A 112,374-nucleotide genomic window follows, 5' to 3' on the forward strand; every position below is an offset into this window, starting at 1 on the left:
CCGACAGCTCGCCGCGGTCGGTGCGACGCAGGGTGCCGCTCACCCCAACCCAGTCGCCGCTGTCCACCAGTGAGGTGATCTGTTTGAACCAGCCCTCCTGCTGGGCCTCCAGACCAGCCTTCTCCAGGAACAGCTGGATGGAGCCCGTCTCATCGGCCAGGGTGAAAAAGGCCAGCTTTCCCATCACCCGGCGGGTCATCACCCGTCCGGCCACAGAAACGCTGACGTCCCGCTCTTCACCCTTGGGCAGATCGGCATGGGTCTCCTGCAGCTCGGCCATGCGATGGCTGGAGCTGAAGGTGAGGGCATAGGGTCCCTGCCCCAGCTCTTCCAATGTCTTGGCCTTTTCCAGACGGGTATCGCGCAGCTCAGACACAGCAGCAGGTCAGTCGAGCGCCATCCTGCCCGCCCGCGGGTTGATCAACCGGCAGCAGAGGCCTCGCCCATGCGCTGGGAGGCATAACCAATGCCTCGCACCGTGAGGATCAACTCTGGATTGCGAGGGTCAGGCTCCAGTTTTCCGCGCAAACGCGCCACATAGACATCCACAACCCGCAGATCGGCTGCACGGCGAGGGGGATAACCCCAGAGCTGCTCGAGAATTTCGGCCCGAGGCACCACATGACCGGGGTCGCGGAACAGCAACTCCAGCAGGCTGAACTCCGTGTAGGTGAGGTTGATGCGCTCGGATCCACGGGTGACCTGGCGTCGGTTGGTGTCCACCACCAGATCACCGAGCCGTAGAACGCCTTGCCCTGTAGGCAATTCGCGGCTTTCAACAACCGCGTTGCCCCGGCCCACGCGGCGCAGAATCGTGGCGATGCGTGCCTCGAGTTCCTTGGGGCTGAAGGGCTTGGGCAGGTAGTCGTCAGCACCCAGATCCAGACCGGCCACCCGCTCGGAGATCGCTTCCACCGCGGAGAGGAAAATGATCGGTACGCAGGATTCGGCCCGCAGGCGGCGGCAGACGGCAAAGCCATCCAGCTTTGGCAGCATCACGTCGAGCACCACCAGGTCGGGAGACTCGTTGTGGAACATTTCCAGGGCCTGTTCACCGTCCTCAGCGCAGATGACGCGGTAGCCCGACAACTGCAGGCGCATCACCAGAACGCGCCGAACTGCAGCCTCATCATCAACGACAAGAATGGTCGCTTTCGGTTGTGAGGGCAGGTCGCCCGTCATCCGAATCAAACCCTTAACGAGCTGCAACCTTACTGGTCAGGGCCTGGACACCGACACAAACACCCTGGCGCGCAGCCGGTTTACCGATTGTTTTAAGAATTGCCGGCGACCTCAGGCCAGCGCGAACGGGCGTAACGGTTCCATTCCGACGCCGCAGCTGTTACGGCCTGCTCAGGGCTGATCTGGGCCAACATCGCCCGCTGCATCTGGGTGTAGAGGATCTTCTGCAGGCGCTTGATCCCCGGCAGCGCCGGCACCAACACCCGGGCCCGGTCCAACGTGCTGGCCGACAACAAACTGGCCCGGCGAATCTGACGCTCCGCGGTGGTCGCGGGCTCCTCCTGCTCCAACGCCTCACGCACCCGAGCCAAGGCCTCCAACGACGACGGCAGCACCCGAGCCTCAGCAGCGAAGCGCGCCTGTTGATCGGCATTGGTCAGAAACAGCGCCAGATCCACGGCCTCTCGGGCGCGACGGCTCTGACGCGGCACCGCCAGAGTCATCAAGGCCACATTGGCTGTGCCATCGGCGCCGGTCACCGGGGGATGGGGCTCCGTCACCGCGGCCACCCCTGGCGCATTGGTCTGAATGCTGCGCAGGAATTCTGCGCCCGTGGCTGCCAGGGCCAGATCACCACTCTGGAACAACTCGATCGCCCGGCGTTGCCCCTGACTCACCACCTCCCGGGGCAACAGCCCCTCCCGGTAGAGATCACTCCAGAAACGAAAGGCCCGGAGCCCAGCAGGACTATCGAAGGCGGCCCTGCGTTGGGAATCCAGCAGGGTCACTCCCATCTGCACCAGGGTTTCCAAAAGCTCGGCCGAGTCGTCCGGAACGGTGGTGAGAAACAGGCCGTAACGGCCCGTGCGCTCGCGGATCCGGCGGGCGAATGCCGGCACCTGCTCCCAGCGGCTGGGCGGAGCAGCGATGCCGGCTTGATCCAACAGCGCACGATTCACCAAACTCAGCCGCACCGTGAGGTACCAGGGCAGAGCGATCTGCCCGGCATCGGGGTCACGGCAGGCTTGCCACACCGAGGGCAGATAGCGACCAGCGGCATCAGCCGGCAACAGCGAGGTCAAGTCGGCCAGTCCTCCCTTGCTGGCCAGATTGGCTGCGAAGGGCGGATTGAGGTTCACCACATCCGGGGCCGTGCGCGCAAACACCGCCGCCAGCAACTTGCGTTCCACAGACCCCCAGGGCAGATCCGTCCAACGCACGGGCGCATCGGGATGGAGGCCGCCCCAGGCCCCCAGAACATCGGCGAAATAGGGGTTGAACTTGGGAGCCAACTGCAGGGTCCACAACTCCAGAGCCCTGGTCTGTGGGGTCCTCGGGCCGCAAGCCGCCAACCCCATGGCCGCTGTCCCCAGCAGCAGATCCCGACGCGTCAACCTCATGAGGGAACCCTCCTGCGCCAGAGCAGCAGCTGCAACGACACCAACACCGGCGCCAGCAAACCCGTCACCAGGGCCTGGCACCAGAGGGTCTGCAGGCCCCAGCTCCGGGTGAGGGGATCCAACACTCCGCCTTGACGCCACCAGAGCTGAAGGATCAACGACAAACCAAGACCCACGGACCCAAGCCAGGCCAACAAACCCAGATTCAGGCTGCGTTGGATCGGGGCTGCACGCCGCCCCAGCCGTCCCCACCACCAGCCAAGCAGCAGCAGCGCCGGCACCTGACTGACACCACCCAGATTGAGACCATCCAGCACCAGCCCCAAAGCCACACCCGACAACGCCCCCGACACCGGACCATCCACGAGAGCCCAGGGCAACAGCCAGAGCACAGCCCAGGCGGGACCAACCCCATCGATAGCCAACCAAGGCGGCGATGCCAGGGCCAGAAAGGGCACCATCAATGCCGAGGCCACACAGATCGGTTGTCGGTGCAGACGCGTCATGTCATTGATTCATCTCAACGGGTCTGCACCTGCACCCAGTCGATCGCCTCCGGTGCTGCGATCAACTGCACCACCGCTACCGGTGCAGGAACAGCCTGTTCATCCACCGACTGGATCACCCCCACCGGCACGTTGGGGGGCAACAGGGTGCTTGCCGGGGACGTGGCCACCAGGTCCCCAGGCCGCACGTCGGGGTCCTTGTCGATGAAACGAAGCGACAGACGGCTGTTGCCGCGGCCCACCAGCAACCCATGGCGGCGGCTGCGGGGCAGCCAGACGCCGATTTCATGGCCCGGGGCGGTGAGCAACTTCACCCGCGCCGTGGCGGGGGTGACACTGTCGATGCGACCCACCAAACCGCCGGGGCCAAGAACCGCATCGCTCCGACCGATGCCCTGCAGCGAGCCCTTGCCCAGTTGCAATTGCTGCCACCATCCCCGCGACGAGCGGGAAATCACAGCAGCCGAAACGTTTCCTTGCGCTGATCCTTGTTGCTTGAGCTCCAGCAGAGCGCGCAAGCGCCGGTTGTCCTCTTCCAGAAGCTGTAGGCGAGAGCGCTCCTCCAAATCCACTGCAGCCATGACCCATTCCCGCTGGGCAGACCCAGGCCAGAACGGACGGCTGAGCAGGGCATAGGCATCGGTGAAACCAGCACCCTTGCTGAGACGCACCACCAAAAGCCCGGCCACAAGCAGCAGCCAGGGGGTGAGTTGCCCCAATCCGCGCCAGCGGCTCTTGCCGGGACGGAGCGTCGGGGCCATGACTTCAGACGCCTGCCGCGGCGCGGACGAATTCCGGGGTGTCGACCACCCGCTGCAGGCGTTTCCAGTCCTCCAGCACCTGACCACATCCGTTCACCACACAGAGCAGAGGGTCTTCGGCGATGTGCACAAAGATGCCGGTCTCGTGGCTGATCAGGTCGCTGATGCCCCGCACCAACGCACCACCGCCAGCCAGCATGATGCCGCGATCCACGATGTCGGCCGCCAACTCAGGGGGTGTGCGCTCCAGGGTGCGTTTCACCGCTTCGACAATCACGTTGAGTGGCTCCGCAATCGCTTCCCGCAGATCACCGGCCTTGAGATTGATGGTGCGCGGCAAGCCGGAGAGCAGGTGCAGACCGCGCACATCCATGGACTGCTGATCGAACTCGTCGTCGGGGAAGGCGGAGCCGATGCGGATCTTGATCTCTTCGGCCGTGCGCTCGCCCACCACCATGTTGTGCACCTTTTTGAGGTAAACACTGATGGAGTCACTGATCTCATCGCCAGCAACGCGGACGGATTCACTCAGCACCGTTCCGCCCAGGCTCAACACCGCCACCTCAGTGGTGCCACCACCGATGTCGACAATCATTGTTCCAACTGGCTCAGTGACCGGGAGGCCTGCGCCGATGGCGGCTGCCACCGGCTCATCAATCAGATGAACTTCACGGGCCCCAGCCATGCCCGCTTCACGGACTGCGCGACGCTCCACACCAGTGACGCCACTGGGGATGCCCACCACTAAACGAGGGGCCATGATGCCGCGGCCCTCATTGCCCTTGGTGATGAAGGTTTTGAGCATTTGCTCAGCGGCATCGAAATCCGCGATCACCCCATCACGCAGCGGACGAACGGCCCGGATGTTCCCAGGGGTGCGGCCGAGCATCAACTTGGCTTCATCGCCCACAGCCATGGTGGTGCCACGCTCGAGATCAAGAGCCACCACGGAGGGCTCCTGCAGCACGATTCCCCGGCCGGAGACGTAGATCAGGGTGTTAGCGGTGCCCAGGTCGATGCCGATGTCGCGCGACAGCTGGAAACGACGAAAGAGCACAGACACCGCAATTAAGACCGCCGGATCATAGGGGCGTTCCCAGCGGTTGCCTGTTACACCCAGCGGCTTGGGTGGAACTCCTTAAAAGCAGTCACCCAATCGGTGCCGCATCATGAATCCAAATTCAGGAGATGAATTGTCTATGGGCGTTAATTCCGTCACCCTCGTCGGCCGTGCCGGCCGCGATCCCGAAGTGCGTTACTTCGAGTCCGGCAGCATGGTGGCCAACCTCACCATGGCGGTGAACCGTCGCAGCCGCGACGACGAACCCGACTGGTTCAACCTCGAGATCTGGGGCAAGCAGGCCCAGGTTGCCGCGGACTACGTGAAGAAGGGCTCCTTGCTCGGCATCATCGGCAGCTTCAAGCTGGATCGCTGGACCGACCGTGCCAGCGGCGAAGACCGCAGCAAGCCCGTGGTCCGTGTGGATCGACTCGAACTGCTCGGCTCCAAACGGGACAACCAGGAGGCTGCCGGCAGCTTCGGCGGCCAGGCCTCTGATGAGGACATCCCCTTCTGAGCCCCAGGCCTGAAGAAGCCCAAGCGCCGGTGCTCAGTCGGAGGACTGACTCCGGCGCCAGATGCGCAGACCCAACCAGATCGCACCGGCCAGCACCGCCACCACCAACAACACCTTTACAGCCTTGGAAACAGGGTCAATCCAGAGCTCAACGTTGCTGTAGCCCTCTCCGAGCACCATGCCGGCCACGGTGAGCAAGGCCGTCCAGATCATGCTGCCAGCGGTGGTCCAGACCAGAAACGGCGCCATCGGCATCATTTCGATGCCCGCTGGCACGGAGATCAGGGTGCGAATGCCAGGCACCAGACGCCCCCAGAACACCAGGGCGGTGCCGTAGCGGCTGAACCAACGGCGGCTGCGGGCCAACTCATCGGCACTGATGCCGATCCAGCGCCCGTGGCGCTGGAGCCAGGCTTCGATGCGTTCCTCGTTGATCAAGCGACCAATCCCGTACCAGGGCAGGGCACCGAGCACCGTGCCCAGCAAACCAGCCAGCACCACGGGCACCAGATCCAGCTGACCCTGCTGCACATAAAAGCCCCCGAGGGGCATGATCAGCTCGGACGGAATCGGCGGGAACAGATTCTCAAGAAACATCGCCGCGAAGATCGCGGTGTAACCCAGCCACTGGTTCGCCTCCACCGCCTGGCCGATCAACTCCGGCAGTTGTGTGATCAGATCAGAAAGCCCCATGGAGACTGCGCTTGATCGCGCAAGTCTTCCATGGGGCCGTAAGGATCAGGTTCCGATCCGCTGGATCATGATCAGTAGCGGTAGTGGTCGGGCTTGTAGGGACCTTCCACGGGCACATTGATGTAGTCGGCCTGGTCTTTGCTGAGCTCGGTGAGCTTGGCCCCGATGCGACCGAGGTGCAGGCGAGCCACCATCTCATCGAGGTGCTTGGGCAGCACGTACACCTCCTTGGCGTACTCATCGCCCTTGGTGAACAGCTCGATCTGAGCCAGAACCTGGTTGGTGAAGGAGTTGCTCATCACAAAGCTGGGGTGACCGGTGGCGCAGCCCAGGTTCACCAGGCGGCCTTCCGCCAGCAGGATGATCTTGTTGCCGCTGGGCAGGGTGATGTGATCCACCTGCGGCTTGATGTTCTCCCACTCGTAGCTCTTGAGGGAGGCGACGTCGATCTCGTTGTCGAAGTGACCGATGTTGCAGACGATGGCCTCGTCCTTCATCTTCTCGAGGTGCTCGTTGCGGATCACCTGGAAGTTGCCGGTGGCGGTGACGAAGATGTCCATCTCCTCAACCACGTCCTCAAGACGCACCACGCGGTAACCCTCCATGGCGGCCTGGAGGGCGCAGATCGGATCCACTTCAGCAATGCAGACGGTGGCACCGAGACCACGCAGGGACTGGGCTGACCCCTTGCCCACATCGCCGTAGCCGATCACCAGGGCCTGCTTGCCGGCCACCATCACGTCGGTGGCGCGCTTGATACTGTCCACCAGGGACTCGCGGCAGCCGTAGAGGTTGTCGAATTTGCTCTTGGTGACCGAGTCGTTGACGTTGATGGCGGGGAAGGGCAGCTCACCGCTCTTCTGCATCTTGTAGAGACGGGCCACACCGGTGGTGGTCTCCTCTGTCACGCCCTGGATCTGAGCCTTGGTGCGCGAATAAAAACTGGGGTCCTGAGCCAGCTTCTTCTTGATCGAAGCGAACAGGAAAGTCTCCTCTTCGTTGCCGGGGTTGTCGAGAACCGTGATGTCCTGCTCGGCCTTGCTACCCAGCATCACCAGGCCGGTGGCATCGCCACCGTCATCCAGGATCATGTTGGGGGAACCGCCGTCACCCCACTCAAGAATGCGATGGGTGTAATCCCAGTACTCCTCAAGGGTTTCACCTTTGACGGCGAACACAGGGATGCCCTGGGCGGCGATCGCCGCAGCAGCGTGATCCTGGGTGGAGAAGATGTTGCAGGAGGCCCAGCGCACTTCGGCGCCCAACTCCACCAGGGTCTCGATCAGAACCGCAGTCTGAATCGTCATGTGCAGGGAGCCGGCGATGCGGGCGCCCTTGAGAGGCTTCTCGCTGCCGTATTTCTCGCGCAACGCCATCAGACCGGGCATCTCGGTCTCGGCGATGTCGAGTTCCTTGCGGCCGAAATCGGCCTGATTGATGTCGGCAATGACGCAATCAACGCCGAGCTTCAGCTCAGCCGGGGACGTGGGCGCTGCCACCATGGTTTCGGTGCTCCCTAATAAATCGTGGAGTTGAATCTCTGCAGAGACGCCGAGGCTTCGGGCTCGCTTGAGCCGGACTCTACAGGGCATGTCTGGGCTCTTGAGACCCTTGAGACGACCCGGGCCCTGGGCCGATTGCTGGCGCGCGAGCTTCCGACTGGAGCAATTCTCCTGTTGAGCGGGCCCCTTGGCGCCGGCAAAACATCATTGGTGCAGGGCCTGGCCGAGGGCCTCGGGATCAGCGAGGCGATTACCAGCCCCACTTTTGCCCTGGCCCAGCACTACCCCCAGGGGGAACCACAGCTGGTGCACCTTGATCTCTATCGCCTGGAGCAACCGGCCTCCGCCGATGAACTGTTTCTTCAGGAGGAGGAGGAAGCCAGCGCCACCGGGGCGTTGATGGCCGTGGAATGGCCAGAACGGCTGGGGCTCGATCTGGCCGAGGCCTGGCACCTGGAGCTTCGCCATCAAGACGAAGGACGGCTCGCTCAGCTCACCTCTCCAAGAAAGGCCTCCACCTGAGCCTGCGTGGGCTGAGGATCAATGCCACCGGCCCCGCCGCAGACCAAAGCACCACAGGCGGCAGCAAAACGGATGCGCTCCTGGGGCGCGGCGGCCCAGCGGTGCAACAGCCCAGCCGTGAAGGCATCACCAGCACCGGTGGTGTCGACGACACTGGGGGGCTGAAAGGCAACCTGCTGGCCAGAGTCGTCAGCCAATTGCCAGCGCACCGGGGCCGCGCCATCGGTCACCACCACATCCGGCCGCTGGGTCAAGGCCTGCTGGATCGCACCGGGATCGTCGGTGTTGAACAACCAGAGCGCTTCCTCCCGCGCCAGCTTGATCAGGGCCGCCTGGTCCAGGAGCGGTTGAATCGCAGCCTTCGCCGCAGCCGACGGACCCGCCGCGGGATCAGCGGTGGCATCCCAGAACGTGGGACGCCAATTCACATCAAGGGCAATCGCCGTGCCTTGGCTGCTGGCCTGGCGCACGGCCGACAACAAAGCCGAAGCCGACGTTGGTGCTGCCAACAGAAGGGTGCCAATCAACAACCATCGGGCCGGGGGTAGGGCAACCGGCTCCAACACCTGGTCGGCAAAGCCGGCCCCCTGATCTCCGTCAAAGCCCTGAAACTGTCGTTCCCCATCCCGCGCACGGCGCACCAGCACGATGCGACTTGGACGCTCGGCATCCCGCTGCAGGAGCGAGGTGTCGACACCACGCTCAGCAAACAACATGGAAAAGGCTTCACCGATGGCGTCCTGCCCCAGTCGACCGGCAAAGGCCACGGGGGTCTCCAGGCGGGCCAGGCCAGAGGCCACATTCGCTGGCGCACCGCCCAGACGATCGTCCACCGGCTGATCGACCACCGGGTCACCTCCCGGTGGGCCGAGCCGGTCAATCAGGGCTTCCCCAAGACAGACGACAACGGGAGCGAGTGCCATCCGGTTGCAGCAGAACCTTCCCTAAGGGTGAGCAGAGCTTTCCAACTTGCCAAGCAACGCCTCAATGATCCGAGCATTGGCGGCCGGAAAGGCGTAGTTCCCCAAGTCATCCGGTCGCACCCAACGCACCTGTTGGCTGGCAAGGGGCTGCGGCTCCCCCGATGTCCAGTCGCAGAGATGCACCACGAAGCGAAGTTTCTTGTGGCTGTAGGCGTGATCAACGGTGATCATTTCATCGCCAACCGTCACCGCAATGCCGAGCTCTTCAGAGAGCTCACGGGCAATGCAATTTTCAATGGTTTCGCCCTGCTCCTGTTTGCCACCGGGGAACTCCCACATCCCCCCCAACAGGCCTTCCTCCAGGCGCTGGTCGATCAACACCTCCCCTGCCGCATTGAGCACGACCCCCACACCAATCACCTGGAAGGGCAGGGGCTTAGGGGCATCGGTCACGGGCCAGCGGCAGGGATCGCCGGAAGCGTAGGCAGCACAGTGGGATTGCCAGGGGCAGCGGTGGCAGTCCGCCTGGCGGGGGGTGCAAAGCGTGGCCCCCAGATCCATCAAGGCCTGGTTGGTGTCACGAGGCCGCAGCGAATCAAGCAGGGCCTCGCTCCAGCTCCAGAACAGGGCATCGTCGCGGGCCGGCGGGCACGGATGCGCCGTCAAGCGCGCCAGCACCCGTTTGACGTTGCCATCCAGGATCGGCAACGGTGCATTGAAGGCACTGGAGAGAATGCTGCCGGCGGTGGTGCGGCCGATCCCCGGCAAAGCCATCCAGCCCTCGAGACTGCGGGGCCACGGTCGACCTACCAGCTGCTGCGCCGCCTCATGCAGCCGACGGGCCCGCGAGTAATAGCCCAACCCCTGCCACTGCAACCGCACCTCATCCAGAGACGCCGCGGCCAGGCTCTCGACAGAGGGAAACGCCTCCATCCAACGCGTCCAGTAGGGGAGAGCCACGGCCAACTGGGTCTGCTGCAGCATCACCTCGGCAATCCAGATGCCGTAGGGATCGAGATCCTGCTCCGGCGCTGGACGTGCGCCGCCAGGCAACTGCTTCCAGGGGATGCCGCCGCGGCCATGCCGCTCCCACCAAGCCAGCAAGGCTGCCGATAGAACAGCAGTTTCGGCCTCGGTCAACGCATCCATGGGTTCGCGATTGGCATCAGAACAAGGCCCGAGCAACGACCGTCATCCAAGTGATTCCCTCGCCAGGATGCACGGGCGCAACAAACCAAGGCGTGAGCCCAAGCCACAACCTCTGGAGCTGGAACGAGCGATCAATCGGTTGGAGCCTGATGGGCGACCCCAATGCCGAAGAGGCCATGCTGCTGATTCATGGGTTCGGGGCCAACACCAACCATTGGCGCTTCAACCAACCGGTGCTGGCCGAACTGCTGCCCACCTACGCCATCGATCTGCTCGGTTTCGGGCGCAGCGATCAGCCTCGGGCTCGCTTGAAGGACGAGTCCGTTTCAGCGGATGCCGTTCATTACGGCTTTGATCTATGGGGCCAACAGGTGGCTGACTTCTGCCGCCAAGTCATCGATCGCCCGGTGCGACTGGTGGGCAACTCGATCGGTGGGGTCGTTGCCCTACGGGCCGCACAACTGCTGGGGGAACGATGCCGGGGCGTGGTGCTGATCGACTGCGCCCAGCGCTTGATGGACGACAAGCAACTGTCCACCCAACCCGCCTGGATGGCCTGGATCCGACCGTTGCTCAAGACGATGGTGCGGCAGCGCTGGCTCAGCACCGCGCTGTTCCGCAATGCGGCACGGCCCGGCGTGATCCGCAGTGTGTTGAAGCAGGCCTATCCCAGTGGCGCCAACATCGACGACGACCTGGTGGATCTGCTGTTTCAACCGACCCAACGCCGAGGTGCGGCTGAGGCCTTTCGCGGCTTCATCAACCTGTTTGACGACTATCTCGCCCCACAGTTAATGGCGGGGATGTCGTCCCCCGTGGACCTGATCTGGGGTGAGCAGGATCCCTGGGAGCCAGTCGCAGAAGCGGAGCGATGGGCACAGACATTGGACTGCATTCAGTCCTTTTCACTGATTCACAACGCGGGCCATTGCCCCCACGACGAAGCACCGGATCAGGTGAATCCGGTGCTTCAGCAGCTGATCAACGCAAGATCAAGTCAACAGGCGACATAGGCCTCCACCTGATCACTCACCCGGCGCAGACCGGCCAGGCCATCACGCTCAAGGTTACGAACACGGTCGCGGCTCATGCCCAGGATCCGACCGATGCCGGTGAGGCTCATGGGGTCTTCCCCATCCATGCCGTAACGCATGCGCAACACTTGCTCCTGAAGGTGAGGCAACTGGCCCAGGAGGCTGCGCAGGTCGCCCTTCAAGCAATCTTCTTCCACCTGATCGCTGGGCAGATCGCCATCGCCGGAGAGCAGTTCCAACAATTCGGTGTCGTCGCCATCACCCACCTTCATCTCCAGGCTCACGGGCTGACGGGCACGGCACATCAGATCTTTGACGTCGTCTTCTGGCAGCTCAACGAACTCGGCCAGCTCGGTGACGGTGGGCGTGCGGCCAAGCTCCTGGCTCAGCTCCCGCTGACCTTTTTTGAGCTTGTTCAGCATCTCGGTGATGTGGATCGGCAGCCGGATCGTGCGGCTCTTCTCCGCGATGGCCCGCGTGATGCCCTGGCGGATCCACCAATAGGCATAGGTGGAAAACTTGTAGCCCCGGGTGGGATCAAACTTCTCCACACCACGTACCAGACCAATGGTGCCTTCCTGGATCAAATCCAGGAGTTCCATGTTCCGCTTGGTGTACTTCTTGGCCACGCTCACCACAAGTCGGAGATTGGCCGCCACCATGCGCTCCTTGGCGCGACGGCCGTGCTGCAGCTTGCGCTTGAGCTTCATGGACGAAAGCCCTGAGGCCTTGGCCAGCTGGTCAAGACTGGGCTTTTCACCCGCCTTGCTCTGCAGCTCCGACTCGAGCGATTCCAGATCCATCAACTCCTGAACCTGTCGGCCCAGGGTGATCTCCTGCTCATGGGTCAGCAGCGGAACACGGCCGATGTCCCGCAGATAAGAGCGAACCAGATCAACGTCTGCCGTAACGGCCTTTGCCGCCTTTACAGCTGTTTTGGGTTTGGAAGCAGCGGTCGCAGCCGGAGCCATAGGGCTCTTCTTTGAGTTATGTGAAGAGTACTCCTAAGAAACGTAAACAGGCTCTCAGAAAAAGCCGAAGACAAAGAAATGGGTAGAAATACCTGTGGCTTGCACCAGCTGCGGCAGGTGTACCAGCAGCCATCCCGCCGTCTTCAGGTAGATCAGCGTTCCCGCCACATCCGTGCAGGTGGTGATGAAGGGCGTCGACATCAACGCCGGATCCAGACCCATGCGGTCGAAAAGCAACGGAAACGCGGCACCGGCCGTAGCCGCCAGGGTGGTGATCGCCAGCAGGCTCATCCCCACCGAGAGGCCCACCAGTGCGCTTTCGCCGCGCCACCAGGCAAAGGGAACCACCAGCAGCATCATCAACACCCCCAGCAACGCCCCCGCCATGGCTTCGCGGCCAATGGCCCTCAAGGGGCCAAGGCTGGAGATGCTCTGGGTGCTCAAACCACGGATCACCACCGTGGAGCTTTGGGCCCCCACGTTGCCGCCGGTGCCACCAAGCAAAGGAATGAACGCTGCCAGCAACACCACCTGCTGCAGCACGTCTTCATTGGCGGCGATCACCTCTGAGGTGAAGAAGCTGGCCAGCACCAGCACCGCCAGCCACACCACGCGGCGGCGAGCGACGGTGAACAGATTGCTGCTGAAGTAGTCGTCGTCATCGCCGGCCTGAACAGCGCCAGCGGCGTAGAGATCACGGGTGGCCTCCTGCTCGATCACGTCGATCACGTCATCCACGGTGACGATGCCCACGAGACGCTGTTCCAGATCCACCACGGGAACGGCCAGGAAGTCGTAGCGCTGAATCGTGCGCGCCACCTTCTCCTGGTCGGTGTCAGTGCTGACGCTGAGCACCTCCTCAGTCATCACATCGCCGATGCGGGCCTGGGGGTCTGCTGTGACCAGATCTCGCAGCGAGAGGATCCCTGTAAGGCGTCGTTCGGCGTCCGTCACGTAGAGGGAATAAATCGTCTCGGTGTCGCGAGCACGCCGCCGCACGATCTCCAGCGCCACTGCGGCGGTCTGGTTTTCCTTGAAGGCGATGTATTCGGTCGTCATCAAGCGACCGGCCGTTTCGGAGCGGTAACCCAGCAACTCAGCCGTCACCTTGCGTTCATCCGGACTGAGCTCGCTCAGCAGCTGCCGCACCACCTTGGCCGGTAACTCCTCAAACAATCGGGCGCGATCATCCGGCGACATCTCCTCCATCACCTCCCGCATCTCGCCAGATCGCAGCAGGCTCAGCAAGCTTTGCTGGGTGGCGGTGTCGAGGTACTCGTAGACACTGATGGCTTCGTCCTTGCTGAGCAGGCGAAAGGCAATCGCCTGCAGGTTGGCCGGAAGACTGCCGATCGCCTCGGCGATGTCCACCGGCTGCACCGGTTCCAACAGCAGTTTCACGGCGTCGTAATTGCCCGCCTGAAGCATCGCGGCGAGCTCCTGGGAGACCGCTTCGGCCAGCAAGTCGGGTTCCACGCTCACGCCAGCACTGCTCAGCCCCGATGCCTCCGTCATGCCCCTCCGGCCGGGAGCCCAGTGTATGGCCGTTGGAGCCGGTTAACCTCTGCGCTCCATCCCTGTTTCTCCATGGCGATCAGCGTCAGCGCCGTCTCTGTCACCACCCCTGACGGCAGCAGCAAATCCCTGGGCGACTACGCCGGCAAGGTGCTGCTGATCGTGAACGTGGCCAGCCGCTGTGGCTTCACCAAGCAATACGCGGGTTTGCAGGCTCTGAACGAGGCCTACGCCGCCAAGGGCCTGGCAGTGCTGGGTTTCCCCTGCAACGACTTCGGCGCCCAGGAGCCCGGCACCCTCGACGAGATCAAGAGTTTCTGCTCCACCACTTACGGCGCCGACTTCGAACTGTTCGAGAAAGTGCACGCCAAGGGGGGCACCACCGAGCCCTACACAACCCTCAACCAGATGGATCCCGCCGGTGATGTGGAGTGGAACTTCGAGAAATTCCTGGTGGGCAAGGACGGCACCGTGATAGCCCGCTTCAAGAGCGGCGTCACCCCTGAAGACCTCAAATCGGCGATTGAGGCGGCGCTGGCGGCTTGAGCCGTCGCCCCAGGCTGAACCCCAGGGCTGCGGCACCCAGCCCCAGCCCGAGGGTCAGCCCAATCAAGCCCAATGCGGCGGCCCAGTCACCGGAACTCAGGTGCTTCATGGCCGCCAGCATCCAGCTGCTGAAGGTGGTGAGCGAGCCGCAGAAGCCAATGCCCAGCAGCAACTGTCGCCTTGGGGCGGCGGGGAGCCCAGCCAGCAAGCCCAAGAGGGCAGCCCCCAGAACATTCACCAGCAGGTTCTGGTCCCCCAGATGAAGGGCCAATTGCCAGCGCAGCAGCGCTCCGGGAACAGCGCCCACGCCAACAAGCAGCAACTCCTGCAGTTCCAGTTGCAGGCTTGGTTTGGTCTCAGGCATGGGTCCCCAATCCGTAACCCAAAGCAGAGGCCAGCAAACCAGCCCCGATCGAGGCCAGCGCCAGCACCACAGCAGTGAGCGCCTGGCCAGCCCGCAGCTCGTTCAGCAGCTCCACGGCAAAGGTGGAAAAGGTGCTGAGGCTGCCGAAAAAACCCACCCCCATCAGCAAGGTAATGCCGGTGCTGGAGGCACAGGTTTCATTGAGGGCCAGCACCAGGCCCAGGGCGAAACAGGCCATCACATTCACGATGAAGGTGCCCCAGTGCTTCTTGGGCACCATCGGCTGAAAGTGATTCACCACCTTCAAACGCAGCCAGGCTCCGGGGATCGCCCCCAGACCCACCAAAACCGCCTCAGACGCGGAGCCAGCCACGGTGTTGCTCTCCAGAGAGGGTTTGCACGTGCAGCCAGTCCTTGCCATCGGCGGAAGACCAACGCCGAAGTAACCGTAGAGAGGATCCCGCCTTGAGGGTGCTCAGCCGCGGGGCCACGGCCAGTGGACTTAGCCGAAGGGGCTGATCGGAACTGGTGTGCAACGGCCCGGAGGCCGCGCGACGACGGGGTTGCGGTTGACGCCGGTCGGCACCACCGGCCGGCAGGGCAGCTGGAGCCATTAACGCCACTCCCAGCAGCCAACTCCAACGAAGAACACTGCTTGTCGAAACAGTCCCTGTTCGATCAGCCCTCATCAAATATCGAGGGCTGCCATGTCCAACTCGGCGCTGTGGGTTTCGATGAATTCCCGGCGCGGAGCCACCTTGTCACCCATCAGAATCGTGAAGATGCGATCGGCCTCGAGGGCATCTTCGATCTCCACCCGCTTCATCGTGCGGGTTGTGGGATCCATGGTGGTTTCCCAGAGCTGCTTGGGCATCATTTCGCCAAGACCCTTGAAGCGCTGGATCGTGTAATTGGCCTTCTCGCCGAAGCCCTCCAGGGTCTTCTGCAGATCGCCCTCGTTGTAGCAATAGGTGTGGTTCTTGCCGCGCTCAACTTTGTAGAGCGGCGGGCAGGCGATGTAGATGTAGCCGCCCTCCACAAGCTCCTTCTGGTAGCGATAGAAGAAGGTGAGCAGCAGGGTGCGGATGTGGGCGCCGTCCACGTCGGCGTCGGTCATGATCACGACCCGGTGGTAACGGAGGTTCTTCACGTCGAAGTCCTCACCCTTAATCCCCAGGCCCAGGGCGGTGATTAGGGCCTGGATCTCCGTGTTCTTGTAGATCTTGGCGTCGTCGGTCTTTTCGATGTTGAGGATCTTGCCCCGCAGCGGCAGGATCGCCTGGAAGCGACGGTCGCGGCCCTGCTTGGCGGAGCCACCAGCGGAGTCGCCCTCCACGATGTAAATCTCAGATTCGCCGGGATCGCGGGAGCTGCAGTCAGCCAGTTTTCCGGGCAGGGTTGAACTCTCCAGAACGCTCTTGCGCCGCACCAGTTCGCGGGCCCGGCGGGCGGCTTCAGCGGCATTGAAGGCCTGGATCGCCTTCTCCAGGATCAGGCTGATCACGGAGGGATTGAACTCGAGGAACTGGCTGAGGGCTTCACCCACCAGGTTGTCGACAATGCCGCGCACCTCGGTGTTGCCGAGCTTGGTCTTGGTTTGACCCTCAAATTCCGGTTCCGGCACCTTCACCGAGAGCACCGCCGTCAGGCCTTCCCGGATGTTCTCCCCCGCCAGGTTGGAATCGGATTCCTTGCGTTTGCCCAGCTTCTTGGCGAAGGCATTGAGGGTGCGGGTCAAGACCGTCTTGAGACCTTCGATGTGGGTGCCGCCATCCACGGTGCGGATGTTGTTGGCGAAGCCGAGGATGCTGTCGGAGTAGGCATCGGAGCACCACTGCAGAGCTGCCTCCACCTGAACACCGTCCTTCTCGGAATTCACATAGATGATGTCCGGATGGAGGGCGTCCTTCTCCTTGTTCATGTAGGCGACGTATTCCTTGATGCCGCCTTCGTAGAAGTAGGTCTCCTCATGGGGGTTCCCCTCTTCGTCCCGGGCCGACTCCCGCTCATCGCGGAACACGATTCGCACGCCGCCGTTGAGGTAGGCCAGCTCCCTCAGACGGGCCGAAAGGGTGGCGTAGTCGAAGACGATGCCGCCGGTGAAGATTTCAAGATCAGGCTTGAAGCAGACGGTGGTGCCGGTCTCCCCGGACTCCGACGCAGGTTGGGACTCCGACGCCAGTCCCCCGATGGCCGCGCCGCGCTCAAAACGCTGGCGATGCACCTGGCCCTGACGGCGCACCGTCACCTGCACCCATTCGCTAAGGGCGTTCACCACCGAGACGCCAACGCCGTGAAGACCGCCGGACACCTTGTAACCACCGGCGCCAAACTTGCCGCCGGCATGCAACACGGTGAGCACCGTCTCCAGGGCGCTCTTGCCGGTGCGGGGGTGCACATCAGTGGGAATGCCGCGGCCGTTGTCGCTCACGGAGGCGGAGCCGTCTTCACCGAGGACCACAACAATGCGGTCACAATGGCCCGCCAGGGCTTCATCAACCGAGTTATCAACAACTTCGTACACCAGATGGTGCAAGCCCCGCGGCCCGGTGGAGCCGATGTACATGCCGGGGCGCTTGCGTACGGGCTCAAGCCCCTCTAGCACCTGAATCTGCTCGGCGCCGTAGGCGTTCTGGACCTTGGAAGCGTCGCTCATGCAAAAAGTCTCAAGCCAGGAAACCGGGTCATGGGCGGGCGCAACGGCTCTAAACCTCGACCTGACAATGTCAATCTACCACCGGCTGTCTATAGAGGCTTGCAGAGGCCTCTCAGCGCCCATTCCACGCCGGGCTGCACCCCCCTCACCCCTTTGAACAGCTCCCACCCCCTGGTGATCACCCTGCTCGGGCCCACCGCCAGCGGCAAGACCGCCCTGGCGCTGGACATCGCCGAACAGCTGGATCTACCGGTGATCAACGTGGATTCGCGCCAGCTCTACAAGGAGATGGATCTGGGCACCGCCAAGCCGACGGCGGAACAGCAAGCACGGGTACCGCACCATCTGCTCGACCTGCGCACCCCAGACGAGCCAATCACCCTTCAGGAGTTCCAGGCGGAAGCCAATCCCTGCATCAACCGTGAGCTGGAGCAGCGGGGCGTCGCCCTGCTTGTGGGCGGCAGCGGCCTATATCTGAAGGCCCTCACGAGCGGACTTCAGCCTCCAGCGGTGCCCCCACAGCCGCAGCTGCGCCGGCAACTCACGGGCCTAGGCCAAAGCATCTGCCACCCACTGCTGCAACGCGCCGACCCCGAGGCCGCCGCCAAGATCGCCCCGGCCGATGCCGTGCGCACCCAACGCGCCCTGGAGGTGCTCTACGCCTCCGGGCAACCGATGAGCCGCCAGGCCACAGCGACGCCGCCGCCCTGGCGGGTGCTGGAACTGGGCCTCAACCCCGCCAACCTGCGCCAGCGCATCCAACAACGAACCGAAAAGCTGTACCGGGAGGGTTTGGTTGAGGAGACCCGGCACTTGAGCGAGCGCTACGGCGCCGATCTTCCTCTGCTTCAAACCATTGGCTACGGCGAAGCGCTGCAGGTGATCGCCGGCAGCCTGACGACAGCAAAAGCAGTGCAAATCACCAGCCAACGCACCCGCCAGTTCGCAAAACGCCAACGCACCTGGTTCCGGCGTCAGCACAACCCCAACTGGCTGCCTGACCAGGCAACGGTGACGGATGCGATGACGTTGATCGAGCAACATCTAAGGTGAAGGATGCAGACGTTGTATCCACCGAAGTTGTCTGCACCTGTCCCCGTCACCACCTGAATGCCCCCACGTCCCCGTTTTGACCGTCGTGCCCCGGTTCGGGAGCTGCCCAACATCAACGACCGGATCAATTACCCCCAGTTGAGGGTGGTCGACTCAGACGGCGCTCAGCTGGGCGTGATCAGCCGGGAAGAAGCCCTGGATGTGGCCCGTGATCGGGAACTGGATCTGGTTCTGGTGAGCGAGAAGGCCGATCCGCCGGTGTGCCGGATCATGGACTACGGCAAGTTCAAGTTCGAACAGGAAAAGAAAGCCAAAGAGGCCAAGAAAAAGTCGCACCAGACCGAAGTTAAAGAGGTCAAGATGCGCTACAAGATCGACCAACACGATTACGACGTGCGGATCGGTCAAGCCCAGCGCTTCCTCAAGGCGGGCGACAAGGTGAAGTGCACCGTGATCTTCCGCGGCCGTGAGATTCAGCACACGGCGCTGGCGGAAACACTGCTGCGGCGGATGGCCAAAGATCTCGAGGAAAAGGCCGAGATCCAGCAGGCGCCCAAGCGGGAGGGCCGCAACATGATCATGTTCCTAACACCACGTAAAACTCCGCTGGTGAAGAAAGAGGAAAAGGAGCAAGCCGCCAACAAGGCCGTTCGCACCATCCCGGCTCCGCCACGCCCTACCGCCGCCAAAGTGGCCAGCCCCCAGGGCTAGACCACAAGGTCATCACCCAGCAGCAAGCGCCATCCCTGGGCTGAGGCCTGGGGATTGCAACTGCTGCGCGCTTCGCACATGAAGCCGTGGTCGGCACCGGCGTACTCCACAAAACGCAAGTGCTGGCAAGCGGGATCAACCTTGCTCAGGGCAACCCTTGTCGCTTCGCGATCCTCGAGAGGGATCAGTGGATCAGCCATGCCGAAGACACAGGTGAGCCACGCCTTGATTTCAGGCAGCAGGGCCAACGAGGGTTCACCACCACCAGGCCGCATTCGGCTCACACCGGCACCGTAAAAATCAAAGGCCGCCACCACACCGGGCAACGTGGCCGACAGGAACGCAGCATGGCCCCCGAAGCAAAAGCCCACCACGTGAATGGCAGCTGCCGGGTGACGAGTTCGCAACCAGTCCAACGCGGCAGCAACATCAGAGAGGATCTGCTCGGTGGTGGTGGCGTCCTTGTGGCGGCGACCTTCGGCCAGATCAGACGGTTCATAGGCCAACTCCAAAGCCGGGGCCGTTCGGGCAAACAAGGGCAGCGCCGGACAGCCATGGGCGGCCAGGCGATCCGCCACGCTGCGCACCCAGGCATTCACGCTGAACAACTCAGGCAGCACGATATAAACACGGTTTGTAGACGATTTCGCGTCAATATCGTCTCTACAAGTCAGCGGGGCTGCCCACCAACAACGCAAACCAACGGGTCCATTCAGGACTTCGACCCAAGCACCCCTGAGGAATCAGAAGTTTCCATAACTGCATAGGACACACCCCCAATTGTCACCAGGCAATTCGCTCCGTATGGTGGCCGCATTCAGACCTGTCCCAACGGCGTGCGATTTCATATCCAGCAGGAAAGCGATATTCCGGCGTCGACGCAGCTCTACAACCAGATCTGTTTTGCCATCGCTGCGCGGCATTACCCGCCGGGGCATCGCTTGCCCAGCACCCGGCAGCTGGCGATGCAAACGGGATTGCACCGCAACACGATCAGCAAGGTCTACCGCCAGCTAGAGACCGATGGCGTCGTGGAAGCCATGGCAGGGTCCGGCATCTACGTGCGCGACCAGCAGAAACCACGGGAAATCAAAACACCGCCACACGTCCGCAACCGTGGCGTCACCGACCTCGACAGGGAAGTGAGGAAATGCATCGACGGCCTGCTGAATGCGGGCTGCACACTTCAACAAACTCGCGAGCTGCTGACCCGGGAGATCGACTGGCGACTGCGCTGCGGCGCGCGCGTGCTGGTAAGCACGCCGCGGGAAGACATCGGCGCCTCGATGTTGATCGCCGAGGAGCTAGAGCCCTGCCTGGATGTGCCGGTGGAGGTGGTGCCGTTGGAGGAGCTGGAAAGCGTGCTGGAAAACTCCAGCAACGGCACGGTGGTGACCAGCCGTTATTTCCTCCAACCGGTGGAGGCGCTGGCCAAGAAACACAGCGTCCGCGCCGTGGCCGTTGACCTCAACGACTTCCGCCAGGAACTGACCATGCTCAAGGAGTTGCGCCCTGGCAGCTGTGTGGGCCTGGTGAGCATCAGCCCGGGCATCCTGCGAGCTGCAGAAGTGATCTTGCACTCAATGCGCGGCAACGAGTTGCTTCTGATGACCGCCACTCCCGATGTAGGCAGCCGCCTGCTTGCCCTGCTGCGAGCCTCGAGCCATGTGCTCTGTGATCGCCCCAGCTTGCCCTTGGTGGAGCAGACCCTGCGCCAGAACCGCTCCCAACTGATGCGCATGCCCCAGGTGCACTGCGCCGAGAGCTACCTCAGCACCGATACGATCGACTTACTCCGCAAGGAGATTGGTCTGCAGACTCCGGCCGCCGCCAGCTAATACCTGCGATGTTTGATCACATCCGTGCTGACCTCGCGATTATTCGCGAGCGTGATCCGGCTGCCCGTGGCTGGCTGGAAATTCTGTGCTGCTACCCAGGCTTTCAGGCCATCAGCCTGCATCGGATCAGCCATCGCCTGTGGACATGCCGTCTGCCTCTGAAGCTGGTTGCGCGCTGCCTCAGTCAAATCAGTCGCACCCTCACCGGCATCGAAATCCACCCCGGTGCACGCATCGGCCACAGCGTGTTCATTGACCACGGCATGGGGGTGGTGATCGGCGAAACCGCCGAAATCGGCAACCGTTGCCTGCTGTACCAGGGGGTCACTCTGGGGGGCACCGGCAAGGAGCACGGCAAACGCCACCCCACCCTTGCCGAAAACGTAGTGGTGGGAGCAGGCGCCAAAGTTCTGGGAGCCATCACGATCGGGACCAACACGCGAATCGGCGCTGGCTCCGTGGTGGTGCGCAACGTGGAGAGCGACTGCACCGTTGTGGGCATCCCAGGCCGGGTGATCCACCAGAGCGGCGTGCGAATCAACCCCCTGGCCCACTCCGCTCTGCCGGACGCCGAGGCCAACGTGATCCGCAACCTGATGGAACGGATCGACCACCTTGAGAACACGGTGACGAACCTCAAGCGCTGCCTACAGGAAGTGGCCGCCGGTCGGCAGCTCCTAGAAGAATGCTCGGGTGAAGCCCAGAACCTCAAAGATCGAGAAATCTTGGAATTCCTGGGAGATAGCACTAGATAAAGAGCTCACACCTGGCCGATTTAATTAACTTTACGGAGAATACTTTTGACCCAGAAAATCTACATTTACCCTCAAGGGCGGAGCTTGCCACCAGGAAGCCCTGAAACACACACAGCGCAAAAATAAGCCAACATTCAGGGCCAATCTCACTTAAAGCACTAGAAAAAAGTAAAACCAGGCTGTTATCTTAATACCCAATAACAAATTGCACGACCCCATAAAATTAAACAAATGCAGTCAATTTAGCCAGAAAAAAATTTCACAATAGCCAATAACGTCTAAAGAAATATTGATCAAAATTTCCCCAGAGTAGCGCCTTTGCCCTGAATCATAAAGACTAGTTTTTGGGAGCTTGCGGCTGGAACATGAACATGGAATAAATGACATTGCGACGCATGTTGGTCATCATTTCAAGGAACATGTCGTACCCCTCGTTTTTGTATTCAATGAGAGGGTCTTTCTGACCGTAGCCACGCAGACCCACCGATTCACGCAGGGCATCCATCGCCTGAAGGTGCTCTCGCCAGAGGGTATCGATCTGCTGAAGGATGAAGAAACGCTCGGCCTCCCGCATCAGCCCCGGTCGTTGCTGTTCGATCTGGCCTTCCTTGAGGTCGTAGGCGTTGCGCAGTTGCTCCTGCAGAAAGGCCTTGAGTTCCTCCATGCCAAGGCCCTGCACCTGATCAGGGGTGAGATCTTCCAGCAGATAAATGAATTCCTTTACCTTGCCCACCAGCTGGCCCAGATCCCATTCCTCCGGCGGAAGATCCGGATTCACATAGGCCTCCACGATTTCGCCCATGGTGCGTTCGCCGTAACCGATCACCTGCTTCTTGAGGGCGCGGCCATCCAGCACCCGCCGGCGTTCGGAATACACCGCACGCCGCTGGTTGTTCATCACCTCGTCGTACTCGAACACCTGCTTGCGGATGTCGTAGTAGTAGGTCTCCACCTTCTTCTGGGCCCCCTCCAGCGAGCGGGTGAGCATGCCGGACTCAATCGGCATGTCCTCCTCCACGCGGAAGGCATTCATCAAGCCGGCAACACGGTCACCGCCGAAGATCCGCAGCAGGTTGTCTCCTAAAGAGAGAAAGAAGCGGGTGGAACCGGGGTCGCCCTGGCGGCCGGCACGACCACGCAGTTGGTTATCGACACGGCGGGACTCATGCCGTTCAGTGCCGATCACATGCAGGCCACCGGCCTCGCGAACGCGGCTTTCCTCCTGCTTCACCACGGCGTCGTATTCACCCTTTACCTGGGCGATCGCCTCGCGCAACGACTGAATCTGGGGATCCTCAGTGGGAGCTTTCTCCGCAGCGGTGGCGATGCGCTCTTCCAGCTCAATCACCGTGAGGGCACGGTCGCCCCAGGCCTTGACCAGATCACGCGCCAGCTGGCCGAGGGCTCGGTCGGTGTCATCAGTAAGGGGGCAGGGATAGAGGCTCTCACCGCTGCGGGGCAGCGAAGGCGCCGCAGCATCAGCGAACCCGCCCGGAGCACTGCGCTGCAGAGGCACGGGCGGCTTGTGATCTTCCTCCGGCTTCACAAGACGGCCCAGCAGCACCTCACGCAACTTCAAGCGGGCCATGTAGTCGCTGTTGCCGCCAAGAATGATGTCGGTGCCACGGCCCGCCATGTTGGTGGCGATGGTCACAGCGCCAGCCCGACCCGCCTGGGCCACGATCTCCGATTCGCGCTCCACGTTCTCCGGCTTGGCGTTGAGCAGGTTGTGGGGAATCTCCTGCTCCGCCAGCAGCGAACTCAACAGTTCGCTTTTCTCCACCGAGGTGGTGCCCACCAGCACCGGCCGGCCGTTCTTGTGGATCTCAGCTGTTTCGTTGGCCACAGCGCGCCACTTGGCAGCCTCGGTTTTGTAGACCTGATCGGCCCAGTCCTGACGCGCCCGGACCCGGTTGGTGGGGACGATTGTGGTTTCGAGTTTGTAGGTCTTCTCGAATTCGACCTCTTCCGTTTTTGCCGTGCCGGTCATGCCGGCCAAGCGGGGATAGAGCAGGAAAAAGTTCTGATACGTGATCGAAGCGAGAGTCTGCGTTTCCGGTTGGATCGGCAGGGCCTCCTTGGCCTCGATGGCTTGGTGCTGGCCGTCACTCCAACGGCGGCCAGGCATCACCCGACCGGTGAACTCATCCACGATCACCGCCTCACCATCGCGAACGATGTAGTTCACATCCTTGACGAACAGCTCCTTGGCCTTGAGGGCATTGGTGATGTAATGGGCCCAAGGGTCCTGGGGGTTGAAAAGATCCGCCACCCCAAGCATCTGCTCGGCTTTGGCGAAGCCCTCATCGGTGAGGGTGCAGCTGCGCTGCTTTTCATCCACCTCGTAATCACCTTCAGGATCAATGCCGTCTTTGCCCAACTCAGCGGCGCGAGCCAGAGCATTGGCCACCTCGGCCGCCTGCTGGTACTTCTCCTGGGGCCGTTCCACCTGGCCGGAAATGATCAGTGGAGTTCGGGCTTCATCGATCAGGATCGAATCCACCTCGTCGATCACGCAGTACTGGAACTCCCGCTGCACCACCTCCGAGATGTCGGCGGCCATGTTGTCGCGCAGGTAGTCGAAGCCCAGCTCTGAGTTGGTGGCGTAGGTGATATCGCAGTTGTAGTTGCGCCGGCGCTCCTCGGGGCGCATGTCCTGCTGGATCAGGCCCACGGATAAACCGAGGAAGCGATGCACTTGGCCCATCCACTCAGCATCACGGCGGGCCAGGTAATCGTTCACCGTCACGACGTGCACGCCACGACCAGTGAGGGCGTTGAGATAGCTCGGAAGGGTGGCAACCAGAGTTTTGCCTTCGCCAGTTTTCATCTCGGCGATCTGGCCTTCATGCAGCACCATGCCGCCAATCAGCTGGACATCGAAATGACGCATGCCCAGCACCCGCTTGCCGGCTTCACGAACAACAGCGAAGGCCTCAGGCAGGATCTCGTCGAGGATCGGCCGCTGGTTCGCCAGACTGCCGGCATTGGCCAAACGCTCCTGGAAGGCAGCGGTTTTGCCACGCAACTCATCGTCGGAGAGCGGAGCGATCTCCTCTTCAAGCAGCTGAATATCCGAAACGATCGGCTGGTAACGCTTCAGCTTGCGGGCATTGGGATCACCCAGCAGGAGCTTGAGCATGGAAAACGGCAACCGAATCGGGTGCAGCCTAATAGAGGCTCACTTGCAGAAGGCTCTTCTGGACTGGGTTCTGAATGAAGCGGATGAAGAGATTCGAACTCTCGACCCTCTCCTTGGCAAGGAGATGCTCTACCACTGAGCTACATCCGCAGGTGTCGACGCGGGCGTGTCCCTGACGACTTGGAGACTCTGCCTTACGGAGGGACCAATGGTCAATTGCCAAGGGTTCCCACCGTGAATTTCAACGAGAGCCGGCCATCTTCTGACGCAGCTGCTTCACCCGATCCCGCAGGTTGGCGGCTTCCTCGAAGTCGAGCTTCTTGGCCGCCTCCTTCATCTTGGCTTCGAGCTGATCGATCAACTCCGGCAGCGCCTCCAGCGCCAAGCCGGCATCGGGATCGTTCTCCAGAGCCTTGGCGGCCTTGCCGACCACCTCCACCAGATCCGCGTCCGGGCCTTCTTGCTTCAACTTGCGGCTCAACTCCAAGAAGCTGAGGATCGAGTTGCTGGCCTTCTTGCCCGCCGCCGTTGGCACTACGCCGTGCTTCTCGTTGTAGGCCTGCTGAATCGCCCGGCGTCGTTCGGTCTCGGAGATGGCCTTGGCCATCGAGTCAGTCATGTTGTCGGCATAGAGCAGCGCTACACCCTCCACATGGCGTGCAGCCCGGCCAATGGTTTGGATCAGGGAGCGCTCAGCCCGCAAGAAGCCTTCTTTGTCGGCATCGAGGATCGCCACCAGGCTCACCTCCGGCAGGTCCAGGCCCTCCCGCAGCAGGTTCACGCCCACCAGCACGTCGTATTCCCCCAACCGCAGGTCCTGGATGATCTCGATCCGCTCGATCGAGTGGATCTCCGAGTGGAGGTAGCGCACCCGCACCTCGTTCTCCGCCAGGTAGTCGGTGAGGTCTTCCGCCATCCGCTTGGTGAGGGTGGTGACCAGCACCCGCTGGTTCTTCGCCGCCCGATTGCGGATCTCTCCGAGCAGATCGTCCACCTGGCCCGTGGTGGGCCGCACTTCCACCACCGGATCGAGCACCCCGGTGGGGCGTATCACCTGCTCAGCCACCTCTCCGCCGCTAACCTCCATCTCCCAATCCCCCGGGGTGGCGGAGACGAACACTGTTTGCCGCGCCTTCTCCCAGAACTCGGCCCCCTTCAACGGCCGGTTGTCCGCTGCGCTGGGCAGGCGGAAGCCGTGCTCGATCAGCACCTTCTTGCGGGCCTGGTCGCCGTTGTACATCGCCTGGAGCTGCGAACAGGTGACGTGGCTCTCGTCCACGATCAACAGCCAGTCGTCCGGGAAATAATCAATCAGGCACTCCGGCGGCGTGCCCTCTTCGCGGCCGGCCAGATGGCGGGCGTAGTTCTCAACCCCATTGCAGTAGCCCACCTGGCCCAGCATCTCCAGGTCGTACTTGGTGCGCTGCTCCAGCCTCTGGGCCTCCAGCAACTTGCCCTCGCCGTTGAGCACATCCAGCCGCTCCCGCAGCTCCGCGCGGATGGCGCTGATGGCGGAATCCAGGCGGTCTTTGGGGGTGACGAAGTGCTTGGCCGGGTAGATGTTCACCGCATCCATGCTCTGCAGGATCTCGCCGGTGGTGGGATCGACGTAGCGGATCGCCTCCACCTCGTCGCCGAACAGCTCGATCCGCACCAACCGGTCTTCGTAGGCGGGGCCGATCTCCAGCACATCTCCCTTCATCCGGAAACGGCCGCGGGCGATTTCGGTGTCGTTGCGGCTGTACTGGTTGTTCACCAACTCCCGCAGCTGGCTGCGGATGTTGAGGGTCTCGCCCACCTCGAACTTCACCGCCGCCTTGAGGTATTCACTCGGAATTCCCAGGCCGTAAATGCAGCTGATCGATGCCACCACGATCACGTCGCGCCGTTCAAACAAGGAACGGGTCGCCGAGTGACGCAGCATGTCGATCTCCTCGTTGATCGACGCCGTCTTGGCGATGTAGGTGTCGCTGACCGGTACGTAGGCCTCCGGTTGGTAATAGTCGTAATAGGAGATGAAGTACTCAACGGCGTTCTCCGGGAAGAACTCCCGCAGCTCATTGCAGAGCTGGGCCGCCAGGGTTTTGTTGTGGGCCAGCACCAGCGCAGGCCGGCCGGTCTGGGCGATCACATTGGCCATCGTGAACGTCTTGCCCGTGCCCGTCGCCCCCAGCAGCGTCTGATAGCGCTCGCCGCTGTTCACCCCCGCCACCAGCTGCTTGATCGCCGTCGGCTGATCGCCCTTCGGCGAATACGGAGCCGTGAGGTCGTAGGCGGGCATGGGTGCGGGGCCAGACGGCGGCCATCAATTATCGCCGGGGAGCAAGATGAAGTGCTGCGGCTCCCCAACCCGTGACCCCGATCCGGCTGGTTCACCATGCCCCCGGTGCCCCCGGCCTGCGTTGGCTGGGCCTCGGGCCGGATCTGCGCCCCAGTCGGGCCCTGCTCAAGCTGCAACGGCTGTTCGATCGCCACGCCTTCTGGGCCCGCGGCCGCAGCTTTGCTCAGCTGCGGCGGTTGCTGGCCGGCAGCGATGCCGTGGTGAGCCTCTGGCGCGGCAAGCGGCTGGTGGGCTTCGGCCGGGCCACCTCCGATGGCTTCAGCCGAGCCGTGCTCTGGGACATAGTGGTGGCCGGCGATCTCCAGGGCCACGGCCTCGGCCGCCGGGTGATCGAAGAACTGCTGCACACCCCGCCGGTGGTGGGCGTGGAACGGGTGTATCTGATGACCACCAAGAGCGCCGGCTTCTACCGGCAACTGGGCTTCCAGGATGCGAATCCCCAGCAACTGATGGTGCTGCGCCGCTGAGGCATCTCAATCCGGTCAGGCCCGGTACGATCCGGATCCGTCAGATCAGCCGATGCCCCGGTCCGCGTCCCAGTCCCCTGACGACGCCCTGCAGGGCAATCTGTTCGGGGCGCCGGAGCCGGCCACACCGACGGCACCCAGCAGCGAACCGGAGACGGCCAGCCACGATCTCAGCGACGACGAACTCGGCGCCGATGCCGCCGCCCGGCCCCGCCAGCGACAGGCCACGACAAGCGAGACCAGCAGCGAAGCCCCAGCTGCAAACGATTCAGATCCCAGCAGCGACGAACCGGCCTGGGCCCACCACAGCCAGATGGACCCGCTGCAGCTCACACCGATGCTGCGCCACTACGTGGAGCTCAAAGCGGCCCATCCCGAACGGGTGCTGCTTTACCGCCTGGGCGACTTCTTCGAGTGCTTCTTCGAAGACGCCATCGAACTCTCCCGGGTGCTGGAGCTCACCCTCACCGGCAAGGAAGGCGGCAAAGCGATCGGGCGGGTGCCGATGGCGGGCATCCCCCACCACGCCGCTGAGCGCTACTGCGCCGAACTGATCAAGCAGGGCTACAGCGTGGCCCTTTGCGATCAACTCGAAACCACCCCCACCAAGGGTGCCCTGCTCAAGCGGGACATCACCCGGGTGCTGACCCCAGGCACCGTGTTGGAGGAGGGCATGCTCAGCGCCCGCCGCAACAACTGGCTGGCGGCGGTGGTGGTGGAGCCGGCCCAGGGCAAACAACCGCTGCGCTGGGGCCTGGCCAGCGCCGATGTGAGCACCGGCGAGGTGCAGGTGATGCAGCGGGACGACAGCAGCGCCCTGCACCAGCAGCTGGCCCAGCAGGAGGCCTCTGAACTGCTCTGGGCCGCCGCCCTCGATGCTGAGCGGCCGGCCTGGTGCCCAGAACGGTTGCGGCTCACGCCGATGGCCAGCACCCCCTTCAGCCCTGTGGAAGCGGAGCGCACCCTGCAGCAGCACTACGGCCTCAGCAGCCTCGATGGCCTCGGCCTGCCGGAGCACCCCCTGGCCCTGCAGGCCCTCGGTGGCCTGCTGCGCTACCTGCAGGACACCCAGCCCCTGGAGGAGGACAGCCGCATCCCCCTGGAGGTGCCGGCGATCGTGCACCGCGGCGATGCCCTGGTGCTCGATGCCCAGACCCGCCGCAACCTGGAGCTCACCGCCACCCAGCGCGACAACCAGTTGCAGGGGTCGTTGCTCTGGGCCATCGATCGCACCCTCACCGCCATGGGCGGCCGTTGCCTGCGCCGCTGGCTGGAAGCACCGTTGATGGACCGCCAGGCCATTCAGCAGCGCCAGGATCTGGTGAGCAGCCTGGTGGGTGACCGCAGCCTGCGGCTGGCCATCCGCCAGCTGCTGCGGCCGATGGGCGACCTGGAGCGGCTGGCCGGCCGGGCCGGAGCGGGTCATGCCGGTGCCCGCGATCTGGTGGCCATCGCCGATGGCCTGGAACGGTTGCCTCAGCTCACCGCTCGGCTGGACTCTGCGATCAATGAGGGCCCCGTCTGGTTGCAGCAGCTGCTCAGCCCCGATCCAGCCCTGGCGGAGCTGGCCCGGACGATTCGCCACAAGCTGGTGGAGGCCCCACCGCTCTCCCTCTCCGAGGGCGACCTGATCCATGACGGCGTCGACCCGCTGCTGGATGGGCTGCGCAACCAGCTGGACGATCAGGACGCCTGGCTCAGCCACCAGGAGATGCAGGAGCGCCAACGCAGTGGCATCAGCACCCTGAAGCTGCAGCACCACCGCACCTTCGGCTACTTCCTGGCGGTGAGCAAAGCCAAGGCCACCGCCGTGCCGGACCACTGGATCCGGCGCCAGACCCTGGCCAACGAAGAACGCTTCATCACCCCGGATCTCAAGGAGCGGGAGGGCCGCATCTTCCAGCTGCGGGCCCGGGCCTGCCAGCGGGAATACGAGCTGTTCTGCCAGCTCCGGGAACAGGTGGGGGCCATGGCCGCCCCGATCCGCCAGGCGGCCCGCGCCGTTGCCGCCCTTGATGCCCTCACCGGCCTGGCCGACGTGGCCGCCAGCGGTGGCTACTGCGCACCAACGATCGCCGATGGCCGGGGGCTGCAGCTGGAGGCCAGCCGCCACCCGGTGGTGGAGCAACGGCTGGTGGAAACCGCGTTCATCCCCAATGACGTGCATCTGGGCGATGGCACCGATCTGGTGGTGCTCACGGGCCCCAACGCCAGCGGCAAGAGCTGCTACCTGCGCCAGATCGGCCTGATCCAATTGATGGCGCAGATCGGCAGCTGGGTGCCGGCTCGATCCGCCACGGTCGGCATTGCCGATCGAATCTTCACCCGGGTGGGTGCCGTGGATGATCTGGCCGCCGGCCAGTCCACCTTCATGGTTGAGATGGCCGAAACCGCCAACATCCTGCACCACGCCAGCGAGCGTTCCCTGGTGCTGCTCGATGAGATCGGGCGGGGCACCGCCACCTTCGACGGCCTCTCGATCGCCTGGGCCGTGAGCGAGCACCTGGCCGGCGACCTGGGCAGCCGAACGGTGTTCGCCACCCACTATCACGAGCTCAACAACCTGGCCGCCGAACGCGACAACGTGGCCAACTTCCAGGTGCTGGTGGAGGAAACCGGTGAGGATCTGGTGTTCCTGCATCAGGTGCAGGCCGGCGGCGCCAGCCGCAGCTACGGCATCGAAGCTGCACGCCTGGCCGGCGTTCCCAAGCCCGTGGTGCAACGGGCCCGTCAGGTGCTCGATCAGTTGGCGGCCTGAAGCCTCAAGCCGATGGCAAGGCCCGCATCAGGCTGCCCATCTCCAGGGCCTCCAACCCGTAGCTCCAGCCCAGGTTGCTCTTGATGCCCGCCCGCTCCAGCGCCTGCTGCATCGTGTCGGTGGTCAACACGCCGAAGATCACAGGCACTGACGTGTCGCGCGCCACCGCAGCAACTCCCTTGCTGGCCTCCGCCACCACCACATCGAAATGGGGCGTGTCGCCGCGGATCACCGCCCCGAGGGTGATCAGCACCTGGTACTGACCGGAGCGGGCCATCTGCTGGGCCACGATCGGCAGCTCAAACGACCCCGGCACCCAGGCCACGTCCAGCTGGGAGCTGGTTTCCGACACATCCACGCCATGGCGCTTGAGGCAGTCGAGACAACCGCTCAGCAGCTTGGCGGTGACCAGATCATTGAAACGGGCCACGACGATGCCGACGCGCAGCCCGGCTGCGTCAGAGAAACGTCCTTCAAAAGTGGCCATTGGGAAGGTGCCGACTAGATCTCAGCCATCGTGGCACCCGCCAGGTTCTGCCTGAGGCTGAGCTCAGACGACGAAGAAGCTCACACCCCAGTTCAGCAGCACCAGCGCCACCCAAACAGCACTGCCCAACAGGATCAGACGGTTGGAGCGGCCGCTGTCTTCGCTGGAGGCATACAGCACCGGCACAGCAACGATCAAAGCGAAGGACGCCACCACCAGGGCCAGAACGGTCAGCGTGTTGATGAACTGCATGGAACTGGAAGTCAGGGGTCGATTTTCACACGAGAGCTGTTGCTCCCGCGAGCGAGCGGAGCACTCTTCACACCATGAAGGGGAAGAGGCCTCCGCTCAGCGGAGATTCAGGTTCAGACGCGGGTCGCGACAGCGCTGCCGAGGGCATCACGCAGACCACGAACAACGGCCACCATCGCCAGCTCATCCTGCAGGCGGTTCACTGCTGAACCGACGCCCACGCCGGCCGCACCGGCAGCGATGGCCATCGGCAGCGTCACCGCCGACAGACCCGAAGCACACAGAACGGGCACATCGACGGCGCGGCTGATGCTGTGGGCCGCCGCCAGGGTGGGGGCAGCCTTCTCGATCAGGCCCAGGTGGCCAGCACTGAAGGGCTTGGCACTGGTGCCGCCCTCGGTCTGGATCAGATCCGCACCGGCGGCCACCAGATTGATGGCCAGCTGCTCCTGCTCATCCATCGGCAAAACATGGGGCACAGTGACGCTCAAGACCACATTGGGCAGCAGTTGGCGGGTGCGGCGGGTGAGCTCCAGCACTTCAGCCGCATCGAAGATCCGGCCCTGGGGATAAAAGGCGTCGTAGTTGCCGATCTCCACCATCAGCGCACCGGCCTCCACCGCCGCGGGGAACTGCTCAGGGTCCACCGAAGACACACACACGGGCACTCCACCGGAGGCCTCGATGGCCAGACGCACCAGGGCGGGGTCGCAGGCGACGTCGATCAGATCAGCACCGCCGCGCCCGGCTGCACGGGCAACCCGCTCCACACTGGCGGCATCGAAATTCATCAGGCCAGCGATCACCTTGAGCGCAGAGCGCTGCTCAAGGCTGCGCTGCAGAGAAACGGGCAGCTGCTGAAGACGGGTCATGGGGGACTGGACAGCGATGCCCTGATTCTCACACCGTGGGGGAAACGCACCCCACCTCCTTGGGCTGGACGTCCTGGCATGACCGCCTGCACCGGCGCCTGCTGATGCAGCCGCAGCTGCTGCCCAAGGGCAGCTCTCTGCTGCTAGCGGTGTCCGGCGGACAGGACTCCATGGCCCTGCTGGCGTTGCTGCAGGATCTGGCGCCCTTGCATGGCTGGGACCTGAACCTGTGGCACGGCGATCACGGCTGGCACGACAACTCCAGCCGAATCGCCGCGGAACTGAGCAGCTGGTGCCAGAAGTGGCAGCTCTCCCTGCAGGTGGACCAGGCAGCGCCGGGAGAGGTGTCCAGCGAAGCCAAAGCCCGGCAGTGGCGTTACGAACGGCTGGAACAACGGGGCCGCCAAGCGGGCGCCGATGTGGTGACGGGCCACACCGCCAGCGACCGGGCCGAAACGATGCTGCTGCAGCTGGCCCGTGGCAGCGACCTGGCCGGCCTGGCAGCCCTGCCCAGCGTTCGCCCCCTCAGCCCGGAAGGCCCCCGGCTGCGCCGGCCGCTGCTGCACCTGCAGCGCAGAGACACCCTCCAGATCTGCCGGGACCTGGCCCTGCCGATCTGGGAGGACCCCAGCAACCAATCCCCCGAGTTCGCCCGCAACCGGATTCGCCAGGAGGTGCTGCCCGTGCTCGAGGAACTGCATCCGGGCTGCAGTCAGCGGATCAGCGATCTGGCCGAACGGGTGTCCCAGGTGCGGGACAGTCAGACGGAACTCAGCCAGATGGCGCTGGAGCTTCTGCAAACCGCTGCCGGCCTGGACCGCCGCGGCCTGGGGGCGTTGGGGTCAGCCACCCGCCGCCTGCTGCTGGCGCAGTGGCTGCAGCAGAAGGGGGTACCAGCCCTGCCGGCCAGCCAGCTCGACGAGCTCAGCCGGCGACTGGACAACGGTGCCCCCGGCGGTGCGGCCGATCTTGCCGGGGGCTGGCAACTCAACTGGAGGGCGGGTGAGCTGGTGCTGCAGCAGCGCGAAGCAGAGCATTGATCGCCGCGGCCACCAGACCCGCTCCACCCCTGCTGCTCTCCAAACGGATCTGGGCCAGGCCACTGGCCGCCAAATGCTTCTTGCTTTCCAATACCCCCACAAATCCCACCGGCATGCCGATCACCAAGCTGGGGGCTGGAGCACCGGCGGCCACATGCTGCAACAGCACCTCAAGGGCGGTCGGCGCACTGCCGATCAGCACCACCGGAGCCGGTGACGCCGCCGCGAGTGAGCGCCAGGCCTGCTCCATGCCCGCCGCCGTGCGCGTTGAACCCGCCGGCGCCGCCTCAGGTGCCCACTCCAGCACCGTATGCACGGCAGTGCCAAGGGTGCGTTGGGCCATCGGGGCCACCGCCGCCGCCGCCATCGCGGTGTCCGTCAGGATCGGCGCCCCCTGCTTCAGCGCTGCCAAACCCTGCTCACAGGCCCCCTCGCTGAACCGCAGCAGTTTTCCCAACGAGAGATCGCCGCTGCTATGCACCAGCCGTTCCAGCACCTGCTGTTGCAACGGCGGCAGGCCCGTGTCCCCCAGAGCCGCCCGGATCCGCCGGATGCTTTCGGTGAAGATCGGGTGGTCTTGGGCCATCCACGCCATCATCAACCCATGCCGATCCATCTGCTCTGGGGTGATGACGCCGCTGCGCGGGACCGGGCCATCGATGCCCTGATCGGCCAGGTTGTCGACCCCAGCTGGAGCAGCCTCAACCTCAGCCGCCTGGATGGGGCCGACGCCGGTCAGGCCCTGCAGGCCCTCGAGGAGGCCCGCACCCCTCCCTTCGCCACGGGCGAACGGCTGGTGCTGCTGCAGCGCAGTCCGTTCTGCAATGGCTGCCCCAGTGAGCTGGCTGACCGGTTTGAGGCCGCCCTCGAGCTCATCCCCGACAGCAGCCACCTTGTGCTGGTGAACCCGGCCAAACCGGATGGTCGCCTGCGCACCACCAAAACCCTGCAGAAACGGATCAAAAGCGGGGTCGATCACGAACAGAGCTTTCCGCTGCCAGCGGCCTGGGATGGCAAGGGCCAGCGTCAGCTGGTGCAACGCACGGCCGAAGCCCTGGGCCTCAAGGTGGAGCCGGATGCCATCGACGCCCTGGTGGAGGCCATCGGCACCGACAGCGCCCGACTGGAATCGGAACTGCGCAAGCTCTCCCTGCGGGACACCAGCATTTCCGCTGCACGGGTGCAGGAGCTGGTGGGAGGACGCTCCACCAACGCCCTGGCCGTGGGCGATGCCCTGCTGGAGGGCAACCCCGGCGAGGCGATCGCCCGCTGGGATGCCCTGATAGAAGCCGGGGAACCAGCCCTGCGCATCGTGGCCACCCTCACCGGTCAGATCCGCGGCTGGCTCTGGGTGAGCCTGCTTGAACAGCAGGGGGAACGGGATGTGGCGGTGATCGCCAAAGCCGCTGGAATCGGCAACCCTAAGCGCATCTACGTGATGCGCAAGCAGTTGCAGGGCCGCCCGCCCAAGCGCTTTCTCTCACTCCTGGGCCGTCTACTGGAGGTGGAGGCCCGGCTGAAACGCGGCGCCCAACCGGGCGATGCCTTCCGCGACGGCCTGCTGGGCTGATCACTACCGGCCAGGTGAGAAAATCCAGCGTTGCTGAAGCCCGGCCTATGGCCCTCCTGGTGCAGAAATTCGGGGGCACCTCCGTCGGCAGCGTGGAACGCATCAAGGCGGTGGCTGATCGGATCGGACGTTGCCGTGAGGAGGGGCACGACGTGGTTGTGGTGGTCTCCGCCATGGGCCACACCACCGATGAATTAACGGGTCTGGCCAACGCCATCACTTCTGCCCCCACCCAGCGGGAGATGGACATGCTGTTGGCCAGTGGCGAACAGGTGTCGATCGCCTTGCTGGCGATGGCCTTGAACGCCCAGGGGGTCAGTGCGACGTCGATGACCGGTCCACAGGTGGGCATCGCCACGGAATCCACCCATGGCCGAGCCCGGATCCTTGGGATTCGCACCGACCGAATCCGCAACCGCCTCGCAGCTGGCCAGGTGGTGGTGGTTGCTGGTTTCCAGGGCACCAGCACCAGCAGCGATGGCCTCAACGAAATCACCACCCTCGGGCGCGGAGGCTCCGACACTTCTGCTGTCGCCCTGGCGGCGGCCCTGGGTGCCGATGCCTGCGAGATCTACACCGACGTTCCGGGTGTGCTCAGCACCGATCCGCGCAAGGTGTCCGATGCCCAGCTGATGGAGACGATCAGCTGCGACGAAATGCTGGAACTCGCCAGCCTTGGGGCCTCCGTGCTGCATGCCAGGGCCGTTGAGATCGCCCGGAACTACGGCGTGAACCTTGTGGTGCGCTCCAGCTGGAGCGATGCCCCCGGCACCCGGATCACCAGCCGTTCAGCCCGTCCGATCAGCAGCAGTGGCCTGGAACTCGGCAGCCCTGTGGATGGGATGGAGGAAGTGGACGGACAGGCCGTGCTCGCCCTCTCCCACATTCCCGATCAGCCTGGGATTGCGGCACGCCTGTTCGAAACCCTCTCCGAGGCCGGCATCAATGTGGACCTGATCATTCAGGCCACCCATGAGGGCAGCAGCAATGACATCACCTTCACCGTAGCGGAAGCGGATCTCGAGCTGGCCCGTACAGTGAGCCAGAAGGTGCTGGATCAACTGGGCGGCGATCTGGCGTCCGAAGCAGGGCTGACAAAGATCAGCATCAGCGGAGCCGGAATCATGGGGCGCCCTGGGATTGCCGCCGGCCTGTTCAACTGCCTGTGTCAGCAAGGCATCAACCTCCGCCTGATCGCCACCAGTGAGGTGAAGGTGAGCTGCGTGATCGACTCCGGCACAGGCAGCAAGGCGGTTCAAGCCGTGCAGGAGGCCTTTGACCTGGAAGATTCCCAAATCCGCATCAATCCCACCAACAACGGCAGCGGCGAACCGGAAGTGCGCGGCGTCGCCCTCGACCGCGACCAGGTGCAACTGAGTGTTCGCCACGTGCCCGATCGACCCGGCACCGCAGCGGCGTTGTGTTCTGCCCTGGCAGACAACAGCATCAGCCTCGATGCGATCGTTCAATCAGAACGGCAGCACAGCGACGGATCGCGGGACATCACCTTCATCCTGCGCAAAGACGACCGTGCCCGCGCCGATGTAGCCCTGGCCCCCCTGCTGGCCCAGTGGCCCGGTGCCGCTCTGGAGGATGGTGAGGCCATTGCCCGGGTGAGTGCTGTGGGCGCTGGGATGCCGGCAACGCCAGGGACGGCGGGGCGCATGTTCCGCGCACTGGCGGATGCGGGCATCAACATCGGCCTGATCGCCACCAGCGAAATCAGAACCAGCTGTGTGGTGGCCGAAGATGCTGGCGTCAAGGCGCTCCAGGTGGTGCACGCCGGGTTCGGGCTGGCAGGTGAAGAACGTCACACCGCCCAAGGCACCGCTTCACCGCACGACCCCGACTAACGGTCTACAACGGGGGGACTGGCCCCCCAACGCGTGGACGCCGATTTCGAGCAGCACTACCAAGCCGCGGAACGGGCCTATGGCCTCGGGGAGTACGCCGAGGCCCATTCCATCGCCTCGGCGTTGTGGGGTCAACTTGAAAGCGCATCGAAGGACCACGACCCCAGCCTCGTCTTGGGCTGGCGGGCGGTGGTGTCGCTGCTTTTGGGTCACATCCAGCTGCATGGTCTCCAGCAACCGGAGCAAGCCGCCGTCGCCTACTAACGGGTGCTGGAGGGTGACGTGAACGCCACCATCGCCGCCCTGGCGGAACAGGGGCTAAAGCGCTGCCGATCAGAACAGATCGCCAGCGAAGCAGACATGACACCCGCAACCTGGCGCCATCCCAGACCTGCTGAAGGATCCCTTCCTGAGCACCGATCCCGATCAAGCCAGGCCAGCACCGGCTGATGTGGTCACCGCAATGCCGTGGTTGTCCAGTGAGGAGGAACCCCGAGCCATGCAGTCGCCGGATCCCTCTCCAACGGCGACTCCTGTGCCGGATCCTGTCCCAAGCCCAGAGCCAACGCTGAGCCCGGAAGCCAATTCAGACGTCGAGGTCGAGATGGCGAACCAGGAACAAGCACGCAGCGAAGAAGAGCCACCCCTCGACGCCGTCGAACCCGCACCCCAGGAGCCTGCGGCCACGAAGCTTTTGGAGAACTCATGGCTCCGCGTTCAACTCCAGCCCGACATCAAAAGCCCCACCGACTCCGTGGAGCCGATGGGGCTGATCAACAGGATCAAAGGGGTCTTCGCCCGATCAGCTGGCTGCTGAACGACGACGACGGGTGCGGCCAGCAGGCATGTCCGGCTCCGGGGAAGCCGGTGCTGCCTTTTCAGCCACCGGTTGAGGAGCCACTTTCTCCACCACTGCGGTTGCAGCGGCACGGACGGGGGCCGGTGTTGCCGAGCCAGACCGGCCGTTGCCCTGGTTGTTCCGCACCGGAGCGGGGGTTCCGCCGCCACCGCCGTTGCGACGGCCATAGGGAGAGCCACCGCCACGACCACCGCGACCGCGGGGAGCCGGACGGTCATCGGGCTCAGCATCGGCACGGCCCTTGTAGACCGGTGTCCCGCCAGGGGCCGGCTGCACCAGGCAAAGGATTAGCGGCTCCACCTGCAGTTCACGGCGCATCCGGCGGCCAAGGCCCACCTCCACTTCTCGCTGCACACCCATCCAGTCCACCTCCGGTGCTTTGCCACCGGTGTTGCGGCAGAGCTGCTTCCAGCGGTTTTCGAGCACCCACTTGATTTCACGCTCCACCCACAACGACATCTTGCGGGCATCAGCTGTGGTGACCACACCCCGCAGGTTCACCCGCGGCGGAGCCACCATGGCGCCATCGGTGCTGATGGCGGCGAGGATCGTCACCACGCCGTCTTCGGCCAGCTGCTGACGTTCCTTCAGCACCCGAGCATCGACGATGCCATTGCGGGATTGATCCAGCAGCTCGATGCCCGCCTTCACCGCATTGCCCTTGCGGATCGAATCCTGGGTGAGCTCCACCACATCACCGTTGTCGATAATCAGGGTGTTGTCGACCGGAACCCCCATCGAATGGCCGGTGCGGGAGTGCTGCACCAGCATCCGGTGCTCACCGTGCACCGGCACGAAGAACTTGGGCCGGGTGAGGGCCAGCATCAGTTTCTGGTCTTCCTGGAAGCCATGGCCGGAGACATGGATGCCTTCGCCCTTTCCGTAAACGACCTTGGCGCCCAGCATCATCAGCTTGTCGATGGTGTTGACCACGGAAATCGTGTTTCCCGGGATCGGGCTGGCCGAGAAGATGATCGTGTCGGTGGTCTTCACCTTCACCTGGGGATGCTCACCACGGGAGATGCGGCTCAGGGCGGCCAGCGGCTCACCCTGGCTGCCGGTCATCAGCAGCAGGGTTTCGCGATCGGGCACATCGTTGATCTGCTTGATCGGCACAAACAGTTCATCCGGCGCGCGCATGTAGCCCAGTTCCCGCGCCTTGGCGATCACATTGAGCATCGAGCGGCCCAGCAGCCCCACCTTGCGGCCGTTCTTCAGGGCCAGCTCCAGAATCATCGACACGCGATGAATCGAGCTGGCGAAGGTGGTGACGATCACACGGCCTTCGGCATTGGCGATGTGGCGATCCAGGTTGGGGAAGACCGAGCGCTCCGGCGGGCAGAAGCCAGGAACCTCGGAGTTGGTGGAATCGCTGAACAGACAGAGAACGCCCTTGTCACCGTGGTGGGCGAGACGGGCCATATCGAAGTTTTCGCCGTCGACCGGGGTGTGGTCGAACTTGAAGTCACCCGTGAAAATGACGGTTCCCACCGGTGTGGAGATGGCCAGCGAGAAGCTGTCGGCCATCGAGTGGGTGTTGCGAATGAACTCCACGGAGAAGTGCTGACCCACCTTCACCACATCGCGCGGACCGACGGTCTGCAGGGTGGTGCGGTCGCGGACACCGGCCTCATCCATCTTGCCGGTGAGCATCGAGAGGGCCAGCCGCGGCCCGTAGATCACCGGAATGTTGAAGTGCTTGAGATGGTGGGCGATGCCACCGATGTGGTCTTCATGACCATGGGTGACGATCATGCCGCGGATCCGCTTCTGGTTCTCGCGCAGGAAGCTGGTGTCGGGCAGCACCACATTCACCCCGTGCATGCCATCGCTGGGGAAGGCCAGACCGGCATCCACCAACATCAGGTCATCGCCGTACTCGAAAACACAGGTGTTCTTGCCGATCTCATGCAGACCACCTAGGGGAATCACCCGAAGGCAGGGCTCCTGACCCTTGCTGGATCGCGCGTTGTTGGCCATGAAAAACGATTGGTAAAAGAGCGGGTTGCGTAAGCCGATAAGCCGGACCGGGCTAGGTCTGACGGAGGGCGGCCATGGCGTTGGAAAGCGAACGTTTCATCTCGTCAGAGAGGGAACACAGGGGCGGACGGGGCGCACCGACAGACCAGCCATTGAGTTCCAGGGCAGCCTTGACGGGAATTGGATTGGTGGTGGCGAACAGAGCCTTGAACAGGGGAATCAACGCGTCGTGCAGGGCGAGTGCGGAAGCACCATCGCCGTTCAGATAGGCCTCGATCATGGCGCGGATCTCAGGGCCCGCCACATGGCTGCCCACACTCACGACGCCCACGGCACCCACAGCAAGCATCGGCAGGGTGAGGCCGTCGTCACCGCTGTAGATCGCCAACTGCGGACCGCAGGCCAAGCGCAAGGCGGTGACCTCTTCCGTGGTGCCGCTGGCGGCCTTGAAACTCACCACGTTGGGGCAGTCCATCAGCCGGGCCACCGTGGCCGGGGCGATGCTGCAGCCGGTGCGGCCAGGGATGTTGTAAAGCATCAACGGCAGCTCAGGTGCCGCTTCAGCGATGGCCCGGAAATGGGCCTCCAAACCCTCCTGGGGAGGCTTGTTGTAGTAAGGCACCACAACGAGAGCGCCATCGGCGCCGGCCGCCGCCGCTTCCTTGGTAGCCTCCATCGCTTCCGCTGTGGAATTGCTACCCGTGCCCGCCAACACCTTGGCGTCACTGCCCACGGCATCACGAACGGCTTGCAGCAGCTGCAACTGCTCGTCCCAACTGAGGGTCGGCGATTCACCGGTGGTGCCGCACACCAGCAATCCATCGGAGCCCTGATCCACGAGGTGCCGGGCCAGGTTTGCGGCAACGCTGAGATCCACAGCACCGCTGGCATCAAAAGGGGTCACCATCGCGGTGACCACACGACCGAAGGGCGTTGGCGAGAGGGTGGCGGCCTGGGTCATCACTTCTGAATCAACAATTCAGCGATCTGAACAGCGTTAAGCGCCGCTCCCTTGCGGATCTGGTCCCCACAAAGCCAGAGCTCCAGAGCATTGGCATCGCTGATGTCCTGCCGGATCCGCCCGATCGCCACCGGATCGCGACCGGTCACATCCGTCGGCATCGGGAAACGGTTCGCCGCCGTGTCATCAATCAACTCCACACCAGGCGCTGCCGCCAGCAGCTCACGTGCCTCATCAACCGAGAAGGGGGACTCGAACTCGATGTTCACCGCTTCGGAATGGGCCCGCAGCACGGGCACCCGCACGCAGGTGGCGGTGAAGCGCAGATCCGGCAGACCCATGATCTTGCGGGTCTCGTTCACCATCTTCATCTCCTCCTCGCAATAGCTGTTGGCCTGCAACGGAGAGTTGTGCAGAAAGAGGTTGAACGCCAGCGAGTAAGGCAGCACTTCTCCTTTCGGAGTGCCGCCGTCCAGCACCGTCTGCGACAGGTTTTTCAGCTCCTCCATGGCCCGGGCACCGGCACCACTAGCGGACTGGTAGGTGCTCACCACCACCCGGCGCATCGCCCGCTTGGCTGCCAAAGGAGCCAAAGCCAGGGTGAGCAGGATCGTGGTGCAATTCGGATTAGCGATCACGCCCTTGTGAGTGAAGGCCGCATCGGGATTGACCTCGGGCACCACCAGCGGCACACCGTCTTCCATCCGGAAGGCGCTGGAGTTGTCCACCATCACCGCACCGGCGCCCGTAATCGCCTCGCGCCACTGCTTGGAAACAGAACCACCGGCCGACGCCAGCACCAGATCGATCCCTTCAAAGCATTGGGCCGAAACCTCTTCCACCGTGAGGGTGCGGCCGCTCCAGGTTTGGGTCTGGCCCGCCGAACGAGTCGACGCCAGCAACTTCAGCTCGCCAACGGGGAAACGGCGCTCTTCCAGTAACAGCAGCAGTTCCTGGCCAACAGCACCGCTGGCACCGAGAACAGCAACATTGAGAGGGCGATTGGGAAGGGTCGAAGACAAGCGGTGGAGTGAACGATCTGAACGAAAACCCGTCGTTTCTCAAATCAGACATCACTACGTAGAGAACGTGATGCCGACCTAGCGACGCGCTCAGCTTACCGATCCAGCCTGAATTCATCGGTTGCATAAAGTGCTGGGCTGCCCTTTCCCTTCCCCCATGAGCGCTGCAGCCCTGAAGGTGACCACCGAAGCCCGCCCCAGCAGCCGCCTGGCGGTGACGGTTACCGTTCCTGGGGAGCGCTGCAAGACGAGTTACGAAGACGCCATCACCAGCCTCAGCCGCAGCATCAACCTGCCGGGCTTCCGCAAGGGCAAGGTGCCGCGCACGGTGCTGGTGCAGCAGCTGGGAGGCGTGCGGATCAAAGCCACGGCTCTGGAAAAGCTGATCGATATTGCCTGGCGTGACGCCATCCAGCAGGAATCGCTGGAACCGATCAGTCAGCCTGATCTGAGCAGTGGTTTCGACGGCCTGCTGGAGAGCTTTGAGCCCGGCAAGGAACTCACCTTCACCCTGGAAGCCGACGTCGCCCCAACGCCGAAGCTGAAAACCACCAAGGGCCTGAAGGCGGAATTCGAAACCGTCGCCTACGACGCCTCACGGGTCGACGCGATGCTTGAGGACTCCCGCAAGCAGATGGCCACGGTCGTTCCGGTGGAAGGTCGTGCCGCCAAAAACGGCGACATCGCTGTGCTCGGGTTCAAGGGCACCTACAGCGATGACGGCAGCGAGATCGAGGGCGGCAGCGCCGATTCGATGGATGTGGACCTGGAAAACGGCCGGATGATCCCCGGCTTCATCGAAGGGGTCATCGGCATGAAGGTCGGCGAGACCAAAACCGTGGATTGCCAGTTCCCTGACGACTACCCGAAGGAGGACGCCCGCGGACGTAAGGCCGCCTTTGAGATCGAACTGAAGGACCTCAAGACCCGCGAACTGCCCGAGCTGGATGACGAATTCGCCAAGCAGGCCAGCGAACAGAAGACCCTGGCGGACCTGCGCAAAGATCTGGAGCAGCGGCTCAAGGACGACGCCGAACGCCGTCAAACCAGCAACCGCCGCGATGCCCTCGTCGCTGCCCTGGTGGAGCAGCTGGAGGTGGAGCTTCCGGAAGCCCTGATCCAACAGGAAAGCCGCAACCTGCTGGAGCAGACCGCAGCCCAGTTCGCCCAGCAGGGCATGGATGTGAAGTCGCTGTTCACTCCCGACCTGGTGCGCAACCTGATGCAGAACTCCCGCCCCGAGGCTGAAGAGCGTCTACGCCGCAGTTTTGCCCTCACCGCCCTGGCTGAAGCGGAGGACATCAAGCTCGACGACAAGGACGTGGACGCCAAGGTCAAGGAGGTGAAGAAGGAGCTCTCCGCCGACGCCAAGATCGATCCGGAGCGCCTGCGTCAGGCCGTGATGGATGACCTGATGCAGGACCGTCTGATGGGCTGGCTCGAGGAGAACAGCACCCTCACCGAAAAGGCACCGGCTGCGGATGACAGCAAGGCTGCAGCCAAGAAAAACCCGGCCGCCAAGAAGACCGCGGCCAAAAGCAAGTCCAAGGCGGACGCCAAGGACTGAGCAACGCCCATAGATTGGCCCAACTTCACCGCATACCGATCGCGTGATTGACGCCCGCAGTCACCACCCCATCCAGAACCGCTGGCGGGCCGCCATGCCCGTCTCGGCACCGGGGCCACTGCCCACGGTTGTGGAACAGTCCGGTCGCGGCGACCGCGCCTTCGACATCTACTCCCGCCTGCTGCGGGAGCGGATCATCTTCCTCGGCACCGGCGTGGATGACGCCGTCGCCGACGCCCTGGTGGCGCAGATGCTGTTCCTCGAAGCCGAGGATCCAGAGAAGGACATCCAGATCTACATCAACTCACCGGGAGGGTCGGTCACCGCTGGTCTGGCGATCTACGACACCATGCAGCAGGTCGCCCCTGACGTGGTGACCATCTGCTACGGCCTCGCCGCCAGCATGGGTGCCTTCCTGCTCTCCGGAGGCACCAAGGGCAAGCGTCTTGCCTTGCCGAATGCCCGGATCATGATTCACCAACCCCTCGGTGGCGCCCAGGGGCAGGCGGTAGATATCGAGATCCAGGCCAAGGAAATCCTTTACCTCAAGGAAACCCTGAACGGGTTGATGGCGGACCACACCGGCCAGCCGCTCGACAAGATCTCGGAAGACACCGACCGCGACTACTTCCTTTCTCCGGCAGAAGCGGTTGAATACGGCCTGATCGATCGCGTGGTGGACAGTTCCGGGGACGGAGGAATCATTACGGAGGGCTGACAGACGCCCTTCCGTTCTCGATCCTGTGTGTTCAGGGAGACCCCATCGGTTGATTCCTGAGTTGTTCTCCTGAGTGGTGCCCAGCGTTCGATGGCCAAGTTCGACGCCCATCTGAAGTGTTCGTTCTGTGGGAAATCCCAGGACCAGGTGCGGAAGCTGATCGCCGGACCTGGCGTTTACATCTGCGACGAATGCATCGATCTCTGCAACGAGATCCTGGATGAAGAGCTGGTGGATGGGCAGGGCAACCCACGCCACAGCCATGAGCCGAGCCGAAAGACCACCCCAGCCGCCCGCAAGAGCAGCAAGCCGGCCCCCACCCTGGCGTCCATTCCAAGGCCGCAGGACATCAAGAGCTTCTTGGACCAGCAGGTGGTCGGCCAGGACGCGGCCAAAAAGGTGATGTCGGTGGCGGTCTACAACCACTACAAACGTCTGGCCTGGCAGGGGGATGGCCAGGGTGAAACCGAGGAAACAGCAACCCGGCTGCACAAGAGCAACATCCTGCTGATCGGACCCACCGGCTGCGGCAAAACGCTATTGGCCCAGACCCTGGCCGAAATGCTGGACGTGCCCTTCGCCGTGGCCGATGCCACCACCCTCACCGAAGCGGGCTACGTGGGTGAGGACGTGGAAAACATCCTGCTGCGGCTGCTGCAGAAGGCCGATATGGATGTGGACCAGGCCCAGCGGGGGATCATCTACATCGATGAAATCGACAAGATCGCCCGCAAGAGCGAAAACCCGTCGATCACAAGGGACGTGTCGGGCGAAGGTGTGCAGCAGGCCCTGTTGAAAATGCTGGAGGGCACGGTGGCCAACGTGCCGCCCCAGGGCGGGCGCAAGCACCCCTATCAGGACTGCATCCAGATCGACACCAGCCAGATCCTGTTCATCTGCGGTGGTGCCTTCGTGGGCCTGGACGACGTGGTGCAGAAACGCATGGGCCGCAATGCCATCGGCTTCATGCCCAGCGACGGCCGTGGACGCAGCCGCGCCAACCGCGACCTTCAGGCCGCCCAAGTGCTGCGGCACCTAGAGCCGGATGATCTGGTGCGCTACGGCCTGATCCCCGAATTCATCGGCCGGATGCCTGTGAGCGCCGTGCTGGAGCCCCTGGACGAAAGCGCCCTGCAATCGATCCTCACGGAGCCCCGCGATGCTCTGGTGAAGCAGTTCCGCACCCTGCTGAGCATGGACAACGTGCAACTGCAGTTCGCCGATGACGCCATCGAGGCGATTGCCCAGGAGGCTCACCGGCGCAAGACCGGTGCCCGCGCCCTGCGCGGCATCGTTGAAGAGCTGATGCTGGACCTGATGTACGACCTGCCATCGCAGACATCAGTGAAGGAGTTCACCGTCACCCGGGCGATGGTGGAAGAACACACCGGTGGCAAGGTGCTGCCCCTGCCTGGCACGGAACAACAAAAGACCGCCTGAAGTCTTGGCTGCCGCTGACCACCTGGAGGTGCCGCGGCAGCACGGCCTGTTCAACCACCACGGCATCGACCTCGGCGACGGAACCGTCGCTCACTATCTGGAAGGGCGTGAAATCCTGCGCAGCCCCTTGGAAGAATTCAGCCAGAGGCAGCCACTGCGTGTGATCAGCCATGTCGAGGCGTCACCAGTGGGGGTGACCCTGCGCCGGGCCATGGGGCGCCTTGGAGAACAGGACTACAACCTGCTGTTTAACAACTGCGAGCACTTCGCCACCTGGTGCAAAACCGGACGCCATCGCAGCAGCCAGGTGAACTCGGTGCTGGAGCGGGCAAGCAACTGGAGCGGACTGATGCCCTCCGCCCTGATGCGGGGCCTGGAGCTCCTGGTGCAACGGGGCCTTCTCGATGACGATGCCCGCGCCATGGCCAGGCGGGGTGTGGAGAGGCTGGAACGCCTGCGCCTCTCGCTGCTGCACAAGTTGGAGGGTCTGCTGGAACAGGCGGGAAAAGGGTCCGATCAACGGCTGTTGCTCACGGGCCAGAGCCTGGCCGATGAGCTGGCCGCCGTGGAAGACCTCAAACAACGAATTGATGCCCTGCTCCAACAGCACCCCGCCCTTCCAGGGTCGGAATCCTCTGAGTAATCTCCTTTCAACGCTCGCGGCGCATGAGTTCGGCCTACCAGCCGCTGCATCACAAATACAGGCCCCAGCGCTTTGATCAGCTGGTGGGGCAGGAGGCGATCGCCGCCACCCTGGGCCACGCCCTCACCAGCAATCGGATTGCCCCGGCCTATCTGTTCAGTGGCCCCCGCGGCACCGGCAAAACCTCCAGCGCCCGCATCCTGGCCCGCTCGCTCAACTGCCTGAACAGCGAGGGGCCCACCCCGGAACCCTGCGGCACCTGCGAGCTCTGCACCACGATCGCCGCCGGCACCGCCCTCGATGTGATCGAGATCGATGCGGCCTCCAACACCGGCGTCGACAACATCCGCGAGTTGATCGAACGCTCCCGCTTCGCACCGGTGCAGGCCCGCTGGAAGGTGTACGTGGTGGACGAGTGCCACATGCTCTCCACCGCCGCCTTCAACGCCCTGCTGAAAACCCTGGAGGAGCCACCGCCGCAGGTGGTGTTCGTGCTCGCCACCACCGACCCGCAACGGGTGCTGCCGACGATCCTGAGCCGTTGTCAACGCTTTGATTTCAGGCGCATTCCTCTGGATGCCCTCAACAAGCATCTGAGCTGGATCGCCGAACAGGAAGCGATCGAAATCAAGCCCGAGGCCATTCATGTAGTGGCCCAGCGGTCCCAGGGGGGCCTGCGTGATGCGGAAAGCCTGCTGGATCAGCTGAGCCTTCTGCCGCCACCGATCGAAGCCGCTGCAGTGTGGGATCTGCTGGGGGCCGTGCCCGAACAGGAGCTGTTGGAACTGGTGGGGGCCATGAGCAGCGCCGAACCTGTGCAGCTGCTGGAGGCCACCCGCAACCTGCTGGACCGGGGCCGGGATCCCGGGGCCGTGCTGCAGGGTCTGGCCGGAATACTGCGGGATCTGGTGTTGATGGCCGCCGCTCCAGACCGACTGGAACTCACCAGCGTGTCGCCCCAGTTCCGCGAGCAGCTGCCCGCCCTCGCCAAGGCCATCGGCCGGGCCCGCTTGCTGCAATGGCAGGCCCAACTGCGCGGCACCGAGCAACAACTGCGCCAAAGCGTGCAGCCGCGCCTGTGGCTGGAAGTGCTGCTTTTGGGATTGCTGGCGGAACCGGTGGCGGCTCAGAGCGCAGCCGCAGCTCCGGCCCCAAGACAACCTGCGACAACGCAACCGGCAGCAACAGCAAGCCCACCGACAACGCCAGTCGCCCCTCCTGCTCCCACGCCTTCCGCAGCAACACCTGCAGCAGCCTCAGCCCCAGCAATCGAGGCCCCCAGCCCAAAACCTGCCCCCACCCCAGCTCCATCGCCGGAACTGCCGACGGTCTCCACCCCTGCACCGGCAGCCAGCACCAACCTGCCCGAGCTCTGGCAACAGATCCTGGGCAGCCTCGAATTGCCCTCCACCCGGATGCTGCTGTCACAGCAGGCCCAACTGGTGCGCCTGGATGCCAACCGTGCCGTTGTGCAGGTGGCAGGCAACTGGATGGGGATGGTGCAGAGCCGGGCATCCCTGCTGGAACAGGCCGTGGCCAAAGCGCTTGGAGGCTCGAGGCAGCTGGTACTGGAGGCCAGCAACCCCGCCATGCCACCTCCGCTGGCAACAGCCCCGGTCGCAACAGCCCCAGCCGCGGTCGAGCCCCCAAGTCCGGCACCGGCCCCAACGCCGGCACCCAGAGCAACACCAGCGTCAGCTCCGGTGCCAACGCCGGAACTGCCGCAAACCCAAGCCCAACCATTGGACGCCAACCCAGCAGCTACACCAGCAGAATCAAGCCCTCAACCCAGTCCTCCTTCAGGCCTGGATCGTCAGGCCCGCAACCTGGCGGACTTCTTCAACGGTCAGGTGCTCGACGTTGACGATGTCAACTGAGTGGACATCGAGTCGGCGACCCTCCCCCCAGTCATGACTTCCAACAGGCAACAACCTCAGGCCTGAACCGGATGCTCCTGACCATGGCTGGTTTTGGCCCAGACCAAGCGTTTGGGGAAAAGTGACATCCGCAGCGTCACCCAGGGAATCACCACAAACCAGTGGCCGAGGTAGGCAATCGCCACAAGGAGATTGGCCAGGCTCGCTGAAGGGATCTCCGGCCCCTCACTGCCATCGCGACATCCGCGCCAATAAGCCAGACCCGACACACTGAACGCCACCACAGACAATGGCCAGTAGACCGGCACGCTTCGGGTGATCAGAGCCGTGCTCAGATCAGCGAAGGACACCACCGGCAAGGCGTACTGGAGCAGAAAAAAGGCCGTCAGATCCCAGCGCTGGCGAAGACTCAACTGCGCTGAGGTGAGCAACGGCCAGTAATCAAAGAAGCGCTGCAATCCGCCTTCCGCCCAGCGCTGCCGTTGTTTCCACAGGGCCTGAAGACCGGGTACCGCCTCTTCCTGGACCGGAGGGTCCCACAACAATCCCACCAAGGCCCCATGGGTCAGCAGGCGGAAGCTGAGATCAAGGTCATCGGTGACGGTGTCTTCATTGAAACCACCACTGGACTCGAGCACGGAGCGCTTGATCAGCTGTCCGTTCCCCCGTAGTTCGGCAACGCCTCCATTGACCAGTCGGCCCGACTGGATCACCGCATCCAGAGCCATCTCCATCGCCTGGGATCGCGTCAGCCAATTGCGATCGGCATCAATCACGGCCTTGCGCAGCTGCACCGCCGACCAACCACCCTCTAGGGCGTAGGGAACAAGGCGCTCGAGCAAGTCGTCTTGCAACTGAGCATCAGCATCAAGCACCAACAGCCACTCACCCTTGAGACGGCTCAAAGCGGTGTTGAGCGCACCCGACTTGCCACCACCGGCGTTGCGCTGGCGATGAATCACATTGAGTCCCGGGTGCCGGGCGGCCAGCTCGTCGAGCAACTCGGAGGTCCGATCAAGACTTCCGTCGTCGATCACCCAGGTGGTGAGTTGTCCGGACGGATAGCGAAGGGATGTAAGCCGATCTACCAAACGCGGCACCACCGCCTCTTCGTCGCGGGCAGCCACCACCACATCAAGGCTGGGAAGCTTCGCCGGATCGATCTCTGGTACGGACTCCGATGACCCACGCGTCAGCTGCCCGCGCATGACAGAACGGAGGCCATAGCCCCCAAGCATCAAGGCAAGACTGATGGCGGGCCAGAGCGAACGGGCGGAATCCAGCCAATGGGGTGCAGCTCCAGCACATCCACAGGCGAACAGGAAAGCTGCCGATTTCACCCGACGGTGATCACCCGATGTGGCGTTCGAGCTCATCCAGATGCCCAGGTGGGAAGGACTTTAAGGGGACTGCACCAGTGTTGAGAGTGGACCGTAGACAGTCCCTGGGTAGTAATGGCTCAGGATCCGCTCCACGGGCCAGCTACGCCAGGCCAGATCAATGGCTCCAGCCTGCGACAAACCGGCCCCATGGCCAAAGCCACCACCCACCACCAACCAGCGTTCGGCCCCCTGAGGCTCCAAGACGAACAGGGTGCTGGGCAACGTGCGAAGGGTCCGGCGAATGGCATCCAGCTTGAGGATGACCGGAGCGGCGTCGCTGCTGCCTGAGATCTGCAAGGCCAGCACCCGGCCACTGGCGCCCCGCTCCAGCACCTTCAATTGCAAAGGCGAAACCAGCGGGTCTGCAGCAGCTCCAAGGGCCTGACGCAAGGCCGGACCCGAAAGGGTTCGGGTCCAGCGGAAGCGGGGGTGGCGCTGGCCAAAGGCCCCACTGCGATCAGCAAGCAACGCCTCCACCGCCTTGCGCTGCTGCAGAGGCAAGGGATGACGGTCGCTCCAGCCCTCATCCCCATCTGGCTTCGCACGCAGATAAGTGGTGGGCTGCATGGCCCAGGCTTCCGGCCCGGCAGCCATCACCCCGCCATTGGTGGCGTGATAAACCGCGCTGATGGGCTGGTTGTTCAGGCTGAGCAACTTGCCCTGGGTGGCTGCAATCGCCTCGCGTACAGCGGCTCCCGCATGGCGGGGATCGCTGTAGACCTGGCATTGCGTGTCGCTGCAGAGGTGATAGCCATCAATGCTGAAGCGATGGCTGTTGGCCAGAGCCCAGGTACGCGCCAGAACGGTCTGAGCCTGCAACGCCGCCATCGGTGAAGCCGCACCGATCTCATGGGGCACCACCCCCTCGAGGTAGCGCTCCAGCGGCACCTGCTCCACCAGAGTCCAGCTGCCGTAGGCATCCCGTTGCAAGCGGAAGGGCCCCTCAAAACGTCCACCAGCCCAGAGCAATCCATCCGAGGCCTCAATCAGAAGAGGTCCCTGCAGGGGGCGTCCCCCCTCGGGCGTCTGCAACACCGGTTCGACGGTGCTGGCGACGGTGCCATACCAATCACGCACCGCCAGACCGTCGGGCACAGGTGAGCCCTCCGGCGCCCACACCTCCCACTCCTTGGGATGAGCCACCTCGGCCGCAACCCCCAAAGCACGCCAACGGGAGGCGACACGATCCGCCGACTCAAAGCTGGCGTAGGGACCTGCAATCCGACGGGCCAACTTGAGCGGACGGGCCAAGGCGACGCTTCGCCAGGTGATGACAAAACCTGAACCACTGCCTAGCTCCCCGGTGGCGTCGCGAAGGCTGAGCGAGCCAGCAAAGGCACGCAGATTCAAAGGAGCTGCTGTTTGCGCAGCACCGAGATGATCCGCCAAGGCCACCCAGAGAACCGGTTCATGACCTTCAACCCGCGGTGGGTCAGCGACGGAACGATGCGTCACCCGCTGAACCCGTTCCACCACAGCGGGCTCAGTCTCAGTGGGTTGGAGAGCATCAGCCTGCTCACGGGCGCGGCAGCCCAGTCCCATGCAGAGCAGCAATGTGAGCGTCAGGAGCCGAATCATTCAGCGGGGGGCACGTCGGGACGTATTGTTGTCGTTTGTGTCCGAACGAGCAGACCAATGCCCAAGCTGAAGACCCGCAAAGCTGCCGCGAAGCGGTTCAAAGCAACCGGCACTGGCAAATTTCTGCGTCGTCGCGCTTTCCGGAACCACCTGCTGGACCACAAAACCCCCAAGCAGAAGCGTCATCTGGCCACCAAGGCCGTGGTGGACCGCACCGATGAGGAGCGCGTGACCCTGATGATGCCCTACGCCTGAGCACAGCTGCTCAGACGAGACCGTTCAACAAGACCTGATCCAACCCTTCCAACCTCATGGCCCGCGTCAAGAGAGGCAACGTCGCCCGTAAACGCCGCAACAAGATCCTGCGGCTGGCCCGTGGCTTCCGTGGTGGCAACGGAACCCTGTTCCGTACAGCAAACCAGCGGGTGATGAAAGCCCTCTGCAACGCCTACCGCGATCGTCGTCGTCGCAAGCGCGATTTCCGTCGCCTCTGGATTGCCCGCATCAACGCCGCTGCCCGCCTGAATGGTGTGAGCTACAGCCGTCTGATGGGCGGTCTCAAGAAGGCAGATGTGCGCCTGAACCGCAAGATGCTGGCTCAGCTGGCGGTTGTTGACCCCGGCAGCTTCACCAACGTCGTGGCTGCAGCCAAGAGCTGAATTTCCCAACCGTGAACCTGTTGCCCCAGACCTACCTGCTGGGCCTGGTCGGCCTGCTTGCCATCGTTGCGGTGGTGGTGGGCCGACAATTTTTGCGTGTGCGTCGCGATGAAGCACGCCTGATTGAGCTCGAGAAATCCGACACGGCCACGTCACGACAGGCATCTGACCTCTATGAGCTCGGATCTGTCCAACTACGGAAGAGGCTGTATCCACAAGCAGCTGCCACCTTGAAGCAGGCCCTGAAACGTCTGAGTGGTGAGCCGGATGAAGCCCGTGCGGTGATCGAAAATGCGCTTGGCTTTGCCTTGGCCGCACAAAAGGATTACTCCGGCGCCACCAAGCACTACAAGCTCGCCCTGAAGGCGAAAGCGGACTACCCCGTGGCCATCAACAACCTGGCTTTCGCCCAGGAAAAGCTTCTGAAGGACGCTGAAGCGATTTCCCTCTACGAGAAGACGCTGCAACTGGAACCCGACAACGCCACCGCAAAAAAAGGATTGAAAAAACTCAAGCGTCGGAACAGCTGAGTTCTTTCAAATGCCTTCAGAGCCCCAACAGATTGGGGTTACCAGAGTGGCTGAACCGGAGGTTCTTCCTGGCAGCTTGCGGTCATCGCCAAGCGTCCACCCACTCCAGTGCTTGGGTCGGCCACGTTGATCAATCGAGGCGCCTGCCAGCTGGTGGGACTGAACATTTGCAGGCCGAGGAAGACGCCACCGGGCTCAACCCCCGCGATCAGGGGATCCGCCAAGGGGATGAGATCCAACTGATCCGACTTGGCATGGACATTGCCTTGAACCGGTGTGGTGACGGAACCAAGGGTCATCGTGCCCCGGAGATCCACCATCTGGCCCATCGCCGTCATCTGAATGATGTCCAACGTGACATCGACGGTGGGATTGCCATCAAAAGGCTCAAATGTGCCGCACCATTGACGGGGCAACGATTCCGCCAGCTCTGCAGCGCGTGCGACCGGATCGAAGCTCTCAACCTCGAGTTCATTGAGCTCCAGAGGAATCGCTAACTGAATCGGATCCAGAGGCAACTGGGGATTGGTCTGAAACGGCACCTGGCTGCCAGCCGGTAGATCCATGGCAAGCAGGAACGGCATGGAACACGATGGATGATGAAGAAAAGGTAGGCCCTTTTGCTCAGACGCGTCATGGATTCGCCCTCCCCCAGCTCCGACCCCCTGACCATTGGCGGGCGTCAGTTCAAAAGCCGTTTGTTCACGGGCACCGGCAAATATCCATCGATGACGTCGATGCAGCAGAGCATCGAGCGATCCGGCTGCGACATGGTCACGGTGGCTGTGCGTCGGGTGCAGACCGTTGCAGCAGGCCATGAGGGACTGATGGAAGCCATTGATTGGCAACGGATCTGGATGCTGCCCAACACCGCGGGCTGCACCAATGCGGAGGAAGCGGTGCGTGTCGCCAGGCTGGGACGGGAGCTCGCCAAGCTGGCGGGACAGGAGGACAACACCTTCGTGAAGCTGGAGGTGATTCCTGACTCCCGGCATCTTCTGCCCGATCCGATCGGCACCCTGAACGCTGCAGAACAGCTGGTGAAAGAGGGATTCACGGTGCTGCCCTACATCAATGCAGATCCCCTGCTGGCCAAACGGCTGGAAGAGGTGGGATGCGCCACGGTGATGCCTCTGGGCTCTCCGATCGGCTCGGGCCAGGGGCTCAACAATGCCGCCAACATCGGCTTGATCATCGAGAACGCCGGGGTACCGGTGGTGGTGGACGCCGGCATTGGTGTTCCAAGCGAGGCGGCGCAGGCCCTCGAAATGGGCGCCGATGCCGTGCTGGTCAACAGCGCCATCGCCCTGGCGGGCGACCCCGCCGCCATGGCCGAGGCCATGGGCCAGGCGGTAATGGCCGGGCGGACAGCCCACCTCTCCGGGCGCTTGCCGCGAAGGGATCAGGCCTCTGCCAGTTCACCGACCACGGGCCTGGTGCAGTCACCCCAATGAAGTGAAGAGACGTGAAGTGAGGTGAAGCCTGCTTCACAAAGGCAGGCAATGAGCATTTGGACTCATAAGGTCCGACCAGTCGCATTGGACCCATGTCGGTCACCACGGAAGACGGCGGTCGTCTCAACGCCTTCGCCAAGGAGCCACGCATGGAGGTGATGGACGTCGCCACCAGTCAGAGCCGCAACCGCAGCTCAATGATGATGCTGGTGAGCGGTGGATTGATCGTGGCCGCCATGGTGGCGGTGACCGTCGCCATCAGCTGAGACGGTTCACACTGAAAATCCCTGTAGTAGCTTGCCAGGATTGAGCATCACGCTCGTTCCAGCAGGAGTTTGGGGTGAAAGTTCTCGTTCTCGGCGGTGACGGCTTCTGCGGCTGGCCCTGTGCGGTGAACCTGGCGGATCAGGGCCACGACGTTCTGATCGTGGACAACCTCAGCCGTCGCAAGATCGACATCGACCTTGAAGTCGAGTCGCTGACGCCGATCGTGAGCATCGGTGAGCGCCTCAAAGCCTGGGAGGAAACCGGGGGCAAGCCGATGAGGTTTGTCCACATGGACATCGCCCATGAGTACCAGCGGTTGCTGGATCTGCTTCGGGACGAGCGCCCGGATTCCGTGGTCCACTTCGCGGAACAGCGTGCTGCCCCCTATTCGATGAAGAGCAGCGCCACCAAGCGCTACACCGTCGATAACAACGTCAACGGCACCCACAACCTGCTGGCCGCCATCGTTGAAAGCGGTCAAGACATCCACGTGGTGCATCTGGGCACCATGGGCGTCTACGGCTATGGCTCCCACCGCGGCGCCACCATCCCCGAGGGCTACCTCAAGGTGGAAGTGCCTCAGCCCGACGGCAGCCGCTTCGAAGAGGAAATCCTCCACCCCGCCAGCCCGGGCAGCGTCTATCACATGACGAAGACGCTCGATCAGCTGCTCTTCCTCTACTACAACAAGAACGACAAGGTCCGCATCACCGACCTGCACCAGGGCATCGTCTGGGGAACCAACACCGATGCCACAGACCGCGACCCGCGGCTCACCAATCGCTTCGATTACGACGGCGATTACGGAACGGTGCTGAACCGCTTCCTGATGCAGGCCGCCATCGGCTACCCGCTCACCGTTCATGGAACCGGGGGCCAGACCCGCGCCTTCATTCACATCCGCGATTCCGTGCGCTGCGTCCAGCTAGCGCTGGAGAACCCTCCGGAACAAGGGGAGCGGGTGAAGATCTTCAACCAGATGACCGAAAGCCATCAGGTGGGTGAACTGGCCAAGAAGGTGGCCGCCCTCACCGGCGCTCAGGTGAACAACCTGCCCAACCCCCGCAACGAGGCCGTTGAAAACGACCTGATTGTGGACAACCGCTGCTTCATCGAGCTGGGCCTCAACCCCACAACCCTCGATGACGGCCTGCTGAAGGAAGTGGTGGAGATCGCCACCCGCTACGCCGACCGTTGCGACCGCAACCGCATTCTCTGCACCTCCGCCTGGACCAAAACCCAGGCCCAGGCCATCGGCACCGCGTCCTGATCGAGCTTCATCCTTGAAAGTCGCCTTCTTCACCGAAACCTTCCTGCCGAAGGTCGATGGCATCGTCACCCGTCTGACCAAGACGGTGAAGCATCTGGTGGACGCCGGCGATGAGGTGGTGGTCTTCTGCCCGGAAGGCTGTCCGGAGGAGTACATGGGGGCACGCCTAATCGGCGTGCCGGCGATGCCGCTGCCGCTCTATCCCGAGCTCAAACTGGCCTTGCCTCGGCCGGCGGTGTCCGACGCGATCGATGCCTTTCAACCCGATCTGATCCACGTTGTGAACCCGGCGGTGCTGGGTCTCGGCGGCATCTGGCTCGCGAAGAACAAAGGCATCCCTCTAGTGGCGAGTTATCACACTCACCTTCCTAAGTACCTCGAGCACTACGGCCTGGGAATGCTGGAGCCACTCCTTTGGGAGATGCTCAAGGCCGCCCACAACCAGGCCCTGCTGAATCTGTGCACCTCCACCGCCATGGTGAAAGAGCTCAGCGACAAAGGCATTCAGCACACTGATTTGTGGCAGCGGGGTGTGGACACGGAGTTGTTCCGTCCCGAGCTGCGCAGCGCGGAATTGCGCCAGCGGCTTCTCGGGGGCCATGACGACCGTGGTGCGCTGCTGCTCTACGTCGGCCGCCTCTCTGCGGAGAAGCAGATCGAACGGATCCGCCCCGTGCTGGAGGCCCTTCCCGATGCACGGCTAGCCCTGGTGGGCGATGGTCCCCACCGCCAACAACTGGAGAAGCACTTCGAGGGAACCGCCACCACCTTCGTCGGCTATCTCGCCGGGGACGACCTCGCAGGGGCCTACGCCAGCGGCGATGCCTTCCTCTTCCCCTCCAGCACGGAGACGCTGGGGCTAGTGCTGCTGGAAGCCATGGCAGCCGGCTGTCCCGTGGTCGGCGCCAACCGTGGCGGCATACCGGACATCATCACCGACGGCGTCAACGGCTGCCTCTATGAACCCGACGGCGCCGATGGTGGCGCTGCAAGCCTGATCGAAGCCACCCGCCGCCTACTGGGGAACGACCTGGAACGCCAGGCCCTACGCAGCGCTGCCCGCGCCGAAGCCGAGCGCTGGGGCTGGGCAGGCGCCACCGAACAACTGCGGACCTACTACCGCACGGTGCTGTCAGCACCTCAACTCACGGCTGCCTAGCGCTGCCTAGTCCGCTCCCACTCCGCCAGCACCTTCTTGGCCATGGGCAGCGCGTGAACCGATCCCCCTCCAGGGGTGTTCTGGGCAAAGGCCACCACCACGATCTTGCCGTCGGGATACGGGGCATAGCAGCCAAACCAGGCATGATCAGGGCCCCCGGTGCTGTCTTCAGCCGTTCCGGTTTTGCCGGCTGCTGGAGGAATACCCGGACCATTGAGACCGGCACCAGTTCCAGCCTCCACCACTTTGCGCAGGCCCCCCTGGATCGTCTGCAACGTTGATGGCTTCATCGCCACCTTGGTGCGGTGCTCCGGACTCATCCAGTCGATGTCACCGGCGGCAAGATGCGGCGTCACCAACCAACCGCCATTGGCGAACACCGCATAGGCACGGGCCAACTGCAAGGGAGTGATCTGCACCACGGACTGGCCGATGGAGGCACTGGCCATGTCCTCAGCGATCCAGGGCACCGTTCCGGGCTCCGCCCAACCCCGGCCACGATCAGCCCAGGGCTCATCTCCCACCAGCCCGACACTCTCTTCCCACCCGATCTCAATGCCAGTTTTCTGCTGAAACCCAAGCTGATCAGCAGCCTGCTTCAACGCCAGGGACCCAACCCCGACGCCCACCTGATAGAAGAACGTGTTGCTCGAGTGGCGCAGGGCATCGGCATAGCCAATGGTGCCAAAACCCTTGCCATTGTGGTCTTTGAAGCAGTGGCCGCCGTAGGTGATGCAGGCCGTGGTGTGGAGCTTGGTGTCGGGCGGGAATTGGCCCGACTCCATGCCGGCCATCGCCGTCACCGGCTTCCAGGTGCTGCCGGGGTCATAGGGATTCATGGCCCGGGACAGCAGCGGCTTCTTCGGATTGGAGAAGAGGGCGTCGTACTCCTTCTGGGTGGTGATCAGCTTGGAGAAAAAATTCGGATCAAAACTGGGACGGCTGGCCAAGGCCAACACAGCACCAGTTGCCGCCTCCAGCGCCACGACGGCGCCACCGGGCTTGTCGGCAAGCGCCTGCTCCGCCACCCGCTGCAGATCCAGGTCGAGGGTAAGCACCAGATCCTTTCCTGCTTGAGAGGGTCGATCGCCCAGGTTGCGCTGAACCTCGCCCATGGCATTCACCTCGAGCATCTGACCGCCCCACTTCCCGCGCAGATGGCGCTCGTAGGCCGCTTCAACACCGGTGCGACCAATGCGGTCGCGGATCTTGTAGCCCTTCTCCGCCAGGAATTCGAATTCGCTTTCCGTGACCGGCTGGGTGTAGCCGAGGGCGTGGGCCGCCAGGGTTCCATTGGGATAGGAGCGCAGGATGTCGACATCCACCTGGGCACCACGCAACCCCAAGGCCTGTTCCCGGAAGCGCAGCACCTGTTCCGGCTTGAGATCGAGGGCCAATGTGGTGCGGTAACCATCCCGATCCAGGCCCTTCTGCCGGCGCTGGTCGAGCAGATCAGGCTTCAGGCTCAGCAGCCGTGCCAAGCGATCCCGCAGATCAGGCCAGTCGTCATCGCTGACCAGACGCGGCTCAAGGTACAGGGAGTAAGTGAGTTTGCTGGTGGCCAGCACCCGGCCTTTGCGATCAAGCAACCGACCGCGAATGGGCGAGCGAGGCACAAGACGGATGCGGTTTTCGTCCGCCAGGTCGCGAAAGCGCGATCCCTCCAGCAGCTGCATCCAGATCAGGCGGCTGACCATGGCGCTGCACAACAGCAGCACCAACACCAGCAGCACCAGGGGTTGCTGACGCAGACCGGTCTGACGCTGCTGGGCAGAACGGGTCATTCCTGTTGCTGCACTGGCAATCGGCGGCGCAACTCCTCGAGGCGCTCTTCGATCCGCCGCAAGGTCGGCAGCAAGTCGTCGGGGCCGTCCTGTTCAACCGTTGCCGGTTCGTCCACAGAAACAGAAACCGGCATCACCGGATTGCCCAGCCCGGGGCTCACGGCATCCAGCTGTTCTCGCACGTCGCGCGCCACGGGCTCACCCTCCTGACGCAAATCAGCGATGGGGTCCTCCGAGCCGGCCGTGAACACCTCCACCACCTTGCCGGGACCACCCTGCCGGGCCCGTTCCAGCACGGCCAGCCCCACAGGCAGCACGTCCTGCATCAAGGACAGACGCAACTGGTCGAGCGGGTTGTCGGAGTTGGAATCAGCGGCCATGGGGCCAGATCAACGGACCCCAGTCTGTCCCGAAGGAAGCGCCAATGTCGGACAAGCGGCACGGTCCGCCGCCAGGGACCAGCCCATCACCCCGCTGAGCACCATCAGCATCACCACAGGCACCAGGGCTTTCTGGGTGGTGTCCAGCAGGATCCACTCCCGCCAGGCACGCCAGAAGCGGCTGCGCTCAAAGCGGCGGTGCTCACGGGTTTCGTCGCGCTGACGCCGCCGGATCGCCTTGTCCACCCAACGCTCGAAGGCCCGCTTCTTGGTGATCGTCATCTTGCGTTCCACCTCGAGCATCTGCCCGGAACCCAGTTCGGGATGGAAGGTGCTGATCAGCTCCAGGCTCTTGAGGAACATCTCCACAGCGCCATCGTGAACTGCGGTGGCGTGATCATCCAGCTGGCCCCAGTCGAGTTCGGGGTAAAACCGGCTGCGATTGGCCGTGATCTGATCCTCCGTCAGCTGACCAGGCTCCCGGAGCCAGCGATCGGTGTTGCTGTCGAACCGCCGCCAGTAGAGGAAGGGGTTCAGATAGATCGTGCGGCCACCCAGCTGAATGCTGTCCTGCTGCAGCCGACGCTGCAGCTGAACATCCTGCTGTTGTGTCGCTGTCATATCCCAAAGGCCGGTGGCCCAAGGTATCGGTGATGCAGGGCCGTCGCCAGCCGTGATTCAGCCTGCGTCAGCCCCGAGTCACTCCCACTCGATCGTGCCGGGGGGCTTGCTGGTGATGTCGAGCACCACCCGGTTCACCCCCTTCACCTCATTCACGATCCGATTGGAGATGGTCTCCATCAGGTCGTAAGGAAGGCGGGACCAATCGGCAGTCATGCCGTCCTCACTGGACACACAACGCAGCACGATCGGCCAGGCATAGGTGCGTTTGTCCCCCATCACGCCGACGGAACGCACCGGCAGCAGCACCGCGAAGGCCTGCCAGATGTCGTGATACAGCCCTGCTTCCTTGATTTCCTGGCGAACGATCAGGTCGGCATCACGCAGGCAGTCCAGCTTCTCGTCGGTGACTTCACCCAAGATGCGGATGGCCAGACCAGGCCCCGGGAAGGGATGCCGGCGCACGATCTCCTCGGGAAGGCCAAGGCTGCGTCCCACCTTGCGCACTTCGTCCTTGAACAGTTTGCGCAGGGGCTCCACCAGCTTGAACTGCAGGTCTTTGGGAAGACCGCCCACGTTGTGGTGACTCTTGATCTTCACGGCAACCCGTTCGCCCGTCTTGGGGTCCACGTTGGTGCCGGCGCTTTCGATCACATCGGGATAGAGCGTGCCCTGGGCCAGGTAATCAAAGGGTCCGAGCCGCTTGCTCTCCTCTTCGAACACGCGGATGAACTCAGTGCCGATGATCTTGCGCTTCTCCTCCGGATCGGTGATGCCCTTCAGCTTGCCGATGAACCGCTGACGGGCATTGATGTATTCCACATGGATGTTGAACTTCCGATCGAAGAAGTCCATGAGGAACTCGGGCTCACCCTTCCGCATGAAGCCCTGGTCGATGAACATGCAGGTGAGCTGATCACCAATCGCCTTTTTGAGCAGGAAGGCGAGGGTGGAGGAATCCACGCCACCGGAGAGCGCCAACAGGACGCGCTTGTCGCCCACCTGCTCCCGCACCAGGCCAACGGCCTCATCGATGAACGCCGCGGTGGTCCAATCCGGATCACAACCGCAAACGTGATATACGAAATTGCGGATCAAGGCCATGCCGCAGGTGGAATGGACCACCTCGGGATGGAATTGCACCCCGTAAAGCTTGCGTTGCAGGTGCGCCACCGCCGCCTCCGGCGTGTTGGCGGTGTGGGCCAGGCGCACAAACCCATCGGGCAGAGCCTTCACTGAGTCGCCATGGCTCATCCACATCGTCGAACCGTTGTCGACATTGGTGAGCAGGTCCGTGGGATCGTCCACTTCCAGGGGCGCCTTGCCGTACTCGGCCTTGCCCGTGGCGGCTTCCACAACGCCCCCGAGCTGCTGCACCATCAGCTGCATCCCGTAGCAAACCCCCAGTACGGGAATGCCCAGATCCCAGATGCCGGGATCGCAGAGAGGAGCATGCTCGGCATACACGGAACTTGGGCCACCGCTGAGGATGATTCCCTTCGGAGCCATGCGTCGCAGCTCCTCGGCCGACGTGCTGTAACCGAGGACGACCGAAAAGACTTCGGTCTCGCGCACGCGCCGGGCGATCAGCTCCGAATACTGGGAGCCGAAATCAAGGATGACGATGGCCGGCTGACGCTGACCGTCGGACGAGGGCTGGGACATCGATCCTGGGAGGTATCGCTCGCGGACGAGCGTCAATCCCTCAATGTAAAGAAGCGCTTCTCCCCCTCCGGTCCCCACCAGCGCAGGGTGCGGCTTCGGTCGAAGAGGGCAGCACCAATCCGCATCGACCAGGCGCCGTAGCGATCCACATAGGACTGGCTGCGCCGCTCCACGATCGCGGCCAGATGGTGCCCGAGGGCCGTGGCTTGATCGGCCTCCAGTGCCTGAAAGGCGTCCTCAACGGATGCAGCACCCCGCAGTTGCAGCAACTGGGCCACCGACAGACCGGCATCAAGGCCCAGGGCCACAAGCACCTCAAGACGACCATCGGCCAGGTGGTGATGGGTGTGAAAGATGCCGCCGGCCAGCTTGATCAATTTGCCGTGGTAACCGAGCAGCAGCAGATCGCGAACACCGGCCTCGGCCGCGGCCACCAGCACGGGCCCCACCCAGTTCCCCACCTTCAGCACGGGCTCCAGACCCTGCTGGCGGGCCAGATCCAAGCCGTTCTCACCGATCACCAGAACGAGGCGTCCCTGAAACGCCGCATCCGCAGCGAGCATCCTCAAGTCTGCCAACACCTGCTGCAGTTGATCCGGTGCGGCGCTGCGCTGCACCTCCGCCTGGGTACCGATCAAGGCCAGACCATCAACAACACCGAAGGCGGCATTGCTGGTGCGTTCGGCCAGGACGCGGCCCCTCGGAAGAATCGGCTGCACCAGCAAGCCCCGACCCGGCGGCACCAGGGGCAACAGATTCCGCTCCAACAGCTCACGGGCAAAACCGGAGAGGCAAACGTCCCCCTCAGCGCCAAAACGACCCACCCCTTCTCCGGCCTGCAGCTCGAGCACCGGCTGGGATGCAGCGATCCAAGCCACCCGCACCCAGACGTCAAGATCCCGCGTCAGATCAAGGCCAAGCCCTGGATCACAACGGCTGATGCCCAGGGCCTCTCCTGGGGCCAGAGGAGCCGCTGAGCAGACCGGCACCTGCAGAGACGGTTGATCTGAGCCCTGACTCAACTGCTGCTCAAGCTCAAATGGCTCACCAAGCAACACCTGCAGGGCCGCCTTGGCCGCCGCCGCCACCCACACCGGCAGGGTCAATCCAGAACTGGAGGGGGCGATGGAACCGGACAAGCTGTTTTCTAGAGTCGCCGATTGGCATCCCCCGCGCCATGCAGGACAAGCTCACCCTGATGATTCCGGGCCCGACCCCGGTGCCGGAAACGGTGCTGAAGGCCATGGGTCGTCACCCCATCGGCCACCGCAGCGGGGAGTTCCAGGCCATCGTGCGGCGCACCACCGCACAGCTCAAGTGGCTGCACCAGACGACAAGCGACGTGCTGGTGATCACCGGCAGCGGAACCGCCGCCATGGAAGCGGGAATCATCAACACCCTCAGCCGCGGCGACAAGGTGCTCTGCGGTGACAACGGCAAGTTCGGCGAACGCTGGGTCAAGGTGGCCCGCGCCTACGGACTGGATGTTGAGGTGATCAAGGCGAAGTGGGGCCAACCCCTCGATCCCGAAGCCTTCCGCTCAGCGCTGGAGGCCGACAGCGCTAGAGCGATCAAGGCCGTGATCCTCACCCACTCGGAAACCTCGACAGGGGTGATCAATGACCTGGAGAGTATTGCCCGTCACGTGAAGGCCCACGGCACGGCACTGACCCTGGCGGACTGCGTCACCAGCCTTGGCGCCACCAACGTCCCGATGGATGAATGGGGACTGGATGTGGTGGCATCAGGCGCACAGAAGGGCTACATGCTTCCACCGGGCCTGAGTTTTGTAGCCATGAGTGCACGGGCCTGGGAGGCCTATGAGCGCTCCGATCTGCCCAAGTTCTATCTGGATCTGGGCCCCTACCGGAAAACGGCGGCGAAGGACAGCAACCCCTTCACCCCGGCCGTGAACCTCTATTTCGGGCTGGAAGCTGCTCTGGAAATGATGCAGAAGGAAGGCCTGGAGGCGATTTTTGCCCGCCACGCCCGCCATCGCACCGCCGCCCAGGCAGGCATGAAAGCCATGGGCCTGCCCCTGTTTGCTGCCGAGGGTTGCGGCAGCCCGGCCATCACCGCAGTGGCCCCTGAAGGCATCGATGCCGAACAGTTGCGCAAAGCCGTGAAGGAGAAGTTCGACATTCTTCTGGCTGGAGGACAAGACCACCTGAAAGGTCAGGTGTTCCGCATCGGCCATCTCGGCTACGTCTGCGACCGGGATGTTCTGACCGCCGTCGCTGCGATCGAATCCACCCTTCAGTCCCTTGGTCTCCACAAAGGCAGCATGGGAGCAGGGGTTGCTGCAGCCTCCGCTGCTCTTAGCTAAAACACAGGTGGCGAGAGCGATCTCGCCCCTTTGCGGGTGTAATTCAGTGGTAGAATGTCAGCTTCCCAAGCTGAACGTCGCCGGTTCGAGTCCGGTCACCCGCTTGAACAAATTTCAAACGCTCATCAAGAACGAGACTTGACGAGCTGAAGAACCTGAGGCCCGGCAGATCCAGCACGGCGCTCGTGTTCCAGGGCCTGCAAGATCAACGAGCCCGCTTCATTAATGCGCCCATCTTCTGCGCAGTGGCGGGCCTTGATAAACAGAGCCTGGGCTGCTGATTCATGGTCCTGACGTTGTTGAGCAGCCGTCTCAGATTGTTTTGTTTTCGTAAGCGTCAGGGTCAACGTTCGAATTCCCTTATCAACAAAAGACTAGCTCTAATTGATATTTAGACCATCCCACACGCGATCTGCGCGATTGCCGATCAACCCCGTCGATTGCTTGGATTCCGATCAGGTACCCGGTTCCTCTGCATTGCCCCCCAGATCGGCAATCCGGTCCCGCAACTGCGAGCAACGGCGCTGATCACCTTTGGCTTCAGCGAGGGCAAGCGCGAATTCCAGCTTCTCGAGCTGATGACCACCTTCAAGGAAACCTGACCGGGTCCAGATGGTCATGCCATGCAAGGTGCGAGAGGCACAAACATTGGAGGCAGGGATGGTGGTCGCCATAGTTGCCTTTCTTTTTATTTTGGCACCGCACGCCACCCCTACGCGACATCGCGGCCCGCTTCTGTTTCGGCCTCCTGACCCCAGGCATGGTTCTGGGAGGACTCCTCAGCCATTTCAGGCTCTGGCATCGGAGCTGTGCTCTCCAGCAGCTCCCGCGTTTCCCGCAGCAGAGCTTCTACGCCCTCGAGAGTGGAGATCTCTTCGTCTGGAACAGTATTCAGATTCTGCTGCTGATGGCGCAGTTGGAGCTCGAGCGCTTCCTGACGCTGTTCCAGTTTCACCAAGCGCTGCGACAGAGCCGTGATGGTTTGAGCGAGATCTTCCGCTGTGCGGGTGATCCGAAAGGACACGGAGGACGTCATCACCGAAAGCTGATGGTTGCGCTGATGACAACACAGGTGCGCCGCTGTCTCAAGATCAAGCTGACATGACGCGATCGAGACCGATGCCTTCCTTGGCAACGCTGGCGCTGTACCTGCTGGCTGGAACCGCCATCGGACTGCTGGCTCTGTTCAGCGGCATTCCCGCCGCACCTCTGGCGGGAGCCTTGCTGGGTGCTGGCATTGTCAGCATGAGCGGCCAGCTGGAACCAGCCACATGGCCAGCGGGAACGCGCACGGTTCTGGAGATCGGCATCGGCACCGTGATCGGAACCGGCCTGACGCGAGCGTCCTTGGAGCAACTGCAACTTCTCTGGAAACCAGCGGTTCTGATCACCCTGGCGCTGGTGCTGACAGGACTGGTCGTCGGCCTCTGGACCAGCCGCTTGCTCGGCATTGATCCCGTCGTGGCCTTGCTGGGCGCTGCCCCGGGTGGCATCAGTGGCATGAGCCTGGTCGGTGCCGAATTCGGCGTCGGTGCCGCGGTGGCCGCCCTCCATGCCGTGCGGCTGATCACCGTGCTGCTGGTGCTGCCGTTGGTGGTGCGGCTGATCGTCCCCTCGACAGCTGGAAGCTGATCGATACCTTGGGACCAATCCACAATTGACGTCATGGGTCCCATCAGGTCATCGCTGGTTCTCTCCGCCGCGGCCCTGATCGGCGCTCTAAGCACCATGACCTCCCCCCTGCAAGCGGCCGAATCCACCGAAGAGAAGGGGGCCAAGATCTATTGCTTCATGCGGTCCAGCGGCAACGACCACGAGGTGAGCTGGAATGCCGCCTACGCCGTGATCAAGCGGCAGCGCAGCGGCGTGTTCAAAACATCCCCGGAGCATGCCTCGGTGATGATTACGGAAGCCGTCGTCCAGGACCCCGGCAATTTCCCCGACTGTGGCCAGTTCCTTGGTGATCTGTTCGGTGGGAACTCTCAACCAGCCACCGCTGCCGCCCTTGCAAACACCTCCACCTCCACCGAAAGCAGCGACGACACCACGCGCTACAGCTACTGAGCACTCAGGGCTTCTGGGGCTGATGCTTCTGGCTGCCGTGTTGGTGGCTGGCTGCCAGAGCAAGCAACCCGCGACGCCTGCCAACACACCGACGCCGCTCGTCTCCAGTTGCCTCAGCGGGTTCCGCATGGATGACCTTGAGCTGATGGTCAAACGATGTGATGAGGCCATCGAGCAGACACCGGATCAGGCCGATCTGCATCGCGACCGCGCCCTTGTCTTGACCCTGCTTGGCGATCAAGCCAAAGCCTGCGACGACGTCACAACGGCAGTGTCGCTGCTGAAGCGGTCGAGCCAGCCGGTCGATCCGATGCTGCAGCACGAACTCCAGGTGCGTCAGAGCAGCTGCAAACAATCCCGCACCATGGCGGGGAGTGATTGACGTTGCAGCGACAAGCGCCGGGGCCCCAGCAACACCTGAATCCGTTCCGCCTTGCTCGCCAACAAGCCATCCACCAGCTGGTCGGCTGCGCCGAGTTGCAGCCAATGGCAGGTCAGGCCATCTCCCATTCCCAGACGATGACAGCGGTCTTCGGCTTGGTCGAGATCGCCTGGCGTCCAGGGGCGTTCCAGCAACACCACATGACGGGCCCTGTGCAGGGTGAAGCCAAGGGCACCGGTGCCAAAGGTGGCCAACAGACAATCGTTCTGACCCTGCTGAAACCGATCCACACTCTCCTGGCGTTCAGCAGGGCGCTGGCGACCGCTTAACAACTCGCCGCCAAGGGTTTGCTGCAACAGCTGCAATGGAGCCACAAAGCCACTGAACAGCACCACAGCCTCGCCTTGCCGGCGCAGTGACTCCACCAACTGCCGGGCCGCCGGCAATTTGAATTCCGCAGCGATCTGGCGCATGGAGGTGAGCAGAGCCAGGTGCTCGGCATCCCGTCGCACCTCTCCGAGCTGAACCCGGCGCCGGTAGTCATCCAGCACCAGCTCGACACGATGGTCGAAACCTGTGAGCTCAGCCTCCGACAGCTCCACGGGGTGAAGACGCCGCTGCTTGGGAGGAAGGTCTACCACCTGCTGCTTGCGGCGATGCAGGATCAACGGTCGAGTCAAGCGCCGCAACTCCTCCAGCTGACTGGCGCCGGACGCCTGCCAGCGTTTACCGGTTCGACCCTCCCGCCAGTGTCCCTGGCAATACCGCTCTTCGAACTGGCGTTGATCCCGAGCAATTGGATGATCCATGGCCGCCAGCAGGGGATACAGCTGGGACGGGCGACCGTTCTTCATCGGGGTTCCCGTGAGCATCCAGATCGCCCGCAGACGGGGATGACGGGCCAGACGCAGCAAAGCGGTCGTGCGCTGCGCCTGAAGCGACTGGGCGTAGTGCGCTTCATCCACCACCAGGAGCGTCCCCGCTGGTGGCAGGGTGTCGGGAAGCCGAGCCCAGCTCACCAACTCAAGCTCAACCCCAAGGGCCTCTGATTCCCGGCGCCAGTGGGGATGCAGGCCGACGGGAGCCACCACCAGCAACCGCAGCTCAGCGCAACGCATCAGGGCACGGGCCGCCAACAGAGCTGTGAGGGTCTTCCCCAGCCCCATCTCATCGGCCAGAACGGCACCGCGACGGGCCAGGAGCCAGCGGACCCCGGAGCGCTGATGGCGCAGAGGCCGACGACCATCCTGCAGGACTTCGTCGAGATCCGCTGCAGCAACAAGGGTCCGATGCGGTGGCAGCGGTGGCAGCGGCTGCTGGCACCAGTCGAGCCACTGCTGCAGTGAGGAGGTGACGGGGAAACGGCGCCCCAGGGCCTGCTGAAGCGCATCGGCTGCGGCCAAGGGGAAATCCCAACCCTGGCCAGCACCGTTCCAACGCCCGCGTGGCTTGATCCGACGCAACTGGGACTGGGTCACCGCGTCAAAGGGGCTGACCACGCGAATCAGACCCGCTGGGGACAGATCCAGGCAACAGGTCAATGTGGGTTTTGACGCCACCAACAGGCCCCCACAAACAATCACCTTAGTGAACCCAGATCAGCGCGCAAGCATTGAGGTCAAGATTCACATCACAGGCTGAAAAATTATCGAAAATGCAGCGCTCGACACATTGACGGGCTTTTCGTTCAAGGCAGAATTCCCTCAACCGATGCATTCGGATGCATAGCAGGGACGCGGTTTTTCTCGACGAACTCTGTCCCAAATTACGCGTTCGAAGATGGCGACAGTCTCTTCACACTTTTACCGGCAAAAGTTGTATTTATTGCGGAAAACCTTCCGAATCAATTGATCACATTCACCCCCAGGCTAAAGGGGGTTCAAGCGTTACTGAAAACTGCGTACCGGCCTGCTTGTCCTGCAATGGCCGCAAATCGGACGCCGACGTTTTCTACTGGTACCGGCGACAGCGCTTCTATGACCCACGCCGCGCCATGGCAATTCGGGCCTGGATGGATGGCGACCTGCGACTCGCCGTCCGCCTGCTGCAGTGGGCCCAACCGGATCACCCCATCAACGAGGCGGACGACATCTCAATCGCAGCTCAGGCCGCCTGAGGCTCACCAAACCCGGCAGACATCCGAGGAGTGATGACGCTGGCAGATGGAGGCCTGAACACCCGGGTCTTCAGGGGCCAACACCACAGCACCGGCGAGCAGGGCAGCCGTCAGGATGGCCCGGAGCACGATGGGCCCGGAGCGGGAACGATGGAGAGCCGACGACGTCACGACAGTACATTTGATCTAATACAGGTGTACTGATGCTTGCTGATCTTGTCAAGCGGTCGCAGCCGCTGGCGACTGACGCCAAGCTGCTGGTGCTGGGCGGCGGATACAGCGGACGTTGTCTGGCCGGGCTGGCTCGAGCCCTGGGAACACCGGTGCTCTGCACCCGCCGTTCCCTCGACTCTGCCGAGGCGGATCTGCTCTTCGACAGCAACGGTCAGGACCAGCTCGACCCTGCTGCCCTGGAGGGCGTGACCCATCTGCTGTCCACCATCCCCCCGGATCGCGAAGGCAACGATCCGGTCTTGTTAAAGCTGCTGCCAACGCTCAGAAGCCTGCCGCTGCGCTGGGCGGGCTATCTCTCCACCACAGGGGTTTACGGCGATCGTCAGGGCGGTTGGGTGTCGGAACAGGACGACCCGGCACCAGCGCTGGACCGCAGCATGCGCCGCCTCAACTGCGAACAAGCTTGGTTGCGCTCAGGTCTGCCGATCCAGATTCTGCGTCTGCCAGGCATTTATGGACCGGGCCGGTCAGTGCTCAACGGCTTGCAGCAAGGGCGGGCCCGCTTGATCGACAAGCCTGGCCAGGTGTTCTGCCGCATCCATGTGGAAGACATCGCAGGGGCCTGCTGGCACCTGATGCATCGCGCCGGACAGGACGCTCCAGCAAGTCCGAGCAATGGAAGCATCGTGAATGTGGTGGATGACCTCCCGGCTCCCACCGCCGAACTGATGCAGTATGCGGCAGACCTGTTGGCTTGTGCCCTGCCGCCGCTGGAGCCATTCGACCAGATCGTGGAGAGCATGAGTCCAATGGCGCAGTCGTTCTGGAGCGAGAACCGCCGCGTCAGCAACCACAGGCTCTGCCATGAGCTCGGTTACGCGTTGCTGCATCCGAACTACCGCGTTGGGCTGCAGGATTGCCTGAACCAGGACAAACTCAATCCGTCTGACCTGCGTTCTCCCCCTCAATCAGCCAACGGTTGAAATCGAAACCCTCGGCGTCCTCAGGCAGGGATAGCTCCACATCCTCAAGGAAACGGGAGAGATGCAGTTCGATCCAGCCATTGCTCAGGCCAGCGGCCAATCCCACCAACAGACACCCCAGCAGCAGCAAACGCACCACAGCGATGGGCCCCCACGATTCCACGAACCCTAGGCATGAGCTGGTGATCGCTCTCGGCGATCCCGCGGGCATCGGCATGGAAGTGGTGCTCAAAGCCCTCGCCTCACCCACGGTCCCCCCAGAGCTCCAGCCCCTGCTGGTGGGTTGCCGACGCACGCTGATCAGCACCCACGCGCGACTGCAGCGGCAAACGAGCCACCCTCTTGCCAACCCCGCAGCCCTCAGGATCGACGACCAACCGCTGGAGGCCAGCGTTCAGCCAGGACAGCCCACCACCAGCGGAGCCGATGCGGGGTTTCACTGGCTGACCCGCGCCGTCGAACTGCTGCAGGAACGAGGGTCCCGCGCCCTGGTCACCGCGCCCATCGCCAAACACCTCTGGCATGCGGCCGGCCACCGCTATCCCGGGCAGACCGAACGCCTAGCTGAGTTGGCTGGACGCCAGCGCTCCTCAATGCTGTTCACGGCCGTCTCTCCAACCAGCGGCTGGCGCCTGAACACCTTGCTGGCCACCACCCACATCCCCCTCAGCCAGGTCCCTAAAGCGCTGACCCCAGACCTGGTACACCACAAACTGAACGTGCTGGAGGAGTTCTGTCGACGCTTCACGAGCACACCCCACCTGCGCATTGCCGGTCTGAATCCCCATGCCGGTGAAGCCGGTCAACTGGGCCACGAAGAAGCCGAATGGCTGCTGCCGCTGCTGGATCAATGGCGGAAGGACCATCCTCAGGTGCAGCTGGTGGGTCCCGTTCCTCCGGACACCTGCTGGATCAGCGCTGCTCGCGCTTGGCAGTCTCCAAACCAGCCTGGTCCTGACGGGATCCTGGCCCTGTATCACGACCAGGGGCTCATTCCCGTGAAGCTGCTGGCCTTCGACGCAGCGGTGAACACCACTTTGGAACTGCCGTTCCTACGCACCTCCCCCGACCACGGCACCGCCTTCGACATTGCAGGCCAAGGGATCGCCAGCCCTGAGAGCACGACGGCAGCCCTTCAGGCCGCCTGGGACCTGAGCTGACTCAGGCCGGCTTGACCCGCATCAGAACCTGACCGAATTCAACGGGCGTGCCGTTGTCGACCAGGATCTCCACCACTTCACCTCCAACCTCAGACTCCAGCTCGTTCATCAGCTTCATCGCCTCAAGGATGCAGACGGTCTGGCCGACGTTGATCCGGCTGCCCACCTCAACAAAGGCAGGTTCGCCCGGAGCGGGAGCGCGGTAGAAGGTGCCCACCATGGGAGCCGTGACTTCGAGCAGGTCACTGCGGGTTGCGGTGGATGCAGGCGGTGCAGCTGCAGGCTCGGCGGGCGCAACGGGCGCTGGTGCAGCAGCAACGGAAGCGGGCATGACCGGGGCCATGACGGCCTGGGCCGGCAGGTTGCGACGGATTTCCAGACGGAAATCGTCCCCTTCCAATCGGAACTCCTGGATGTCGCTCTCGCCGAGCGCTTCCAGCAAGCGGTGCAGTTGTTCGTGATCCAGCTGCATGGTCATCCGTTTTCGCGCCCGAGGTAACTGTCGTTGCGGGTGTCCACTTTGATCTTTTCTCCCACAGAAAGAAAGAGCGGAACCATCACTTGTGCACCGGTCTCAAGAATGGCGGGCTTGGTGCCACCGGTGGCGGTGTCGCCTTTGACGCCAGGGTCAGTTTCTCTGATCTCCAGAACCACGGAGTTGGGCAGTTCAACCTCGAGGGGGGTGTCGTTCCAGGACACCACGTTCACCTCCATACCCTCTTTGAGGTATTTGCGGCTCTCGCCGATCTGGTCGGCGCTGAGGCGGGTCTCCTCGTAGGTGGCCATGTCCATAAAGACATAGTCCTCACCTTCCATGTAGGTGTGCTGAAGCGAGGATTTCTCCAACATCGCCTGAGGAAGCATTTCCCCGGCGCGGAAGGTCTTCTCCACCACGTTGCCGGACTTCACCGCCTTGAGCTTGGTGCGCACGAAGGCAGATCCCTTGCCGGGCTTGACGTGCAAGAACTCGACAACACGCCAGACGGCCCCATCGATCTCAATCGTGGTGCCGGTGCGGAAGTCGTTACTGGAGATCATTCCCACCGAACGGTTCATCGGACTATACGGCTGTGCCAAAGTCCCGTCAGCACTGGGGTTCCCCCTTGGTCCATCAGCGTTTGAACGCCGTCCTTGCTCTTCTGATCAGCTTTGCTCTGATCACAATCGCCGCCCCTGCCTGGGCCGCATTGCCCCAGGGCAATGCTGTGAAGGACCCTGCCGCGATTCTTCGGGACGCGCTTCCCTTCGATCAGGACGACATCCGCGAACTGCAGCATCGGCTGGAACTCACCAGTGACGATCTGCGGGCCAAACGCTGGACAGCCCTCGGCAAGACGGTGTCACGCACTGAATCGCTGCTCAACACCCGCCGCGGCACCATCCTGAACGCGGTCCCTGAAGCCAAACGCGGTACGGCTGAAGCACTGTTTGAGCGCGTGGATCAGGGCCTTGAAGACCTCAAAGAGAAGGTCAAAGCCACCGACAAACCAGGCTTCATCGCCGATCGACGCCGGACGCTGAGCTTCATCGGTGATGTGGAGGCCCTGCTGGTGCCCGAAGGCTTTGAACGGGAGATCCCCGCAGACTTCGATGCACTGCCACGGCTGCAGGGACGAGCCACCCTCAACATCAGCACCACCCAGGGGGAGCTGACCGCCGTGGTGGATGGCTACAACGCCCCACTCACCGCAGGCGCCTTCGTGGATCTCGCCCTCAAGGGCTTCTATGACGGACTGCCCTTCATCCGGGCCGAAGACTTCTACGTGCTTCAGAGCGGTGATCCGGAAGGTCCGGAGATCGGCTACGTGGATCCCAAGACCAAGCAGGAGCGCCATGTGCCCCTGGAGATCCGCGTGCCGGGCGAAGACGACACGATCTACAACGAAACCTTTGAAGACGTGGGCCTGTTCATGGCCACACCAACCCTTCCGTTCGCAACCCTGGGCACCCTTGGCTGGGCCCATTCAGACCAGGCCCTCGACGACGGATCCTCGCAGTTCTTCATGTTTCTCTACGAGGCAGAGCTCACCCCGGCTGGTCTGAACCTCGTGGATGGCCGCAATGCAGCCTTCGGCTACGTGGTGGATGGATTAGATGTTGTGGAGGAATTGGGCGTCGATGACCGGATCACCGCCGTGAAGGTGGTGGAGGGAGCGGAGCAGCTCAAAGCCCACGCATGAGCCCGACCCTGGCGGAGCTGACTGAAGCGGAGCTGCTCAGGCGGCTGGCTCGCTTCGCTCCGCCCGATCAGCTCAGTGACGACACCGCAGCCCTGGCCGCAGACGCCCGACCGCTGCTGATCAACACCGACGTTCTGGTGGATGGCATCCATTTCAGCGATGCCACCACAACCGCCATGGATGTGGGCTGGCGCGCCGTTGCAGCCAACCTGTCCGACTTGGCCGCCAGTGGTGCCGTCGACATCGATGGAATCACCGTGGCCCTGGTCGCCCCAGGCCACACCCGTTGGGACTGGGTGGACGGGATGTATCAAGGCATCAGTGCCGCCTTGGGGCAATACGGCGGCGTTCTGCTGGGGGGTGACTGCTCCAAAGGAGAGCAGAGGCTGCTCTCGATCACGGCACTCGGCCGTCTCGGACCCCTGCGTCTGCATCGCAACGCAGCCCGCCCTGGCGATGTGCTGGTCACCAGTGGGCCCCATGGGCTCAGCCGACTGGGCCTCGCCCTCCTCCAGAACGATCCAAACGTGCGTGACATCGCTTTGTGCTCAACCCTGCGGGACCAGGCGATCACACGCCACCAACGCCCGACACCTCGGCTGAAGGACGTCCAGCTGCTGCTGGCCTGCAAACCGGAGCATCTGCCCTGGCGGGCTGGGGGAACCGACAGCAGCGACGGACTACTCTCTGCCGTCGCAGGTCTCTGCAGCAGCAGCGGCTGCGGAGCGGTGCTGCACAACGACCAGCTTCCAACGGCCAAAGGCTGGCCTGAGGGAGCTCGATGGACGGATTGGTGCCTCGCTGGAGGAGAGGACTTTGAGTTGGTGCTGAGCCTTCCCGAAGCCTGGGCCGATGCATGGCAGCGATGCGTCCCCGAAAGCCAGCGCATCGGCCAGATCAATGCTGAAGCGGGCGTCATCCGCTGGGCCCACAACCACGAGCCAGTGGACACAAACGGATTTGATCACTTCGGTCAGCCCTGAGCAGCCCTGAGCGACCCACTAAGCGACCGTGCCTGACCAAAAAAAAATCCCCCCAGGTCGGGAGGAATCAAAAAAGCGATCAATGGGCGATCATTTCCAGTTCTTGGCCACCACTTCGGCGAGGTCAACAACACGCTGGCTGTAGCCCCACTCGTTGTCGTACCAGGCCAGGATCTTCACAGCCTTGTCACCCATGGCGTAGGTGAGGTCGGCATCAAAGATGGTGGACTCGTTGGTGCCGGCGTAGTCGGTGGACACCAGGGGCAGATCGCTGTACTTGATGATCCCCTTCATGCCGTTCTCGGAAGCCGACTTGATGGCGGCCTTGATGTCGTCGACGCTGGCGGCGCGGGAGGGGCCGAAGGTGAGGTCAACAGCGGAGACGTTCGGGGTGGGAACGCGCATGGCGAAGCCGGTGAGCTTGCCCTTCACCTCGGGGTAAACCAGAGCCACGGCCTTGGCTGCACCGGTGGTGGTGGGAACCATGTTCAGAGCTGCAGCACGGGCGCGGCGCAGGTCGCGGTGGCTGTTGTCCAGGATCCGCTGATCGCCGGTGTAGCTGTGAATGGTGGTCATCAGACCCCAGTCGAGGCCGAAGTTCTGATCCAGAACCTTGACGATCGGTGCCAAGCAGTTGGTGGTGCAGCTGGCGTTGCTGAGGATATCCCAGTCTTCGTGGCGGTACTGGTCGTCGTTGACGCCCACAACGAAGGTGCCGACGCGATCACCCTTACCAGGGGCGGTGAGGATCACCTTCTTTGCGCCAGCCTGAATGTGCATGCTGGCCTTCTCATCGGTGTTGAACACACCGGTGGACTCGATCACCAGGTCAACGCCCCACTCCTTCCAGGGGCAGTTGAGGGGATTGCGGTCAGCGAAGAACTTGATCTCCTTACCGTCGACGAACATCGAGCTGTCTGTGGTCTTGATGTCCACGGAGGGATCGAGACGCCCAAGGATGGAGTCGTAGGTCAGCAGGTGAGCGCTGGTGGCGGGGTCGGACGTGGAGTTCATCCCCACGATTTCCAGGCCGGTGTCAGCACCCCGGCTGATCCATCCCCGCAGAACATTGCGACCGATCCGGCCGAATCCATTGATCGCAACGCGCAGGGTCATGGCAGAAGCGGCAAAGCCGCGCAAGGGTTTTGGCCGCCGATCATACAGAAATCAGCAGAAATACCTTGTTCCCCCCCGCTTCAATCAGCTCGATCCGGCCCTCAGCACGGCAGACAAGCAGCGGCAGCTGACTTATCTTTCTTCCGACTGAAGCCCTCCGTTGCCGCGCCTGCTCGACCGTCAGACACCAGTCCACTTCATCGGTGTCGGCGGAATTGGCATGTCGGCCTTGGCCCGGATTCTCGTTGACCGCGGTCACTTGGTCAGCGGATCGGATCCGCGTGACAATGCGACAACACAACAACTGAAGACCCTCGGAGTGAAGGTCTTCCGTCAGCAGGACGCCACCTGCATTGATGCCGTCACGGAAGCAACAGCCGCTGGCTCACCGGTGGTGGTGGTCAGCACAGCCATCCCTGAGAGCAATCCGGAACTGCAGCGGGCCCGACAGCAGGGGCTGGAGATCTGGCATCGCTCCGATCTCCTGGCGGCGTTGATCGAGCAGCAACCCTCCATCGCAGTGGCCGGCAGCCACGGCAAAACCACCACCAGCACCTTGATCACCACCTTGCTGCTGGAGGCCGATCAGGACCCAACAGCTGTGATTGGAGGCATCGTCCCCAGCCTCGGCAGCAATGGTCACGCCGGCCAGGGAAAGCTGCTCGTGGCCGAGGCGGATGAATCCGACGGGTCCCTGGTGAAGTTCAGCCCCAGCCTGGGGGTGATCACCAACCTGGAACTGGATCACACCGATCACTACTCCAGCCTCGACGAGCTGATCTCCACCCTGCAACGCTTCGCAGGGGGTTGCGATCGCGTGCTGGCCAATCACGACTGCCCGATCCTGCAGGAACACTTCCAGCAAACGGCCTGGTGGTCCAACCAGAGCGCCGAATCCGTTGACTTCGCCGCCCTGCCCTTGAGCCTTGAAGGCGATCGCTGCGTCGCCCGTTTCTATGAAGCCGGCCACCCCGTCGGCGACTTCACCCTGCCGATGGCCGGGCTGCACAACCTGAGCAATGCCACAGGCGCCTTGGCCGCCTGCCGCATGGAAGGTCTCCCCTTTGACCAATTGGTGGAGGGCCTCGCTGGCCTGAAAGCACCGGGCCGCCGATTTGATCTTCGAGGCACCTGGAAGGGCCGTCACATCGTTGATGACTACGCCCACCATCCCAGTGAGGTGCAGGCAACCCTTGAGATGGCACGCCTGATGGTGCGCAGCGGCCGCAGTCCGCTCCCCACAGCACCACAACGGCTCCTGGCGGTGTTCCAGCCGCACCGCTACAGCCGCACCAGGCAGTTCCTCGATGGCTTCGCCAAAGCCCTACAGAACTGTGATCTGCTGCTGCTGGCTCCCGTCTATCCCGCAGGCGAGCAACCGCTGCAGGGCATCAGCAGCAACGCCCTGGCGGATCGGGTGCGCCAGCTGAAACCGAATCTTGAAATCGCCGTCGCAGACAACCTCGATCAACTCACCGAGCTGGTGATTCAGCACAGCCGCGAGAACGATCTTGTTCTGGCCATGGGTGCTGGCGACGTGAATGGACTGTGGTCAAGGCTGACGTCATGACCCAGCAGTGTGATGCCCGCCTACCGCAGGCCCGAGTCAAGCTGGCGGACTACACCACCTGGCGGGTGGGAGGAGCAGCCGAATGGCTGGCCGAACCCGCCAGCCTTGAGGAAACTCAGGCCTGGATCGAATGGGCCGCTCACCAAGGCATGCCCTGCCGCGTCATCGGCGCTGGGTCGAACCTGCTGATTCACGATGACGGCCTGCCGGGGCTCTCGCTCTGTCTGCGCAAACTTCAGGGGCTGCAGCTTGATGCCACCACGGGGACCGTTGAGGTGCTCGCCGGCGAACCGATCCCGTCACTGGCAAGACGCGCTGCCCGCGCTGGATTACATGGTCTGGAGTGGTCGGTTGGCATCCCGGGAACCGCTGGCGGTGCGGCTGTGATGAATGCAGGAGCCCAGGGAGGCTGCACAGCGGAATGGCTGGAGTCGGTGCGGGTCATGCCCATGGAAGGGGGCAACTGCTTTGAGCTGCAGCGGGATCAACTGGACTTCGCCTACCGGCACAGCCGTCTTCAAGACGACAACCTCGTGGTGTTGTCGGCACGATTCCGCTTGCAGCCCGGTCACGATCCGGATGAACTGAAGCGGGTCACCACGGCGAACCTCAGTCACCGCACCACCACGCAGCCCTACCAACAACCCAGCTGTGGCAGTGTTTTCCGCAATCCCGAACCGCTCAAGGCCGGACGGCTGATCGAAGAGCAAGGACTGAAGGGAACCCGGATCGGCGGCGCCGAAATCTCAACCGTGCATGCCAATTTCATCGTCAACACCGGTGATGCCGAGGCGAAGGACATCGCCCAGTTGATCCAGCTGGTGCAGGACCGCATCGAAGCCGAACACGGAATCCGTCTGCACCCCGAAGTGAAGCGGCTGGGATTCGCTTCGGCGGCTTAACCTTCCGGCTCCCACAGGATCGCCATGGCAGGGTTCGGACTCCCCAATTTCGGCCAGCTCACCGAAGCCTTCAAGAAGGCTCAGGAGATTCAGCAGAACGCTCAGGCCCTGCAGGACGAACTGGACGGGATGGAGATCGAAGGCAAGAGCAGCGATGGCCGCGCCAGCGTTTGGCTGTCGGGCAACCAGCAACCTCTGCGGGTACGACTGGACCCAGCCCTGCTGCAGGAGGGCCAACAGGCCAGCGAAACGGCCACCCTTGAAGCTCTGCAGGCGGCCTATGAGCAATCCACCGCCACGATGAAGGGCCGGATGGAAGAACTCACCGGTGGCCTGAATCTCAACCTCCCCGGGATGGGCGGCTGAGGCTGCTCTGCTCGATCAACGCGGCCTTGTACAGGGCATAGCGTTCCCAGTCCGTGGATACACCGCAGCCGGGCTCACCGCGATGCAGGCAGTCGCGGAAACGACAGGGCCAGGGATCAAGTTGCTGCCGCAGCTCAGGAAAGAGAACCCCCAGTTCCTGGGGGTCATCAGGCAGATCGGGGCGGTTGAACCCGGGGGTATCAGCCACCCTCGCGCTCGGCCCCAGGGGAAACAGCTCAACGTGGCGGGTGGTGTGGCGCCCGCGCTGCAGTCGACCAGACACCGCCGCCGTACGCAGTTGAAGGTCAGGGCGCAACTGGTTCAGCAGGCTGCTCTTGCCCACCCCAGAAGGCCCACACAGCACCGAAAGCTGCGCACCAGCCAAACGCTGCCGTAAAGCATCAATGCCCGTTCCGGCTGCACTGGACAACGCCAGCGGGTCATAGCCCCACCCTTTCAACCGGGTCACCAGCCGCTCGAGCGCTGCACCTGAAAGAAGGTCTGTCTTGGTGAGCAGCAGGATCACCTCCAGCCCGGTCCGTTCCGCCGTCAACAGAAAGCGACTGGCCTGATCAGGGTCAAAACTGGGCTGTTCCACTGCCAACACCACAGCCACCAAGGAGACGTTGGCCACCGGTGGGCGTGTGAGAAAACTGTGGCGTGGCTCGACCTCGGCCACCACGGCACGCCCCTGGCCTGGATCAATCGCCTCGACGCGAACCCGATCGCCCACATAAACGGCTTCACCCCGATGGCTGAGCCGGGTGCGACGGGTGCAGAGCAGCCGCCCTGGGCATCCATCAGGTGCGACATCCAGCTCCACCTCCAGGTAGTTGGCCTGGAGCGCCACCACCATCCCGGATGCCACCGAACGGCAGGTGTCAGCCACCGCAGATCACCTCGATGGTGATGGCATCCGGCGTTTGATCAATGCACTCCACACGATGGCCTGCATCCCTCAGACCTGGAAGAACCATGGCCTCAGGCTCACCCCGATCGAGACAGACCTCCAGACAATCACCGCTGCTCATCTGCTCGAGGGTGAGCTTGCAGCGAATGAAATTCACCGGACAGGGCGTTCCCCGCAGATCCAGGGAACGCCTGCTCATCCCTTCTGACCGAACAAGCGAGCGAACAGACCACTGTTGTGGTGGTGGTGTTGCTTGCCGCGGGCGGAATGGTGACCCGCCAACTGCTCGAGGAGCTCCCGCTCCACATCACTGATCCGCTTCGGCAGATCCACGGTGACCGTCACGCGCTGATCGCCCCGTGCCACTGGATTCCCGAGCTTGGGAATGCCCAGGTTCGGCAGGGTGAGCACCGTGCCGGGCTGGGTGCCGGCGGGGATGTCCAGCTCCTTGCTGCCATCCACGGTTTCTACCTCAATGGTGTCGCCAAGAATCGCCTGGAGGTAGCTGACCTTGATCTCCGAGAAGATATTCAGGCCATCCCGCTGCAAGCGCGGGTGATTGCGAACGGTGAGGAACACGTAAAGGTCACCGGACGGGCCTCCCCGGGGTCCGGCGTTGCCTTCACCGGTCACACGAAGCCGTGTTCCGGTGTCCACCCCGGCAGGGATGTTGATCCGCAGCTTCTTGCGCACCTGTTTGACACCCTGGCCACCACAGGACGCGCAGGGATCCGAAATCACCTGGCCCGTGCCTCCACAGTTGGGGCACTCGGCGACCTGAGTGAAACTGCCAAAGGGAGTTCGGGTGGCACGGCGCACCTGCCCGGCGCCGCCACAGGTGCCGCAGGTGGTGGGTCCACTGCCCGCTTTGGCACCGCTGCCGCCGCAGGTGTCGCAGGTCTCCAGATGCGGGATCTTGATCTCCTGCTCCTGACCGAACACCGCCTGCTCGAAATCAATCGTCAGGTCGTAACGAAGGTCATCCCCCTGCTGAGGGCCCTGACGCCGCGGCCGACCAGCTCCAGCACCACCAGGGCCACCGAAGCCCTGGAAAAACGTCTCGAACAGATCCGCAAATCCGCCCATGTCCCCCATGTCGGGGGCACCGGCCGCACCACCAAGTCCGGCTTCACCGAACTGGTCATAACGGGCCCTGGTCTGGGGATCACTAAGCACCTCGTAGGCGCGGCCGATTTCCTTGAAACGATCTTCAGCTCCCGGATCCTTGTTGATGTCGGGGTGGTACTGACGCGCCATGCGCCGATAAGCGCGCTTGAGGCTGTCGGGATCCACATCCCGGCTGACGCCGAGCAGGTCGTAGAAGTCGGCCATCAGGCCTCCTCCGCCGTCTGATCCGGTGCCGCTGCGGCCTCAGCAGGCGCTGACGCCGGATCGGATGGTCCTGGACCCATCGACACCTTCACCATGGCGTGGCGCAGCACACGCCCGTCGCGGTGGTAGCCGCGCTGAAGCTCCTCGCACACCACATCCTCAGCGAACTCGCTGCTTTCCTCCCGGAGCACGGCCTCATGCAGATTGGGATCGAACTCCTGGCCAACCACTTCCATGCGGGCCACCCCCTGCTGCTTCAGCACCTCCACCAATTGCTTGTACAAACCCTGGTAACTGCGGTGCAGCGCCTGGGCCTCCTCACCTTCAGGATTCAGCTGCTGACGGGCCCGCTCGAAGTTGTCGACGACGGGCAGGATCTCCGTGAGGGTCGAGCAGACCAGCTGCTGACGCATGTCGTCCTGGTCGCGGCTCTGGCGCTTGCGGAAGTTGTCGAAATCCGCCGCAATGCGCATGTATTGGCTGTTGAGCGTCTCGTGCTCCTGCTTCAACGCGCTCAACTCCTGCTCGAGCTGCTGCATCCGATCCGCCGGATCCACCGCTGCAGGAGCCTGTTCAGACGTCACCTCGGGCGCATCAGGAGCGGACTCCGGCGTGGCTGGAACAGCACCAGACTCAACGGTCTGGTCCTGCTCTGGGGTGGAGGCGTCGCCGCTCATGCTGACCGTTCAGGGATTGCTGTCTAGACATGTTGAAGGGCAACGCTTACCTCCCACAAGCTGCGGAAGCCCGCACCTCGGTCGCCATCGATAACTCTGACGCTGCCCACCCCCGATGCCGGCGACACGGCACGGCAGCGTTTCGCCCTTGAATTGCTGTTGCAGCAACTGGTTCCGGGCCCAGAGCAACTGCTGGCAAGCCGCAAGCTGCTCAGCGACGCCCTCCCGGACGTCAGCCCGAAAGCGACAGCTCAGTCCTACCGGATCTTCAGTTCGCTCACGCGGGCCGGTGTGCCGATCCTGATGTCGATGGAGATCTCGAGCGAAACCACCGGCAACGCGATCATTTCCGATGCCATCCTTGCCTCGCGGGGCATGGTTCAGGAGGGGGTGCTCCTGAGCAATGCGCTGATCCGTCAGAAGGTGCTGCCCGACATGGCCCTGAACAAGCTGGCCATCGGCGAGGAAACCGGTGAGATGGACAAAATGCTCAGCAAGGTGGCGGACTTCTACGAAGACGAAGTCGGCGCCACGGTCAAGGCGCTCACCTCGATGCTCGAGCCCGCGATGATTGTGGTGGTGGGCGGAATCGTGGGATCCATCCTGCTGGCGATGTACCTGCCGATGTTCACCGTGTTTGATCAGATCCAGTGAGCACTGCAGCGATGGCCTGGCCCGCCAGCCAACCACCGCTCCAGCAAGCCTGAAAGTTGAAACCGCCGGTCACCCCATCCACATCCAGCAGTTCACCCGCCAGGTAAAGACCGGGACAGCGGCGGCTCTCCATCGTGGCCAGGTTGACCTCTCCCAAGGCGACACCGCCGGCGGTGACGAACTCCTCCCCAAAGGGTCCACGTCCCTGGATCGGTACACTCTGTGCACAGAGCAGCTCCACCAATCGACGCTCCGCCTTGATCGGCAGATCCGCCCAACGGCGCTCTGTCTCGACCCCAGCCATGGTCAAAAAGGCTTGCCACAACCGCCGCGGCAAATGTTCGAAGGGCTTCGCGGCTGCAAGGGTTCGCCGGGCCTGCTCCTGTCGCCATTGCTGAAACCGCTCGGTCAGCCCCGACCGTCCCAACCCTGCGCTCCAATCCAACTTCAGCTCACCCTTGTAGCGGTTCTGATGCAGGGCCCTGGCGGCAAAGGCTGAGAGGCGCAACGTGGCGGGTCCACTCAAACCACGGTGGGTGATCAGCACCCGCCCGGTCTGGCGGAAGCGCTGATCGCCCAGCTTGAGATCAAGGCCCACATCGTCGATGGCAATGCCACTGCAGGCCGACAGGGCCGATGCCTGTAGGGCAAGGCTGAACAGCGATGGCACCGGCGGCACCACCTGGTGGCCAAGGGCTGCCGCCAGGTTTCGGCCACTGGGATGCCCCCCCGTGGCCAGCATCAAGCAGCCTCCATGCAAAGGCTCGAGGCCGCGGCCCTCGAGCACAAACCCCCCCTCGGGGTGAACGCGCACCTGCTGAACCATCGCCTTCGTGCGCAGCTGGACACCCGAAGCCCTTGCCGCCTTCTGCAGGCACTGAATCACGGCCTCAGAACGGTTCTGCTGCGGAAACATCCGTCCATCGGGTTCCTCCACCAGCGTGAGCCCATGCTCGTCAAACCAGGCGATCGCATCGCCGCAGGCGAAGCGACTGAAGAGACCCCGCAGGGGTCGACTGCCACGGGGGTAATTGGTCGCCAGTTCACAGGGGTCCCAGCAGGCATGGGTCACATTGCAGCGACCGCCACCGCTGATGCGCACCTTCTGGAGGGGCTCAGGGGTGCCTTCCAGCACCAGCACCTCCCGAACCCCCTGCTCAGCGGCAGTGATCGCCGCCATGTAGCCGGCAGGACCACCGCCAACAACAATCAGATCAAGCGGGCTGAAAGCGGAGGGCGACACCGTTGTTGCAGTAGCGCTTGCCGGTGGGTCGCGGTCCGTCATTGAACACGTGGCCCTGGTGCCCACCACAACGGCTGCAGTGGTATTCCGTGCGCGGCAGAATCAACTTGAAATCTACTTTCGTGGCGATGGCTCCATCCAGGGGCTGCCAGAAGCTGGGCCAGCCGGTGCCGCTGTCGAATTTGGCCTCCGACGAAAACAAGGCTGCATCACAACCAGCGCAGTGATAGGTGCCGGAACGCTTCTCCTCACTGAGCGGACTAGTGAACGGGCGTTCGGTCCCCTCATTGCGCAACACGTCATAGGCCTGGGGAGACAACCGCTCACGCCACTGGTCGGCATTGAGATCCCACGAGGGATCGCCAGCTTTGGATGCGGCCAGCACAGGCTGAGGTCTCCAGAGACTGCCAAACACCCCTGCAATTGCCGCCAACAGCAACGATCGACGGGACAGAACAGCGGCACTCAAGCTCATCGATGCTGAAGCGGGAATCTCGGGCGGTTCTAATGGATTGATGACTGCCTCCGGATCCACCGCTGCCTACCGCTTCAGTGTGGCCCCGATGCTGGATTGCACCGACCGCCACTTCCGGGTGCTGATGCGGCAGATCAGCCGCAGGGCCCTTCTCTACAGCGAAATGGTGGTGGCCCAGGCGCTGCACCACAGCAAGCGACGCAACAAGCTGCTGGACTTCGATCCTGTGGAGCATCCGATCGCCCTGCAGGTGGGGGGGGACGATCCAGCCCTGCTGGCCGAAGCGGCACGACTGGCGCAGGACTGGGGCTACGACGAGATCAACCTCAATGTGGGTTGTCCCAGCCAGAAGGTGCAGGCCGGAAATTTCGGAGCCTGCCTGATGGCGGAACCGGATCTGGTTGCCCGCTGCGTGGAAGCCATGGTGGACGCAGGGGGACTCCCCGTGACCGTGAAGCATCGGATCGGCATTGACGATCTCGACAGTGATGCGCTGCTGACGAACTTCGTGGATCGGGTGGCGCTGGCAGGAGCCAGCCGCTTCGCTGTTCATGCCCGTAAGGCCTGGCTGGAGGGCCTCGATCCCAAGCAGAACCGGACGATTCCTCCGCTGCAACATGAGCGCGTGGTGGCGCTGAAGCAACGCCGCCCCGACCTGGTGATTGAACTCAACGGGGGGCTGGAATCCCCTGAAGACTGCCTTCAGGCACTGGAAGGGTGCGATGGCGCCATGGTGGGCCGAGCCGCCTACAGCCATCCCCTGCGCTGGACCAGCGTCGATGCCCTCATTTTCGGGGAGGAATCACGCCAGATCCTGGCGTCAGACGTTGTGAACGGGCTGCTTCCCCATGCGGCCGCTCATCTGGAGCGAGGAGGACGAATCTGGGACCTCTGCCGTCACCTGGTGCAACTGGTGGAAGGCGTCCGGGGTGCACGGCACTGGCGCCGGGAGCTGGGGGAGAAAGCCCAGCGCCCCGGGGCCGATCTGGATGTGCTGCTCAATGCCGGGCAGCAGCTCAAGGACGCAGGCCTCTGATCAACGGCTGAGGTCAGCCCTCAGCTCCGCCGTAACCGGAATAGTCATCGCCACCGCCACTGGACGATCCACGGCGACGACGGCTGCGCCCTTCGTCGTAGGCATTGCCCTCACCAGCGTTGTCGCGGGCGCCATAGCTGCGGTCTTCCCAGCCCCGTGCTCCGGAGGAACGATCGCCACCACCACCGCCGTAGCCACCACCACCGCCATAACCGCCGCCGCCACCACCGCGATAGCCACCACCACCGCCATAACCGCCGCCACCACGACGGGGGGCGCTGCCGCGGGGCTCCGCTTTGTTGATCCGCAGAGGACGACCCATCAGTTCGGCACCCTGCAGCCCCTCAATCGCTGCCTCTTCGGTGGACTCATCGGCCATCTCAATGAAGGCAAAACCACGCTTGCGGCCTGTATCCCGCTCGAGGGGCAGCGCGCAGTTGGTCACTTCACCGAACTGGGCAAACAGTTCGATCACATCTTCCTGCTCAGCGCGGAAGGGAAGGTTGCCGACAAAAATGCTCACGTTTTGCGTGGACCGGGTACGAAACAGTGGACCGATAAGGCCTTGAACATTGCCATCGGGCCATGACTCCGGAACGAAGTGACATACCTCTGGCTGATCAAGCGTAGACCCGGTTATGGGTGAGAGTCATCCCACCGGCTGAGTTCCGTTGAAACGCTGTAACCAGCGCTGAAGCTGTTCATCAACACGCTCAAATCCTGTCCCCCCTTCACTGCGACGGGCGGCCACAACAGCGCGAGGAGCCAAGGCGTCGTGCAGATCTGCCTCAAAGGCCGGGTGGAGTTCCTTCCAGGCAATCAGATCAAGGTCCCGCAACAGACATCCCTGCTCGAGACAGCGCCGGACGACCGCACCGACCAATTGATAAGCCTCGCGAAATGGAACACCGCGAGACACCAGATAGTCGGCAACATCCGTTGCATTGGAGAAATCCTGCTCCACCGCTTCATTGAGGCGCTCGACCCTGAAATCAAGGCCTTCCTCAAACAAAATCGCCATCGCCTCAACACAATCACGGGTTGTGCGGAAGGCATCAAACAGTGCCTCCTTGTCTTCCTGAAAATCCTTGTTGTAGGCCAGAGGAAGACCCTTGATCATGGTCAGCAATCCCTGGAGATGTCCGAAGACCCTTCCGGTCTTGCCCCGAACCAACTCAGGCACATCGGGATTCTTCTTCTGGGGCATCAGGCTGCTGCCCGTGGCACAGCGATCGCTGAGCCGCACGAAGCCGAATTCCTCGGACGCCCAGGCGATCACCTCTTCCGCCAGACGGCTGAGGTGCGCCATCACCAAGGAGGCGGCAGCGGAGAACTCAACGCAGAAATCGCGGTCACTGACTGCATCGAGGCTGTTGGCATAAACCGCTGAAAAACCGAGCTCCTTCGCGGTGCGCTGGCGATCAATCGGGACCGGCGTACCCGCCAGGGCGGCAGCGCCAAGCGGGCAGATATTCACGCGTTTCCGCACATCCTGAAGTCGCTCACGGTCGCGCTCCAGCATCTCGACATAGGCGAGCAGGTGATGGGCGAGACAGAGCGGCTGAGCCCGCTGCAGGTGGGTGTACCCAGGAATCATGGTGCGGCGATGGCGATCCGCCTGGGTCAACAACGCCCCCTGCAACCGCTGCAGATCCTGATCCAGGCCATCCAGCCGTCGCCGCAGCCAGAGGCGGAGGTCAGTCCCAACCTGATCGTTGCGGCTGCGTCCGGTATGCAACTTCTTGCCCACGGGACCGAGCAAGGCAATCAGCCGGCGTTCCACGGCGAAATGAACGTCCTCATCTGCCAGGCCGGGCTGGAAACTGCCGGATGCCGCCTCAGCACGAACGGTCTCCAGACCTTCTACCAGCTGCTCAGCCTCCGCTTCCGTGATCACTCCCACGCTGGCGAGCATCCGGGCATGGGCGATCGACCCATCGAGATCCTCCTGAAGAAGGGTCAGGTCAAAACCGATGGAGGCGTTGAACGCCTCGATGAAGGGATGCAGACCCTGCTCAAAACGATCGCTCCAGGTGCCTGCTGCACCACCGGTCACCCCACCAGCCATCAATTCATCCGTCGATTTCCTCAGCTTGTCAGGCGATTGACCGTCCCTGCACACTCGGCAACGTGACCGCCTCCGGAACTTTCAGCACCACAAGCGACGCGTCGTCCTCCAGCTGACGATCCGGACCAACAAAACGGTCCAAGCGTTCAAACAGGCTTTCAAGAATTCCCTGCGCTCCCTGACCACTGCGACAGGCCGTTTCAAGGGCACGAATCAGCCGCGCTTCGTCGAAACGATCGCCCGTGATCCCCGGTGCTTCGGTGACGCCATCGGTGTAGTAGAGCAACACGTCTCCCGGTTCAAGGCGAATCTCGCCAAGGGCGAACTCAGCTTCGGGTTGGAGACCGATCAGCAGCCCAGCCGCATCGAGCCGCATGATCACCCGTCGCTCGGCACGCCAAAGCAGGGGCGGGTTGTGGGCCGCATTGGCATAACGCAGCCGCAGCGTGCGCGGATCCAGGTCGGAATAAAACAGCGTCACAAACCGATGCGACTGCGCCAGGTCTTCCTGCGCCAGCTGGTTGAGGTCGTGAAGAATCCGATCCGGTGGCAGACCGCTGAGAACCTCCGCGCGCAGCATCCCGCGCAGCATCGTCATCAGCAGACCAGCAGGCACGCCCTTGCCCATGACATCACCCATCACCAGGGCCCAGCGACCCCGCTCACGGCGTCGACCGATGAGTTCCGGACGGGTGGGGATGAAGTCGTAGTAGTCACCGCCCACCTGAAATGCAGGCCGACAGCGCGCGGCCAGATCAACCCCCTCGATCACGGGGCAACGGTCCGGCAACAACTGGGCCTGAATCTCTGCACCGATGCTGAGTTGTCGATCCACCCGCTCATGGCGGCGGGCGTCCTGCAGCATCTGATCGTTTTCGATCGCAACGCCAGCAAGATCCGCCACCAACTGAACGTGCCGACGGTGCACCTCGGTCCAGACCATCGAGCCGTTACGGGCGTACACGTAAAGGCGGCCCCGCGTCCGACCACGAGCCGTCACAGAAGTGGCAAACAAAGCCGCTTTGGGAAGGCAGCGTTGCACCAGCCGGTCGAGCGCCAGCAGCTGCTGATCGTCGCTGCCGAAGCCCACGGCAGAGCCAGGTTCAAAGGCTGCCAAACGCCGCAGAAGATCCTGGGACGGCTCAGCTGGAATCCCCTGCAGCTGATCACGCCAGAGGCGACCATCCGACTGAAACGGAACAAGCAAGGTCCCCTCAACACCCACCAGACGCGAGGCCACCACAGGCACAAGCTCAAGAAAGCGCTGGAGGTTGGTGAAACTGCGGAGGGCAAACCCCAGGGAGACCAACAGATCCTGATTGCGGCGCTGTTCGCTGCTGAGGCTGTCAAACAGCTGACGCAACGAACCCATCGCCTCGGGCGAGGGGTTCCCGGTCCGCTGCGCAGAGCTGGGATGACGTCCGGGCGGCTTGCTTCTCAACCTTGCACCCCCAGGGTCCGCAAGGTAGCAACGCTTCAGCGTCCAGCCAGCAGAGCCTCAACGAATTCAAAACTGTTGAAGGGGCGCAAATCGCGAATCCCTTCCCCAGCGCCGATAAAACGAATCGGCAATCCAGCCTCAGACGACACCGCCAGCGCGACGCCACCACGGGCCGTGCCATCGAGTTTGGTGATCACAACGCCGGTAAGACCTGCCGCCTGGGCAAAGGCCATGGCCTGGCGCAGCCCGTTCTGACCCTGACTGGCATCAAGAACCAGCAGGGATTCAACCTTCGCCTCCGGCGCCAAACGGTCGATGATCTTTCTGACTTTTTGGAGTTCCTCCATCAGGTTGTGCTTGGTCTGCAAGCGTCCGGCAGTGTCCACCAACAACAGATCAGACTTGCGCGAGCGAGCGGCACCAATCGCGTCGAAGACAACGGCAGCTGGGTCAGCGTTGCTGCTGGGGTTGGACACCACTGGAACATCACTGCGCTCTCCCCAGACCTCAACCTGCTGGACAGCTGCAGCCCGGAAGGTGTCGGCGGCCGCGATCAGAGCTGAATAGCCGCTGCGAACAGCAAGGTTGGCAAGTTTTCCAAGGGTGGTGGTCTTACCAACCCCATTCACCCCCACCATCAACCAGATGTTGAGGCGATCCCGTTCGGGCGCCAAAAGAGGAACACCACTGGCCTGGATCGGGGCATCCAGCAGGCCACGCAGTTGTTCCTTGAGGAAGCGAATCCCCTCTGCAGGTTCGACCACCTCCTCATTCATCCGCTGTCGCAGGGCATCCAGCACCTGATCGGTGGCCTGGACGCCAGCGTCCGCCCTCAGCAGGAGGGTTTCGAGATCGTCGAGAACCTCCGGCGTCAGCGGGTCGTCACCGAGATTCTCCAGAAGGCTGGTGACAAAGCCCTGACGGGTCTTTTCAAGACCGCGGCGAAGCCGACCCAACCAATCGATTTCCTCGAGAGAAACCTGATCGACGCGACGGCCCTGGGCTGCAAGCACTTCGGCAGACCAGGTGAAATCCTGATCAAAGTCACCCAACTGCGGCTCTTCTGAGTCGGCAGCTGGCGCAGGGGTGGGAGCCGGCGTGGGTGCAGGGGGAGCCTCGAGAGCCCGTTCATCCAGATCCTGCTGACGCTGCTGGCGTTGAGCCGCAGCCTGCTCCAACAGCGACAGTCCAGGGGCTGGTGCTGCAGACGGCGTGGGTAGAGGTGATGGAGACGGCGTTGCTAACGGTGCCGGTCCTGGAGTTGGGGTTGGTGAAGGTGTAGGCGCTGGTTCTGGACTGGGCGCAGGGGTGGGCTGGGGGGTCGCTTCGGCGAAAGAGGCCGCGGCCTGTTGTTGAGCCTTCAGCCGGGCATAGGCCTCACGGGCCCAAACCAGAGCCTCATCCTCTTCCTCACTGGCTGCAGGAGCTGGAGTCGGCTCCGGCGCCGCTGAAACGGGGGCATCAGTCCCATCAGCCATCGGTTCCGGCGTCGGCGCGGGGGTGGGCGTCGGCTCCGGCGTCGGTGACTCCTCAGCCTGTCGTTCGAACCAGTTGAACACCATCAGGCCGATGCTTTCGATTGAGCGTCATGGAAGCGACGCAACACACCATTGATCATCCGGCGACCCTGCTCATCGCTGTAACGGTTGGCCAACTCAACCGCCTCGTTGAACGCCACCGGAGCGGGAGTACGCAGGCTTTCCAGGTCAACGACAGCCAACCGGAGGATGTCTCGATCGATCCGCGGAAGCCGGGTCAGTCTCCAGCCCTCCATCACCTGATCCAACCGTTTGTCGATGCCCTCGCGCTGGGTGAGCACCTTCTGAACCCGCTCCATGGCGCCGCGACGAATCTGCTCCTGGTCGCCAAGCAGCAACAGCCGAGGCAACTCAAGGCTGGCTGACAAGCCATTCAGCACCTGTTCAGCGGAACTCAAAGAGGTGCGCAGATGGGTGCGGACGGTGTCATGGGTTCCTGGTTCTCCCTGCTGTAGCTCGCTGTCCAGCAGGGACTGCTGCGCCTGATCGAGCTCGGCAGCACTGGCATCAAGCGACTCACGCCAGTGCTGGGTGAGGGTGTCGAGGGCCTGGTCCAGGATCGAATCAAGGGCCAGGTCAGCGACTGAGGCTGACTTCTGTTCCGGCACCTGACCAAGCACCAGCAAGGCCAGCTCGCGTGTAAGAGATCGTGTGGCCATGACTCAGCTGGAAGGAGATGCAGAAGCCCGTAACTGGGCCATGAGGCTGGAGAAACTCCGATTCACAGGAGCTTCACGATCATCGGGGTTGACGATGCCGGCCGAAATAATCGTTCGGAAAGCTTCTTCAACGCTGATCTCAAGCTCTCGGACGGATCCAGCTGGAACAAGGGTGTACCAACCGGTGGTGGGATTCGGAGCGGTGGGAATGAAGACACTCAACAGGGGCTCCTTCAGATCGGATTGAAGGGAAGGCCCCACCTCCCCTGTGACAAAACCAACGCTGAACAATCCCTCCCGTGGGTACTCAACGAGAACAACACGACGAAAGCGGGAGGAGTTGTCGCGGAAAAAGGTCTCAAGCAGCTGCTTCAGCGTCTTGTAAACCGATCCAGCCAGGGGAATCCGGCTCAAGGTGCCTTCACCGAACTCCAACAGCCAGCGACCCACGATGTTTCGGGCCATCAGGCCGATCAGAAGGATGCCCATCAGAGGCACCGTGAGACCGAGAGCCAGATTGATCAGATCCTGAAGCAGTGGATTCAGGGTGATGAACGGATTGAACTGCTTCGGTATCGAGGTCAGGAACGCCAGAACAAAGCGACTGACAATCGTTGACAGCCAAATCGTTGTCGCCAGCGGGATGACCACCAGCAACCCTGCAATCAGGTCGTTTTTCAGATCCTGCCGAAGCCTTGCGGACAGCGGCAGATCAGGTCTGGGATTGGACTGGACCAAGGAGCTACTGCGCCCAGCTTTGTGTGAAGTCTGACCAACCTAACCAGCGGTCAGAGCACTGCCGTGAACGCAAGGAGCGCAAAGGCAATCGCAAGAACCACAGCTGTGATGGTTCCACCGATGAACCGCTGCTGGGATTCACGGGCCTGGCCAGCCTCAACGGTCTTGAGCTGGGCCTCCATCTGGGCGATCTGATCGTCCACCATCTTTTGTGCCGCCCGCAGCTTGTCGTCCTCGGTGGCATCGGCAGCGAGTTGACCGGCCTGGGCCAGCTGCTCACCAAGGGAGGTGACTTGCGCTGCATCGGCTCGGAAGGCTCGAGCATCCTTCAGCGCTTCGCGGCCCTGATCCAGATTCCGCTGACGGGCCACGTCACCCGCACCCCAATCCAGGGACATGGGCACGGCAATCACCATGCCGAGGGCCAACAGCGCTGAAAGGACGGCAATCAGCAGACGCAAAGGAGTGCGCTGCTGATGGGGGTGATCCAGCCGTGATCCGATCAGGCAGATCAACAAACCGGCAAATCCCAGAGGAGCAAGGGCCACCAGCGGTCCGGTGACCTGCGGGCGTGGAGCATCCGCACCCCAGTCGACACCGACAAGAACAGCCAGCATCTGCAGGACGAGGATCACCACGAGGGTCAAACCAAGCCAGCGCAGCAAGGGAGCAAGCCGTCCTATCTCAGTGCCGGTCACAGAGAAGATGCTGATAAGCGCCCAACCTTAAGGTCGATGCAAGGGCATGTCACTGATCAACAAACTCGTTTAAGCGAGGCTCTGAAGCGCCGCGCCGCTGAGGAAGGGTTCAATCCCGTTGGCATTGCCAGAATCCCGGGAAGTTCGCGGCTGCAGCTGCGCACCAACGCCCTGCAGCGCTGGTTGGACCATGGTCATCAAGCTGACATGGCCTGGATGGCCGCCCCCCGTCGGCAAGACCCCAGGCTTCTGTTGGACGGAGCCAACAGCGTGCTCGCCGTTGGCCTCAACTATTACGTCGACGCTCAACCCTCCCCAGGCTCCCTCAAAGTCGCACGCTACGGCTGGGGGCGGGACTATCACCGTGTTGTGGATCAAAGGCTGCGACGAATCGGTCGCTGGCTTACGGAACAACGGCCCGACTGCGGCTGGCGCGCCTGTGTTGACTCCACACCGCTGCTGGACAAGGCCTGGGCTGAGGAAGCCGGCCTGGGCTGGATCGGCAAGCACAGCAACCTGATTCACCCCGAACGGGGCTCCTGGATGGTGATCGGCCATCTGCTGACAACGGAGCCCTTGAACGCCGACCCACCAGCCCGCAGCCTCTGTGGACGCTGCACTGCCTGCATCGATGCCTGCCCCACGCATGCGATCCGTGAACCTTTTGTGGTGGATGCAAGGCGTTGCCTGGCCTTTCACACGATCGAAAACCGTGAGGACGACTTACCGGAAAACATTCGCGCCGCCCTTGGACCGTGGGTGGCGGGCTGTGACATCTGCCAGGACGTCTGCCCCTGGAACCACCGAAGCTTGCCCCAAAGCAGTGATCCCGAGGTGCAGCCACGCCCATGGCTACTGAATCTCCAGAAGGAGCAGATCCAGAGCTGGGACGACAGCGTCTGGAACCAAAACCTGCGGGGATCGGCGTTGCGACGGATCAAACCCTGGATGTGGCGTCGCAACGCCGCTGCAGCACAACCGGATCCCACACCTACGCTTTAGCGACTCCACCCTCGCTCCAGTGCTGCGTCGAATTGGCTTGCGTCGAACGCTGGCGGCTGCACTGGTCGTTCTGGGGGGTTGGTTCGGCGCCCCAGCAGCCAACGCCCTGATCCCCTACGTCTATCTGCCCACCGAAACGGAACTCAAGGGCTCATCAATCGGCATCGGTCGGACTGCTGCACAGCTGCTTCAGCTGGGGCAAGCCAAGGACGCAGCACGACTGGCGGCTCTGGCGGTGCGGCTCAACCCCAATGACGAACGGTTCTGGTCGATACTTGCGGAGGCTCAACTGCGCAACAACGACCTCAAGGACGCAAGCCGATCTCTGGCCCGGGCCAAGCAGCTGAATCCTGAAAAAGCCGGCCTGTGGTTCGCCGAAGCAGCGATCGCCCTGCGGGCGGAGCGACCGGACGATGCCGTTCCCTTGATTACCCGCGGACTCCAATTGGATCCGAACAACGCTTCGGCCTATTTCGACCTCGGCAACGCCAGGATCATGCAGGGCGAACTCCCTCTGGCCCTGAAGTCGTTCGAACAAGCCACGGCCCTGAAGCCGGAGTTCTGGGAAGCCCTGAACAACCAGGCCCTGGTGCTTTTTGAGCTGGGCCAGCGGCAGGAAGCCGTGCGGCGTTGGCGCCGGGTGCTGAAGCTGGAGACCAACGCAGAACCGATGCTGGCCCTGGCCGCAGCGCTGCATCAACAGGGTGAGCAGACCGAGGCGATCCAGCTGGCATCCACAGCATTGGCCAAGAACCCCAACTACGTTTTGCCCCTGCATCAAGCCGAACAGCTTTGGGGTGTGCGCATCCGTGAGGCGACGGCAGAATTGCTGAGCGAGCCGCAGCTCACCAACAGCGTGGAACGAGCCCAAGCCAACGCAACGTGGAAGAAAAGCCAGTGATCATCTGTAGGCTGAGCGCCTTCCGGTCGGAGAGCGTTAGACCGAATGGCTGAGGAGCGCGTTGAACCGATCGCCCTGCATCAGGAGATGCAGCGCTCCTACCTCGAATACGCGATGAGCGTGATCGTGGGTCGAGCGTTGCCCGATGCCCGCGATGGTCTCAAACCCGTCCAGCGGCGGATTCTGTACGCAATGCAGGAACTGGGGCTCACCCCAGACCGTCCCTATCGGAAATGCGCGAGGGTTGTCGGTGACGTCCTCGGCAAATACCACCCCCACGGTGATCAGGCCGTTTACGACGCCTTAGTGCGGCTTGTTCAGAGCTTCTCCAGCCGTCATCCACTGCTCGACGGCCATGGCAATTTCGGCTCGGTGGATGACGACCCACCGGCGGCCATGCGGTACACCGAAACCCGCCTGGCGCCGATCTCTCACCAGGCGATGCTGGAGGAGATCGGTGAGGACACGGTTGATTTCGCACCGAACTTCGATGGGTCCCAACAGGAACCCACCGTTCTTCCAGCCCAGCTTCCCTTCCTGCTGCTGAACGGCTGCTCCGGCATCGCCGTTGGCATGGCCACCAGCATTCCCCCGCACAACCTGGGAGAGGTGGTGGATGGCCTGATCGCCCTGATCCGCAAACCGGAGCTGAGTGAGGAAAAACTGCTGGAGCTGATCCCAGGGCCCGACTTCCCCACAGGCGGTGAAGTACTAATCAGCTCAGGCCTGCGGGACACTTACCTGCATGGACGGGGCAGCATCCCGATGCGCGGCGTGGCCCACACCGAAGAGGTGCAACCGGGCAAAGGGCGCCACAAACGCAATGCCGTGGTCGTCACCGAACTGCCTTACCAGCTCAGCAAAGCCGGCTGGATTGAAAAACTGGCGGAGTCCGTCAACGACGGAAAAATCGGCGGAATAGCCGACATCCGCGACGAAAGCGACCGCGAAGGCATGCGTGTGGTGGTGGAGCTGCGTCGCGATGCAGATCCCGAGAAGGTGCTAAAGGATCTGCAACGGCGAACGGCACTGCAGAGCAACTTCGGAGCCATCCTTCTCGCCCTGGTGGATGGACAACCCCAGCAACTGTCGCTGCGCCAACTGCTGCAGACCTTCCTCGATTTCAGGGAACTGACCCTGATCCGACGCACCAGCCATGCCCTGCGCAAGACCGAAGACCGGCTTGAGGTGGTGGAAGGACTGATCACAGCTCTGAACAACCTTCAGGCGGTGATCGCCATGATTCAGGAGGCGAATGACGCCGCCTCAGCCCGCGCCAGCCTAATGGTGCGTCTCGACCTCAGCGAACGGCAGGCGGATGCGGTGTTGGCCATGCCCCTGAGGCGCCTGACCGGACTCGAACAGGAAAGCCTGCGCCAGGAGCTGGATGAGCTTCGAGCGGAACGTCAACGCCTGAAGTTGCTCCTGGACAACCGGGATCAGCTACTGGACGCGATGGTGACAGAACTCAAGGCGTTGAAAAAACGCTTCAGCACCCCGCGGCGAACCCGCCTGGTGGAAGGCGGTGATGCCCTGATGGCCGAGCGGGCAGCCAGCCAACGGCCGAACACTGAACTGCTGCGTCAGCAAGCCCTGGCTGCACTGCCCGGAGATGGTCGGGTGCTGATCCAGGCCGATGGCCAAGTGAAGATCGTCACCCCCCAGGTGCTGGGCCGACTGCACCTCAATGATCCATGCCCCATTGGTGATGCACCATCTCCGGCACGGGTGATCCTGCCGATCGAGCCACCACCACGACTGTTGGCAGTGAGTGCGGGGGGACGCATCGCCCAGGTGCGCTGGGAATTTGCTGGACAGCAGCCCGGCCCGATTGACCGATTCCTGCCCACGGGCCTCGACGGAGACCCCATCGTTTCGCTGCTGTCGCTGCCCAGCCAGAACATCGACGACCTGAGTCTGGGCTTGCTCAGCAGCGATGGACGCTTTAAGCGGCTCCCCCTCAGCGAAGTGGTGGACCTTTCCGGTCGGGCCACCAGCGTTCTCAAGTTGAAAGAGGGAGTCGAACTCAACAATGCAGTGATCTGCCGCGATCAGGGAACACTGGTGCTGGTCAGCGACATCGGTCGCCTGCTGCGACTGCGAGTCAGTGAAGATTCACTTCCGTTGATGGGTCGATTGGCACAGGGACCCATGACCATGCGATTGCTACCCGGGGAACAGATCGTTGGAGCCGTCTGCACGGAACAGGCACCACTGATGCTGATCACCAGGCAGGGAATGATCGGGCGAATCGACTGCTCAGGCCTGCGCTACAACCAACGGGGCGATCTCGGCAGCATGGCGGTGCAGATTGTTGCGGAATCTGATCGTCTGGTGGGCATCAGCACTGGACCCGGTCTTGTAGGTGTGCGCACCAGCAAGGGTCGTCACGGGCGCTTGGATCCGAAAAACATCAACATCTCAAAACCCGGAGATAAACCTACGCAGCAGGCGTCTCTTCAGAAAGGAGAGGCCATTGTTGATGTGATCAACGCCATTCAACCGAATTCATAACCCCCGATCAGGAGCGGCAGTTCTGCTCCAACCACTGGAAATAATCTTCGTCGATTCCACCGGTCACATAGTGACCATCAAAACAAGACATCTCGAGATCCTTGATCTCAGTGTTCTCAACAATGCTTTCCAGCAGATTCTCAACGGTCTGATAGACAACATGATCAGCCCCGAGAACATCTGAGATCTGCTCACTTGTTCGGCCGTGGGCAAGCAGCTCAGCCCGGGTTGGCATGTTGATCCCATAAACATTGGGATAGCGAACCGGTGGAGCAGCCGACGTGAACGTCACCTTGTTGGCACCAGCGCTGCGTGCCATCTGAACAATCTCGCGGGATGTTGTTCCACGAACAATCGAATCGTCGACAATTAGAACATTCTTCCCGGCGAATTCAGTTCCGAGAGCATTGAGCTTCTGCCGCACTGATTTCTTCCTTTCAGCTTGACCCGGCATGATGAAGGTTCGGCCGACATAGCGGTTCTTGTAAAACCCTTCTCGATACTCAAGACCCAATTGCTTGGCCACCTGCATCGCCGAAGGTCTTGCTGAATCAGGAATCGGCATCACAACATCAATATCACCAGCCGGCAATGTTTCAGCAATGGTTTGAGCCAGACGATCACCCATTCGTAAACGCGACTCGTACACCGATATGCCGTTCATAACGGAATCCGGCCGCGCCAAATACACGTACTCAAAAGCACAGGGAATTAAGCAGGGAGACTCAGCACACTGACGCTGGTGCAAGTTCGAATCAGCGTCGATGAACACGGCCTCGCCGGGATCAACATCGCGAACGATCTCGTAGCCACTGTTTTCAATCACCAGCGATTCACTGGCGACAATCCACTCCTCACGACCTTGGTCAGACAACCGCCTACCGAGAATCAGGGGACGAATTCCGTAGGGATCCCGGAAGGCCAGCATTCCGTGGCCCGCAATCAAAGCGATCGCCGCATAGGAGCCCTGAACGCGGTGATGGAGTGACGCCACCGCCTCAAACAACTGATCCGGTGTGAGATCACGTCCTGTGAGCTGAGATTGAATCTCCGTGGCCAACACATTGACCAGCATCTCCGTATCGCTGGTGGAATTGGTGTGACGACGATCAATCTTGAACAGATCCTGCTCAAGCTGAAGGGTGTTGGTGAGATTGCCGTTGTGAACGAAAGTGATGCCATAGGGGGCATTTACATAGAACGGCTGAACTTCCTCTTCTGACGCAGCAGCACCACGAGTGGCATAACGAACGTGGCCAATTCCGGCATTTCCCAGCAGCTTTCGCATGTCTCTTGTGCGAAAGGCTTCACGCACACGTCCCCTTTGTTTGTGCACATGGAAGGTGTGATTGTCCATCGTGACAATCCCTGCCGAGTCCTGACCGCGGTGCTGAAGCAGAAGCAGATTGTCGTAGATCTGTTGGTTGACCGAGTCAACACAGAACATTCCGATAATGCCGCACATGATGAATCCGAAGTCAGAGAGATAAGGAAGAGAAACGACCGTCAGGCAACGCCTGACTCAATCACTCCGAATGCATCCGTCGGGGCAACGCATCACGGAAAACAGCAGCACAGCGTTGCACCTCAAGATCGAGCTGAACAGCCGATTCGGATCGGATCACCAGTCGAGACTCCGCGGTCACGCTGCCCAGCTGGGTGACGCAAAGCGCTGGATTGGATGCGCTCAACTGCTCCCATGCAGGGAGGGATGCTGCATTCACCGACACAATCACCCGGCTGCCGCCTTCGGCGAACAGAACCCGCTCCAGGCGCGCTGAGCCTGTGGACAGGGTCACGCTGATGCCCAGATCAGAGGCGATGCAGGACTCAGCCAACGCCACGGCCAAGCCGCCATCACTGCAATCGTGGGCGGAGGCCAACAAACCTTGAGTAATGGCCTCACGCACCAAATGCCCCACCGCTGCTTCGACGGCAAGATCGGGCTTGGGCGGTCGTCCGGCCAAGGAGCCAAGGGTCTGCTGCTGATAGGCACTGCCGGCCAAACCAAGGCTGGGATCGGCACCATCCTCCGGCGGAACACCGATGAGGAAGATCGCATCGCCGGGCTGTTGCCAGCCCAAGCCAGTCACCCAGCTGATGTCATCCACACCACCAACCATGCCGATCACCGGCGTGGGGTGAATCGGTTGCATCGTGCCGTCATCCTGTTTGGTCTCGTTGTAGAGCGAGACATTGCCGCCAGTGACCGGAGTGTTGAGGGCACGGCAGGCATCGGAGATCCCGCGGCAGGCCATGGCCAGCTGCCAGAAGCCCTTGGGTGTCTCCGGTGAGGGGAAATTGAGGTTGTCGGTCACCGCCAGAGGCTCCGCCCCCACACAACTCAGGTTGCGTGCCGCTTCGGCCACGGCCGCCTGAGCACCGCGTTCGGGATCCAGGGCAACCCAACGGTTGGGGCAGTCCACCGTGGCAGCAACACCACGATTGGATGCGGCCATGGATCCATCGCCTTGCTGAGGTCTCAGACGCACCACGGCGGCATCAGCGGCTCCAGAGGAGACCACCGTGTTGGCCAGCACCTGCTGGTCGTACTGACGGTGAACCCACTGCTTGCTCGCAATGGTGGGGTCATCCAGAAGCTGAAGCAGGGCTGTCGCTGCATCGCTCAGCTCCGGAAGCTCCTGCTCGGTCCAACTCCAGAGCGCCTGAAGGTCGGCCGGGGGCTCCTGCAACAGGGCATGTTTTTCGATTGGGGTGTCATCGGCAAGAGCTGTGGCCGGCACCTCAGCGGCGACAGCACCGTGATGCAACACCCGCACAATCGGTTCCTGGAGCACCTTTCCCACAACCGCCGCCTGCAGGCCCCAGCGACGGAAGCGCTGCATCAAGGCGTCCTCCCGGCCGGCCTTCACAACGAACAACATCCGTTCCTGGGATTCCGACAACAGGAACTCGTAAGCCGTCATCCCGGTTTCACGGGCCGGAACACGGTCCAGATCCAGTTCCACCCCCAGGCCCCCTTTGGCAGCCATTTCCGAACAGCTGCAGGTGAGACCAGCGGCGCCCATGTCCTGAGCGGCCACCACATCACCACTGGCGAAGGCCTCAAGGCAGGCTTCGATCAGCCCTTTCTCCAGAAACGGATCGCCCACTTGAACGGCGGGGCGATCGTCCAAGGAATCGGCACTGAGCTCAGCACTGGCAAAGCTGGCTCCCCCCATGCCGTCCCGACCGGTGGTGCTGCCCACGTACACCACAGGATTGCCGACGCCGATCGCACCGGATTTGACGATCTCCTCGGTCTCCATCAGGCCAAGGGCCATGGCATTCACCAACGGATTGCCGGAATAGGAGGGATCAAAAGCCACCTCGCCACCCACCGTCGGGACACCAACGCAGTTGCCGTAATGGGCAATGCCGGCCACAACGCCTTCCATCAGGCCTACGTTGGCGGGATCCTCAAGAGGGCCGAAGCGCAGAGCGTTCAGCAGCGCGATCGGACGGGCCCCCATCGTGAAGATGTCACGCAGGATGCCGCCCACCCCTGTGGCCGCCCCCTGAAAGGGTTCGACGGCGGAGGGGTGGTTATGGCTTTCGATCTTGAAGGCCAACCGGTGGCCCCCACCGAGATCCACCACACCAGCGTTTTCGCCGGGTCCAACAAGGATGCGTGGTCCCTCCGTGGGGAAACCACTCAGCAGAGGCCGGGAATTGCGATAACAGCAGTGTTCGGACCACATCACCCCGAACATGCCCAGTTCAGCTCGATTCGGCTCGCGGCCGAGACGCCGACAGATCTCATCCCAGTCAGTGGGCTTGAGCCCTTCCTGCTTCAGGGCTGCAGCTATGTCGTACGCAGGGGAGGAAACCACGAATCGCGGAGCACCTCCCCCCAGTGTTGCCGACCGCCCGTCAGACCCAGGGATCTTCGTCCTCGCGACGGCGGCGAGAGGGGGGCTCATCCCAGCTTTCGTCGTCCCAGACCTCAGGTCCCGACACCTCTCTTGGTTCGTCCTCGACGTCGGATCTGAAGCGCACGCTTTCCGATCGCAGCTCATCGATGGGCGAGTCGTCCAACCAACCCTCCAGGCGATCGCTGGCCCGATCACCCATGGAACGCAACTGGTCCCGCCAGTGTTGGGTGCGTTGGAGCAGATCGTGCCGAACGCTGGCGCGGGCCATGGGCAGATCGTCCAATCCCATCAGGCCGGTTTGGATCTGACCCGGTTGTTGATCAAGGATGCGATCGGGAGCCAAACGCCATCGGGAACTCCCCGGCAACCGCGGGTCGCTGCGTGCGATCAGGTAGTGAAGAATCGCGCCATCGGCAGGTCGAAAATCAAGGTCCACAACGCTGCCGATCCGCTCACCGTCACGATCCAGCAAGGCTGCATCCATCAGCGTGGGCAAGCGCTCCAGAGTCACCTGATCGGTGACCGCCGGCTCGCCACGGACAAACACCTGTTGATCGCTCAAACCACAACACTGGTTCAAACGCCAGATATCCCGTGACATGCGCAGGGCTGATGGACGGCTGACCCAGCCCAGAAGACGATGCACCGGCGGATGCATCCAGGCCATGACCCCAGGCCCGTGATCCAGACCCAGATCACAACGAACCGTATGACTCAGAAGATCACTGAGAAGCAGCTGATCCGGTAGCGACACATCAGGAACGAATCTGAACAGGCATCACCAGATAGGTGAAGGCTTCGGACGCTTCCTCGGAACGGAGCACAGCCGGCGTGGTGGGCGCGTTGCAGTGCAGAACAATCCGATCAGAGCCCATGGCTTTCAGGCCATCCAGCAGATAGCGAACATTGAAGGCGATCTGCATGGCGTCACCATCCAAGTTGGAGGGAAGTGATTCAGAGCCACTGCCCACATCCTGCGCATCGGCACTGATCTGAACAACACCGTCCTCGGGCTGACTGCTGAATTTCACAACGTTGTTGTGTTGATCAGCGAGAACAGCAATCCTCTCCAAAGCAGCGATCAGGGCGCGACGGTCCATTCCAAAGGTGCGGGTGAAACCATCGGGGATCAGCTGGCCGTAATTGGGATAGGTGCCTTCCAAGGTGCGGCTGGTGACCATTTGATCGGCCGCAAGAAACACCACCTGACCGCGATCACAGAACAAACTGACCGGTTCATCGGACCGCCAGGACGCCATCAGCCGCTCCACCTCCCGAAGTGAGCGAGATGGAAGAGTCACGGCGAACCCCTCGTCGTCCACCGCATCGGTCACGGCCGCATCCTGCAGGGCATCCTCAACATTCAGTACGGCAAGGCGGTGACCATCAGTGGCAGCCGCTTCCAGAGCCCGCTGGTTGAACTTGAGATGCACGCCGGTGAGCAGTTGCTTCGCTTCATCAGCACTGCTGGCAAACAGGGTGCCTTTGAGCGCCTGCACCAACCGTTCAGGTTGCAGCTTGAGTGTCATGCCGCTCTCCACCATCGGAAGATCGGGATAGTCGTCAGCGCTCATGCCGCGCATCTGATAACTGCCGCTGAGGCTGGTGAGCTGAACCTGCTCACCGGAGTCGTCAACGGCGAGGGTGACCGGAGAATCGCTGGACAACCGGGACACGATCTCTCCCAGCAGCCGGGCCGGCAGTGTGATGGCCCCGCTGGTTTCCACACTGGCGGCGAGGGACGTCTGAATTCCCAGGCTCAGGTCAAAACCGGTCAGGCTGAGGCGGTTGCTGCCGGCATCGGCGGTGAGCAACACATTGGCCAAAACCGGGTGCGTGGGGCGTGTGGCGACTGCACGGCTCACCAATTGCAGAGCGCTATTCAGTTCGGACTGTGAACAGACCACCTTCATCGTCCTGAAGACCTGAGCGCGCTGAGGTGTCCCACGGTTTCACAGGCTGAGGGGAAGTGCAATGGCCAACGGTTCGGGAGCCTCTGTTCGGCTGTTTGGTTCTTATGGATTTAAAAAATAAAAAACAAAAACAGCAGTAGTAGGGCCTGGGGAAAAGGGGGAAAGGAGCTCAGAACCCAGTGCGCTTCACAGTTCTCGATGAGCCAGGGCTGAGGAGAATTTTTCACAGGATGGGGAGTGAGGCTTCGTTTTCCACCTCTTCACAGCGGGTGGAAAACTCGCGCGACAAACCGGTGGATAGTTCTCGGCTGTTTTCCACAGCGTGTTGGGATGGTTTTCGGGTGTCTTCCGCAGCCGCTTTATCGGTTGGTTTTGTCTTACGGCCACAAAAAGCCCCCTGACGGGGGCAGAAGTGCGTTGATGCAAGGCGGTGTGTCAGAAGCCCATCACACTTGCGACGGTGCCCAGATCAGGATTGAGGTCGGTGTGGAAGGCGGCGTCGTTGTTGCTGATGGCGCAGTCGGGATCCTTGAGGCCGTTGCCGGTCAGAACGCAGACCACCGTGGCGCCGGCTGGCACTTCATCTTTGCGCTTGAGCAGGCCTGCCACAGAGGCAGCGCTGGCGGGTTCACAGAAGATTCCCTCCTGGCCGCCAAGCAGCTTGTAGGCCGAGATGATCTCCGCGTCGGTCACATCCAGGAACGCGCCATTGCTGGCTTCGCGAGCTGCCAGGGCCTTGGCTCGGTTGACCGGGTTGCCAATGCGAATGGCGGTGGCGATGGTTTCGGGGTCCGTCACCGTGGTGTTGTTCACCAGAGGGGCGGATCCGCTGGCCTGGAATCCCATCATTCGGGGCAGGCTGCGGCTCATGCCGGCCTGTTGATATTCCTGGAAACCCATCCAATAGGCGGTGATGTTTCCGGCGTTGCCCATGGGAATGCACAGCCAGTCGGGTGCATCACCGAGGGCATCCACGATTTCGAAGGCCGCCGTTTTCTGGCCCTGCAGCCGGTAGGGATTCACCGAGTTCACGAGGGTGACGGGATACTTCTCTGCCGCTTCGCGAACGATGTCGAGGGCGCGGTCGAAGTTGCCGCGGATCGCCAACACCTCAGCGCCGTACACCAACGCCTGAGCCAGTTTTCCCTGGGCGACATAGCCATCCGGGATCAAGACGAAGGCACGCATCCCACCCCGCCTGGCATAGGCCGCAGCCGCAGCACTGGTGTTGCCCGTGCTGGCACAAATTACCGCTTCACAACCGGCTTCCTTGGCTTTGCTGATGGCCATGGTCATGCCCCGGTCCTTGAAGGACCCTGTGGGGTTCAGGCCGTCGTATTTCACGAACACTTTCACGCCCTTGCCGATCTGTTCCGCAACCGATGGCACGGGGATCAGAGGGGTGGCGCCTTCACGCAGGCTGATGATGGGCGTCGCATCGCTGACGGGCAGCCAGCTGCGATAGGCCTCAATCAGTCCAGGCCAGTCCTGCATCACAGGGGTGGCAGTGAAACGCCGACGGAGGTTCTGAAACAGGGACACCGGCTGGGATGGGGGGATTGCCGGAATCTAGGCGGCGTCAGTTCAGGGCTTGGTCAGGGTTGCGCTTCCTTCAATCCGTCCAAGGGGGAGTCGGAGAAAAATTGCACCAGACCGGCGATGGATTCCGCTTTTTCGATCACCCCAAACAAAGCCGGCAAGTTCACTGCCATGACGGCATTGGGATAGGCCTGCAAAAAGTTCACTGCTGTGAGGCCCTTTTTCTTTTGCAAGCCCTGAACTAAACCGGCACGGATCGCCGGAACACTCACTGCAGGTTCAGGTGTGTAGATCGGATAGATGATGCGTGCGGCACGACGCAGGATGGCCTCACCGATCCGTGTGTTGATCAGACGGCTTGTGAGCACCAAGGGAAGGTCGAGGCTTTGATTCAGCAACTGCGAGACCTCTTTCGGGTCTTGTCCGGACAGCACTAACAGATTCTTCAGCAGGCCAACGGCTTCCCCGGTTTCGGCCAAATGCTCAAATTCCTTGACGGGAATGGAGCGGCGGAAGGCACCACTCACCAGGGCGACATCCGTGGCGGCATGCAGAGGTTGCGTGACACTGGTCCAGCTGATTCCAAGCCCCGCCGCCGCGGCCAGCAGAGAGGAACGGGTGAAGGGCTTGGGGAGCATCACGCTGAAGGTGTTGGCCGGAAGTTAGGCCGGAACTCCAGCGGCGACCCGCACCAAGCGGACAACTCCCCGTTCGGCCAGCCCCTGAGCCACCTTGAAGCCCATGCGCCGGGTGTCTGGTTCATTGAGCACCCTTGGCATTCGACGCAGCAGAAGCTCAGGGGTGAATCCCGGCAAGGATTGCAACACCTGGATCAATTCCCGCACCGGCTCTAGTTGCATCAGTGGATCGGAGAGCCCGGGAGGTGTCTGGGCAAGGGCGGAGGGTTGCAGCCGTTTGGGGAGGCGTCGACCCAGGCGTTGCATCGTCGACCAACCCAGAGCATCCAGACGATCAACCGTCGCGGTCACCAGTTGATCCCGAAGTAGTCCTGCCTTGGGTGAGAACAGGAAGTCGAGCAGTTGATCGAGCAAGGCCTCCAGATCCAGCTGGGCCTGGCTTGCAGCACTGGAGACCAGATTTTCCAGACGGGTCCAACGGAACGCCTCCCCGTCGAACAGCATCTCTTTAAGGCTCTGACGCAACTGGGGATCGGGATCCTCCATCAGCCGCCTGGCGAAGTAGGGATAGGCAGCACCGAGGATCTTGAAGTTCGGATCAACACTGAGGGCGATGCCTTCCAGGGTGACCAGTGATCGAATGATCAGGGCGTAGTAAGGCGGCACCCGGAAGGGGAATTTGTACATCACACCGGACATGTCGTCGGTGACCGCTTTGAAATCCATGCGGTTGACGCCGGCTTCCAAGGCCTGGCTGAACACTTTTTCGAAGGCGGGAACAATCGGTTCCAGGTTCACGTCTTCCGCCAGAAACCCTAGGGTGACGAAGTCTTTGGAGAGCTTCCCGAAGTTCCGGTTCACCAGATGAACCACGGCCTGAATCAAGCCGGTGCGTGACTCGCGGCTCACTTCGCTCATCATCCCGAAGTCGAGATAACAGAGGCGACCGTCCTCCAGAGCCAGGAGATTGCCGGGGTGGGGATCGGCATGGAAGAACCCATGCTCCAGCAATTGTTGAAGGCTGCAGTTCACGCCCACTTCCACCATGTCGTCCGGGTCCACACCGAGCTCGCGAACCGCATCAAGGTTGGTGAGCTTGACGCCGTCGATCCACTCCATCGTCAGCACCCGGCGACTGGTGGCGTTGCGATAAATCGTCGGAACAGCGATGCGAGGGTTGTGTTGATGCAGCTCAGCGAAGGTCTCAGCGTTCGAGGCCTCGTTGAGGTAATCCATCTCTTCGAACACCCGTCGCCCCAGTTCATCGATCAGGGCGACGAGGTCACTGCGGATCAATCCGATGTTGCTGTTCAACCAGGCGGCGATGTTGCGCACGATGTACAGATCCAGGGTGATCTGTTCGCGCAGCCCCGGGCGCTGCACCTTCACCGCCACCCTTGCGCCACCCTTGAGGGTTCCCTTGTGCACCTGACCCAAGGAGGCGGCTGAGATCGGTTCCCGGTCCAGCTGCTCGAAAATGTCATCCACCGGTGCGCCGAGGTCTTCCTCGATGCAGGCCATGGCCAGGCCGCTGTCGAAGCCCGGCAGTTGGTCCTGGAGCTGGGCCAGTTCTTCCAGCAGCAGCGGGGGGACGATGTCCGGTCGGGTGGAGAGCGCCTGGCCGGCCTTGATGAAGGCAGGGCCGAGATCCACAAGAAGTTCAGCGCATTCGCGAGCTCGAGCCCGGGCCCGTTCCTCATCCTTCAGTAACTGGAAGATCCAGTCGAAGGCGACGCCCAGCAGCAACAGGCCGATGGGTACGAGGGTTTGCCAGAGCCGGCGGATCAGCCGCTGGGGATGGCCGGCATAAATACGTGTGATGGCGGCGGGGTCGTACTCGAGCAACCCAGCGGCTTCGATGAAATCCCCGAGCTCCTGCGCCATCAATTCATCGGGATGTCCGACACCCCTTCTAAACGAACCGAGCTGCCGCTACGGTCGGCATCATCACAGGGCTGGACGTGCTCACCGGTCTGCTGCTGCAGAACATCGCTCTGATTGAGAGTCTTGAACTGGAGTTCGGCTCGGGTTTCACGGTGCTCACCGGTGAGACCGGCGCTGGTAAATCGATCCTTCTCGATGCCCTCGATGCGGTGCTGGGTGGAGCGCAGGGTTCCAGCGGCGTTCGTCTGCTGCGGACGGGTTCGGATCGCGCCAGGATCGAGGCTGCGTTTCAACTCAACCCAGCCCTGGAGCAGTGGTTGATTGCGGCGGAGTTTGATCCCGAAGAGGAGCTTCTGATCAGCCGGGAATGGAAACGGCAGGAGGGTGATCGTTATTCCAGTCGCTGTCGGCTGAATGGCAGCACGGTGAATCGTCAGCAGTTGCTTGAGCTGAGGCCGCTGTTGATTGATCTCACGGTTCAGGGACAGACCCAGCTGTTGTCGCGGGCGGGGCAGCAACGGCTCTGGCTTGACCGTCTCGGTGGATCGGCATTGGCTGAGCTCAAAGTTCAGGTGGCTGATGCCTGGACCGAATGGCGCCAGGCTGCAGATGCCTTGACGGCACTTGAGCAGGAGCAGCAGCGCTCTGAACAGGAGCAGGCTGAACAGGAAGAGCAGCTGGAGCAGCTGCAAGCTGCCGATCTCGACGACCCCGACGAGCAGCAGCGGCTGGAACAGGACCAGGATCGCCTCGTCCATGGCGTGAGGCTGCTGGAGGGTTTGGCCTTGCTGTTTGGGCGTCTCCGCGACGGTGTGGATCAGGCGCCTTCCCTGCAGGAACATTTCGCGGCGTGCATCCAGGAGCTGCAGGCCATGGCGCAGCTGGATGGTTCGCTTGAGCCCCTGCGTGATCAGGCGCTGGATCTCGAAGCAGGTGTGGACGGTTTGTTGCGCTCCCTGGATCAATACGGCCTGGCGCTGGAGAGCGATCCAGACCAGCTGGAGCGGATTCAGGAGCGTCTGTCGGTTTTAAAACGGCTGCAGCGCCGTTATGGCCTTGATCTGGCCGGTTTGATTCAGCGGCGTGACGAGCTGCTGCATCGTTTGGGATCGGAAGGCTTCGCGGCGGATCTCGCCCGCCTGCAACAGGCCGAGACCGTCCGTCGCCAGACGCGTGATCAGGCCAATGCGGCCCTGCGTCGCGAGCGGTTTAAGGCGGCGGAGGCCTTAGGAGCCTCGTTGCTGAAGCTGTTGCCACCCATGGGCCTGGCCAACGTGCGCTTCAAGGTGGATCTCACCCCCTGTGATCCGGCTGAGCATGGGGCGGACGCTGTTCAATTCCTGTTCTCCGCCAATCCCGGCCAACCGATGGCACCGCTAACGGAGGTGGCCTCCGGCGGTGAGATGTCCCGTTTTCTGCTCGCGCTCAAGACCACCCTTGCCTCTGTGGATGGCTCCAGCACGCTGTTGTTCGATGAGATTGATGCCGGCGTCAGCGGACGCGTCAGTGGAGCGATGGCCGATCTGCTTCAGACCCTGGCCCGTCAGCGTCAGGTGTTCTGCGTCACCCACCAACCGCTCGTGGCGGCAGTGGCCGATCACCATTTCCGGGTGAGTAAGCATGTGGAAGACGGCACCACCCATTCGCGAGTGTCCCGACTGCGGGACACTCAGGAACGCCGCCAGGAGCTGGCAGCCCTCGCTGGTGGTGATCAGGCTGATGCCTATGCAGCAAGCCTGCTGGACCAGCGAACAGCTTGAAGGCTTCGGTTCTTCCTAAGCTCTTGAGCTTTCCAACGGGTCCTGATGGCGCGAGCTGCTGCCAAGATCGCTGACTCAGCTGGCCCGCTGGCGACTCAGGACGATGTGATTCGAGTGAGGGGTGCGCGGCAGCACAACCTCAAGAACGTCGACGTCACCATTCCCCGCAACAAGCTGGTGGTGTTCACCGGGGTGAGCGGCAGCGGCAAGAGTTCACTTGCCTTCGACACGATCTTTGCGGAGGGACAGCGCCGCTACGTCGAAAGTCTTTCGGCCTATGCCCGCCAGTTTTTGGGGCAGGTGGACAAGCCCGATGTTGATGCCATCGAGGGCCTGTCTCCGGCGATTTCGATTGATCAGAAATCCACCAGTCACAACCCGCGTTCCACGGTGGGCACGGTCACGGAGATTCAGGACTACCTCCGTCTGCTGTTCGGCCGTGCCGGCGAGCCGCACTGCCCCAAGTGTGGCCGTTCGATCAAGCCGCAGAGCATCGACGAAATGGTCGATCAGATTCTGCTGTTGCCGGAGGGAACCCGCTATCAGTTGTTGGCGCCGGTGGTGCGCGGCAAGAAGGGCACCCACACCAAATTGATCAGCGGTCTTGCGGCGGAAGGTTTCGCCCGCGTGCGCATCGACGGCGAGGTGCGCGAGTTGGCCGACAACATCGAGCTTGACAAGAACCACAGCCACAACATCGAAGTGGTGGTCGATCGTCTTGTGGCCCGTGAGGGAATCCAGGAACGGCTGACTGATTCACTGCGCACGGCCCTCAAACGCGGCGATGGTCTGGCATTGGTGGAGGTGGTGCCCAAGAAGGGGGAAGAGCTTCCCGAAGGCGTTGAGCGGGAGCGTCTTTACTCCGAGAACTTCGCCTGCCCCGTGCACGGCGCTGTGATGGAGGAGCTGTCACCGCGACTGTTTTCGTTCAATAGCCCTTACGGCGCCTGTGAGGCTTGCCATGGCATTGGCCATCTGCGCAAGTTCACCGTGGACCGGGTCATTCCGGACCCAACGCAGCCGGTGTATTCAGCGGTCGCTCCCTGGGCGGAGAAAGACAACAGCTACTACTTCTCCCTGCTGTATTCAGTGGGCGAGGCATTCGGCTTTGAGATCAAGACCCCATGGAATGAACTCACGGATGAACAGCGGGATGTGCTGCTCAATGGAAGCCGCGAACCGATTCTGATCCAGGCCGACAGCCGTTATCGCAAGGGGCAAGGGGGGTACACCCGGCCCTTCGAAGGCATTCTTCCGATCCTCGAGCGGCAGCTCCGCGATGCCAGTGGTGAAGCCCAGCGCCAGAAGTTGGAGAAGTATCTCGAGCTGGTTCCCTGTGAAGCCTGTGGCGGACAGCGGCTCCGCCCTGAAGCCCTGGCGGTGAAGGTGGGGCCGTACCGGATTCCAGAACTCACGGCCGTCAGCGTCGGCCAGACCCTGGAACGGATCGAAAAACTGATGGGTGTGGGCGCCTACGAGGGTTCAGAGCCCTTGCTGAATGCCCGTCAGATCCAGATCGGTGATCTGGTGCTCAGGGAAATCCGCCTGCGTCTGAAATTCCTGCTTGATGTTGGTCTCGACTATCTGAGCCTGGATCGACCGGCGATGACACTCTCCGGTGGTGAAGCCCAGCGCATCCGCCTGGCGACCCAGATCGGTGCTGGTCTCACCGGGGTGCTGTACGTGCTGGATGAGCCGAGCATCGGTTTGCATCAGCGGGACAACGACCGTCTTCTGAACACTCTGGTGCGGCTCCGGGATCTCGGAAACACCCTGGTGGTGGTGGAACACGATGAAGACACCATCCGTGCTGCCGATCACGTGGTGGACATCGGCCCTGGCGCCGGCGTCCATGGGGGCCACATCGTTGCGGAGGGCAGTTTCGATGACCTGGTGGCGAGCAGCGAATCCCTCACCGGCGCCTACCTGAGTGGCCGTCGCTCGATTCCAACGCCGGCCGAACGCCGACAGAGCGGTTCGCGCTCACTCAAGTTGATCGATTGCAACCGCAACAATCTCAAGAACGTTTCGGTTGAGTTCCCCTTGGGCCGTTTGGTGTCGGTCACCGGAGTGAGCGGCAGCGGCAAGAGCACCCTGGTGAATGAGCTTCTGCATCCCGCCCTGGAGAACGGCCTGGGTCTGAAGGTGCCTTTTCCGCAGGGTCTGGGGGAGCTGCGTGGGTTGAAGTCGATCGACAAGGTGATCGTGATCGACCAGAGCCCGATTGGACGCACGCCCCGCTCCAATCCAGCCACCTACACCGGTGCCTTTGATCCGATCCGTCAGGTGTTCGCCGCCACGGTGGAGGCCAAGGCTCGCGGTTACCAGGTGGGTCAGTTCAGCTTCAACGTGAAGGGTGGCCGCTGTGAGGCTTGCCGTGGTCAGGGCGTGAACGTGATTGAGATGAACTTCCTGCCGGATGTGTACGTCCAGTGCGACGTCTGCAAGGGCGCCCGGTTCAACCGCGAAACCCTGCAGGTGAAATACAAGGGCTACACCATCGCGGATGTGCTGCAAATGACGGTGGAGCAGGCCGCTGAGGTGTTTGATGCGATTCCTCAGGCGGCCGATCGCTTGCGCACCTTGGTGGATGTGGGCCTGGGATACGTGAAGCTCGGCCAGCCGGCACCAACCCTCTCGGGGGGTGAGGCCCAGCGGGTGAAGCTGGCCACGGAGCTGTCACGGCGGGCCACTGGCAAGACCCTTTATCTGATTGATGAGCCCACCACCGGCCTCAGCTTCTACGACGTGCACAAGCTGATGGATGTGATGCAGCGGTTGGTGGACAAGGGCAACTCGATCATCTGCATCGAGCACAATCTTGACGTGATCCGTTGCAGCGACTGGATCATTGATCTCGGCCCTGAGGGCGGTGACAAGGGTGGCGAGATCCTGGTCACCGGCACTCCAGAAGAGGTCGCCCAGCACCCCACCAGTCACACCGGCCGCTACCTGGTTCGGGTTTTGGAGCAGCATCCACCAGAACTTCCCGTTTCCCTCGCGGCTTGATGGCCCGACTTTGCACCCACCTGGCGGCTCTGGCGTTTGGCATGTCACTGGCCCTTGGTGGGGGCCCAGCTTCAGCCTTGGAGCGGTTCGTGTTGCGTCTGCCGTTTCTGGAGACGGAGATTGCGATCAACTTCGCCGATGGTGAGTCGGTTGAACAATTGATTGATTCAGGCCAGTCCGGTTCTGCAGGATCTGGAATTGGCCAGTGGTGGCAAGTTGTTGCCGCTGTTGCTGATTCAAGGGTCAAGGCTGTTGTGGCCGTCAGTCCTCCCTTGCGTCTGTTGTTCGACGGCAGTCACCTGGAGACCTTCCCGGCCAAGACGCTGCTGATCAGCGGTACCCGCGATTGGGTGGTGCCTTCGGGTCCGGAAGCGATCGCTCCGGTGCGTGAGAGCAAGGCCGTGCGGTTGGGTCACCGCTTGGGGTTGGTGCAGGGTGCCGACCACTTCAGTCTTCGTAGTTTTCAAGGTGAGCCGACTCCGGCACGGGTTGGGCCCGTGATCCTTGGCTGGATCAACGAGCAGCTTGAGATGGAAGGCGCCCTCACCTTCTCTGCGGGTGGTTGGGGTGATGAGCAAGGCAGCCTTGTCGACGTCAGCGACCGCCTCTGACGTTGCTGGCTTGTTACATCAAGCCGAGGGCATGCGTGTTGTCCCTTGGGTCCAGATCCATTGCACGACAACACAACTCCGCTTTTTTATTCGGTTTGATTAGTTGGTCTTCTAAGGTTTTTTTTATTTTTTACTCCTTCTTCTGCCTCTAAAGAAAAACCAACGGCACCGAATCTGCGTCCCGTTGTTGTTTGTGAGGGGAGCGAATGGGGATCCGGTTGTTGCATCTGCATCTTCACGGTCTGTTTCGTTCCCATGAGCTCGAACTGGGCCGGGATGCTGATACCGGTGGTCAGACGTTGTACGTGCTGGAGCTCGTGCGCAGCCTGGCTCAGCGGGCCGAGGTGGAGCAGGTGGATGTGGTCACCCGGCTGATTCAGGACCGACGGGTTGATCTCGATTACAGCCAACGGGTTGAAGCCATTGCTCCAAGAGCCCGCATCCTGCGCTTTCCCTTTGGTCCGAAGCGTTATCTCCGCAAGGAGCTGCTTTGGCCCCATCTCGAGGAGTTGGCTGATCAGCTGGTGGAACATCTGAGCCAGCCCGGCCAGAGGGTGGATTGGATTCATGCCCATTACGCCGACGCCGGTCTGGTGGGTGCTTTGGTCAGTCAGCGGTTGGGGATTCCGCTTGTCTTCACCGGCCATTCCCTCGGTCGGGAGAAACAGCGACGTCTCCTGGCTGGTGGCCTGGATCGCTCTCAACTTGAGCAGACCTATGCCATCAGCCGCCGCATTGACGCGGAAGAGCGTGCCCTGGCCCAGGCGGATCTGGTGATCACCAGCACCCGACAGGAGGCGGATCAGCAGTATTCCCGCTACGGCCACTTTCAGGCGGATCAGGCGGAGGTGGTGCCCCCAGGTGTCGATGCTTCCCGCTTTCATCCCCACGGTTCATCGCAGGAAGGCTCCGCGCTGCAAAGCTTGTTGCAGCCTTTCCTCAGGGAGCCGGAGCGTCCGCCTCTGCTGGCGATTTCCCGTGCGGTGCGGCGCAAGAACATACCCGCGCTGGTGGAAGCCTTTGGCCAGTCGCCGGTGCTGCGGCAGCGCCACAACCTGGTGCTTGTGCTGGGCTGTCGGGATGACCCGCGCCAGCTCGAGAAGCAGCAGCGCGATGTGCTTCAGCAGGTGTTCGATCTGGTGGATCGGTTTGATCTCTATGGCCAGGTGGCCTATCCCAAACAACACAGCCGTGCCCAGATTCCCGCCTTGTACCGCTGGGCGGCGCGCCGTGAAGGGCTGTTTGTGAATCCGGCGTTGACAGAACCCTTCGGACTCACCCTGCTGGAGGCCGCGGCCTGTGGTTTGCCGATGGTGGCCACCGACGATGGCGGTCCACGGGACATCCAACATCGTTGCGACAACGGTCTTCTGGCGGACGTCACCGATCCCGGTGCACTTCAGGAGGCCTTGGAATTGGCCGGCAGTGATCGCTCCCGTTGGCGCCGTTGGAGTGACAACGGGGTTGAGGCCATCAGTCGGCACTTCAGCTGGGATGCCCATGTGTGTCAGTACCTCGCCCTGATGCAGCAGAAGGTCTGCGTTTCACCTGTTCGGGCGATGTCGGTGGTGCGGCGGCCTAGCCCCGTCTCCAGGCTGTTGGCGTTGGATCTCGACAGCTGCTTGGAGCTGCCAGAGGAACGCTCCCTTGCCCATCTGCGCGATCGGCTTCACGCCGAATCCTTTGCGGCTTCGACTGGCTTGGTGATCCTCACGGGGCGGTCGTTGGACCAGGCGCGTCAGCGCTACCGGGAGTTGCATCTTCCCGACCCCAAGGCCTGGATCTGCCGGGCTGGAACCGAGATTCACCACACCTCGGATCGCGCGGAAGATCCCGTATGGGCGCAGCGCATCAGCCAAGCCTGGGATCGCGAGGCTGTGCTCGCAGCGATGGGGCAACTCAAGGAACACATTCAGCTTCAGGACCCTGATCACCAGAGTCCCTTCAAGGTCAGCTACCTGTTGCGTGCCTCTAACCGCGGTCTGATTGGTTTGGCCCGTCAGTGCTTGCGCCGCCATGGTCTGCAGGCGGAACCCCAGCTCCGTTGCCATTGGTTCCTGGATGTTCTGCCCCAGCGTGCGTCCCGCAGCGAAGCCATTCGTTTTCTGGCTCAGTCTTGGCAGCTCCCCCTGCAGCAGGTTTTGGTGGTGGCAAGCCAGCAGGGGGATGGAGAGTTGCTGGATGGGTTGCCCGCCACGGTGGTTCCTGCGGATCACGATCCCTGCCTGTTGGGTCAACGGACCCAGCAGCGGGTGTACGTGTCGAAACGCCCAAGTGTTGGAGCCGTGCTGGATGGCTTAACCCACTTTCGGTTTTCAGCCAGCCGTTGATCCTGGGATCACGGATACACAGGCGGCTGTCCTGTCGGCTTTGGCTTGTGCTTCCTTGCGATCGACTCCCTTTGCCAGAGCCACACCCATCCGCCGACCGGGGCGGGCTGTGGGCTTGCCGAACAGCAGCAATTGGGTGTCGGCTTCCGTGAGCGCTTGTTCGACCCCTTCAAAAGCGACGGAGTCCGTGTTTGTTTGGGCCAGGATCACTCGGCTGGCGGCGGCATCTGCTGCTGTGATGGCGGGGATCGGAAGACCGAGAACAGCGCGCAGATGCAGTTCGAACTCGCTCAGGTTCTGGCTGATCAGGGTGACCAGGCCTGTGTCATGCGGCCGGGGAGAGAGTTCGGA

At 62.6% G+C, this 112,374-nt stretch carries 112 protein-coding genes, 2 tRNA genes and 1 pseudogene (2 of these 115 only partly in view); 51 read left to right on the plus strand and 64 right to left on the minus strand.

The genetic code is table 11. From position 1 onward, the window contains the following. From lysS to DXY03_RS06280, 6 genes are all read right to left on the minus strand, one after another. On the minus strand, positions 1 to 376 hold the 5' portion of the coding sequence (gene lysS / locus DXY03_RS06255; protein ID WP_115009651.1) for a lysine--tRNA ligase. 1,133 nt of this gene lie to the left of the window's left edge; 376 of the gene's 1,509 nt are visible here — the first part of the coding sequence; the start codon lies at positions 374 to 376; its stop codon lies beyond the left edge, outside the window. Positions 377 to 420: 44 nt separating this feature from the next. Continuing rightward, on the minus strand, positions 421 to 1,182 hold the full coding sequence (gene rpaB, locus DXY03_RS06260; RefSeq protein WP_114988045.1) for a response regulator transcription factor RpaB: 762 nt from the start codon (positions 1,180 to 1,182) through the stop codon (positions 421 to 423). 92 nt (positions 1,183 to 1,274) lie between these two features. Continuing rightward, complete coding sequence (locus tag DXY03_RS06265; RefSeq protein WP_115009652.1) at positions 1,275 to 2,582, minus strand: ABC transporter substrate-binding protein; 1,308 nt, start codon at positions 2,580 to 2,582, stop codon at positions 1,275 to 1,277. Continuing rightward, complete coding sequence (locus DXY03_RS06270; protein ID WP_115009653.1) at positions 2,579 to 3,088, minus strand: rod shape-determining protein MreD; 510 nt, start codon at positions 3,086 to 3,088, stop codon at positions 2,579 to 2,581. The genes DXY03_RS06265 and DXY03_RS06270 overlap by 4 nt, the downstream gene beginning before the upstream one ends. A gap of 14 nt (positions 3,089 to 3,102) precedes the next feature. Further along, entirely contained in the window at positions 3,103 to 3,849 is a 747-nt protein-coding gene (mreC, locus tag DXY03_RS06275; protein WP_115009654.1) for a rod shape-determining protein MreC, read from the minus strand. Between the two features lie 4 nt (positions 3,850 to 3,853). Next, complete coding sequence (locus DXY03_RS06280; protein ID WP_115009970.1) at positions 3,854 to 4,906, minus strand: rod shape-determining protein; 1,053 nt, start codon at positions 4,904 to 4,906, stop codon at positions 3,854 to 3,856. A 142-nt stretch (positions 4,907 to 5,048) separates the two neighbouring features. Between DXY03_RS06280 and DXY03_RS06285 the strand changes: the two genes are divergently transcribed. Further along, positions 5,049 to 5,426: a single-stranded DNA-binding protein gene (locus DXY03_RS06285; RefSeq protein WP_115009655.1), complete on the plus strand. Its 378-nt coding sequence runs from the start codon at positions 5,049 to 5,051 to the stop codon at positions 5,424 to 5,426. A gap of 33 nt (positions 5,427 to 5,459) precedes the next feature. On the opposite strand, the gene DXY03_RS06290 is transcribed toward DXY03_RS06285, so the two are convergent. Continuing rightward, positions 5,460 to 6,119, minus strand: coding sequence for a DedA family protein (locus DXY03_RS06290; RefSeq protein WP_115009656.1), 660 nt, complete (start codon positions 6,117 to 6,119; stop codon positions 5,460 to 5,462). 71 nt (positions 6,120 to 6,190) lie between these two features. Next, positions 6,191 to 7,621: an adenosylhomocysteinase gene (gene ahcY, locus DXY03_RS06295; protein WP_115009657.1), complete on the minus strand. Its 1,431-nt coding sequence runs from the start codon at positions 7,619 to 7,621 to the stop codon at positions 6,191 to 6,193. 30 nt (positions 7,622 to 7,651) lie between these two features. Between ahcY and tsaE the strand changes: the two genes are divergently transcribed. Then, positions 7,652 to 8,143: a tRNA (adenosine(37)-N6)-threonylcarbamoyltransferase complex ATPase subunit type 1 TsaE gene (gene tsaE / locus DXY03_RS06300; protein ID WP_115009971.1), complete on the plus strand. Its 492-nt coding sequence runs from the start codon at positions 7,652 to 7,654 to the stop codon at positions 8,141 to 8,143. On the opposite strand, the gene DXY03_RS06305 is transcribed toward tsaE, so the two are convergent. Together DXY03_RS06305 and mutT are read right to left on the minus strand one after the other, a co-directional pair. Next, positions 8,110 to 9,066, minus strand: a complete 957-nt coding sequence (locus tag DXY03_RS06305) for a carbohydrate kinase (RefSeq protein ID WP_115009658.1) — start codon at positions 9,064 to 9,066, stop codon at positions 8,110 to 8,112. The genes tsaE and DXY03_RS06305 overlap by 34 nt on opposite strands. 21 nt (positions 9,067 to 9,087) lie before the next feature. After that, positions 9,088 to 10,215 (minus strand): 8-oxo-dGTP diphosphatase MutT, encoded by a 1,128-nt coding sequence (gene mutT, locus DXY03_RS06310; RefSeq protein ID WP_115009972.1) that lies wholly within the window; start codon positions 10,213 to 10,215, stop codon positions 9,088 to 9,090. A 92-nt stretch (positions 10,216 to 10,307) separates the two neighbouring features. Between mutT and DXY03_RS06315 the strand changes: the two genes are divergently transcribed. Then, a complete protein-coding gene (locus DXY03_RS06315; RefSeq protein WP_115009659.1) occupies positions 10,308 to 11,228 on the plus strand; it encodes an alpha/beta fold hydrolase in 921 nt (306 codons plus the stop codon). On the opposite strand, the gene DXY03_RS06320 is transcribed toward DXY03_RS06315, so the two are convergent. Then, the gene (locus DXY03_RS06320) at positions 11,213 to 12,220 is read right to left on the minus strand and encodes an RpoD/SigA family RNA polymerase sigma factor (RefSeq protein WP_115009660.1); all 1,008 of its coding nucleotides are present in this window, start codon (positions 12,218 to 12,220) and stop codon (positions 11,213 to 11,215) included. The two genes, DXY03_RS06315 and DXY03_RS06320, sit on opposite strands and share 16 nt — an antisense overlap. A gap of 54 nt (positions 12,221 to 12,274) precedes the next feature. Continuing rightward, positions 12,275 to 13,735, minus strand: coding sequence for a magnesium transporter (gene mgtE / locus DXY03_RS06325; protein ID WP_115009661.1), 1,461 nt, complete (start codon positions 13,733 to 13,735; stop codon positions 12,275 to 12,277). A 72-nt stretch (positions 13,736 to 13,807) separates the two neighbouring features. Here mgtE and DXY03_RS06330 point away from each other — a divergent pair, with 72 nt between their 5' ends. Then, positions 13,808 to 14,281, plus strand: coding sequence for a glutathione peroxidase (locus DXY03_RS06330; RefSeq protein ID WP_115009662.1), 474 nt, complete (start codon positions 13,808 to 13,810; stop codon positions 14,279 to 14,281). Here the strand turns inward: DXY03_RS06330 and DXY03_RS06335 are convergent. From DXY03_RS06335 to gyrB, 4 genes are read right to left on the minus strand one after another with little or no spacing between them, the layout of a single operon-like run. Beyond that, positions 14,247 to 14,645, minus strand: a complete 399-nt coding sequence (locus tag DXY03_RS06335) for a CrcB family protein (protein WP_115009663.1) — start codon at positions 14,643 to 14,645, stop codon at positions 14,247 to 14,249. The genes DXY03_RS06330 and DXY03_RS06335 overlap by 35 nt on opposite strands. Next, complete coding sequence (locus tag DXY03_RS06340) at positions 14,638 to 15,018, minus strand: CrcB family protein (protein ID WP_115009664.1); 381 nt, start codon at positions 15,016 to 15,018, stop codon at positions 14,638 to 14,640. The genes DXY03_RS06335 and DXY03_RS06340 overlap by 8 nt, the downstream gene beginning before the upstream one ends. Further along, on the minus strand, positions 14,999 to 15,334 hold the full coding sequence (locus tag DXY03_RS06345; RefSeq protein ID WP_115009665.1) for an SH3 domain-containing protein: 336 nt from the start codon (positions 15,332 to 15,334) through the stop codon (positions 14,999 to 15,001). The genes DXY03_RS06340 and DXY03_RS06345 overlap by 20 nt, the downstream gene beginning before the upstream one ends. Beyond that, entirely contained in the window at positions 15,334 to 17,301 is a 1,968-nt protein-coding gene (gene gyrB / locus DXY03_RS06350) for a DNA topoisomerase (ATP-hydrolyzing) subunit B (RefSeq protein WP_115009666.1), read from the minus strand. The genes DXY03_RS06345 and gyrB overlap by 1 nt, the downstream gene beginning before the upstream one ends. A 153-nt stretch (positions 17,302 to 17,454) precedes the next feature. Here gyrB and miaA point away from each other — a divergent pair, with 153 nt between their 5' ends. Together miaA and infC are read left to right on the plus strand one after the other, a co-directional pair. Further along, entirely contained in the window at positions 17,455 to 18,354 is a 900-nt protein-coding gene (gene miaA, locus DXY03_RS06355; protein ID WP_115009667.1) for a tRNA (adenosine(37)-N6)-dimethylallyltransferase MiaA, read from the plus strand. Between the two features lie 57 nt (positions 18,355 to 18,411). After that, positions 18,412 to 19,065: a translation initiation factor IF-3 gene (infC, locus tag DXY03_RS06360; protein ID WP_011363124.1), complete on the plus strand. Its 654-nt coding sequence runs from the start codon at positions 18,412 to 18,414 to the stop codon at positions 19,063 to 19,065. Here the strand turns inward: infC and DXY03_RS06365 are convergent. Further along, entirely contained in the window at positions 19,062 to 19,685 is a 624-nt protein-coding gene (locus tag DXY03_RS06365) for a dienelactone hydrolase family protein (RefSeq protein WP_371637701.1), read from the minus strand. The two genes, infC and DXY03_RS06365, sit on opposite strands and share 4 nt — an antisense overlap. Positions 19,686 to 19,901: 216 nt before the next feature. Here DXY03_RS06365 and DXY03_RS06370 point away from each other — a divergent pair, with 216 nt between their 5' ends. Then, positions 19,902 to 20,903, plus strand: a complete 1,002-nt coding sequence (locus DXY03_RS06370; protein ID WP_115009668.1) for a GntR family transcriptional regulator — start codon at positions 19,902 to 19,904, stop codon at positions 20,901 to 20,903. An 8-nt stretch (positions 20,904 to 20,911) separates the two neighbouring features. After that, entirely contained in the window at positions 20,912 to 21,658 is a 747-nt protein-coding gene (gene cysE / locus DXY03_RS06375; protein ID WP_115009669.1) for a serine O-acetyltransferase, read from the plus strand. 337 nt (positions 21,659 to 21,995) lie between these two features. Here cysE and secA read toward each other — a convergent pair whose 3' ends face one another. The 3 genes from secA to uvrB all read right to left on the minus strand — a co-directional run bounded on the left by secA (position 21,996) and on the right by uvrB (position 27,081). Then, entirely contained in the window at positions 21,996 to 24,800 is a 2,805-nt protein-coding gene (gene secA, locus DXY03_RS06380) for a preprotein translocase subunit SecA (protein ID WP_115009670.1), read from the minus strand. Between the two features lie 78 nt (positions 24,801 to 24,878). After that, a tRNA-Gly gene (locus DXY03_RS06385) sits at positions 24,879 to 24,950 on the minus strand. Between the two features lie 91 nt (positions 24,951 to 25,041). Continuing rightward, positions 25,042 to 27,081, minus strand: a complete 2,040-nt coding sequence (uvrB, locus tag DXY03_RS06390; RefSeq protein WP_115009671.1) for an excinuclease ABC subunit UvrB — start codon at positions 27,079 to 27,081, stop codon at positions 25,042 to 25,044. Positions 27,082 to 27,152: 71 nt separating this feature from the next. Here uvrB and DXY03_RS06395 point away from each other — a divergent pair, with 71 nt between their 5' ends. Continuing rightward, entirely contained in the window at positions 27,153 to 27,608 is a 456-nt protein-coding gene (locus DXY03_RS06395; protein WP_115009672.1) for a GNAT family N-acetyltransferase, read from the plus strand. Between the two features lie 52 nt (positions 27,609 to 27,660). Next, positions 27,661 to 30,366, plus strand: coding sequence for a DNA mismatch repair protein MutS (gene mutS / locus DXY03_RS06400; RefSeq protein ID WP_115009673.1), 2,706 nt, complete (start codon positions 27,661 to 27,663; stop codon positions 30,364 to 30,366). Positions 30,367 to 30,370: 4 nt separating this feature from the next. Here the strand turns inward: mutS and ribH are convergent, their stop codons facing one another. From ribH to DXY03_RS06415, 3 genes are all read right to left on the minus strand, one after another. Further along, positions 30,371 to 30,853, minus strand: a complete 483-nt coding sequence (gene ribH, locus DXY03_RS06405; RefSeq protein ID WP_115009674.1) for a 6,7-dimethyl-8-ribityllumazine synthase — start codon at positions 30,851 to 30,853, stop codon at positions 30,371 to 30,373. 63 nt (positions 30,854 to 30,916) lie between these two features. After that, positions 30,917 to 31,105 (minus strand): photosystem II reaction center protein PsbZ, encoded by a 189-nt coding sequence (gene psbZ, locus DXY03_RS06410; RefSeq protein WP_006850156.1) that lies wholly within the window; start codon positions 31,103 to 31,105, stop codon positions 30,917 to 30,919. Positions 31,106 to 31,218: 113 nt separating this feature from the next. Further along, on the minus strand, positions 31,219 to 31,977 hold the full coding sequence (locus DXY03_RS06415; protein ID WP_115009675.1) for a DUF561 domain-containing protein: 759 nt from the start codon (positions 31,975 to 31,977) through the stop codon (positions 31,219 to 31,221). 35 nt (positions 31,978 to 32,012) lie between these two features. Here DXY03_RS06415 and tilS point away from each other — a divergent pair, with 35 nt between their 5' ends. Beyond that, on the plus strand, positions 32,013 to 33,017 hold the full coding sequence (tilS, locus tag DXY03_RS06420) for a tRNA lysidine(34) synthetase TilS (protein WP_244272337.1): 1,005 nt from the start codon (positions 32,013 to 32,015) through the stop codon (positions 33,015 to 33,017). Here tilS and DXY03_RS06425 read toward each other — a convergent pair. Further along, positions 32,965 to 33,612, minus strand: coding sequence for a precorrin-8X methylmutase (locus tag DXY03_RS06425; protein WP_115009974.1), 648 nt, complete (start codon positions 33,610 to 33,612; stop codon positions 32,965 to 32,967). The two genes, tilS and DXY03_RS06425, sit on opposite strands and share 53 nt — an antisense overlap. A gap of 9 nt (positions 33,613 to 33,621) precedes the next feature. On the opposite strand from DXY03_RS06425, the gene holA reads away from it, so the two are divergent. From holA to DXY03_RS11860, 5 genes are read left to right on the plus strand one after another with little or no spacing between them, the layout of a single operon-like run. Next, complete coding sequence (gene holA, locus DXY03_RS06430) at positions 33,622 to 34,587, plus strand: DNA polymerase III subunit delta (protein ID WP_115009676.1); 966 nt, start codon at positions 33,622 to 33,624, stop codon at positions 34,585 to 34,587. A 47-nt stretch (positions 34,588 to 34,634) separates the two neighbouring features. Further along, on the plus strand, positions 34,635 to 36,440 hold the full coding sequence (locus DXY03_RS06435; RefSeq protein WP_115009677.1) for an aspartate kinase: 1,806 nt from the start codon (positions 34,635 to 34,637) through the stop codon (positions 36,438 to 36,440). A gap of 33 nt (positions 36,441 to 36,473) precedes the next feature. Further along, positions 36,474 to 36,704: a hypothetical protein gene (locus DXY03_RS06440; RefSeq protein WP_115009678.1), complete on the plus strand. Its 231-nt coding sequence runs from the start codon at positions 36,474 to 36,476 to the stop codon at positions 36,702 to 36,704. A gap of 18 nt (positions 36,705 to 36,722) precedes the next feature. Continuing rightward, entirely contained in the window at positions 36,723 to 36,890 is a 168-nt protein-coding gene (locus DXY03_RS12250; RefSeq protein WP_170951999.1) for a hypothetical protein, read from the plus strand. A 13-nt stretch (positions 36,891 to 36,903) separates the two neighbouring features. Then, positions 36,904 to 37,257, plus strand: coding sequence for a hypothetical protein (locus tag DXY03_RS11860; protein WP_136987657.1), 354 nt, complete (start codon positions 36,904 to 36,906; stop codon positions 37,255 to 37,257). Here DXY03_RS11860 and DXY03_RS06455 read toward each other — a convergent pair. Genes DXY03_RS06455 through DXY03_RS06465 form a run of 3 tightly spaced genes read right to left on the minus strand, consistent with a single transcriptional unit; the run spans position 37,243 to position 41,262 of the window. Next, on the minus strand, positions 37,243 to 39,279 hold the full coding sequence (locus DXY03_RS06455) for a ribonuclease J (protein WP_115009681.1): 2,037 nt from the start codon (positions 39,277 to 39,279) through the stop codon (positions 37,243 to 37,245). The two genes, DXY03_RS11860 and DXY03_RS06455, sit on opposite strands and share 15 nt — an antisense overlap. 52 nt (positions 39,280 to 39,331) lie before the next feature. After that, complete coding sequence (dapA, locus tag DXY03_RS06460) at positions 39,332 to 40,240, minus strand: 4-hydroxy-tetrahydrodipicolinate synthase (RefSeq protein ID WP_115009682.1); 909 nt, start codon at positions 40,238 to 40,240, stop codon at positions 39,332 to 39,334. Next, positions 40,240 to 41,262 carry an aspartate-semialdehyde dehydrogenase gene (locus DXY03_RS06465; RefSeq protein ID WP_115009683.1) on the minus strand — a complete coding sequence of 341 codons (1,023 nt, stop codon included), beginning with the start codon at positions 41,260 to 41,262 and terminating at the stop codon, positions 40,240 to 40,242. The genes dapA and DXY03_RS06465 overlap by 1 nt, the downstream gene beginning before the upstream one ends. Positions 41,263 to 41,419: 157 nt before the next feature. Between DXY03_RS06465 and tig the strand changes: the two genes are divergently transcribed. The 5 genes from tig to DXY03_RS06490 all read left to right on the plus strand — a co-directional run bounded on the left by tig (position 41,420) and on the right by DXY03_RS06490 (position 47,507). Further along, entirely contained in the window at positions 41,420 to 42,829 is a 1,410-nt protein-coding gene (tig, locus tag DXY03_RS06470) for a trigger factor (RefSeq protein WP_115009684.1), read from the plus strand. Between the two features lie 43 nt (positions 42,830 to 42,872). Beyond that, on the plus strand, positions 42,873 to 43,547 hold the full coding sequence (clpP, locus tag DXY03_RS06475; RefSeq protein ID WP_038551825.1) for an ATP-dependent Clp endopeptidase proteolytic subunit ClpP: 675 nt from the start codon (positions 42,873 to 42,875) through the stop codon (positions 43,545 to 43,547). A 90-nt stretch (positions 43,548 to 43,637) separates the two neighbouring features. Then, a complete protein-coding gene (clpX, locus tag DXY03_RS06480; RefSeq protein WP_115009685.1) occupies positions 43,638 to 44,987 on the plus strand; it encodes an ATP-dependent protease ATP-binding subunit ClpX in 1,350 nt (449 codons plus the stop codon). A 4-nt stretch (positions 44,988 to 44,991) separates the two neighbouring features. Continuing rightward, complete coding sequence (locus tag DXY03_RS06485) at positions 44,992 to 45,630, plus strand: lecithin retinol acyltransferase family protein (RefSeq protein WP_115009686.1); 639 nt, start codon at positions 44,992 to 44,994, stop codon at positions 45,628 to 45,630. Positions 45,631 to 45,653: 23 nt separating this feature from the next. Further along, positions 45,654 to 47,507 (plus strand): DNA polymerase III subunit gamma/tau, encoded by a 1,854-nt coding sequence (locus tag DXY03_RS06490; RefSeq protein WP_115009687.1) that lies wholly within the window; start codon positions 45,654 to 45,656, stop codon positions 47,505 to 47,507. Positions 47,508 to 47,563: 56 nt separating this feature from the next. Here DXY03_RS06490 and DXY03_RS06495 read toward each other — a convergent pair whose 3' ends face one another. Beyond that, positions 47,564 to 48,883, minus strand: coding sequence for a glycosyltransferase family 2 protein (locus DXY03_RS06495; protein WP_115009688.1), 1,320 nt, complete (start codon positions 48,881 to 48,883; stop codon positions 47,564 to 47,566). 24 nt (positions 48,884 to 48,907) lie between these two features. Next, entirely contained in the window at positions 48,908 to 50,467 is a 1,560-nt protein-coding gene (locus tag DXY03_RS06500) for a SpoIID/LytB domain-containing protein (protein ID WP_115009689.1), read from the minus strand. 57 nt (positions 50,468 to 50,524) lie between these two features. Between DXY03_RS06500 and rpmI the strand changes: the two genes are divergently transcribed. Genes rpmI through DXY03_RS06515 form a run of 3 tightly spaced genes read left to right on the plus strand, consistent with a single transcriptional unit; the run spans position 50,525 to position 51,656 of the window. Further along, the gene (gene rpmI, locus DXY03_RS06505) at positions 50,525 to 50,722 is read left to right on the plus strand and encodes a 50S ribosomal protein L35 (protein ID WP_006852081.1); all 198 of its coding nucleotides are present in this window, start codon (positions 50,525 to 50,527) and stop codon (positions 50,720 to 50,722) included. A gap of 56 nt (positions 50,723 to 50,778) precedes the next feature. Beyond that, positions 50,779 to 51,126, plus strand: coding sequence for a 50S ribosomal protein L20 (rplT, locus tag DXY03_RS06510; protein ID WP_011363098.1), 348 nt, complete (start codon positions 50,779 to 50,781; stop codon positions 51,124 to 51,126). Positions 51,127 to 51,137: 11 nt separating this feature from the next. Further along, the gene (locus DXY03_RS06515; protein WP_115009690.1) at positions 51,138 to 51,656 is read left to right on the plus strand and encodes a hypothetical protein; all 519 of its coding nucleotides are present in this window, start codon (positions 51,138 to 51,140) and stop codon (positions 51,654 to 51,656) included. Between the two features lie 38 nt (positions 51,657 to 51,694). Here DXY03_RS06515 and DXY03_RS06520 read toward each other — a convergent pair whose 3' ends face one another. Next, the gene (locus DXY03_RS06520) at positions 51,695 to 52,240 is read right to left on the minus strand and encodes a hypothetical protein (RefSeq protein ID WP_115009691.1); all 546 of its coding nucleotides are present in this window, start codon (positions 52,238 to 52,240) and stop codon (positions 51,695 to 51,697) included. 51 nt (positions 52,241 to 52,291) lie between these two features. On the opposite strand from DXY03_RS06520, the gene DXY03_RS06525 reads away from it, so the two are divergent. The 4 genes from DXY03_RS06525 (at position 52,292) to DXY03_RS06540 (ending at position 55,806) form a co-directional block, all read left to right on the plus strand. Further along, positions 52,292 to 53,110: a thiazole synthase gene (locus DXY03_RS06525; RefSeq protein ID WP_115009692.1), complete on the plus strand. Its 819-nt coding sequence runs from the start codon at positions 52,292 to 52,294 to the stop codon at positions 53,108 to 53,110. A 92-nt stretch (positions 53,111 to 53,202) separates the two neighbouring features. Beyond that, positions 53,203 to 53,376, plus strand: coding sequence for a photosystem II assembly protein Psb34 (gene psb34, locus DXY03_RS06530; protein ID WP_114988853.1), 174 nt, complete (start codon positions 53,203 to 53,205; stop codon positions 53,374 to 53,376). Positions 53,377 to 53,450: 74 nt separating this feature from the next. Continuing rightward, positions 53,451 to 54,647, plus strand: a complete 1,197-nt coding sequence (locus DXY03_RS06535; RefSeq protein WP_115009693.1) for an NAD-dependent epimerase/dehydratase family protein — start codon at positions 53,451 to 53,453, stop codon at positions 54,645 to 54,647. A 13-nt stretch (positions 54,648 to 54,660) separates the two neighbouring features. After that, on the plus strand, positions 54,661 to 55,806 hold the full coding sequence (locus DXY03_RS06540; RefSeq protein WP_115009694.1) for a glycosyltransferase family 1 protein: 1,146 nt from the start codon (positions 54,661 to 54,663) through the stop codon (positions 55,804 to 55,806). Here DXY03_RS06540 and mrdA read toward each other — a convergent pair. The 5 genes from mrdA to cbiD all read right to left on the minus strand — a co-directional run bounded on the left by mrdA (position 55,803) and on the right by cbiD (position 61,395). Continuing rightward, entirely contained in the window at positions 55,803 to 57,590 is a 1,788-nt protein-coding gene (gene mrdA, locus DXY03_RS06545) for a penicillin-binding protein 2 (RefSeq protein ID WP_115009695.1), read from the minus strand. The two genes, DXY03_RS06540 and mrdA, sit on opposite strands and share 4 nt — an antisense overlap. After that, entirely contained in the window at positions 57,587 to 57,970 is a 384-nt protein-coding gene (locus DXY03_RS06550) for a hypothetical protein (protein WP_115009696.1), read from the minus strand. Before DXY03_RS06550 ends, mrdA begins: the two co-directional genes overlap by 4 nt. Before the next feature lie 9 nt (positions 57,971 to 57,979). Then, on the minus strand, positions 57,980 to 58,591 hold the full coding sequence (locus DXY03_RS06555) for a hypothetical protein (RefSeq protein ID WP_114988848.1): 612 nt from the start codon (positions 58,589 to 58,591) through the stop codon (positions 57,980 to 57,982). A 78-nt stretch (positions 58,592 to 58,669) separates the two neighbouring features. Continuing rightward, the gene (guaA, locus tag DXY03_RS06560) at positions 58,670 to 60,256 is read right to left on the minus strand and encodes a glutamine-hydrolyzing GMP synthase (RefSeq protein WP_115009697.1); all 1,587 of its coding nucleotides are present in this window, start codon (positions 60,254 to 60,256) and stop codon (positions 58,670 to 58,672) included. A gap of 32 nt (positions 60,257 to 60,288) precedes the next feature. Further along, complete coding sequence (gene cbiD / locus DXY03_RS06565) at positions 60,289 to 61,395, minus strand: cobalt-precorrin-5B (C(1))-methyltransferase CbiD (RefSeq protein ID WP_115009698.1); 1,107 nt, start codon at positions 61,393 to 61,395, stop codon at positions 60,289 to 60,291. A gap of 38 nt (positions 61,396 to 61,433) precedes the next feature. Here cbiD and DXY03_RS06570 point away from each other — a divergent pair, with 38 nt between their 5' ends. Together DXY03_RS06570 and DXY03_RS06575 are read left to right on the plus strand one after the other, a co-directional pair. After that, entirely contained in the window at positions 61,434 to 62,582 is a 1,149-nt protein-coding gene (locus tag DXY03_RS06570; protein ID WP_115009699.1) for an alanine--glyoxylate aminotransferase family protein, read from the plus strand. Between the two features lie 32 nt (positions 62,583 to 62,614). Then, a tRNA-Gly gene (locus DXY03_RS06575) sits at positions 62,615 to 62,686 on the plus strand. Between the two features lie 351 nt (positions 62,687 to 63,037). Here the strand turns inward: DXY03_RS06575 and DXY03_RS12255 are convergent. Next, complete coding sequence (locus DXY03_RS12255) at positions 63,038 to 63,256, minus strand: hypothetical protein (RefSeq protein WP_115009700.1); 219 nt, start codon at positions 63,254 to 63,256, stop codon at positions 63,038 to 63,040. Positions 63,257 to 63,294: 38 nt separating this feature from the next. After that, positions 63,295 to 63,618 carry a chemotaxis protein gene (locus DXY03_RS06590; protein WP_115009701.1) on the minus strand — a complete coding sequence of 108 codons (324 nt, stop codon included), beginning with the start codon at positions 63,616 to 63,618 and terminating at the stop codon, positions 63,295 to 63,297. 83 nt (positions 63,619 to 63,701) lie between these two features. Between DXY03_RS06590 and DXY03_RS06595 the strand changes: the two genes are divergently transcribed. The 3 genes from DXY03_RS06595 to DXY03_RS06605 are packed head-to-tail and all read left to right on the plus strand — an operon-like array spanning position 63,702 to position 65,028. Next, positions 63,702 to 64,214 (plus strand): AbrB family transcriptional regulator, encoded by a 513-nt coding sequence (locus tag DXY03_RS06595; protein ID WP_114988843.1) that lies wholly within the window; start codon positions 63,702 to 63,704, stop codon positions 64,212 to 64,214. 33 nt (positions 64,215 to 64,247) lie between these two features. Continuing rightward, entirely contained in the window at positions 64,248 to 64,646 is a 399-nt protein-coding gene (locus DXY03_RS06600) for a DUF6554 family protein (protein WP_115009702.1), read from the plus strand. Positions 64,647 to 64,668: 22 nt separating this feature from the next. Then, on the plus strand, positions 64,669 to 65,028 hold the full coding sequence (locus tag DXY03_RS06605; RefSeq protein ID WP_244272338.1) for a hypothetical protein: 360 nt from the start codon (positions 64,669 to 64,671) through the stop codon (positions 65,026 to 65,028). Here the strand turns inward: DXY03_RS06605 and DXY03_RS06610 are convergent. Beyond that, positions 64,983 to 66,533, minus strand: coding sequence for a DEAD/DEAH box helicase (locus tag DXY03_RS06610; protein WP_244272359.1), 1,551 nt, complete (start codon positions 66,531 to 66,533; stop codon positions 64,983 to 64,985). The two genes, DXY03_RS06605 and DXY03_RS06610, sit on opposite strands and share 46 nt — an antisense overlap. Before the next feature lie 215 nt (positions 66,534 to 66,748). On the opposite strand from DXY03_RS06610, the gene DXY03_RS06615 reads away from it, so the two are divergent. Then, positions 66,749 to 67,144, plus strand: coding sequence for an HNH endonuclease (locus DXY03_RS06615; RefSeq protein WP_115009703.1), 396 nt, complete (start codon positions 66,749 to 66,751; stop codon positions 67,142 to 67,144). A 3-nt stretch (positions 67,145 to 67,147) separates the two neighbouring features. Here DXY03_RS06615 and DXY03_RS06620 read toward each other — a convergent pair whose 3' ends face one another. Next, complete coding sequence (locus tag DXY03_RS06620; RefSeq protein WP_244272339.1) at positions 67,148 to 67,315, minus strand: hypothetical protein; 168 nt, start codon at positions 67,313 to 67,315, stop codon at positions 67,148 to 67,150. A gap of 32 nt (positions 67,316 to 67,347) precedes the next feature. On the opposite strand from DXY03_RS06620, the gene DXY03_RS06625 reads away from it, so the two are divergent. Next, on the plus strand, positions 67,348 to 68,301 hold the full coding sequence (locus DXY03_RS06625) for an SDR family oxidoreductase (protein ID WP_115009705.1): 954 nt from the start codon (positions 67,348 to 67,350) through the stop codon (positions 68,299 to 68,301). On the opposite strand, the gene DXY03_RS06630 is transcribed toward DXY03_RS06625, so the two are convergent. Then, positions 68,255 to 68,464: a hypothetical protein gene (locus DXY03_RS06630; protein WP_244272340.1), complete on the minus strand. Its 210-nt coding sequence runs from the start codon at positions 68,462 to 68,464 to the stop codon at positions 68,255 to 68,257. The two genes, DXY03_RS06625 and DXY03_RS06630, sit on opposite strands and share 47 nt — an antisense overlap. On the opposite strand from DXY03_RS06630, the gene pdxA reads away from it, so the two are divergent. Continuing rightward, a complete protein-coding gene (gene pdxA, locus DXY03_RS06635; protein WP_115009707.1) occupies positions 68,445 to 69,461 on the plus strand; it encodes a 4-hydroxythreonine-4-phosphate dehydrogenase PdxA in 1,017 nt (338 codons plus the stop codon). The two genes, DXY03_RS06630 and pdxA, sit on opposite strands and share 20 nt — an antisense overlap. A gap of 1 nt (position 69,462) precedes the next feature. On the opposite strand, the gene accB is transcribed toward pdxA, so the two are convergent. Together accB and efp are read right to left on the minus strand one after the other, a co-directional pair. After that, complete coding sequence (gene accB / locus DXY03_RS06640) at positions 69,463 to 69,939, minus strand: acetyl-CoA carboxylase biotin carboxyl carrier protein (RefSeq protein ID WP_115009708.1); 477 nt, start codon at positions 69,937 to 69,939, stop codon at positions 69,463 to 69,465. After that, entirely contained in the window at positions 69,936 to 70,499 is a 564-nt protein-coding gene (gene efp, locus DXY03_RS06645; protein WP_115009709.1) for an elongation factor P, read from the minus strand. Before efp ends, accB begins: the two co-directional genes overlap by 4 nt. Before the next feature lie 32 nt (positions 70,500 to 70,531). Here efp and DXY03_RS06650 point away from each other — a divergent pair, with 32 nt between their 5' ends. Together DXY03_RS06650 and thiL are read left to right on the plus strand one after the other, a co-directional pair. Then, positions 70,532 to 71,641 carry a peptidylprolyl isomerase gene (locus DXY03_RS06650; protein WP_244272341.1) on the plus strand — a complete coding sequence of 370 codons (1,110 nt, stop codon included), beginning with the start codon at positions 70,532 to 70,534 and terminating at the stop codon, positions 71,639 to 71,641. Further along, complete coding sequence (gene thiL / locus DXY03_RS06655; RefSeq protein ID WP_115009710.1) at positions 71,638 to 72,624, plus strand: thiamine-phosphate kinase; 987 nt, start codon at positions 71,638 to 71,640, stop codon at positions 72,622 to 72,624. Before DXY03_RS06650 ends, thiL begins: the two co-directional genes overlap by 4 nt. Positions 72,625 to 72,714: 90 nt before the next feature. Here the strand turns inward: thiL and gap are convergent, their stop codons facing one another. Beyond that, positions 72,715 to 73,740 carry a type I glyceraldehyde-3-phosphate dehydrogenase gene (gene gap / locus DXY03_RS06660; protein ID WP_115009711.1) on the minus strand — a complete coding sequence of 342 codons (1,026 nt, stop codon included), beginning with the start codon at positions 73,738 to 73,740 and terminating at the stop codon, positions 72,715 to 72,717. Between gap and DXY03_RS12260 the strand changes: the two genes are divergently transcribed. From DXY03_RS12260 to DXY03_RS06675, 4 genes are read left to right on the plus strand one after another with little or no spacing between them, the layout of a single operon-like run. Then, complete coding sequence (locus DXY03_RS12260; protein WP_170951323.1) at positions 73,739 to 73,891, plus strand: hypothetical protein; 153 nt, start codon at positions 73,739 to 73,741, stop codon at positions 73,889 to 73,891. The two genes, gap and DXY03_RS12260, sit on opposite strands and share 2 nt — an antisense overlap. A 9-nt stretch (positions 73,892 to 73,900) precedes the next feature. Next, on the plus strand, positions 73,901 to 75,310 hold the full coding sequence (gene murC / locus DXY03_RS06665) for a UDP-N-acetylmuramate--L-alanine ligase (protein WP_115009712.1): 1,410 nt from the start codon (positions 73,901 to 73,903) through the stop codon (positions 75,308 to 75,310). Further along, positions 75,307 to 76,212, plus strand: a complete 906-nt coding sequence (murB, locus tag DXY03_RS06670; protein ID WP_115009713.1) for a UDP-N-acetylmuramate dehydrogenase — start codon at positions 75,307 to 75,309, stop codon at positions 76,210 to 76,212. Before murC ends, murB begins: the two co-directional genes overlap by 4 nt. Positions 76,213 to 76,236: 24 nt before the next feature. After that, positions 76,237 to 76,578, plus strand: a complete 342-nt coding sequence (locus DXY03_RS06675) for a YbaB/EbfC family nucleoid-associated protein (protein ID WP_011363068.1) — start codon at positions 76,237 to 76,239, stop codon at positions 76,576 to 76,578. Here DXY03_RS06675 and rsgA read toward each other — a convergent pair. From rsgA to grpE, 4 genes are read right to left on the minus strand one after another with little or no spacing between them, the layout of a single operon-like run. Further along, positions 76,553 to 77,434, minus strand: coding sequence for a ribosome small subunit-dependent GTPase A (rsgA, locus tag DXY03_RS06680; protein ID WP_170952012.1), 882 nt, complete (start codon positions 77,432 to 77,434; stop codon positions 76,553 to 76,555). The two genes, DXY03_RS06675 and rsgA, sit on opposite strands and share 26 nt — an antisense overlap. 25 nt (positions 77,435 to 77,459) lie before the next feature. Further along, positions 77,460 to 77,687, minus strand: coding sequence for a sulfurtransferase TusA family protein (locus DXY03_RS06685; RefSeq protein ID WP_114988831.1), 228 nt, complete (start codon positions 77,685 to 77,687; stop codon positions 77,460 to 77,462). Continuing rightward, entirely contained in the window at positions 77,684 to 78,820 is a 1,137-nt protein-coding gene (gene dnaJ / locus DXY03_RS06690; RefSeq protein WP_115009715.1) for a molecular chaperone DnaJ, read from the minus strand. The genes DXY03_RS06685 and dnaJ overlap by 4 nt, the downstream gene beginning before the upstream one ends. Continuing rightward, on the minus strand, positions 78,820 to 79,497 hold the full coding sequence (gene grpE / locus DXY03_RS06695; protein ID WP_115009716.1) for a nucleotide exchange factor GrpE: 678 nt from the start codon (positions 79,495 to 79,497) through the stop codon (positions 78,820 to 78,822). Before grpE ends, dnaJ begins: the two co-directional genes overlap by 1 nt. A 243-nt stretch (positions 79,498 to 79,740) precedes the next feature. Between grpE and DXY03_RS06700 the strand changes: the two are divergent. Continuing rightward, a pseudogene (locus DXY03_RS06700) lies at positions 79,741 to 80,151 on the plus strand (type II secretion system F family protein); the annotation flags it as partial. Here DXY03_RS06700 and DXY03_RS06705 read toward each other — a convergent pair. Continuing rightward, positions 80,126 to 81,394 (minus strand): NAD(P)/FAD-dependent oxidoreductase, encoded by a 1,269-nt coding sequence (locus tag DXY03_RS06705; protein ID WP_115009717.1) that lies wholly within the window; start codon positions 81,392 to 81,394, stop codon positions 80,126 to 80,128. The pseudogene DXY03_RS06700 and the gene DXY03_RS06705 overlap by 26 nt on opposite strands. Further along, a complete protein-coding gene (gene msrB, locus DXY03_RS06710) occupies positions 81,366 to 81,869 on the minus strand; it encodes a peptide-methionine (R)-S-oxide reductase MsrB (RefSeq protein ID WP_115009718.1) in 504 nt (167 codons plus the stop codon). The genes DXY03_RS06705 and msrB overlap by 29 nt, the downstream gene beginning before the upstream one ends. Positions 81,870 to 81,909: 40 nt before the next feature. Here msrB and dusA point away from each other — a divergent pair, with 40 nt between their 5' ends. Next, a complete protein-coding gene (gene dusA, locus DXY03_RS06715; protein ID WP_115009719.1) occupies positions 81,910 to 82,905 on the plus strand; it encodes a tRNA dihydrouridine(20/20a) synthase DusA in 996 nt (331 codons plus the stop codon). 13 nt (positions 82,906 to 82,918) lie between these two features. Here the strand turns inward: dusA and DXY03_RS06720 are convergent, their stop codons facing one another. The 7 genes from DXY03_RS06720 to DXY03_RS06750 all read right to left on the minus strand — a co-directional run bounded on the left by DXY03_RS06720 (position 82,919) and on the right by DXY03_RS06750 (position 90,047). Continuing rightward, entirely contained in the window at positions 82,919 to 83,428 is a 510-nt protein-coding gene (locus DXY03_RS06720) for an RNA-binding protein (protein WP_115009720.1), read from the minus strand. A gap of 126 nt (positions 83,429 to 83,554) precedes the next feature. After that, positions 83,555 to 84,973, minus strand: coding sequence for an argininosuccinate lyase (gene argH / locus DXY03_RS06725; RefSeq protein WP_115009721.1), 1,419 nt, complete (start codon positions 84,971 to 84,973; stop codon positions 83,555 to 83,557). A gap of 28 nt (positions 84,974 to 85,001) precedes the next feature. Beyond that, positions 85,002 to 86,414, minus strand: coding sequence for a PP2C family protein-serine/threonine phosphatase (locus DXY03_RS06730; protein WP_115009722.1), 1,413 nt, complete (start codon positions 86,412 to 86,414; stop codon positions 85,002 to 85,004). Positions 86,415 to 86,449: 35 nt separating this feature from the next. Continuing rightward, complete coding sequence (ftsY, locus tag DXY03_RS06735; protein WP_115009723.1) at positions 86,450 to 87,976, minus strand: signal recognition particle-docking protein FtsY; 1,527 nt, start codon at positions 87,974 to 87,976, stop codon at positions 86,450 to 86,452. Then, positions 87,976 to 88,611 (minus strand): transcription antitermination factor NusB, encoded by a 636-nt coding sequence (nusB, locus tag DXY03_RS06740; RefSeq protein WP_115009724.1) that lies wholly within the window; start codon positions 88,609 to 88,611, stop codon positions 87,976 to 87,978. Before nusB ends, ftsY begins: the two co-directional genes overlap by 1 nt. Before the next feature lie 3 nt (positions 88,612 to 88,614). Further along, positions 88,615 to 89,349 carry a DUF502 domain-containing protein gene (locus tag DXY03_RS06745; protein WP_006849770.1) on the minus strand — a complete coding sequence of 245 codons (735 nt, stop codon included), beginning with the start codon at positions 89,347 to 89,349 and terminating at the stop codon, positions 88,615 to 88,617. Positions 89,350 to 89,399: 50 nt separating this feature from the next. Beyond that, positions 89,400 to 90,047 carry an HpsJ family protein gene (locus DXY03_RS06750; RefSeq protein WP_115009725.1) on the minus strand — a complete coding sequence of 216 codons (648 nt, stop codon included), beginning with the start codon at positions 90,045 to 90,047 and terminating at the stop codon, positions 89,400 to 89,402. Positions 90,048 to 90,083: 36 nt separating this feature from the next. On the opposite strand from DXY03_RS06750, the gene queG reads away from it, so the two are divergent. Genes queG through DXY03_RS06765 form a run of 3 tightly spaced genes read left to right on the plus strand, consistent with a single transcriptional unit; the run spans position 90,084 to position 94,464 of the window. Then, positions 90,084 to 91,049: a tRNA epoxyqueuosine(34) reductase QueG gene (queG, locus tag DXY03_RS06755; RefSeq protein WP_115009726.1), complete on the plus strand. Its 966-nt coding sequence runs from the start codon at positions 90,084 to 90,086 to the stop codon at positions 91,047 to 91,049. A gap of 37 nt (positions 91,050 to 91,086) precedes the next feature. Continuing rightward, positions 91,087 to 91,950 (plus strand): tetratricopeptide repeat protein, encoded by an 864-nt coding sequence (locus DXY03_RS06760; protein WP_244272342.1) that lies wholly within the window; start codon positions 91,087 to 91,089, stop codon positions 91,948 to 91,950. A 45-nt stretch (positions 91,951 to 91,995) separates the two neighbouring features. Beyond that, positions 91,996 to 94,464, plus strand: a complete 2,469-nt coding sequence (locus DXY03_RS06765) for a DNA topoisomerase (ATP-hydrolyzing) subunit A (RefSeq protein ID WP_115009728.1) — start codon at positions 91,996 to 91,998, stop codon at positions 94,462 to 94,464. A 7-nt stretch (positions 94,465 to 94,471) separates the two neighbouring features. On the opposite strand, the gene purF is transcribed toward DXY03_RS06765, so the two are convergent. From purF to DXY03_RS06800, 7 genes are all read right to left on the minus strand, one after another. Further along, the gene (purF, locus tag DXY03_RS06770; RefSeq protein ID WP_115009729.1) at positions 94,472 to 95,929 is read right to left on the minus strand and encodes an amidophosphoribosyltransferase; all 1,458 of its coding nucleotides are present in this window, start codon (positions 95,927 to 95,929) and stop codon (positions 94,472 to 94,474) included. 61 nt (positions 95,930 to 95,990) lie between these two features. Continuing rightward, positions 95,991 to 98,297, minus strand: a complete 2,307-nt coding sequence (gene purL / locus DXY03_RS06775) for a phosphoribosylformylglycinamidine synthase subunit PurL (RefSeq protein ID WP_115009730.1) — start codon at positions 98,295 to 98,297, stop codon at positions 95,991 to 95,993. 40 nt (positions 98,298 to 98,337) lie between these two features. Continuing rightward, complete coding sequence (locus DXY03_RS06780; protein WP_115009731.1) at positions 98,338 to 99,093, minus strand: RNA methyltransferase; 756 nt, start codon at positions 99,091 to 99,093, stop codon at positions 98,338 to 98,340. A gap of 1 nt (position 99,094) precedes the next feature. Beyond that, entirely contained in the window at positions 99,095 to 100,252 is a 1,158-nt protein-coding gene (gene dnaN / locus DXY03_RS06785) for a DNA polymerase III subunit beta (RefSeq protein ID WP_115009732.1), read from the minus strand. A 435-nt stretch (positions 100,253 to 100,687) separates the two neighbouring features. Continuing rightward, a complete protein-coding gene (gene thrC, locus DXY03_RS06790) occupies positions 100,688 to 101,746 on the minus strand; it encodes a threonine synthase (RefSeq protein WP_115009979.1) in 1,059 nt (352 codons plus the stop codon). A gap of 101 nt (positions 101,747 to 101,847) precedes the next feature. Then, the gene (locus DXY03_RS06795; protein ID WP_115009733.1) at positions 101,848 to 102,429 is read right to left on the minus strand and encodes an alpha/beta hydrolase; all 582 of its coding nucleotides are present in this window, start codon (positions 102,427 to 102,429) and stop codon (positions 101,848 to 101,850) included. A 24-nt stretch (positions 102,430 to 102,453) separates the two neighbouring features. Continuing rightward, positions 102,454 to 104,313: an AarF/ABC1/UbiB kinase family protein gene (locus tag DXY03_RS06800; protein ID WP_115009734.1), complete on the minus strand. Its 1,860-nt coding sequence runs from the start codon at positions 104,311 to 104,313 to the stop codon at positions 102,454 to 102,456. Positions 104,314 to 104,390: 77 nt separating this feature from the next. Here DXY03_RS06800 and recN point away from each other — a divergent pair, with 77 nt between their 5' ends. From recN to DXY03_RS06820, 4 genes are all read left to right on the plus strand, one after another. Then, the gene (recN, locus tag DXY03_RS06805; RefSeq protein ID WP_115009735.1) at positions 104,391 to 106,073 is read left to right on the plus strand and encodes a DNA repair protein RecN; all 1,683 of its coding nucleotides are present in this window, start codon (positions 104,391 to 104,393) and stop codon (positions 106,071 to 106,073) included. 45 nt (positions 106,074 to 106,118) lie between these two features. Then, positions 106,119 to 109,082 carry an excinuclease ABC subunit UvrA gene (gene uvrA / locus DXY03_RS06810; RefSeq protein WP_115009736.1) on the plus strand — a complete coding sequence of 988 codons (2,964 nt, stop codon included), beginning with the start codon at positions 106,119 to 106,121 and terminating at the stop codon, positions 109,080 to 109,082. Continuing rightward, on the plus strand, positions 109,082 to 109,693 hold the full coding sequence (locus DXY03_RS12610; RefSeq protein WP_244272343.1) for a hypothetical protein: 612 nt from the start codon (positions 109,082 to 109,084) through the stop codon (positions 109,691 to 109,693). The genes uvrA and DXY03_RS12610 overlap by 1 nt, the downstream gene beginning before the upstream one ends. A gap of 206 nt (positions 109,694 to 109,899) precedes the next feature. Further along, on the plus strand, positions 109,900 to 112,023 hold the full coding sequence (locus DXY03_RS06820; RefSeq protein WP_115009737.1) for an HAD family hydrolase: 2,124 nt from the start codon (positions 109,900 to 109,902) through the stop codon (positions 112,021 to 112,023). Here the strand turns inward: DXY03_RS06820 and purT are convergent. Further along, on the minus strand, positions 112,009 to 112,374 hold the 3' portion of the coding sequence (purT, locus tag DXY03_RS06825) for a formate-dependent phosphoribosylglycinamide formyltransferase (protein ID WP_115009980.1). 813 nt of this gene lie beyond the right edge of the window; 366 of the gene's 1,179 nt are visible here — the last part of the coding sequence; its start codon lies beyond the right edge, outside the window; the stop codon is at positions 112,009 to 112,011. The two genes, DXY03_RS06820 and purT, sit on opposite strands and share 15 nt — an antisense overlap.

Source organism: Synechococcus sp. N5, from assembly GCF_900473925.1.
Classification (GTDB): domain Bacteria; phylum Cyanobacteriota; class Cyanobacteriia; order PCC-6307; family Cyanobiaceae; genus Parasynechococcus.

Coding starts and splice junctions, on each gene's coding strand:
- dusA (WP_115009719.1), top strand. CDS start 81,910: ATGACTGCCTCCGGATCCACCGCTGCCTACCGCTTCAGTGTGGCCCCG.
- ribH (WP_115009674.1), bottom strand. CDS start 30,853: ATGGCCACTTTTGAAGGACGTTTCTCTGACGCAGCCGGGCTGCGCGTC.
- cysE (WP_115009669.1), top strand. CDS start 20,912: ATGTTTGATCACATCCGTGCTGACCTCGCGATTATTCGCGAGCGTGAT.
- DXY03_RS06290 (WP_115009656.1), bottom strand. CDS start 6,119: ATGGGGCTTTCTGATCTGATCACACAACTGCCGGAGTTGATCGGCCAG.
- DXY03_RS12610 (WP_244272343.1), top strand. CDS start 109,082: ATGGCCCGACTTTGCACCCACCTGGCGGCTCTGGCGTTTGGCATGTCA.
- queG (WP_115009726.1), top strand. CDS start 90,084: ATGCAAGGGCATGTCACTGATCAACAAACTCGTTTAAGCGAGGCTCTG.
- DXY03_RS06490 (WP_115009687.1), top strand. CDS start 45,654: ATGAGTTCGGCCTACCAGCCGCTGCATCACAAATACAGGCCCCAGCGC.
- rsgA (WP_170952012.1), bottom strand. CDS start 77,434: ATGGTGGTGGCGCTCCAGGCCAACTACCTGGAGGTGGAGCTGGATGTC.
- dapA (WP_115009682.1), bottom strand. CDS start 40,240: ATGACCCAGGCCGCCACCCTCTCGCCAACGCCCTTCGGTCGTGTGGTC.
- clpX (WP_115009685.1), top strand. CDS start 43,638: ATGGCCAAGTTCGACGCCCATCTGAAGTGTTCGTTCTGTGGGAAATCC.
- DXY03_RS06820 (WP_115009737.1), top strand. CDS start 109,900: ATGGGGATCCGGTTGTTGCATCTGCATCTTCACGGTCTGTTTCGTTCC.
- DXY03_RS06675 (WP_011363068.1), top strand. CDS start 76,237: ATGGCAGGGTTCGGACTCCCCAATTTCGGCCAGCTCACCGAAGCCTTC.
- DXY03_RS06285 (WP_115009655.1), top strand. CDS start 5,049: ATGGGCGTTAATTCCGTCACCCTCGTCGGCCGTGCCGGCCGCGATCCC.
- murB (WP_115009713.1), top strand. CDS start 75,307: ATGACCCAGCAGTGTGATGCCCGCCTACCGCAGGCCCGAGTCAAGCTG.
- DXY03_RS06415 (WP_115009675.1), bottom strand. CDS start 31,977: ATGACCCGTCTTCAGCAGCTGCCCGTTTCTCTGCAGCGCAGCCTTGAG.
- efp (WP_115009709.1), bottom strand. CDS start 70,499: ATGATCTCCAGTAACGACTTCCGCACCGGCACCACGATTGAGATCGAT.
- uvrB (WP_115009671.1), bottom strand. CDS start 27,081: ATGCCCGCCTACGACCTCACGGCTCCGTATTCGCCGAAGGGCGATCAG.
- DXY03_RS06685 (WP_114988831.1), bottom strand. CDS start 77,687: ATGAGCAGGCGTTCCCTGGATCTGCGGGGAACGCCCTGTCCGGTGAAT.
- DXY03_RS06330 (WP_115009662.1), top strand. CDS start 13,808: ATGGCGATCAGCGTCAGCGCCGTCTCTGTCACCACCCCTGACGGCAGC.
- DXY03_RS06525 (WP_115009692.1), top strand. CDS start 52,292: ATGGATTCGCCCTCCCCCAGCTCCGACCCCCTGACCATTGGCGGGCGT.
- ftsY (WP_115009723.1), bottom strand. CDS start 87,976: ATGGTGTTCAACTGGTTCGAACGACAGGCTGAGGAGTCACCGACGCCG.
- DXY03_RS06305 (WP_115009658.1), bottom strand. CDS start 9,066: ATGGCACTCGCTCCCGTTGTCGTCTGTCTTGGGGAAGCCCTGATTGAC.
- DXY03_RS06495 (WP_115009688.1), bottom strand. CDS start 48,883: ATGAGCTCGAACGCCACATCGGGTGATCACCGTCGGGTGAAATCGGCA.
- thiL (WP_115009710.1), top strand. CDS start 71,638: ATGAGCCCGACCCTGGCGGAGCTGACTGAAGCGGAGCTGCTCAGGCGG.
- DXY03_RS06800 (WP_115009734.1), bottom strand. CDS start 104,313: ATGGCGCAGGAGCTCGGGGATTTCATCGAAGCCGCTGGGTTGCTCGAG.
- argH (WP_115009721.1), bottom strand. CDS start 84,973: ATGGCTGGTGGGGTGACCGGTGGTGCAGCAGGCACCTGGAGCGATCGT.
- accB (WP_115009708.1), bottom strand. CDS start 69,939: ATGACCATGCAGCTGGATCACGAACAACTGCACCGCTTGCTGGAAGCG.
- DXY03_RS06615 (WP_115009703.1), top strand. CDS start 66,749: ATGCATAGCAGGGACGCGGTTTTTCTCGACGAACTCTGTCCCAAATTA.
- DXY03_RS06625 (WP_115009705.1), top strand. CDS start 67,348: ATGCTTGCTGATCTTGTCAAGCGGTCGCAGCCGCTGGCGACTGACGCC.
- DXY03_RS06795 (WP_115009733.1), bottom strand. CDS start 102,429: ATGCTCCCCAAGCCCTTCACCCGTTCCTCTCTGCTGGCCGCGGCGGCG.
- DXY03_RS06455 (WP_115009681.1), bottom strand. CDS start 39,279: ATGGCCAACAACGCGCGATCCAGCAAGGGTCAGGAGCCCTGCCTTCGG.
- DXY03_RS06765 (WP_115009728.1), top strand. CDS start 91,996: ATGGCTGAGGAGCGCGTTGAACCGATCGCCCTGCATCAGGAGATGCAG.
- psb34 (WP_114988853.1), top strand. CDS start 53,203: ATGTCGGTCACCACGGAAGACGGCGGTCGTCTCAACGCCTTCGCCAAG.
- DXY03_RS06555 (WP_114988848.1), bottom strand. CDS start 58,591: ATGACAGCGACACAACAGCAGGATGTTCAGCTGCAGCGTCGGCTGCAG.
- rpaB (WP_114988045.1), bottom strand. CDS start 1,182: ATGACGGGCGACCTGCCCTCACAACCGAAAGCGACCATTCTTGTCGTT.
- DXY03_RS06335 (WP_115009663.1), bottom strand. CDS start 14,645: ATGCCTGAGACCAAACCAAGCCTGCAACTGGAACTGCAGGAGTTGCTG.
- dnaJ (WP_115009715.1), bottom strand. CDS start 78,820: ATGGCCGACTTCTACGACCTGCTCGGCGTCAGCCGGGATGTGGATCCC.
- nusB (WP_115009724.1), bottom strand. CDS start 88,611: ATGGCCACACGATCTCTTACACGCGAGCTGGCCTTGCTGGTGCTTGGT.
- DXY03_RS06600 (WP_115009702.1), top strand. CDS start 64,248: ATGGGTCCCATCAGGTCATCGCTGGTTCTCTCCGCCGCGGCCCTGATC.
- DXY03_RS06265 (WP_115009652.1), bottom strand. CDS start 2,582: ATGAGGTTGACGCGTCGGGATCTGCTGCTGGGGACAGCGGCCATGGGG.
- thrC (WP_115009979.1), bottom strand. CDS start 101,746: ATGCAGGACTGGCCTGGACTGATTGAGGCCTATCGCAGCTGGCTGCCC.
- DXY03_RS12260 (WP_170951323.1), top strand. CDS start 73,739: ATGGCAGAAGCGGCAAAGCCGCGCAAGGGTTTTGGCCGCCGATCATAC.
- msrB (WP_115009718.1), bottom strand. CDS start 81,869: ATGAGCTTGAGTGCCGCTGTTCTGTCCCGTCGATCGTTGCTGTTGGCG.
- DXY03_RS06345 (WP_115009665.1), bottom strand. CDS start 15,334: ATGAGGGCTGATCGAACAGGGACTGTTTCGACAAGCAGTGTTCTTCGT.
- rplT (WP_011363098.1), top strand. CDS start 50,779: ATGGCCCGCGTCAAGAGAGGCAACGTCGCCCGTAAACGCCGCAACAAG.
- DXY03_RS06605 (WP_244272338.1), top strand. CDS start 64,669: ATGCTTCTGGCTGCCGTGTTGGTGGCTGGCTGCCAGAGCAAGCAACCC.
- grpE (WP_115009716.1), bottom strand. CDS start 79,497: ATGAGCGGCGACGCCTCCACCCCAGAGCAGGACCAGACCGTTGAGTCT.
- psbZ (WP_006850156.1), bottom strand. CDS start 31,105: ATGCAGTTCATCAACACGCTGACCGTTCTGGCCCTGGTGGTGGCGTCC.
- rpmI (WP_006852081.1), top strand. CDS start 50,525: ATGCCCAAGCTGAAGACCCGCAAAGCTGCCGCGAAGCGGTTCAAAGCA.
- DXY03_RS12255 (WP_115009700.1), bottom strand. CDS start 63,256: ATGGCGACCACCATCCCTGCCTCCAATGTTTGTGCCTCTCGCACCTTG.
- gyrB (WP_115009666.1), bottom strand. CDS start 17,301: ATGAGCGACGCTTCCAAGGTCCAGAACGCCTACGGCGCCGAGCAGATT.
- mgtE (WP_115009661.1), bottom strand. CDS start 13,735: ATGACGGAGGCATCGGGGCTGAGCAGTGCTGGCGTGAGCGTGGAACCC.
- DXY03_RS06570 (WP_115009699.1), top strand. CDS start 61,434: ATGCAGGACAAGCTCACCCTGATGATTCCGGGCCCGACCCCGGTGCCG.
- DXY03_RS06320 (WP_115009660.1), bottom strand. CDS start 12,220: ATGGCTCCGGCTGCGACCGCTGCTTCCAAACCCAAAACAGCTGTAAAG.
- tig (WP_115009684.1), top strand. CDS start 41,420: ATGAGCGCTGCAGCCCTGAAGGTGACCACCGAAGCCCGCCCCAGCAGC.
- purF (WP_115009729.1), bottom strand. CDS start 95,929: ATGTGCGGCATTATCGGAATGTTCTGTGTTGACTCGGTCAACCAACAG.
- infC (WP_011363124.1), top strand. CDS start 18,412: ATGCCCCCACGTCCCCGTTTTGACCGTCGTGCCCCGGTTCGGGAGCTG.
- DXY03_RS06500 (WP_115009689.1), bottom strand. CDS start 50,467: ATGATTCGGCTCCTGACGCTCACATTGCTGCTCTGCATGGGACTGGGC.
- secA (WP_115009670.1), bottom strand. CDS start 24,800: ATGCTCAAGCTCCTGCTGGGTGATCCCAATGCCCGCAAGCTGAAGCGT.
- DXY03_RS06520 (WP_115009691.1), bottom strand. CDS start 52,240: ATGCCGTTCCTGCTTGCCATGGATCTACCGGCTGGCAGCCAGGTGCCG.
- guaA (WP_115009697.1), bottom strand. CDS start 60,256: ATGTCCCAGCCCTCGTCCGACGGTCAGCGTCAGCCGGCCATCGTCATC.
- gap (WP_115009711.1), bottom strand. CDS start 73,740: ATGACCCTGCGCGTTGCGATCAATGGATTCGGCCGGATCGGTCGCAAT.
- pdxA (WP_115009707.1), top strand. CDS start 68,445: ATGGGCCCCCACGATTCCACGAACCCTAGGCATGAGCTGGTGATCGCT.
- DXY03_RS06435 (WP_115009677.1), top strand. CDS start 34,635: ATGGCCCTCCTGGTGCAGAAATTCGGGGGCACCTCCGTCGGCAGCGTG.
- mutT (WP_115009972.1), bottom strand. CDS start 10,215: ATGGATGCGTTGACCGAGGCCGAAACTGCTGTTCTATCGGCAGCCTTG.
- dnaN (WP_115009732.1), bottom strand. CDS start 100,252: ATGAAGGTGGTCTGTTCACAGTCCGAACTGAATAGCGCTCTGCAATTG.
- ahcY (WP_115009657.1), bottom strand. CDS start 7,621: ATGGTGGCAGCGCCCACGTCCCCGGCTGAGCTGAAGCTCGGCGTTGAT.
- mutS (WP_115009673.1), top strand. CDS start 27,661: ATGCCCCGGTCCGCGTCCCAGTCCCCTGACGACGCCCTGCAGGGCAAT.
- DXY03_RS11860 (WP_136987657.1), top strand. CDS start 36,904: ATGCCGTGGTTGTCCAGTGAGGAGGAACCCCGAGCCATGCAGTCGCCG.
- holA (WP_115009676.1), top strand. CDS start 33,622: ATGCCGATCCATCTGCTCTGGGGTGATGACGCCGCTGCGCGGGACCGG.
- mreC (WP_115009654.1), bottom strand. CDS start 3,849: ATGGCCCCGACGCTCCGTCCCGGCAAGAGCCGCTGGCGCGGATTGGGG.
- DXY03_RS06270 (WP_115009653.1), bottom strand. CDS start 3,088: ATGACGCGTCTGCACCGACAACCGATCTGTGTGGCCTCGGCATTGATG.
- DXY03_RS06595 (WP_114988843.1), top strand. CDS start 63,702: ATGCCTTCCTTGGCAACGCTGGCGCTGTACCTGCTGGCTGGAACCGCC.
- DXY03_RS06590 (WP_115009701.1), bottom strand. CDS start 63,618: ATGACGTCCTCCGTGTCCTTTCGGATCACCCGCACAGCGGAAGATCTC.
- DXY03_RS06425 (WP_115009974.1), bottom strand. CDS start 33,612: ATGGCGTGGATGGCCCAAGACCACCCGATCTTCACCGAAAGCATCCGG.
- uvrA (WP_115009736.1), top strand. CDS start 106,119: ATGGCGCGAGCTGCTGCCAAGATCGCTGACTCAGCTGGCCCGCTGGCG.
- mrdA (WP_115009695.1), bottom strand. CDS start 57,590: ATGACCCGTTCTGCCCAGCAGCGTCAGACCGGTCTGCGTCAGCAACCC.
- DXY03_RS06550 (WP_115009696.1), bottom strand. CDS start 57,970: ATGGCCGCTGATTCCAACTCCGACAACCCGCTCGACCAGTTGCGTCTG.